We start from the raw sequence: 110,414 nt of genomic DNA on the forward strand, positions 1-110,414 counted from the left end.
GCGCTTCGTGCACATGACGGCCGGTGTCGCGCTGCCGCTGGCCCTGGCGGCCCCGGCCGTCTACCTGCTGGGCCGGGCCTTCGCCTGAGTCACTCGCGCATCACGGGTTACGTGTGAACCCCACCGGTTAGGCTCACTGTCAGTACGGGGGCCAACGAACGCGGGTGGGGGAAACACCGACAATGCGCGCACTACGCATCCTTCTGATCCTGGGTGTCGTCCTCGGCGGCATCTTCGTCGCCGTGGACCGCCTCGCGGTGAACTACGCCGAGTCCGAGGTGGCCGCCAAGGTACGTGCGAGCCAGGGACTTTCGACCGAACCGCAGATCGACATCAAGGGCTTCCCCTTCCTCACCCAGGTCCTCGCCAAGGAACTCGACCGGGTCGACGTCACCATGGACGGCCTGAAGACGAAGGCCGAGGGCCGCAGTCTGACGGTCGGCAAGATCAACGCCGAGCTGTACGACGTGGTCCTCACCGGCAACTTCTCCTCCGCCACCGCCACCCGCGCCGCAGGTACCGCCGTCATCTCGTACGCCGATCTGACGCGTGCCGCGGGCGACAAGGACGTCAAGCTCGCCTACGGCGGGAACGGCAAGGTCAAGGTCACCGGCACCGCCTCGGTCCTCGGCCGCGAGATCACGCAGAGCGTCCTGTCCAGCGTCAGCCTCAAGGACGGCGGCAGGATGGTCGCGGTGCGCGCCGACAGCGTGCCCGGACAGGGCATCCCCGGCCTCGAAGGGATGATCCGCAAGAAGATCGACTTCGAGCGTCCCATCGGCGGCCTGCCGAACGGCCTGAAGCTGGACAAGATCACCCCGGTCGAAACGGGCATGGAGGTCGCCGTCAGCGGCGCGAACGTGGAGCTGGCCGGATAGCGAGACGGAAGGGTCCAGTCCGCAGGACTGGGAGCCGCGCGAGCGGGGCGGGGGGCCGGGGGAGTTCTCCCGGCCCCTCTTCCTGTCCCACCCCTCGGACGATCACGTCTCACCATGCGACACGCCGGTGACACAGCCGCCCGTACCTCCTTACGATCGGTCCCATGCAGCAGCGACAGGCGGACCTCACGAAGCGGCGGGCAGTAGACCTGTGCCGCGTCGCCGCCATGCTCTGTCGCCGCGCGGTCTGAGCGGGACCCGCTGGGCGCGTCCGCCCGAACCCCCGCTTCCCCAGGGCGACTTGCCGCCCCCTCACGCTCTTCGTGCCGCCGTACGTACGGCCTCGCAGCCGTACCCGGACACATGCGCACACCCCCCCGCAACTGCCCCGGAGGAGAACCACACCATGAGCCGCAGCGACGTACTGGTAGACGCAGACTGGGTCGAGGCCCACCTGGACGACCCGAAGGTGGCCGTCGTCGAGGTCGACGAGGACACCTCCGCGTACGAGAAGAACCACATCCGCAACGCCATCCGGATCGACTGGACCAAGGACCTCCAGGACCCGGTCCGCCGTGACTTCGTCGACCAGGCCGGCTTCGAGAAGCTCCTGTCGGAGAAGGGCATCGGCAACGACACCACCGTCGTCCTCTACGGCGGCAACAACAACTGGTTCGCCTCGTACGCCTTCTGGTACTTCAAGCTCTACGGGCACGGCGACGTGCGCCTCCTGGACGGCGGCCGCAAGAAGTGGGAGCTCGACTCCCGCGACCTGGTCGCCGAGGTTCCCTCCCGCCCGGCCACCACCTACAAGGCCCAGCCGCAGGACGAGTCGATCCGCGCCTACCGCGACGACGTCGTCAAGGCGATCAACACCCAGAACCTCGTCGACGTGCGCTCGCCCGACGAGTTCAGCGGCAAGCTGCTCGCCCCCGCGCACCTCCCGCAGGAGCAGTCGCAGCGCCCCGGCCACGTGCCGAGCGCCCGCAACATCCCGTGGTCGAAGAACGCCAACGACGACGGCACGTTCAAGTCCGACGAAGAGCTGAAGGCCCTCTACGAGGCCGAGCAGGTCGACCTCGCCAAGGACACCATCGCGTACTGCCGCATCGGCGAGCGCTCGGCCCTGACCTGGTTCGTCCTGCACGAGCTGCTCGGCGTGGAGAACGTCAAGAACTACGACGGCTCGTGGACCGAGTACGGCTCCCTGGTCGGCGTTCCGATCGAGCTCGGCGCCAACAAGTAGTCCGGCCCCTCAACCCCTAAGGACAGAACATGTGTGGAGCGAAGGCCGGCGGCCCCGACGCCTCGACCATCAAGCCCGGTGAGACCACCATCCAGGGCAGCGTGACCAGGAACGGCGAGCCGGTGACGGGCTACGTCCGCCTCCTCGACTCGACCGGCGAGTTCACCGCCGAGGTCCCCACCTCGGCCACCGGCCAGTTCCGCTTCTACGCCGCCGAGGGCACCTGGACGCTGCGCGCCCTGGTCCCGGGCGGCACGGCGGACCGCACGGTGGTTGCCCAGACCGGCGGGCTCGCGGAGGTCGCCATCGCGGTGTGACGTGAGCGCCGCGCGATGAACCGGCCGGAGGGCCGCACCCACAGGGGGTTGGACGCCATACCTGTGACGAAGGGTGCGGCCCTCCTGCCTTGCACTCCCGCCGCCCGCCACGCCGGGCCTGGCCCGCTGCCCAGGACATGGTCCGCCCGCGCCGGGTAGGCAAACCCGCGCCGGATACGGCCCGCCCGCGCCGGGGTGAGGGGCCACGCCGGGCAGGGCCCGCTGACCAGGACATGGTCTGCCCGCGCCGGGCACGCCGCGCCGGGCACGGCACGCTGCGCCGAACGTGGTCCGCCCGCGCCGGGTGGGCAAGGCCGCGCCGGATACGGCCCGCCCGCGCCGGGCAGGGTCCGCCCGCGCCAGGGTGAGGGGGCCGCGCGGGCATGGCCCGTTCGCGCCAGGTGGGGGGCCGCGCCGGGTACGGCCCGTCGTGCCCGTCTCCGCGTTCCCGGCCCGCCGTGCCCCTTTTCGCGGGCCGGTCCTGCCTCAGTACACGAGCGCCCGTACGTCGTCCGCCATGACCTCGCTCACGAAGACCTGCGCCCCGGCGATCCGTACGCCGTCCAGCACGTCGTCCTCGGTGATGTTGCGCCGTACCGCGCACTGGGTGCACAGGGTCAGGGTGCCGCCCGCCTGCACGGACTCGATCAGCTCCGGCAGCGGCGCCGCGTGCGGCAGCTCGAACTCCGCCGCCTTCCCCGGCAGCGCGAACCACGCCGCCTCCCCGGTCAGCCACAACGACACCTCGACGCCGCTGGCCACGGCCACCGCCGCCACCGTGAACGCCTGCGAGCACCGCTCCGGGGCGTCGGCCCCGGCGGTCACCTTGATCACGAGCTTCTTCGACATGGGTGGAACCCTAGACCCGCCCGGCCCCGCACCCGCGCCCCCCGCCCCCGTTCCGCCGCGCCCACGCCCCGCACCCGCGCGTCCCGCCCCTGCCCGACCGCGGGGCCCGCGCCCGCGCGGCCCTGCCCCCACCGGCCCACCTCACAGAGAGCGCCGGGCCCCGGCCGTCTAAGCTGGGGCCCGGCCCGTAACTCACACCTCGCTCATCGCAAGGAGCACCTCGTGCTTGAGGCATTCTTCTCCGCCCTGCTGGTTCTGGTCTGCATCGGCGTCCTCGCCTTCACCGGACTGGCCGTGAAGAAGCTCTACCAGGGCCAGCGCTAGCCACTCGCGCAGCCGGCCGCCGCCACCCCTCACACAGATCGCCTGAGTCACTCATGATCGAGATCCCGTCCGACCTCCACCCGGACCTCGTCCCCCTCGTCTTCCTCCTCGGGAAGTGGACGGGCGCGGGTGTCACCGACTTCCCCGGCGAGGAGAAGGCCAACTTCGGCCAGGAAGTCACCTTCAGCCACGACGGCCGTGACTTCCTGGAGTACGTCTCGCACTCCTGGATCCTCGACGCCGAGGGCGAAAAGGTGAAGCCGCTGGAGACCGAGTCCGGCTTCTGGCGCATCGACAAGGACCGCAAGGTCGAGGTCGTCATGACCCGCGACACCGGCGTCGTCGAGATCTGGTACGGCGAGCTGGCCCACCAGAAGCCGCAGATCGACCTGGTCACGGACGCGGTGGCCCGCACGGCCGCCTCCGGCCCGTACACCGGCGGCAAGCGCCTCTACGGCTACGTGAAGAGCGACCTGATGTGGGTCGGCGAGAAGGCCACCCCCGAGGTCGAGCTGCGCCCGTACATGTCGGCGCACCTCAAGAAGACCGTCACCCCCGAGGAGGTCGAGGCCATGGCCAAGAACCTCCCGGACCTGCCCGACGACGGGATCGCCTTCTTCCGCTGAGCGGGCGGGCGGGCGTGAGTACGGACGGATGCCCACCGCGCTGCCTACACTGGGCGGCGTGGTGAGCACCGACTGGAAAAGTGACCTGCGGCAGCGCGGCTACCGGCTGACGCCGCAGCGGCAGCTCGTCCTCGAAGCCGTGGACGCGCTGGAGCACGCGTCGCCCGACGAGATCCTCGGGGAAGTGCGCAGGACCGCCTCCGGGGTCAACATCTCCACGGTCTACCGCACCCTTGAGCTGCTGGAGGAGCTCGGCCTCGTCAGCCACGCGCACCTGGGCCACGGTGCGCCCACCTACCACCTCGCGGCCCGGCACCACCACCTCCACCTGGTCTGCCGGGACTGCTCGCACGTCATCGAGGCGGACGTCGAGGTCGCCGGGGAGTTCATCGCGAAGCTGCGCGGCGAGTTCGGGTTCGAGACCGATATGAAGCACTTCGCGATCTTTGGCAGGTGCGCGGCCTGCGCGGCCGAGAAGGAGTCCGGCGCGGAGTCGTAGGCTGGGCTGTTATGAAGAGCCCTCTCCTTTCCCTGCCCGGAGCCGTCGCCGCCGAGGGCCGTGACGAAGGCGTCGCCGCGCACTACGGCGATCTGTTCCGCGAGCAGCGCGCGCTGGCCGACGGGTCGGGTTTCGTCGACCTCTCGCACCGGGGCGTCATCACGGTGACCGGATCCGACCGGCTGAGCTGGCTGCACCTCCTGATCACCCAGCACGTCGTCGAGCTGCCCGCGGGCCGGGCCACCGAAGCGCTGGTGCTGACCGCCAACGGGCACGTGGAGCACGCCCTGTACCTGGTCGACGACGGGGAGACCACCTGGATCCAAGTGGAGCCCGGTACGCAGGGCGACCTGATCGCGTATCTGGAGAGCATGAAGTTCTTCTACCGGGTCGAAGTGGCGGACCGGACCGCGGACTTCGCCCTGGTGTGGCTGCCCGCCGGTTCCATCGCGCAGGTACCGGAGGACATCGTCGTCCGGGAGACCGCGCACGGACGGGACCTGTTCCTGCCCCGGGACCGGCTGGAGGAGTACGCGGCCGGGTACGGGCCCGCCGCGGGCGTGCTGGCGTACGAGGCGCTGCGCGTCGAGGGGCACCGGCCGCGGCTCGGGTTCGAGACCGACCACCGGACCATCCCGCACGAGCTGGGCTGGATCGGCAGCGCGGTGCACTTGCAGAAGGGGTGCTACCGGGGTCAGGAGACCGTCGCCCGGGTGCAGAACCTGGGGAAGCCGCCGCGTCGCCTGGTGTTCCTGCACCTGGACGGGAGCGAGGTGCTGCTGCCGCCGACGGGAACGCCGGTGCGGCTGGCCGCCGACGGGCCCGAGGGCCGGCAGATCGGCTTCGTGACGACCTCCGTACGCCACCACGAGCTGGGTCCCATCGCGCTGGCCCTGGTCAAGCGGAACGTCGCGGTGGACGCCGAACTGATGGCGGGGGACACGGCGGCGGCGCAGGAGGTCGTGGTCGAGCCGTAGGGCCGGCGGTAGCGGCCCCCGGTAGAGGCGGGGCCTGTCCGTACGTGGAGGGGTCCCGTCCTGTGCGGCGGGGGCCCTGGGCGGCGGGGGTCCCGCCGTACGCCTCGTCCTCCCGTACGCCTCAGATGTCCAGCAGGACCGTGAACGGCCCGTTGTTCGTCAGCGAGACCCGCATCTCCGCGCCGAAGCTGCCCGTCCGCACCGTCGCGCCCAGGGCACGGAGCTGCGCGACGACCTCGTCCACCAGGGGTTCGGCGACCTCGCCGGGGGCAGCGGCGTTCCAGGTGGGGCGGCGGCCCTTCCGGGCGTCCCCGTACAGGGTGAATTGCGAGATCACCAGGAGCGGGGCGTCCACGTCGGAACAGGACTTCTCGCCGTCCAGGATGCGTACCGACCACAGCTTGCGCGCGAGTTGCGCCGCCTTGTCCGGAGTGTCCCCGTGTGTCACTCCCACCAGGACACACAGGCCCTCGCCCACGATCTCGCCGACCGTCTCGCCGCCGACGACGACGCTCGCGCCGTCCACTCTCTGCACCACAGCTCGCATGGCGACCATGATGCCCCCCGTCGGCGGCTTCCCGTACGCAAGGGCCATACGGGTGCAGTGTGCCTGCGTCGGCAGGGCAAGGAGTGGCACGATGCGGAGCGAGGCGGTGCGCCGCACCGTTCGAGGGGACGGAAATAGATGAGCACTTCTGGCGCCGGACGAAGGTCCGGTCCCGTACCGATGCAGCTGGCACACCTGAGGACGTCGGGGGACGCGGGGCGGGCGCCCGCACCACGCACCCCACGGGGCGTGCCGCCCGTGCTCCCGTCGCACTCGCGGCCCGACCTCGGCGCGCTGGGCCTGCCCGAGCTGCGTACCCTGCGCAGGGACGCGCAGCGCGACGAGGCGGACCTCAGTTACGTACGCCGGCTGCTGCACGGCCGCATCGACATCCTGCGCGCCGAGCTGGGCCGCCGGGGCGGTCCGCAGTCGCCGGTGGTGGAGCGGCTGTCGGAGATCCTCGCGGACAGCCCGTCCAGCCACCGGTCCTCCGCCCGGCACGTGACGCTGTCGACGCCGCGCAGCGAGCAGTACCGGCGGCTGGCGGCCGACATGCTCGCGGAGGTCGAGCTGTCCGACCTCGACGCCCGGACGGACGAAGAACTGCACGCGGGAATGCGCCGGCTCATCGGCTACGAGCAGCAGGTTTCCGGGCAGCGTCAGCAGCTCCAGCGCACCGCGGACGAGTGCAGCGCCGAGATCGCCCGCAGGTACCGTGAAGGTGAAGCACAAGTAGACGATCTGCTCCACTGACCTGCTCCGTCGAGGCCGCGACCGGTGATCCCGGGGTTTCGCGGGGCCGGTCCCCGCGTCCGGAAGGCCGATTCGACCCATGACCACCGCTCCCAGCACCGCCCCCACCGTCATACCCCCGGTTCTCGCCGAAGTCGTCCGATCCGGCTTCGTCGAGGGCCACCACCGGGGCTCGCTGGTCGTGCTGGCGGCCGACGGAAGCGTGCAGACGGCCCTCGGGGACGTGACCTCGCCGGTCTTCCCCCGCTCCAGCAACAAGCCGATGCAGGCCGCCGCCCTGCTGCGGGCCGGGCTCGACCTCTCGGGCGAGCGCCTGGCGCTGGCCGCGGCGAGCCACTCCGGCGAGGGCTTCCACCTGGAGCTCGTACGCACGATGCTCAGCGAGTACGGGCTGGCGGAGGACGACCTCCAGACGCCCCCCGACCTGCCGCTGGACCCGGTCGAGGCCGAGGCGTACCTGGCGGCCGGGCACGTCCGCGAGCGGATCACCATGAACTGCTCGGGCAAGCACACGGCGATGATCGCGGCCTGCCGGATCAACGGGTGGGACACGGGCAGTTACCTGGATCCGGCGCATCCCCTCCAGCGGCTGGTTCTGGAGTGCGTGGAGCGGGCGAGCGGGGAGAAGGTCACGGCGGTCGGCACGGACGGCTGCGGGGCGCCGCTGATGGCGATCGGCCTGACCGGTCTCGCGCGGGCCTTCCGGTACTTCGTCCTCGCCGAGGAGGGCAGCCCGGAGCGCCGGGTCGCGGACGCCATGCGGGCGCACCCGGAGTACGTGGCGGGGACGCGGCGGCCGGACACCTGGCTGATGCGGGAGGTGCCGGGCGTGCTGTCGAAGATGGGTGCGGAAGCGGTGCAGGCGGTGGCGCTGCCGGACGGCCGGGCCCTCGCCTTCAAGATCGACGACGGGGCCACTCGGGCGCTCGGACCGGTGCTGGCCAGGGCGCTGGGCATGCTCGGAGTCGAGGGTGCGCCGGTGACGCGGATCGGCGAGGCGCCGTTGTTCGGCGGACCGGTGAGGGTCGGCGAAATCCGCGCGACATTCTGAGGGCGACCTGCTTAGCGTGGACGCATGAGTGCTCACGCGGGAGATCAGGCCGGCAGCGGGGCCGGCACGGACGTCGAGGTACGACCGGTCGCCGAGGCCGAGTTCGAGGACTGGGGGCGCGCCCTGGGGGTCGGGTTCCTGACGGCCGAACAGGCCACCGACGCGGACGTGGAGCTGCGCCGGTCGCAGACCGACCTGGCCCGGACGAAGGGCGCGTTCGACGCGGGGAGGTGCGTGGCGACGTACCGTTCCTTCGCGCAGCAGCTCACCGTCCCCGGCGGGGGTTCGGTGGCGACGAACGCGGTCACCAGCGTCGCCGTGTCGCCCACGCACCGTCGGCGCGGGCTGCTCGGCCGGATGATCCGTGCGGACCTCGCGGAGGCGAAGGAACGCGGCGAGGCGCTCGCGACGCTGATCGCGGCCGAGTACCCGATCTACGGGCGGTACGGCTTCGGGCACGCGACCTCGACCGCCGAGTGGGAGATCGACGTGCACCGCACCGGGCTCGACAAGAGGTGGGCGGGGCCGGACTGCGGCGGTCGCATCGACCTCGTCGACGCGGCCGACGTGCGGAAGGCCGGGCCGGAGCTGCACGAGCGGTTCCGGGCGGCGCAGCCGGGCGCGGTCGACCGGAGCGCGGGCTGGTGGGAGCGGCAGACCGGTCTCGTCCAGTACAGCTACGACCCGTACAAGGCGGCCTTCTTCGCCGTCTACCGGGCGTCCGAGGCGGCCGGCGGACAGATCGAGGGCCTGGTCAAGTACCGGGCGGACGACACGTGGGGCGATGCCAAGCAGCCGTTGAACACGGTGCAGGTGAAGGACCTGATCGCGACGACCCCGGAGGCCGAGCGCGCCCTGTGGCACTACCTGTGCTCGATCGACTGGGTGGCGAAGGTGCGCACCGGCTACCGCGCGCCGGACGACCTGCTGCCCGACCTGCTGCCGGACCCCCGCGCGGCGCGGCCGGTGACGCGGGCGGACTGGCTGTGGGTGCGGGTCCTGGACGTCGTGCGGGCGCTGGAGGCGCGGACGTACGAGAGGGCCGGGACGGTCGTGCTGGAGGTCGAGGACCGGCTGGGGCTCGCCGCCGGTCGGTTCCGGCTGGAGGTGTCCGCGACGGGGGCGGCGCAGTGCGTACCCACGTCCGACGCTGCTGAACTGACACTCGACGTACGGGAGTTGGGTGCGCTCTGTCTCGGCGGACGGTCGGCGGTGCGGCTGGCGGCGCTGGGTCAGGTGCACGAGGAGCACACCGGGGCGGCGGCCCGGGTGGACGCACTGTTCCTGACGTCGCGCAGCCCTTGGTGCCCGGACGTGTTCTGACGTCCCGACGGGGTCGTGGGGCGGGGCGGCGGATGTGGCGGGGTGTGGCGAGGTGGCGGGGTGTGGCGAGGTGCCTTGGGCCGGAGGTCGTGCGGCCGACGGGGGAGCGCGTGCGGCCGACGGGGGCGTACGGGCCGGTGGGACCCGTGCGGGCCGGTGAGGGGGGCGTGCGGGGGCGGGGGGTTCCGTCACGGCATCGCGGACTGGCCGAGTATGACCAGGGCGACGGTGCCGATGCTGAGGCAGGCGGTGTTCTTCGTCTTGACCCCGACGGAGAGGAAGCCGACGGCGGCGACGCCGAGGAGTCCGAAGCGGCCTTCGATCATTTCGCCCACGAAGTAGGCGCCGAGGGCGAGGAGCGCGAGGAACGGCATGGGGATCACTCCTTTGAACCGAGATGGGTGAGCCTGCCGCCAACAAGCGCGCTTCGAAAGCCGGTCGAGCCGCTGCGGAGTCCAGTTGGGACGGGAAGCGACGAGTTCGACCATCTACGCGAAGTTGGTGACCAACTCTGTCTAAGTTGTCCCCACGACTCAAGAACTTTTAACCAGCGCTGCCGACAACTCCCGTTGGATGGCGTGAAGTTGTAGTGTTCTGGTTGTGAGCACTGCTGGCGCAGCCGTGAACGGCACGAAAAGGTCGCCCCGTGAGGTGGCCGAAGCGCTGCGGGCCCGAATCAGGGCCGGGCAGCTCCGCCCCGGCGACCGGATGCCGACACAGGCCCAGCTGGCCGCGGAGTTCGGAGTCGAGCGCGGCACGGTCCGCCGGGCGCTGCGTACCCTCCAGGAGGAAGGGCTGCTCGTCGACGTGACCAAGGGTTCGCCCGCCACGGTCGCCGACGACGCGCCCGCCGCGCTCGCCAGGCCCGCCGCGTCCCCGCAGCCGACCATGGTCGCGCTGGCGTCGCGGGTCACGGAGGCGTTCAAGTCCCCGCACGTGCGGATCGACGCCCTGTGCCTGACCGCGGGGTCGCTGACGCTGGCGTTCGGCGAGCCGTTGCGGCTCATCCACGAGGGCCGCCTCAGGCCGGCCGAGGTGACCGTACGGGTACTGCTGCCGAGCCGGAACATCGACCTGGCATTCCCCACCCCGGTGGCGGACGGCAGCGACGAGCGGCTGCACGACCGCTGGCTCTCGCAGCGCAACGCCCAGGGGCAGGTGCTGCGGCACAACCTGCGCAACCTGCGCCGTACGCACGGCATCGACGTGGACATCACCTTCCGGGCGCTGCCGTTCACACCGCCCGTCAAGCTGTACCTGCTCAACGGGTCGGAAGCGCTCTTCGCGTACTACATGATCACCAGGCAGGAGGAGCAGTTCGACGACCACGAGCCGCTGGAGATGTACGACACGCTGGGTACGCGGTCGATGCTCTTCCCGTTCGACCAGGACGCGGGCAGCCGGCGGGACGGGTCGTTCGTGGAGCAGTCGCAGCTCTGGTTCGACGCGATCTGGAACACGATCAGCCGGGAACTGACGCTGGCGGGCGGCCTGTGAGGCGCCCGTGCCGTCAGGTGACGCCCGGCCCGATCACCTGGAGGGCGAGGACGGTCGCGCCGACCCCGGCACAGGCCGGGCTCCTGGCCTTGACGCCGATGCAGACCAGCAGGACGCCGATCGCGCCCGGGGCTCCGTAGCGCCAGTCGACGAACTTCTCGAAGCCGAGGACGACGGCGGCGGAGAGCAGCAGCAGAGCAGGCACGGGGTCCCTCCCTCGGGGCGACGGTGCTCGACGGGGAGGCGACGCTGCCTCGAAAGCGTGGGCCAGAAGGCCGACCAACTCAATCCAAGTTCTCCCCACTTGGTTGCGATCCATAAACAACTTCAAAACAACTCGCCAACAACTCCCGTCGGATGGCTGTCAGTTGTAGCGTTGAGGGGTGAGTCAGGAGAGCATCGTGAGGAACGCCGGAAAGCGCTCGCACCGGGAAGTGGCCGACACCCTGCGCGAACGCATCCGCAAGGGCGAGCTGAAGGCCGGCGACCACATGCCGACGCAGTCCCGGCTGGCCGAGGAGTTCTGCGTGGAACGCGGCACGATCCGCCAGGCATTGCGCATCCTCCACGACGAGGGCCTGCTCACCCCCGCGGGCCGCGGCGCCCCCGCCCGGGTGGCCGAAACGAGCCCCCTGGCGGCGGGCGCCGACGCCGCCTCCGGGCTGCCCCAGCCGACGGTGAGCGCGCTGGGGCCACGCATCACGGAGGCGTTCGCGGCCGAGGACGTACGCATCGACGCGCTCAGCCTCACCGCGGAGTCCCTGATGCTGGCGCTGGCCGAGCCGCTGCGTCTGGTCCACGAGAACCGCATCGCCCCCCGCTCCGTCACCGCCCGCATCCTGTTGCCCGCCCGGAACATCGAGCTCGCGTTCCCCAGAGGCGTGGAGGAGGACGAGGAGGGGCGCATCCACCGGCGCTGGCTGGAGCAGCGCAACGCCCAGGGGCACGTCCTCAAGCACAACCTGCTCAACCTGCGCCGTTCGCACGGAATCGACGTCACGGTGGCCTTCCGGGCGCTCCCCTTCACTCCGCCCCTGAAGCTGTACGTCCTGAACGGCGTCGAGGCGCACTTCGCGTACTACCGGGTCACCAAGCGGGAGGAGCAGTTCGAGGAGGCCAACATGGAGATGTACGACGCGCTGGGCACCGAGTCGGTCCTCTTCGGCTTCGAGGGACGGGCGGGGGCGCGCGACGAGGCGTTCGTCGAACAGTCCGCAAACTGGTTCGACGCACTCTGGAACACCATCAGTTCGCCCCTGACACTCTCCTCATGACCCCAGACACCACAGACCTCGGGCAGGCCGTCGCCGTGGCCGCGCGGACGGAACGCCTGATCACGGGCGCGACCTGCGTCCTCTTCGACTTCGACGGACCGATCTGCGGCCTCTTCGCAAGCCACCGGGCACACCACATAGCCGACCGGCTGATCGCCTGGCTGGCGGAGCGGGATTTGGACGTACCGCTGGACGAGAGCGAGCGGCAGGACCCGCACGCCGTACTCCGGCTGATCGGTTCCACCCACCCGGACGAGCGTCTCGTCAACGAACTCGAACAGGCTTTGACCGACGAGGAGTTGAGAGCAGTGGACTCCGCCGCGCCGACACCCCACGTCGACGACCTGATACGCGAGTGGTCGCTCCGGGGTGTCGCCCTGGCCATCACCACCAACAACTCGCCGGTCGTCGCGGCACGTTACGTTCGACGCCGCGGCCTGACGCGCTGCTTCGACCGCCACATCTACGGCCGCACCACCGATCTCGACCTCCTCAAACCGGACCCGGACTGTCTCAACCGCGCCCTGGGTGCCCTCGACGTCGATCCTGCCGAGTCCCTGATGATCGGCGACACCCCGTCCGACCTGCACGCCGCTCGGCGTGCGGGCGTCGCTTTTCTCGGCTATGCGAAGAACGGGTGCAGAGTGAAGCGGTTGCGGGAGGCGGGAGCGGAGGCGGTGGTGGAGTCGTTGAAAGAGGTGCTGGGCGTCCTCAGGGGGTCTTGCGGTTCATGACGAACAGCGCAGTCACGGCGCCGAGGACGAAGATCTGCCCCTCGTGGGACTCGGCGAACGCATCGGCCAACATCTGAAGGAACGGGAGTATGTGCATGAAAGGGCTGCCCTCCTCGGCGGATCAGTCCCCCAATTGGACTGATTGGCCTGACCGGCTGGTCCCCATCTGTGCTGATCCACTAACCCGATTGCTCCAACCAGCCTGTCGGGCAGGGCAGTTGGATTGGTGCGCGTTCGGAAGTGGTACGTACTCGCTGTGACGAATCCCCCGGGTGGAGAAGGCGGCGGAGAGGCGTTCCAACGTGTCGCGGCAGCGCTGCGCACGGCCATGTCCGACGGTACATACACGGTCGGCTCACTGCTTCCGCCGCAGCGCGATCTGGCCGAGCGCTACGAGGTGTCCCGGGACACGATTCGGCGCGTGGTGAGGGAACTGGTCAGCGAAGGGTGGATCGAACCCCGGCAGGGGAGCGGGACGAAGGTCGTGAAGGTGCAGCGCATCCACTCGGTGGTCCAGGGGCCGGGCCTGCTGCGGACCGTCGTGAACGCCGCGTTCCTCGCCGATGTCGTCACCCTCGACGTGTTCAGTCTGACCGCTGAGACCCTGAGCACGCACCTCAGCGCACAGGTGCGGCGCGTGCGCGAGGGTGAGATCCGGCCCAGCCGCATCGCGGTGCGGCTGCTGCTCCCCGACGAACAGATGTCCTTGCCGTATCCGACCCTCAAGGGCGGTGGCGCGGACCCGAGGCTGGCGCAGCGCATGCATGAACTCAGCTCTCTGCACAGCCGGTGGATCACGGCCGGCCTGGACGGTCTGCGCAGAGAACGTCTGGTGCCGGAGGTGTCGGTGGAGATCAAGAGAGTGCCGCTGACTCCGCACTCCAAGCTGTACCTGTTCAATGGAGAGACGGCGCTCCAGGGCTTCTACAAGATAGTCGAGCGCCGGATCGAACTGGACGACGGCGAGGAACTGGACACCATCGACGTGCTCGGCCTGCGAGCCTCCCTCTTCCGTTACGTCAAGGACGACGACGCGCGTTCGGTGGGGTCGCTCTTCGTCGACGCCTCTCAGGAGTGGTTCGATTCCCTCTGGGAGCTCCTGACGGTCTGAACCCGTCCTGCTCGGAAGCGCCGAATCCGTATGTCTGAGAGGCGCTCGGGCAGGTGTGCCTGCCACCGGGCCAGCGATTCATCTCATTGGCGGACACCCGATGTGCCGGATGGGCCGTTCCGCGGTCGTGTGCCGGAACGGACAACTAGGGTGGCCCCTCCTGTTGCCCCGTCATTCACCTGATCGGTTTGTGGAGAGTCGCCCCGTGGCCGTGCTCCGGACATCGACGTCCCCTGCGCCGAAACTCGCCGCGCCCACGCGCCTGGCAGCCGAGCCGGCCGCACCGAAGCCGAGCGCGGTGCACGTGTACGACGCCTTCGTCGCTGCTGCGATCCGCACCGGGGAGATGACTCGTGGTTTCCACAACCGGAACTTCATGGTCTCGCTGAGCGAGCCCATGGCACGCCTGGTGGGCCGACTTCCCGGAACCCGCGTGACCGTGCGGCTGCGGGCACCCGAGGCGCTTCCGGTGGTCATCCGGACCTGGCAGGACGAGTCGCAGATCCTCGATGCGCTCACAGGGGTGCTGCCCCACGTGCCGCAGTGTCTGGCCAAGAACGGGCACTCCGCGGTGCACAGCTACGTGGAGGGCGTCCCGTTGTCCAGCGTCTGCCAGAACGGCAAGCCGGTCGACTCCCGACTGATCGAGGCGCTGGTGGGGCTGCTGGCGCAGATGGTCGAGGTACGCAAGGAGGACCTGCCCGCACTGCCGAGCCGCTGGCCGCGCGACGGACAGAGCAGGGCGTTCCTGCGCACCCTCGCCACAGTCACCGACCGCGACGTGCGTCAGGCCAACTGGAACGAGTTCGGAGGTCTCTTCGCGGCCCTCGGCATTCCCGAGAACGCGATGCTGGACTTTGCGGACCGGGTGCCTCCGATGGTGCGCCGTCCGTTCAGCCTGCTGCACACCGACCTGCACCGCGACAACGTGATCGTCTCGTATCACGGCGATCCGCCGTTGATCTTCGTGGACTGGGAACTCGCGTGCTACGGGGACCCGTTGCACGACCTTGCCACCCATCTCGTACGGATGAAGTACCCCGCGCACCAGCGGGACCAGGTGAAGCAGGCATGGCTTCGGGCCATGAGCAGAACCCGTCCGGATGCGGCCAACGGCATGGAGGTGGACCTGCGCCACTACCTGGACTTCGAGTGGGCCCAGTCCGTCTACCCGGACGTGATGCGTGCCGCGCGGTCCCTGGGCGACCTACGGGAACCGGCGGCCCTCGGAGACGCCGCACGTTCGGTGCAACGGGCACTGATCGCGGCGCGGGGGCCTCTGCGGCTGGGCAGTGCGCCTGACCTCTCGGAGATCGTCCGGATCCTCCGCAGATGGCATCTGGCGAGGGGGCGGTGCGACGGGGAGACGCAGTGGCCGTCCGCGTACTGGGTGAGAGGAGGAAGCCAGCAGCCCGGCCCCCAGGACTTCTCCGTGTCGGCGGTCAACGAGGTGCTCAGGGCGGAGGGCGCGGCCCCGTCCCACCAGGTCTTCAAGGGCACGGGCCACCTGAACACCGTCGTCCACGTGAGCAGTGCGGATCTGACGGTGGTGGTGCGGCGCAAGCTGCCCTGCGCCGACCGCAGAGAGCGCTGCTTCAACGACGAGACGCGGGTACTGAGGGCGCTGGAGGGCTCGACGGCCGTGCGGGCGCCCAGGGTGCTGGCGCTGGGCACGAACGCACCCTCGGACGACTTCGCCATCCACTCCTACGAGGGGGACCCGACCGGGCCGCCCGAGCACCCGGTGAACGGACTGCGACTGCCGGAGGCGGACAACCTGATCGATCAGCTCGCCGCCCTCGCGGATGTCAGGACCGACGGCCTGATGCCCAAGGCGACGGCGGGCGGCTTCTACCGCTGGCTGAACGACCGGCTGGTGGAGATCGTCGAGGGGCTCCCCAAGGAGTCCCAGCGACTGGCCACCGTGCTTGGGCTGCCGGCGGCGTGGCGGCTCAAGCAGATCCTCGACGACCGCTTCCACGGCACCGATCGGACCCCGGTCCTGCTGCACGGCGACCTCAACCCCTGGAATCTGGTCCGATGCGGCACTCCGGGACAACTGGCCATCATCGACTGGGAGATGGCTGTATGCGGCGATCCGCTCTACGATCTGGTCCGCCATCTGCACCTGACACCGCACACCACCGAGATCCGGCAGCGCATGATGACGCGCTGGGTGCGCCTGCTCGCTGCACGGGACCCCCGCTACGTCGAGGGTTGGCAGCGGGACGTCCGCACCTACCGCTGGATCGAGCTCGTCCGCTCCGCCTACGTGGACCTCGACCGCCTGGTGACGGGCGCGAGCCTGGACGCCCCCAACGTGCGGCGGGCAGTCGCCTCGTACTCCATGACCCTCAGCGCGGCCACCGCCGCGCTGGGGCTGCGCAACGCTCGGCTCGCGAACCCGTACCTGGCCCTTGCGCTACCCCGAGGCGAACATGAGAACCCGAGCGTCGCCGTGCGGGGAGCGGCTGGTTGAAACACCTGCTTGCGCAGCGTCCGTGGCCTGCGAGCGCGTCGCGACCGAGTGGCCGGACCGCGATCGGCAACTCCAGCGAGTGCAGCGAAGTCCGAGCCCAGAAGCTTCGACGCCAACCCCTGTGTCCGACCGCGCGAAGAAGGCGCGGCGGAGGCCGACGAGACCGTCCATCAGTGGGTCGAACACTTCGACGGGATGATGGAGCCGGCCGCGACGCCGGTCTGCCCGCCGTTCCCGTGACAGGACGGAACCCGCTGCTTCCCGACGTGCAGGCCCACCGCCCCCTTGAGGCGCAGACCCCGCTCGGGTACGGCTGCCCGCCTAGGATGGCCGTCGTGAGTCAGTCCCCACCCTCCCCTGCGCCCCCCGCCCTCGGCGGCCTGCGCGAGCTGAAGAAGCGGCGGACGTACGCCGCGATCTCCGAGGCCGCGATTCGGCTCTTCCTGGAGCGCGGGTTCGACGCCGTGTCGGTGGCCGAGGTGGCGGCTGCCGCGGAGGTGTCCAAGCCGACGCTGTTCCGGTACTTCCCGGCCAAGGAGGACCTCGCGCTGCACCGGTTCGCCGACCACGAGGACGAGTCGGCGCGGGTGGTGAGGGCGGGGCGGGCGCAGGGGATCGGCCCGCTCGACGCACTGGAGCGACACTTCCTGCGGGGACTCGCGGAGCGGGACCCGATCACCGGGCTGTGCGACCACCCCGAAGTGCTCGCCTACCAGCGGATGTTGTACGGCACGGAGAGCCTCGTGGCGCGGCTGCACACGTACACCCGGCGCGCGGACGCCGCGCTCGCCGCCGCGCTGGGCGGGGACGAGGGCCCCGACGTACGGGCGCGGTTGGCAGCCGGCCAGATCGGGGTCGTGCTGCGCACCCTCGCCGAGGAGAACTGGCGTCGGATCGAGGACGCGGGGGAGAGCGCCGACGCGGTGTGTCCGGGAGCGGTGCAGGCGGCGGAGTTCGCGTTCGGTCAGCTGCGGGACGGGATCGCGCAGGCGGACCGGCGCGGCTGAACAGCGCGCGAGCACAGGCACCGGGACGGTCAACTCGTCATGTGCGCAGCCGCCTCGACCTCCCGCTGTACGTGTTCCGCGAACCTCCGCGTCGCCGTGTTCAGGCCCTGCCCGCGGGGGAGGAGGAGGTCCACCCGGCGTTCCAGGCGGACGGACGTCGTGTTGCCGGTCAGGGGGAGGAAGCGCAGGGGCAGGTCCGGGAGGGGGAGGAGGTCGCGGCTCAGGCTCGCCGGGACGAAGGCGACGCCGAGGCCCGCCGCGACCAGGTCGCTGACCATCGCCCATTCGCTCACCTCGCACACGATCCGCCGCGTCAGGCCGGCCTCCGCGAAGTACGCGTCGGTGAGCAGGCGGCCGGTCCACCGGCTGTGCGTCTCGACGAAGCGTTCGCCGTCGAGGAGGGGCAACGGGACCTCGTCGCGGGCCGCGAGCGGGTGGTCCGGCGGGCAGGCCAGTACGAAAGGTTCCGTGACCAGCTCGACGACGTCCAGCAGTGCGGCCGTCCTGGCCCGGTCCGGCGCGGCGGCCAGTGCGCAGTCCAGTTCACCGTCCGCGACCATGCTGATCATCTCGGTGGCCGGGAACTGCCGCACCTCGATGTCCAGGCCCGGGTGCTCCCGTACGAAGCAGGACAGCCAGGCGGCGAGCGGCACCAGGTGACGGCTGGCCTGGTACGCGCCGATGCGCAGCCGCCCGGTAAGGCCGCCGTGCACGTCCCGTACCGCCTGGAGCGCCGTGTCCGCGGCGTCCAGGGTGCGACGGGCGGCCGGCAGCAGCGCCTCGCCCTCGGTGGTGAGGCGTACGGGACGGGTCCCCCGTACGAACAGCAGCGCCCCGACCTCCTTCTCCAGGGCCCGCACGGACGAGGAAAGCCCGGACTGGACGATCAGCTCGCGGGCGGCGGCCCGGGTGAAGCTGCGTTCCTCGGCGAGGGCGACGAAGTGGCGGAGGTGACGGAGTTCCATGCGTACAGTGTCGCATCAACTATCTCTGTGGGAGATGTTGAGTATCTCCATCTGATGCTCAAGAGCTGGTAAGGGAGGGAAGACGCGGACCGTTGACACAGACATGAACACGACGACGCCGCCCGCCCCCGACACACGGACCGCCGGTCCTGCCCGCGCCTCCCGCACCACCCTCGCCCCCGACACCGCCCGTGCCTCCGGCACCGCCCGTACCTCCGGTACCAGCGGCGCCGCCGGTCACGCCCGGCGCAGGGGTGTCTCGCCCCGCACCGGATTCTGGTTCGTCGCGGTCGCCTTCGCGGTCCTGATGGCGTTCGGCACCGCCCCGACGCCGTTGTGGCCGCTCTACCAGGACCGGGACGGCTTCGGCGCGACCACCGTCACCCTCGCCTTCGCGATCATGGTGGTCGGCGCCGCGGTCGGCTTTCTCGGGCTCGGCCACCTCTCCGACCGCTGGGGCCGTCGCCGCATCATCGTTCCCGCCCTGCTCACGGACGTCGCGGCCGCTTCTTTGCTGGTCCTGTGGCCGGGACTGCCGGGGCTGCTGACCGCCCGGCTGCTGACCGGCCTGGCGGTGGGTCTGATGGCTTCGACGGCGACCGCGTACCTCATGGACCTCTGGCACCGGGCGCACCCGGGGCAGCCGCTGTCGACGACCCCCGGCCTGGTCGCCACCGTGTCCAACCTCGGCGGGCTGGCGCTCGGCCCGCTGCTCGTCGGGGTGCTGGCGCAGTGGTCCGGGTCGCCGCTGGTCACCCCGTTCGTGCTGTTCGGCGCCGTCATGCTGGTGCTGCTGGTCCTGGTGCTCGCGGCCCCCGAGACGGTCGACACGGCGCAGGTCTCCGGCACCCGGCCCGCCCGCTTCGCGCTGCGGGAGGGAGCCCGTCCGGTCTTCGCGGCGGCTGCCGCCACCGGCTTCTTCGCCTTCGCGGCGACCGGCCTCTTCTCCGCGCTGGGCGCGGTCATCGTCCGGCAGGACCTGGGGAGCACGTCGCCGCTGGTCGCGGGCACGGTGACGTTCGTGGTGTTCGGCGCCTCGGTGCTCGCGCAACTGCTGCTGGGGCGGCTGCCGGTGGTGGGCCTGCTGAGGCTGGGCGCACTGCTGTTCCCGCTGGGCCTGGGTCTGACGGCGGTGACCCTGTACGTCCCGTCGCTCGCCCTGCTCCTGCTCGCCGCGGTGCTGTCCGGGTCGGGCTCCGGACTCCTGTTCAAGGCGAGCGTGGACCGGACGGCAGCCGCCGCCGCCCCGACCTCGCGGGCGGGGGTGCTCGCGGTGTTCTTCGTGGTCGCGTACGTGGGGATGGGGGCGCCTTCGGTGCTGTTCGGTCTCGCGGCGAACCACTTCGGGCGGCAGCCGGTGATGCTGGTCTTCGCGGTGCTGCTGTCGGTGGGAACCGCGGTCGCGGCCTGGACCGCGGTACGGGCCTCGGCGGGCGGCCGGGCGCGAACGGTACGACCGAGCAGGATCGTGGCGTCGGGGCCCTCGCCTGCTCCGGCCGATTCCGGCGTTCCCGGTCCCGCCGCTTACGGTGTTTTCGCTCCCGCGGCTTCCGCCGCTTCCCTCGTTCCCGATTCCGCCGCTTCCGCCGCTCCCGCCGCTTCCGCCGCTTCCGTTGGGTCCGCTGCGGATGTCGGCTCCGTGGCGTCCCGCGCTTCCGCTGCGGCCGTCGGCTCTGCGGCGTCCCCCGCCCGGTCGGGCCGGGCGGCCTCGGCCCTCTGTGGCTGACGTGCCGGGCGGCCTCGGCCCTCTGTGGCTGACGTGCCGGGCGGCCTCGGCTCCCTGTGGCCTGTGGCTGACGTGCCGGGCGGCCTCAGACCCGTGACTCCGGCGGCAGTCCCGTCCAGCGCAGCCCGACGGGCAGGTGACCCATGTCGTTGAAGACCAGTACGGAGGCGGGCCGACCCGGGGCGTAGCGGATGACGGTCAGTGCCGCGTTCGCCAGGTTGATGCCGAGCCATCGCCAGGCCGGCGCGTCGTACGCCGCACGCAGGAACCACCCGCCGAGGAAGTTGTGGGTGACGACCAGTTCGTGCCGGGGCTCGTTCCCGTCGACCGTGCCCGTGAACAACTTCAGCGCGCGAGCGGCCAATTGCGGCCCGGCAGCCCGTTCGGCGGGCGGGAACTGCGCCACGAAGTCCAGGTAGCGGTCGGCGTCCACTCCGCCACCGACCAGGTCCTCCCGCGTCGGCTCGTACGGTACGTAGTCCCCGGCAGCCTCCGACACCAACGGCTCGATATCGTCGGCCCGTTGCTCCGCGATCAGCCGCGCCGTCTGCGTGGCGCGGGCCAGCGGCCCGTGGTGGATCGCGGCCAGCGGCACGTCCCGCAAGCGTTCCCCGAGGAGGACGGCCTGACGGCGCCCCGCGTCGGTGAGCGCGGACTCGTCGCTGTTGGCCTCGGCATGCCGGGCGAGATACAGGTAACGGGGCTGGGGCGTGTCCATGACGGGACGCTAACGGACCCCATCGTGGTGAGCAACGGCGTTGGGGCAGCGGAACTGCCGTGTGCGCGGCGGGTGCTGTGGGTTCGACGAGGGCTGTGGGTTCGGTGAGGACTTGGGGTCGGCGGTGACTGCGCGGGCCGGGTCCGGAAGGTCCGCCGCTGGCCGGAAGGTCCGCCGTCGGCCCGAAGGTCCGCCGTGGGAGGTCCGGGTCCGGCTCGGGGGTGTTCGCGGCAGTTGGACGGCGCTGCTCAACCGGCTGCGGCCGTGCGCCGCTCGGGGAAGCCGTGGGACCTGGCGGCGAGCACTGCGAGCAGGACCGGGACCAGGAGGGCGAGCACGCTCCACGGGATGGACGCCGAACCGAGAACTCCGAGCAGGAGGCCGCCGACGACGCCGCCGGCCGCCATGGCCGCGTTCCAGAGGGTGACCAGCATGGCCTGGGTGGCGTCCGCCGCCGCGTGTCCCGCCGTGCCGGCTGCGTCGCCCGCGGCGGTCTGGAGGAGGGTCGGCGCGCCGCCCCAGCCCAGGCCCCACAGCGCGACCGCCGCGTACACCGCCGCAGTGCTGCCGTTGAGGAGTGCCAGCAGCGAGGCGGCGACCGCGATGAGCAGCGTGCTGGCGATCATCAGGGCGCGGAGGCGGCGGTTGATCCGCGCGCCCACGATCCAGATGCTCAGCAGTGACGCCGCGCCGAAGACCAGGAGGACCACGTCGACGGAGTCGCCCATGCCCAGCTCGGTGAGGAACGGGGCGACGAATGTGTAGAGGACGGTGTGCGCGAGGACGAAGACAAGGGTGACGAAGAGGACCGGGACCACGCCGGGGACGCGGAGGACGCCCAGCACTCCCTGCACCCCGGCACCGGCGGTGCAGCCGGGGCCCGTGGTGCCACCGGGCCTCCCGGTCCCGCTGAGGCCCTCGGTCCCGCTGGGGCTACCGGTACCGCAGAGGCCCCCAGTACCGCTGGGGCTGTCGGCGTCACCGGTCGGTGCGGTACTTGAGGTCCGTGCGCTCTGCGCGGTCCGTGCGGTCTTCGCGGTCCGTGTGTTCTTTGCGGCCCCGGGATAGTCCGGGACGCCGGCCGCGATCCAGGCCAGCAGAGCAACGGTCAGCGCCGTCATGACGAGGAACGCGGCCTCCCAGGTCAGGACCTTGCCGAGGTACGTGCCCGTCGGCACGCCCAGCGACAGGGCGACCGGAATGCCCGCCATGGCGATCGCGAGCGCCTTGCCCTGGAGATGCGCGGGAGCCATCCGGCGGGCGTACCCGGCGAGCAGGGCCCAGGCCAGGCCCGCGGCGACGCCGGCGGCGAAGCGGGCGGTCATGGTGAGGACGAAGTCGGTGGACAGCGCGGTGACGGTGTTGGCGACGGCGAAGCCCGCCATCGCCGTCAGCAGCAGGCGCTTGCGCCGCCAGGTCGCGGTCGCCGCGGTCAACGGGATCGCGGTGAGGGCGGTGCCGATCGCGTACACCGTGACGGTCTGGCCGGTGGCGGCCTGGCTGACCCCGAGGTCGGCGCTCATCGCGGGCAGCAGCCCGGCGGGCAGGGTCTCGGTAAGGCTGGTGACGAAGACAGCGGTGGCCAGGGCGAGCAGTGCACTCAAGGGAAGTGGACTGCGCCGTACAGCAGTGGTGGTCCTCGGACTCTCGGGCGGCTGCTGCTGGATATGGGTTCGCATGCCGGTATGTTCGGACCCTCACATCGATGTGAAGGTCAACGCGGCTTGGGGTGAGGTGGGCCACATGCGGATCGGTGAGCTGTCGGAGCGGACCAACACGCCCCGCAGGATGCTGCGTTACTACGAGGATCAGGGCCTCATCGCCGCCCGTCGAGCCGCGAACGGCTACCGCGAGTACGACGAACGCTTCGTCGACCGCGTCGTCCAGATCCGGGGCCTGCTGGACGCCGGACTGCCGACCCGCATCATCAAGCAGATTCTGCCCTGCCTCGACAAACCCCGCACCATCCACTTCCCGGACGCCACCCCGGAGATGCTGTCGACGCTGGAGGCGGAGCTGGAGCGGATGACGGCCCGCGTGGAGTGCCTCACGCGGAACCGGGACGCGATCGCGGAGTACCTGGAGGCGGTGCGACCGGAGGGGGCGAGCGGCGGGCGGACCGATGCGACCGCCTGAGAAGTGGCCCACCGCTGGGTGCCGTAAGTGGCCCAAGGGGTGGGCCACTTGGCTGCATAGGGTGGATCCCACGAGGCGACGGCAACGGCCGGAACCGCCCTCCACCAGCAGGGAGTCACTCATGACCAACACCCCCGCGCCCCTCGCCCCCGCCGCCCCCTCCGACTTCTCCGCCGCGCCCGCCGCCCCCTCCGACTTCTCCGCCGCGCCCGTCCTCACCCGTGCCGCCACCGCCGAGACGGCCAGCGACCCGAGCAGCGTCATGACCCTCCTGGCCGACTGCGGAACCGACGGCAGCACGATCACCAGCTACCGCTCGACCTTCGCGGCCGGAGCGGTGGGCGCCCCTGCCCACTTCCACACCCGCGCCTCCGAGCTCTTCTTCGTCATCGGCGGCTCCCTCCAGGTCCTGGTGGACGAAGAGGTCCAGACCCTGAGCGAGGGCGACTTCCTCCTCGTCCCTCCGCACACCCCGCACGCGTTCGCGGCCGCCCCCGGGGCGACCGCCGACGTCCTCTTCGTCTTCACCCCCGGCATGCCCCGTTTCGACTACCTCCGTCTGCTCGGCCGTGTGATGCGCGGCGAGGCGGACCCGCAGGAGATCAAGGACTCCTCCGAGCTGTACGACAACCACTACGTGGACAGCCCGGTCTGGCGTGCGGCACTCGCAACGGCGGTGTAGTGCGCGGACGTGGGACCACGAGCGCGCGGAGAGACGGGGATCCGAGGGCAGTGAGACCCGGACCGCGGAGGCACCCCGAGGCACCCCGAGGCATCCCGAAACATCCCGAGGCACCTACGAGACACCCCCTCTAGCCCATGAGGGCTTCGTTGATCTGCCGGGCGGTCTGCGTGGCCACCCGAGGGTCGACGGCGGCGTAGGAGGTGTAGGCGTTCAGGCCGGTGGCCATGGCCCAGCCGCGGCCCCGCAGCCAGGTGGCGTCGTCCACGCCGAGCGTGTCGCGGAAGGCGGTCCGGCTGCCCGGCGTCATGAGGGTGAAGGCGATCATCAGGTCGCACGCCGGGTCACCGATGCCGAGCCCGCCGAAGTCGATGACGGCGCTGAGGCGGCCGTCCACGGTCAGCAGGTTGCCCGTGTGGAAGTCACCGTGGAACCAGACCGGTGGACGATCCCATGCGGGGGCACCCATGGCGGCGTCCCACAGCTCCGTCATCGCCGTGCCGTCGAAGACGCCGTCGACCTCGGCGATGGCGGACCGCGTCGCGCGGTCGCGGCCGGCCAACGACCAGCCGGAGAGACCTTCGCGGGCGGTACCGGACGGAAGGTCGTGGAGTGCGAACCGCTGCAAGGCCCGTAGAAAACAGGCCAATTCGGTGGCGACACCGGTGGAGTCGGCCAGGGCGTCCGCGGTCGCCACCTCGCCCTGCACCCAGCGGGACACCGCCCACGGCCACGGGTAGCCGAAGCCGGGTTCGCCCACGGCCACCGGCACCGGAATGGCCAGAGGGAGGTGCGGGGCGAGCCGCGGCAGCCACCGGAACTCCTTCCGGGCCTGACCGATGGCCCCGGCGTGCCGGGGCAGCCGAACGGCCAGCTCTTCGCCCAGCCGGTGAATCACGTGATCGGAGCCGGCCGGAACGAAGGGGCGAAGAGGCAGTCCCGCCCACTGCGGGAACTGGGTGTCCACCAGTCGTCTGACGAGTGCGGTATCGATCTCCGGCCGAATGTCCCTGGCTCTCGCGGTTGCCAAGACGACTCCTGCGCTCGGTCCGCTCCGTGTGGCGGACAGCAGGAACCATCACAATGTCCCGCTGCTCCGCCTGTCGACTGATTTAACCGCTGCGTGGAGGGGGCGGGCGTGCGGTCCTGCTGGTGGTCGAAGGGCGCGGCCATGCGGTCCTGCCGACGGTCGAAGAACGCCGGCCTGCGGCGAAAAAAGTAGGCGCTCCAGCCCAGTAGCCCCTACCTTCGGCTGCATGTCTGACGAGTGTTTCGGGCACCCACGGCTCGCCGCGATCTACGACCCACTCGACCTCGATCGCAGCGATCTCGACGCGTACGTCCGGATGACGGAGGAGTTCGGGGCACGTCAGGTGCTGGACATCGGCTGTGGAACAGGCGTGTTCGCGCTTCTGCTGGCCGAACGCGAGATCGAGGTCGTGGGTGTCGATCCCGCCCAAGCGTCCATCGACATGGCCCGAGCCAAACCGGGCAGTGAGCGAGTGCACTGGATCTGTGGCGACGCCACGGCACTTCCGGCGATGCGAGCCGACCTGGCAACCATGACGGCGAACGCCGCCCAGCAGATCATCGATCCGCAGGCATGGCGCCGGACCTTGCGTGGCGGATACGAGGCGCTACGGCCCGGCGGTCGGCTGGTGTTCGAAACCCGGGATCCAGCCGCACGCGCCTGGGAGGAGTGGCACCGCGAAGCCTCCTATCGCGTGACGGAGATTCCGGAGGTCGGCGCCGTAGAGAGCTGGGTGCAGGTGATCGAGGTGAGCGAGCCGCTGGTGACGTTCCGCTGGACCTACGTGTTCGCTGCCGACGGGGAGGTGCTGACCTCGGACTCCACCTTGCGCTTCCGCGAGCGGCAGGAGGTCGGGACGGAACTGGTCGCGCAGGGGTTCGCGGTGGAGGACGTACGCGACGCCCCTGACCGGCCGGGCAAGGAGTTCGTCTTCGTCGCGCGACGCCCGTAGCTCGGCCCACTGCCCCTCGGGAGACTTCGTTGCGCCCGAACGGATCCCGCGGAACCCCTCGCAAGCACTGGAAACGGACGGCACCGGCCATCCGTCGCGAACCGCCACCACGTGGCGTGTAGCACTTTTGCAAGCAGGTGCTTGCAAAAGTTAGCAAGCCGGGTGCATCCTCGGAGGCATGGCATCACTGAACGTCGGCAACCTCGGGGAGTACCTGCGCGAGCAGCGGCGCAACGCGCAGCTGTCCTTGCGCCAGCTCGCCGATGCCGCCGGGGTGTCCAATCCGTACCTCAGCCAGATCGAACGCGGCCTGCGCAAGCCCAGCGCGGACATCCTCCAGCAGCTCGCGAAAGCGCTGCGGATCTCCGCCGAGACGCTGTACGTGCAGGCCGGAATCCTAGACGAGAAGGAACGGGACGAGCTGGAGACGCGCGCCGTCATCCTGGCCGACCCCTCGCTCAACGAGCGGCAGAAGCAGGTACTGCTGCAGATCTACGAGTCCTTCCGCAAGGAGAACGCCGCGGAGAGCGCGGCGCAGGCCGTGGCCGACGTCGTGGCCGTGGCTGAGGACGGGGATGCGGTGCCGGGTGCGACGGGCGCCGCGGACACGCGTGACGCCCGCAGTGATGACGTACCACCCTCACAATGACGCGATCCGGGAGGACCACAGTTATGGCCATCAGCGATGACCTGCGCAAGACCCTCGCCGACCCGACCCCCCTCTACTTCGTCGCCGGTACGGCGGACCTCGCCGTCCAGCAGGCCAAGAAGCTGGCCGAGGAGGCGCCCGAGCGCTTCGAGAAGGTCCGCCGGACCGACCCCAAGGCCGTGCAGGAGAAGGTGACCTCGCAGGCCAAGGAGGCGCAGGTCACCCTCCAGTCGAAGTTCACCGAGGTCGTCGGTTCCTTCGACACGGACCTGAAGAAGCTGGGCGAGACGGCCCAGGACCTCGCGCTGCGGGGCGTGGGCGTGGCCGCTGAGTACGCGGTCAAGGCCCGTGAGGCGTACGAGAAGGTCGCCGAGCACGGCGAGCAGACCGTGAAGGGCTGGCGCGGCGAGGCGGCCGAGGAGATCAACGAGATCGCCATCGCCGTCGAGCCCGACCCGGAGCCGAAGCCCGCCGTGGCGACGGAGCCCGCCGTGGCGACCGAGCCGGTCGTGGCGACGGAGCCTGTCGTGGCGACCGAGCCTGTCGTGGCGACCGAGCCGCAGAGCGCGGCGACGAAGTCCGCCGTGGCGGGCACCGACGCGCCGAAGGCCGCGGCCCCGGTCGTGCTGGAGACGAACTCCGAGTCGGCGCAGAAGAAGGCACCGGCACGCAAGGCCGCGGCGAAGAAGGCCGCTCAGGACGCCGAGCAGAAGTAGCAGAGACAGCACAAGCAGTCGCACGATCCGCTGCCGGAAACCGGCGGATCAGGCGGTTTCGTACGGCCGGACACGACGGGCCGGTTCGCCCCGAGGGCGTCCGGTCCGTCGTTTCGGTACCTTGGGCCAGGCGGTCACGTGGCGGTCAACCCTGATGAGGCGGTGCTCAGTATGTTGCGTTCGGGATTCGATGTCGGGCTGATGATCGTGGTCGACCTGGTGTTCATCGTCACGGCGGTGGCCGCGCTGATCATGGCCGCCACCGCACGGGCCGACGCGTACCGGGCCGCCGACAAGCAGTCCAAGAACTTCTGGCTGGTCATCCTCGGCATCACCGTCGTCGTGAACCTGCTCCTGCCGATGCTGTTCCTCCAGATCGCGGGCCTGGTCGCGTCGATCGTCTTCCTGGTGGACGTACGGCCCGCCCTGCGCCAGGTCTCCGGAGGCGGCGGCGGCCGACGCGGCGGCAGCAGCAGCGACGGGCCGTACGGGCCCTACAACGGCGGGCGCTGAGAGCCGGAGGTCCGGAAGGGCGCACCGGGTCGGGCCGACCCGGTGGCCCCGGCGTACCTGCTGCGGTCCCGGGTCTCCTCCCGGTCGAGCAGCAGGACCGCCACGTCGTCCGTCAGCTCGCCGCCGTTCAGCTCGCGCACCCGGGTTACGGCGGCGTCCAGCAGCTCCTCGCCGCGCAGCCCCTCGGCGAGCTGACCGTTGATCATGTCGACCATGCCGTCCTGGCCGAGCCTGCCGGGCTCACCCAGGCCGTCGGCACCGGAGACGCGGCCCTCGATCAGTCCGTCCGTGTACATCAACAGGCTCCAGGCGCCGCCCAGTTCGACCTGTTGCCGGGGCCAGCGGGCGCGCGTCAGCAGGCCGAGGGCCGGTCCGCCGTCCTCGTACGGCATGAGCCTGGCGACCCGCTGCCCCTGCCGGTCCTGCCGGGCGATCAGCGGGGCCGGGTGGCCGGCCAGGCACAGTCCGGCGCGGCGGCCGTCCGGTGCGATGTCGACCGTGCAGAGCGTCGCGAAGATCTCCTCGCTCTCCCGCTCGTGCTCCAGGACGCGCTGGAGCGTGGAGAGCAGCTCGTCGCCGCACAGGCCGGCGAACGTCAGCGCCCGCCAGGCGATCCGCAGCTCCACGCCGAGGGCCGCCTCGTCGGGGCCGTGCCCGCAGACGTCGCCGATCATCGCGTGGACCGTGCCGTCCGGGGTGCGGACGGTGTCGTAGAAGTCACCGCCCAGCAGTGCGCGGGAGCGGCCGGGGCGGTAGCGCGAGGCGAACCGCAGGTCCGAGCCGTCCAGCAGCGGGGTCGGGAGCAGACCGCGCTCCAGGCGGGCGTTCTCCTGGGCGTGCAGACGGGACTCGGCCAGCTTGTACGAGGCGGTGTCGGCGCGCTTGCGTTCCACCGCGTACCGGATGGCCCGGCTCAGCAGCCGCGCGTCCAGCTCGTCGCGGAACAGGTAGTCCTGCGCACCGGCCCGCACCGCGTCCGCCGCGTGTTCCGCCCGGTCGGGCGGGATCAGCGCGAGGACGGCCTGGCCGGGGGCCATCCGCAGGACGTCGTGGAGAGCGCCCAGCACGGGACCCGTGCGATTCCCCTCGGCCCCGCCGGGCCCGCTGCCGGAGCCGTCGCCGGTTCCGTCGTCGGCACCTTGGGCGGCGTCCTCCGTGCAGCCGGGGCAGTGCCCGCAGCCGGGCAGGGCCAGGTCGAGCAGGATGCAGTGCACGTCGTCGGTGAGCAGCCGCTCGGCCTCGGTGAGGTTGCGGGCGGTGCGGACACGGACCTTGGTGCCGTTCGCGGTGTCGAACAGCGCGGGCACGGCGAACGCGTCCGCCGGGTCGTTCTCGATCACCAGCAGCGTGAGGTCGGTCGGCTGCTGGTGGGGTGCGGCTGTGCTGTTGTGGTCGCCGGCCTGACCGCTTTCCGCGGCAGGCACAACTCTCTGCCGCGGTATGGGTACGGGCATCGGTTCGGTTCCTTCCCTCCCCCCGAGGGCACGGTGGGACGCCGATCGACGCCCCGCCAAACGGGGACCTTAGCGGTAGGCGGCACCGCAACGGAATGGCGTGGCCGCAGCGGACGGGGTCATATGCCGGTGCGTTTCGCCGCCTCCGGCCAGGCATAAGCCGCTCCGGGACGCGCGCCGACCGACTCCCGGCCCATGACAAAGATCACGCCGAGCCCGCCGCGCCGCCCATGATCACCTGGGGATCGCCCGAGCCGGAGTGCCCCCGCGACCCGTCGGCCTGCCGACGGGTCCACGTCCCCCTGCCACCCGCGCCACCCGGTACGCCCTCCGCCCCCACTCCCCCCGCCCCTGCCGGACGCCCACCGATGCCGCAGCCCACCGATCCCGCAGCCTGCCGCGTCCGTGCGCCCGCGCCCTCGTAACCTCCCGCGTGCGTGAGCCCCACCGCGCCCGCACGGCTACCGCGCCCGTACGACCCCCAATATCGGCATGGACCCCGCCCCTGCCACCGTCACACTCCGTCCCGGCCTCGGCGCGTGCACCATCTTCCCGTCGCCGATGTACATCGCCACGTGGCTCGCGTCCGCGAAGTAGACGATCAGGTCGCCGGGCCGGATGTCCGCCATCCGCACCTTGGGCAGCAACCGCCACTGTTCCTGCGACGTGCGTGGGATGTCGTGCCCTGCGGCCGCCCACGCCTGCTGGGTGAGCCCCGAGCAGTCGAAGGCGTCCGGGCCCTCCGCTCCCCAGACGTACGGGGCTCCTATCTGCGCCGTCGCGTACCCGACCGCGCGCCTGCCCTGTTCCGTCGCCCCGGCTCCGCCGCCGTTCTTCAGAGCGCCGGAGTCCAGCCAGGATCTCTGCGCGCGGTACTGCTCGTCGCGCTCCAGTTCCAGCAGTCGGGCCCGCTCGCCGGTCTCCAGGCGGGCCTCCAGCTTCTCGGCCGCGTCGATCTGCTTCTCTATCTCCTTCTGGGCCTCCGCCTTGCGCTTGCGGTTGGCCTCCAGCTTCTTCCACTCACCGCTCGCGTCCTGGGAGTACGTCCGCAAGTCCTCCTGCGCCCGGGTCATTTCGTCCAGCATCCCCTTGACGGCCTGTTGCCCCTGCTGCATCCGGCCCGCGCCGCGCAGGAACAGGTCCGGGTCGCCGCTCATCATCAGCCGGGCGCTCTGCGGTACGCCGCCCGTCCGGTACTGGGCGCGTGCCTGGGCGCCGATGCGGTCCTTGAGCTTCTCGATCTTCTGCTCACCGGCGACGATCTGCCGGGCCAGCTTGGCGATCTCGCCGGACTGGGTCTGCGCCTGGTCCTCGGCGAGGTTGTACGCGTCGGTGGCGACCGCCGCCTTCCGGTACAGACCGTCTATCTCTCTGCGCACCTCGTCCAGGCTCTTCCCGGAGCCGGAGCCGGAGCCGGAGCCGGAGCCGGAGCCGGGCGGTGGCGGTGGATCCGCGTACGCCTGTCCCGGCAGCACCAGCACGCTCAGCGCGCAGGCCAGTGCGATGGCGGTCGTGACGCTTCGGCCACGGTGACGACTGATACGGCGTCGGTTCACGAGCTCCCCCCGGAAACAAGTCACATCTGATGGTCCGTCTGATGGGCCGTCACGGCCCGGTGATACCGGTCGCCCCCCGCTGGTGCCGGTGCGATGCCGCCGCGCCGCCGCAAAAGGGACGGACGCGGAAACAACGACCCTCCACAACCCCCGGGAACCTTCCGGCCCTTCCCTCCACACCGTCCGACGAACGAGATCCCCTTCCCGTTCCCCGAATTCCACCTCTCCCGAGAAAGCCCCGCATTGTTCACCGGTAGGTGGTCCTCCGCCACCGGTACGAGGTGTTCCGCCACCGGTACGAGGCATTCCCTCACCGGTACGAGGTGTTCCGCGGGGCCAGCGCCTCCCAGCGCACCGTCACCTCTCCCTGCCGCCAGCGCCGCTCCCCGTCCGCCGCCGCGTGCCCGGTGGGGGAGTGCGGCCCGGTCACCGGCCAGTCCGCGGAAAGGTCCCGCACCGCCCTGATCCACCGCTGCCGCGCTCCCAGCGAGGCGAACGGGGCCGCCGCGGCCCACGCCCGGTCGAAGTCCCGAAGGAAGGCGTGCACCGCCTCACCCGGCACGTTCCGGTGGATCAGCGCCTTGGGAAGCCGTTCGGCCAGGTCGGAGGGGCGGTCCAGGGAGCCCAGCCGGGTCGCGAAGGTGACCGTGCGCGGGCCCTCCGGCCCCAGTGCCACCCACACGTGCCGCCGTCCGATCTCGTCGCAGGTCCCCTCCACCAGCAGCCCGCCCGGCGCCAGCCTGCCCCTGAGCCGCTCCCACACGGCGGCCACCTGTTCCTCGTCGTACTGCCGCAGGACGTTCGCCGCGCGGATCAGCGCCGGCCGCCGGCCGCCGTCCAGCGGCACTTCGAAGCCCCCGTGCCGGAAGGTCAGCCCCTCCCGCTCGTACGGCTTCGCGCCCGTCACGCGCGCGGGCTCGATCTCGATGCCGACGACCTCGACGGCGGGCGCGGCGGTCCGCAGCCTTCCGAGCAGCTCGACCGCCGTCCAGGGGGCGGCCCCGTAGCCCAGGTCGACCGCCACGGCTCCCGGGGCGCGCAGCAGGGCAGGGCCGTGGACGGCGGCGATCCAGCGGTCCATGCGACGCAGCCGGTTCGGGTTCGTGGTCCCGCGGGTGACGGCGCCGACGGGGCGCGCGGGGGACGTGCGGGAGGCCATGCACCGAGCGTAAGCGGGCGGAGCGGGCGGGAACACAACGCAATGATTTGGCAAAGTGGAAATGGAATAGGGAATTCCGCTGTTCTCCCCCTTCGGAAGGGCCGCACAGCCCCCGCTGAGGCGTGCCCACCGGCAGGTGCCTCTGTCCCGCAGATGTTCCCGCCCAGCAGAAGTCCCCGCACAGTCGAGGAGGACCGTCGACGTGAGCCAGTACGTCTCCCGACTCACCGGCACACTGGCCGCGGCGGCCACCCCCCGCCTGCGCCTCCCGGGCAGTGCCCCGCGCAAGCCGCGCCGGATCGCCATGCTCAGCGTGCACACCTCACCGCTGCACCAGCCCGGCACCGGCGACGCGGGCGGCATGAACGTCTACATCGTCGAGCTGGCCAAGCGCCTCGCCGCGATCAACATCGAGGTGGAGATATTCACCCGGGCCACCACCGGCGGCCTCCCCGCGCGCGTGGAGCTCGCGCCCGGAGTCCTCGTACGGCACGTCGACGCGGGCCCCTACGAAGGGCTCGCCAAGGAGGAGCTGCCCGCCCAGCTCTGTGCCTTCACGCACGGCGTGATGCAGGCGTGGGCCGGCCAGCGTCCCGGCTACTACGACCTCGTGCACTCGCACTACTGGCTCTCCGGGCACGTCGGCTGGCTCGCGGCACAGCGCTGGGGCGTCCCCCTCGTCCACGCCATGCACACCATGGCCAAGGTCAAGAACGCCTCCCTCGCCGAGGGCGACACCCCCGAGCCGGCCGCCCGCGTCATCGGCGAGACCCAGATCGTCCGGGCGGCCGACCGGCTGATCGCGAACACCGCCGAGGAGGCCGACGAGCTGGTCCGCTTCTACGAGGCCGACCCGGGCCACGTCGCCGTCGTGCACCCCGGCGTCAACCTGGACCGCTTCCGCCCCTCGCCCAAGGACACCGGCACGCTCCGTCCAGGAGGCGCCCCCTCCGGACGTGCCGCCGCCCGAGCCCGCCTCGGCCTCCCGCAGGACGCGTTCATTCCGCTCTTCGCGGGCCGCATCCAGCCCCTCAAGGCCCCCGACGTCCTGCTCCGCGCCGTCGCCGTCCTCCTCGCCGAGGACCCCACGCTGCGTACCAAGCTGGTCGTGCCGGTCGTCGGCGGCCCCAGCGGCAGCGGCATGGCAAAGCCGGAGAAGCTCCAGAAACTGGCCGCCCGGCTCGGCATCGCCGACGTGGTCCGTTTCCGGCCGCCGGTCGGCCAGGACCGTCTCGCCGACTGGTTCCGCGCCGCCTCCGTCCTCGTCATGCCCTCGTACAGCGAGTCCTTCGGCCTGGTCGCGATCGAGGCGCAGGCGACGGGCACCCCGGTCGTCGCCGCCGCCGTCGGAGGTTTGCCCGTCGCCGTACGGGACGGGCGCACCGGCTTTCTCATCGAGGGCCACGACCCGGCCTCGTACGCCCGCGCCCTGCGCCGTTTCGTCGACCGTCCGGCACTCGTCGACTCCATGGGCGAGGCAGCAGCCCGGCACGCCCAGGCCTTCGGCTGGGACACCGCCGCGTCCGCGACCGCGGACGTCTACACCGCGGCGATGTACGAACACCGACGTCACGTACGCTCGCACCATGGCTGACACTGCGCGCACTGCCGACGCACGGGGCATCCTCGAAGCGGCCCTCAACGAGGCCGAACTGAAGTGGGAGAGCCCCTCGCCGGGCTCCTACGTCGTCACGCTCCCCGGCACCCGCAAGCTCTCCACGACCGTGTCGCTCCTCGTCGGACAGCACTCGCTCTCCCTGAACGCCTTCGTGATCCGTCACCCCGACGAGAACCACGAGGCCGTCCACCGCTGGCTCCTGGAACGGAACCTGCGCCTGTACGGGGTCGGTTACGCGATCGACGCGCTCGGCGACATCTACCTCGCCGGGAAGCTCCCGCTCGCCGCCGTCACCCCGGACGAGATCGACCGCCTCCTCGGCTCGGTCCTCGAAGCCGCCGACGGAAGCTTCAACACCCTCCTGGAACTGGGCTTCGCCACCGCGATCCGCAAGGAGTACGACTGGCGGGTCTCCCGCGGCGAGTCCACCCGCAACCTGGACGCCTTCGCCCACCTCACGAAGCCGCGCGGCTGATTCGCCCACTTGACGAAGCCGCGCGGCTGATTCGCCCACTCACGAAGCCGCGGACCGAGCGGGGCGTTCAGGCGGCGGGGGTGACGTCCGAGGTCTTCGCCGCGTCCTCCTGGCGCACCGCCGCCACCGCCACCTCGCGCGGCTCCTCCGGCAGCCCCCGCATCAGCACCCCGTACCCGGCCGCCGCCGCCATCCCGATCGCCGCGCAGCCGCCCCACAGCCACTCGCTGCCGAAGCGGTCGATGACGTACCCGCCCAGCAGCGGCGCCACCAGTGCCGCCACCGCCCACGACATCGTGTACATGCCCTGGTACCGGCCGCGCCCGTGCACCGGCGACAGCCGCACCACCAGCCCCGTCTGAATGGGCGAGTTCACGATCTCGGCCAGCGTCCACACGCACACCGTCAGGACGTACACCCCCAGCGACCCGGCGAACGCGGTCAGCCCGAAGCCGTACCCGGCGAGCAGCGAGGAGAGCACCAGCAGCCGCCTGGGGTCCCGGTGCGCGATGAAGCGGGTGACCGGGATCTGCAACGCCACGATCAGCACACCGTTGACCGCGATGGCCGTACCGAAGTCGGAGCTGGAGAACCCGTCCGCACCCATTGCCACCGGCAGTGCCACGTACCCCTGCTGGAAGATCAGCGCCACCAGGAACGAGAGACCCACCACGCCCATGAAGCGCCCGTCGCGCAGCACCGTCCCGAGCCCCACGCCCGCCTCGTCGGCCTTCTCCGCCACCGTCCGCTCGGGCCGCGACTCCGGCAGCTTCACGAAGACGACGATTGCGCAGCCCAGCGTCATCACCGCCTCGATGAGGAAGCCGGCGCGGTAGCTGTACTCGGCGAGGAAGCCGGCCCCGGCCGACGAGATCGCGAATCCCAGGTTGATCGCCCAGTAGTTGAGACTGAACGCCCGCACCCGGTCCTCGGGTTTCACGATGTCCGCCATCATCGCCTGCACCGCGGGCCGGGAGGCGTTGCTCGCCATACCGACCAGGAACGCGACGGCCGCGATGGCCGGCGGATGCTCCACGAACCCCAGCAGCGCCACCGACAGGGCGGTCGACACCTGCGCGGCCAGCATCGTGGGCCGCCGCCCCAGCCGGTCCGCCATCACGCCCGCGCCGAGCGAGGAGACGACCCCGCCGAGCCCGTGCAGCGCCGCCACCAGACCGGCGTACGTCGCGGAATAGCCGCGGTCCAGCGTCAGGTACAGCGCCATGAAGGTGGCGACGAACGCCCCCAGCCGGTTGACCAGCGTGCTCGTCCACAGCCACCAGAACTCCCGGGGGAGCCCCGAGACGCTCTCGCGCACGGCGCGCCTCAGTCCTGTCGCGAACATGCGGATTCCCCCGGGGTGTCAGTGGCCTGACGTAAGTGGCCTGCCAGATGTCCGCAACCTACGAAGTGGATGCATGGGCCCGCCAATCGATTGACGCCGACCGTCAATCCACCGCCTCGCACCCCCGCGCGCCCGCCCCCGCCCACCGCACCCCAGCCCCGCAGCTTCGCGCGCCCGCCCCCGCCCACCGCTCGGTCACCTCGACCTCCATACCGCAGCCTCGCGCGCCCGCGTACGCGCGCGAGCCACCCCGGACGTCCATTACGCTCGTACGCATGGCCGACGCACCGTACAAGCTGATCCTCCTCCGCCACGGCGAGAGCGAATGGAACGCGAAGAACCTGTTCACCGGCTGGGTGGACGTCAACCTCACCGAGAAGGGCGAGAAGGAGGCCGTACGGGGCGGTGAGCTGCTCACGGCCGCCGGTCTCCTCCCGGACGTCCTGCACACCTCGCTCCAGAAGCGCGCCATCCGCACCGCCCAGCTCGCGCTGGAGTCCGCGGACCGCCACTGGATCCCGGTGCACCGCAGCTGGCGCCTGAACGAGCGCCACTACGGCGCCCTCCAGGGCAAGGACAAGGCGCAGACCCTCGCCGAGTTCGGCGAGGAGCAGTTCATGCTGTGGCGCCGCTCGTACGACACCCCGCCGCCGGTCCTGGAGGACGGCACCGAGTTCTCGCAGTCCGAGGACCCCCGCTACGCCACGATCCCCTCGGAGCTGCGCCCCCGCACCGAGTGCCTCAAGGACGTCGTCGAGCGCATGCTCCCGTACTGGTACGACGGCATCGTTCCCGACCTCCTCGACGGCAAGACCGTCCTGGTCGCCGCCCACGGCAACAGCCTCCGCGGCCTGGTCAAGCACCTCGACGGCATCTCCGACGAGGACATCTCCGGCCTGAACATCCCGACCGGCATCCCGCTCTACTACGAGCTCGACGCCGACTTCCACCCCGTCACCAAGGGCGGCAAGTACCTCGACCCGGACGCGGCGGCCGCGGCCATCGAGGCGGTCAAGAACCAGGGCAAGAAGAAGTAACGGCGTTCACCGCCTCACGTGCGACGAGGGACCCGGCCGATGCACTGGCCGGGTCCCTCGTCGTGCGTGACGCGCGCGGTCAGCCGCAGCCGCCGCCGCACTGGCAGGAGCCGCCGGACTGGCAGCCGCAGCTGCAACCGGAGCCGCAGCCGCAGGCGCCGAGGACGGGCAGGAACGTCACGTCCCGGGTTTCCTGCGGGGTTTCGGTGTTCGGGGTGTCGGCCATGGGTCCTCCTCGAAGGCACGCCGTAAGGCAGCGCGACGCGTTGCCCCACCCATTCCATGCCCATCCCGCGGGCGCATCAACAGCGCGCGGAAGCACGGGAGTCGAAGGGGAGTGCGAAGGGCGGACCGGGGTCAGGCCTGTGCGCCGTTGTCCTGTGCCGCCTGGATCTCGTCCGCGTGCTCGCCCGTGACCAGGTACACGACACGCTTGGCGACCGACACCGCGTGGTCCGCGAAACGCTCGTAGTACCGGCCGAGGAGGGTCACGTCGACGGCGGTCTCGATGCCGTGCTTCCAGCGGTCGTCCATCAGATGGGTGAAGAGCGTGCGGTGCAGGAGGTCCATCTCGTCGTCGTCCTGCTCCAGCTGGAGGGCCAGGTCGACGTCCTTGGTGATGATGACCTCCGCCGACTTCGCCATCAGGCGCTGGGCGAGCTGCCCCATCTCCAGGATGGTGGCGTGCAGGTCGTTCGGCACGGCGGTGGCCGGGAAGCGCAGCCGGGCCAGCTTCGCGACGTGCTGGGCCAGGTCGCCGGAGCGCTCCAGGTCCGCGCTCATCCGCAGCGAGGTGACGACGATGCGCAGGTCGGTGGCGACCGGCTGCTGGCGGGCCAGCAGCGCTATCGCGCGGGCCTCCAGGTCGTGCTGGAGCTCGTCGACCTTCTGGTCGCCGGCGATGACGCTCTCGGCGAGCTTGAGGTCGGCGTCGAGCATGGCCGTGGTGGCGCGCCCTATGGCCGAACCGACCAGCCGTGCCATCTCGACCAGCGCCTCGCCGATCGAGTCGAGTTCTTCGTGGTACGCGTCCCGCATGGGGTTCCCTACTTCCTGACTTCACTGGTGCAGCGGTGATTCCGGGGTACGGCCGGGGTCTGGCGGGGCTCCGGTCCCCACGTTCCCACCATCCGTTCGCGACGCGTCCGGTTCCGGCCGATGAAGTGAACCGACCCCATCCCCTCGGTGAACTCTGGGCGACGAACGGATCAGCCGGCACCCATTCGCCCGAGTCTGTGTCAGTGACCAGGCATAACCTTGGGCACATGGACGTGAACGCGGCAGTCGCCGCAGCAGCAGCGATGGCCGGACTGTGCACCGGCGTCATCGCCATGCTGGCGTTCCGCTGGAGCGAACGCGAGCAGAAGCGACCCACCCGCTCCTCCGTACGGCCCGAGGCGAACGCCACCCTGCCGCCGGGCGTGGACACCGTCCTGTCCGTGCTCCGCTCCTCCGCGGTCGTGCTCGACGAGAGCGACAACGTGGTCAAGGCCAGCTCCGCGGCGTACGCCCTGGGTCTGGTCCGGGGCGGGAAACTGGCGGTCGAACCCATGATGCACATGGCCCGCGACACCCGGCGAGACGGGGAGATACGACAGGTCGAGCTGGACCTTCCGCGCCGCGGGACCGGCCGGGGCGAGGCGCTGGCGGTGTCCGCGCGGGTCGCCCCGCTCGGCTCCCGGCTGGTGCTCCTGCTGGTGGAGGACCTGACCGAGGCACGCCGTATCGAAGCGGTACGGCGCGACTTCGTCGCCAATGTGAGCCACGAGCTGAAGACCCCGGTGGGGGCGCTCTCCCTGCTCTCGGAAGCCGTCATGGACGCCTCCGACGACCCCGAGGCGGTCACCCGGTTCGCCGGCCGCATGCAGATCGAGGCGACCCGGCTCACCTCGCTCGTGCAGGAGATCATCGACCTCTCCCGGGTGCAGAACGACGACCGGCTGGAGGACTCGGAACCGGTACGCGTGGACGAACTGGTCGCCGAGGCCATAGACCGCAGCCGGCAGACCGCCACCTCGAAACAGATCACCATGGCGGCGGGCGGCACCTCCGGACTGCACGTCTGGGGCAACCGCGGCCAGCTCGCCGCCGCCCTCGGCAACCTCGTCGAGAACGCCGTCAACTACAGCTCCTCCGGCACCCGCGTCGGCATCGCGGCCCGCCGGGTGCCCGCCCCCGGTGGCGACCTCATAGAGATAGCCGTGACCGACCAGGGCATCGGCATCTCCGAACGGGACCGCGACCGCGTCTTCGAGCGGTTCTACCGCGTCGACCCGGCCCGCTCCCGCGCCACCGGCGGCACCGGTCTTGGCCTGGCCATCGTCAAGCACGTGGCCGCCTCGCACGGCGGCGAGGTCACCGTGTGGAGTTCCGAGGGACAGGGCTCCACCTTCACCCTGCGGCTGCCCGAAGCGGGTTCCGTCCGCGAGTCCAGGGTCGAGCACACCCCGGGCCGACCGCTCGTCGGCCCCGACGACGTCGACGCGGTCGAGGGGTTCGACGAGGATGCCGAGATCCTGGCCGACGACAGCACGTCCCGCGCCCCGGCCGACGGCAGCACGTCCCGCGCGCCGGACAGCGACAGCACGTCCCGCGCGCCGGACAGCGACAGGGCGTCCCGTGGCTCCCGCGCGTACGTCGGCGAGAGCGCGCCCGGCACCGCCAACACCTTCCGTACCTTCAGCACGTCCAGCGCCCCCCGTACGCACGAGCCGTACGCGGCCGCGACGTACGAGCCCCAGACCCCCATCCGTGAGAACGCCCCTGCCCCGGAGGTCCTTCCGTGACCCGAGTGCTCGTCGTCGAGGACGAGGAATCCTTCAGCGACGTCCTGTCCTACATGCTCCGCAAGGAGGGCTTCGAAGTCGCTGTCGCGGCCACCGGCCCCGACGGGCTCGACGAGTTCGAGCGCAACGGCGCCGACCTCGTCCTGCTCGACCTGATGCTCCCCGGCCTGCCCGGCACGGAGGTCTGCCGCCAGCTGCGCGTGCGCTCCAACGTGCCGGTCATCATGGTGACCGCCAAGGACAGCGAGATCGACAAGGTGGTCGGACTGGAGATAGGCGCCGACGACTACGTCACCAAGCCCTTCTCCTCGCGCGAGCTGATAGCCCGCATCAGGGCGGTGCTGCGCCGTCGCGGGGAGCCGGAGGAAGTCACTCCGGCGGCCCTGGAGGCCGGTCCGGTACGGATGGACGTGGACCGTCACGTCGTCACCGTCGCCGGAGCCAAGATCGACCTCCCGCTCAAGGAGTTCGACCTGCTGGAGATGCTGCTGCGCAACGCGGGCCGCGTGCTGACCCGCATGCAGCTCATCGACCGCGTCTGGGGCGCGGACTACGTCGGCGACACCAAGACCCTCGACGTCCACGTCAAGCGCCTGCGCGCCAAGATCGAGCCGGACCCGGGGGCCCCGCGCTACCTGGTCACGGTGCGCGGACTGGGCTACAAGTTCGAGCCGTAGACCGGACCCCGCCCGGCCGGGTTCGCCGGGTGGTGCACGACAGACGGGAGGGCCCTGCCGGCAATCGCCGGCGGGGCCCTCCCGTCTGTCCGCGCGGTGCGTCAGCGCGCCGCGGTCTGCGTGGCCGTGCCCGCCGGGGGAGTGGGCGTCGTGTTCGCCGGGCTTCCCGTCTGCGAGCCCGGGGTGCTGCCGGGGGTCCCGGTCGGGGTGCCGGGGGTGCCGGTCGGGGTGCCGGTGGGCGTCGCCGGGACCTTGTCCGGGCCGAAGCCCTCGAAGTGGTCGCGCGCGGGGACGACGAAGGCGCGCAGCGTCACGTCGCCGGTCTCGCTGAAGGAGAACGTGACCGGCTGGGCGTTGCCGTTCTGCGCGGACTCACGGCCGTTCTCGACGACCGCGGAGACGTTGCCCTTGCCGCCGATGATCACGGAGCCGCCGGCCGGGACGGTGATCTTGCCGGTGCCGCCCTTGGCCGGGGTCAGCTTCACGTCGGCGCTGGGGCTGCCGAGCTTGATCGCGTCGAGGGTCTGCGGCTCGGTGCCGTCGTTGAAGACCGTCGCGGAGACGACCGCGGGGCCCTCGCCGACGGCGTTGCCCTTGTCCTTGTCGCGCGGCTGGGTGATCACCACGGCGTTCTGGATCTTGATCTTGCCGTTGTCCACGGAGATCGCGGCGTTGTCCGGCTTGACGGTGAGCGTCTGGGCGTCGTTGCCCGCGCCGCAGGCGGCGAGCGAGGCGATCGAGAACGCGAGGGCGGTAGCGGCGAGAGCGCCGCGTCGAAGGCTGCGCACGGCGGCGGCAACTCCTAGGACGTAACGGACGGGCGGACTTCGTGCGTGATGCGCGCTCAGGTTACCGAGCCGCCGACCGGTGCCCGCACCCGACCCGCCCCCGACCGCCGACGCCCGGACTGCCCGGCCCGTGCGCGCCACCTGCGCGCCGTCGGTACGACAGTGCGCCCCGCCGGGCGCGCCGGTGCGCCGGGGACGGAACGGTCAGTCTTGATTTCGTATGCCGTTCCCTGTCCTGAAGTGATTGGTTCAACGGCGGGTTCCCCGAGGGCAGCACGAGCTGACCGGGGGTTATTGCCGGGGGAATGCGGGCCGCCGTCGGGAATTGATCGAACCGGGCCGTTGATCAATTGCCGATTGCCTCCGTACGGGTGATCGATCTCCGAACGGAGTAGACGAAGCACACCTCGCCGAACCCGGCATACCGGGACTTTCGCCCCCTCTTCGGCGCTCTGTGGTGTGTGTAACGTGCGCGTTTCTGTGCGCCCATACAGCCGCTCCCACCTGCGAATACCGCCTTCCGGAAGCCCTTCGCAGCACGTTCCTGGCGCTGTTGTCAAGCCCCGAGATATGCCCTGACCTGCGGAAACGCCATTCAGAAGAAGCAGTTTCCGTGTTACTCTGGATAGCCACGGAAGGGGTACCTGTCACATGACGTTCAAGGTTGGCGACACCGTGGTCTATCCCCATCACGGGGCCGCGCTGATCGAGGCCATTGAGACTCGCCAGATCAAAGGCGTGGACAAGACCTACTTGGTGCTCAAGGTCGCCCAGGGCGACTTGACGGTTCGTGTACCGGCGGACAATGCGGAGTTCGTCGGCGTACGCGATGTGGTTGGACAGGACGGGCTGGACCGGGTCTTCGAGGTGCTGCGCGCACCGTACGCAGAAGAGCCGACGAACTGGTCCCGTCGTTACAAGGCAAATCTGGAGAAGCTCGCTTCGGGCGACGTCATCAAGGTCGCCGAAGTGGTGCGTGACCTGTGGCGTCGTGAGCGCGAGCGCGGTCTCTCCGCCGGCGAGAAGCGCATGCTCGCCAAGGCGCGCCAGATTCTGGTGAGCGAGCTGGCCCTCGCGGAGAACACCAATGAGGACAAGGCCGAGGCCCTGCTGGACGAGGTACTCGCGTCGTAACTCCACATGCCGGTCACCCGGTGTGTGCGTTGATTTGTTGTGATGCCGCGGTGTCCGTCGGTTGACTGTGTCCGCAGTCCGCCGGTGGAGACCGCGGCATCATTTTTTTGTCCTTGAAGATCATTCCCAAGCCTGTGCGCCTCCTTCTGGCCGGTTGTCACGGAAGGGCCCGGTCGGGGGAGCCGCACGCGGCGACGCTGAGGCCATACCCATGTGGGGCGAGGCGACAAACCTCCGGAGTAGTCGATGACAGACGAAGCAAGGTTGCGTACGGCCGCGGTGATCCCGGCGGCGGGGCGCGGGGTGCGTCTGGGGCCAGGAGCGCCCAAGGCGCTGCGTGCGCTCAACGGAACTCCGATGCTGATCCACGCGGTGCGGGCGATGGCCGCGTCCCGGGCCGTGTCGCTGGTGGTCGTGGTGGCCCCCGCGGACGGGGCGGGCGAGGTGAGGGCCCTGCTCGACGAGTACGAGCACGCGATGCCCGAGCGCACCGAGGTCGTGGTGGTGCCCGGTGGAGAGACCCGTCAGCGGTCCGTGAAGCTCGGGCTCGACGCGCTGCCCAAGGACGTCTCCGTCGTGCTGGTGCACGACGCGGCGCGCCCGCTGGTGCCCGTGGACACCGTTGACGCGGTGGTGGAGGCGGTACGGGACGGGGCGCCGGCCGTGGTCCCCGCGCTGCCCCTGGCCGACACGGTCAAGCAGGTCGAGCCGCGCACCGGCGGGCAGCCGGAACCGGTCGTCGCGACGCCCGAGCGGGCGCTGCTGCGGGCGGTCCAGACCCCGCAGGGCTTCGACCGGGCGACCCTCGTGCGGGCGCACGAGACGGTACCGGCGAGCGGTGAGGGTGCGACGGACTGCGCCGGCATGGTCGAACAGCTCGGGGAGCCGGTCGTCGTGGTGCCCGGACACGAGGAGGCGTTCAAGGTGACCCGGCCGCTGGACCTGGTGCTGGCCGAGGCGGTACTCGCACGGAGGAGGGCCAACGATGGCTTCTGAGGACACGTCCGTTTCTGCGAACGGATCGGGGAACACCCCGGAGGCCGGGCGGCCGGTGATCCCGCTCGTCGGGATCGGCACGGACGTCCACGCCTTCGAGCGCGGGCGCGCACTGTGGTGCGCCGGACTGCACTGGGAGAACGAGGAGTTCGGGCTGGCCGGGCACTCGGACGCGGACGTGGTGGCGCACGCGGCGTGCGACGCGCTGTTCTCGGCGGCCGGGGTCGGCGACCTCGGTGCCCACTTCGGGACGGGGCGGCCCGAGTGGGCCGGGGCGTCCGGGGTGACGCTGCTGACCGAGGCCGCCCGGATCGTACGGGCCGAGGGGTTCGAGATCGGGAACGTGGCCGTGCAGGTCGTCGGCGTACGGCCCAAGGTCGGCAAGCGGCGCGAGGAGGCACAGAAGGTGCTGAGCGCGGCCGTGGGGGCGCCGGTGTCGGTGTCCGGGACGACCAGCGACGGGCTGGGGCTCACGGGCCGCGCGGAGGGGCTGGCGGCGATCGCCACGGCCCTGGTGTACCGGGCCTGACCTGGGGGGATCCGTCCCTCGGGGGCGGATCCGAACCCCTCGTTCCGTTCTTGCGCATCGCTTGCACGTACGCTGGTACGGCAAGTGGTGCGGCAGGAGTGGAGGCATGCGGTGACGGTGACGACGGAGGCCCTCGGGGCCGCTGAGGCCCGGGTCCCCTCCCGCCTCCGCCCCGGGAGTTACGTGCTGCGGGCCGCGACCGCGGAGGACGTCGGCGGGGCGCGGGCCGTCATGCTGGACACCGTCTACCGCGACCTGAAGTCCGGTTACGTACCCCGCTGGCACGCGGACATCATCGACCTCGACGGAACCTACCTGAGGCCCGAACGGCGCACGCTGCTGGTGGCCGAGGACGCGGCGGGCGAGATCGTCGCCACCGGCGCGGTGCGCGACCAGGGGCCGGCCGCGCCGCCCAATCCGGAATGGGTGGCCGCCCGATTTCCGTCCGGGACCACCGCTCAGCTCTGCCGCATCTACGTCCGCCCGGAACACCGGCGGCACGGGCTTGCGCGGGCGATCGTGAGCGAATTGTGCGACTTTGTCAGCAAGGCCGGTGGGTACGAGACGGTCTACCTGCACACCGATCCTGCCGTGCCGGGCGCCGAGCCGTTCTGGCGTTCGCTCGCGGTCGAGGTCTGTGACGAGCGGAAGCTGCCCGGTGGGGGCCAGGGCATCGTCCACTTCGAGCTGCCGGTGGCCACTATTAAGTGACAATCATTTTCATGTAGGGTCGTGCCATGTCCTCGATACGTCGTGCCCTGCCCCGCGTGCTGCCCCTCGCAGCGACGGGCGCCGTCCTCGTCCTGTCCGTCACCGCGTGCGCCGGAGGCGGTGGCTCCGGGACGTCCTCGGCGGGCGGCGACGGCGGCAGGATCCGGGTGGCGCTCGCCTTCCCGCCCGCCCAGGCGATGTCCCCGTTCGGCGACGACGCGGTGACCCTCAGCCGCCTCGCGGTCGCCGAGGGCCTGACCGCGCTCGGCAGGAACGGTGAGGCCCTGCCCGCGCTCGCCACCGAGTGGAAGCCCGACGGCGACAAGGCGTGGACGTTCACCCTCCGCAAGGCCGTCTTCCAGGACGGCAAGCCGCTCGACGCGCAGGCCGTCGTCCGCGCACTGGACGCCGCCGAGAAGGCGTCGCCCAAGCCGCGCGTGCTGAGCGACACCGACATCGGCGCGACCGCGCAGAGCCCGCAGACCGTACGCATCACCACGAAGAAGCCCGACGCGCTGCTGCCTCAGCGCCTGGCCAACCCCTCCCTCTCGATCTTCTCGGAGGGCGCCTACAAGGCGGGCGGCAAGGTCGACCCGGTCGGGCACGCCACCGGCCCGTACACCCTCAGCAAGCTCAACGGCGCCGTCAGCGCCACCCTGACCAGGAACGACTCGTACTGGGGCGCCAAAGCCAAGGCCCCCGGCGTCGACGTGAAGTTCGTGGCCGACGGCAAGGCGCGGGCGAACGCGCTGCGCGCCGGGCAGACCGACATCGCCGAGTCCGTACCCGTCTCGCAGGTCTCGCTCCTGGCGGAGGGACAAGCCCGCGAGGTGCCGACCGCGCGCACCAACAGCCTCTACCTGAACACCGAGAAGGGCCCCTTCACCGACGCCGGACTGAGGGCCTCCGTACGGACCGCCATCGACAGCAAGGCCCTGGTCGAGGGCGTCTACGAGGGCCGCGCGGACACCGCGCAGGGTCTCTTCGGGCCGGGCGTGGCCTGGGCGGCGAAGCAGCGGGTGCCGGTGGCGGGGCGCGCCTCCGCCGCCCCGCAGGAGAAGGCCGCGGCGGCCGGGGAGATCGTCCTCGGCACCTACACCAACCGACCCGAGCTGCCCGAGGTCGCCACCGCCGTCCAGCAGCAGCTGGAAAAGGCCGGATTCGAGGTCCGGCAGGTGGTGCGGGACTACGCGCAGATGGAGGCCGACGCGCTGGACGGAAAGTTCGACGCGTTCATCCTGCCGCGCAACACCCTCCTCGACACCGGTGACCCCTCCTCGTACCTGAGCAGTGACTTCACCTGCGCCGGGTCCTTCAACCTCTCCCAGCTCTGCGACAAGGACGTGGACGCGGCGGTCGCCAAGACGGTCGGCGCGGTGGACACCCCCGAGCGCCAGCAGGCCGAAATGGCCGCCGAGGCGAAGGTGCTGGGCACGGACGCGGTGATTCCGCTGGTGCACGAACGCTTCGTCCAGGGTGTCCGCGAGGGCGTCGAAGGCGTCTCGCTCGACCCGATGGAGCGAACGCTGATCACCGCCGACACCCGCATCGGATGAGGCTGCGCGCTCTCGCCGGACGTGCCGCAGCCCTTCTGGCCGTGGTGCTGCTCGTCGGTCTGCTGCCCTGGCTGACCAGGAACGATCCCGCGCTGACGATCCTGCACGCCCGCTACGCCGACCGCCCGGCCACCCCGGAGACGCTGGCCGCCATCCGTGCCGAGACCGGCCTCGACGGCGGCCCCGTACACGTGCTGGGCAGTTGGCTGGGCGGGGCCCTGCGGGGCGACTTCGGCACCTCGTGGGTGTCGGGCATGCCCGTCGGGCCCGACGTGACGGCGGCGCTCGGCGTCTCCCTGACGCTGATGGGCTGCTCGCTGCTGGTGGCCGTGGTGGTGGCAGGGCTGCTGTGCCTCCCGGTGCTGCGGCTCGGTGCGCGGCGGCGGCTCACGGGCAGGGGGGCACGAGCCGGCGTCGTGGGCGCGGCGCTGGCCGCGCTGCCCGAGTTCCTGCTGGCCGCGCTGCTCGCGATCTTCTTCGCCGTACAGCTGAGGTGGTTCCCGGCCGTGGGCTGGGGAACCTTCGGCGCGGTGGTGCTGCCCGCCGCGGCGATGGGCGTCCCGGCGGGTGCGCTGCTCGGGCGGCTCCTCGACGACGCACTGCCCGCCGCCTTCGCGGAACCCTGGGCGAAGGCGGCAGCGGCGGGCGGCATCCCGGGCCGCCGGGTGGCACGGCACGCACTGCGTCGTGCGGTGCCGGGAGTGCTGCCGCAGTTCGGGTTCGTCGTCGTCGGGCTGACGGGCGGCGCGGTGGCCGTCGAGACGCTGTTCGCGATTCCCGGCCTCGGCGGCGCGGCGCTGGGCGCCGCGCTCGCCCAGGACCTGCCGGTGCTCCAGGCGTCGGTGCTGGTGCTGCTGGTCCTGGGCGCGCTGGCGGGACTGGCGGTACGAGGACTCGGGCGCGCCCTCGTGGGACCCGCGCTGCGGGACGGGGTACTGCCCCCGCTCGTCCGGCCGCGGCTGACGAGCGGCCGCGGGCTGCGGTGGGCGGCCGTGCTGCTGACCGTGGTCTTCGTCGGCGTGGTGGTGGCCGGTCTGCTCCGGGACCCCTACGGCATCGACGCGGCGGCACGGCTCGGCGGGCCGAGCGTCGCGCACCCGCTCGGCACGGACTCGCTCGGCCGCGACACGCTGGCCCGACTGGGCCACGGCGCGGGGCGCACGGTACTCACCGCGGTCGCGGTGAGCGCGCTGACCCTCGTGGTGGGAGTCCTGGTGGGTCTGCTTCCGGGGGCCGCCGGACTCACCGAGACGGCCAACGCGCTGCCCGCGATCGTCGCGGGGCTGCTGGTGGCGGGCGTCGTCGGACCGGGCGCGGGGGCGGCCGCGCTGGCCGTCGCGGTCGTCGCCTGGGCACCGCTCGCCGCGCACACCCGGGCGCTGTACGAGCAGGAACGGGCCGCACCGCACGTGGCGGTGGCCCTCTCGATGGGCGCGGGCCGCCGACGGATACTGCGGCGGCACGTGCTCCCGGGAGCGCTGCCGCCGGTGCTGCACCACGCGGTGCTGCGCATCCCCGCAATCGCCCTGCACCTCGCCTCGCTGGGCTTCCTCGGCCTGGGCGCGGGCCCGCCCGCCCCGGAATGGGGCCGCATGCTGTCGGAGAACATGCCCTACGCCGAGCGAGCCCCGTGGTCGGTGCTCGCGCCTGCGGGAGCACTGGTGCTCTGCGGAGTGATCGCCGTGCTGTGGGCCGCGGTCGGGGCCGGAGCACGGGGACGCGGGCGACGCGCAGCCCGTCGTGGAGCGGTGACCCCGTCCACACCTGTGGACAGGGTCGCGGGCCCGGCGGCACGCGTCGCCGAGGCGCCCGTCGCGGTGGGGGCACGGACATGAACGCACGCACGACGAATTCGCGGGGGTCGTCGTCGGCCCCCGGCCGGGACGGGACGCAGGAGACTCCCGGCCCGGACAGGATGTCGACGGATCCCCGTCCGGACGGGTCGCAGGTGGCCCCGGCCCCGGGCAGATCGCCGGATGCTCCGGGTCCCGCGGCCGGGGCGCGCCCTTCCGGGGCCGCAAGCCGCCTTGACGGAGCGGCCGGGCGCCGCCTCGACGAGGAAGCGGCCGAACGCAGCCCCGGCAATACGGCCAAACGCAGCCCTGACGAAGCAGCCGAGCGCCGCCCTTACCAAGCGGCTGTTCCCACCTCGCGGTGGCGGGCCCTCGCCGAGATACGGGCGCTGCCCTCCTACCTCCGGCTGCTCGTCGGTACCCAGCTCGCCTTCAACGTCGGATTCTTCGCCGTACTGCCGTACCTCGCCCAGCACCTCGGGGCCGGTCTCGGGATGGCCGGGTGGACGGTCGGCCTCGTGCTCGGGCTGCGGACGTTCAGCCAGCAGGGCCTGTTCGTGGTGGGCGGGGCGCTGACCGACCGGTTCGGGCCGCGACCCGTGGTGCTGGCCGGGTGCGTGCTGCGGATCGCCGGGTTCGTGTGGCTCGCGTTCGCGGGCAGTACGGGAACCGTCGTCGGGGCCGTACTGCTCATCGGGTTCGCGGCGGCGCTCTTCTCACCGGCCGTGGAGTCGGAGACCGCGCGGGAGGCCGTGCGGTGCGAGCAGGAGGACGGCACGCCCCGCGCCCAGGTGCTGGCGGTGTTCTCCGCTGCGGGGCAGGCCGGGGCGTTCGTCGGACCGCTGCTCGGGTCGTTGCTGCTGTTCAGCGGGTTCCGGGCGGCCTGCCTTGCGGGCGCCGCCGTCTTCGTGGCCGTACTGGCGGGGCACTGGCGGCTGATGCCCGCGCGGCCCGCCGCGCAGGCCCGGGAGCACCGCGGCGGCGGGGCGCGGGCGCTGGTGCGCAGCCCCGGGTTCGTGCTGGTGTGCCTGGCGTACAGCTGCTACCTGGTCGCTTACAACCAGCTCTACCTGTCGCTGCCCGCCGAGGTGGAGCGGGCGACAGGTTCCCAGGCCGCGCTGGGCTGGCTGTTCGCGCTGTCCTCGCTGCTGGTGGTGTGCGTACAGCTGCCGGTGACGCGGTGGGCCGGGCGCAGGCTCGGGCTGCGGACGGCGCTGGTGGCGGGTCTTCTGGTGGTGGCGACCGGGTTCCTGGGGGTGGCCGTCTGCGCACCGCTGCACCTGGGCGGGGTGGCCGGGCTGCTGCCGGGGGCGTTCCTCGTCGTGGCGATCACCCTCGGGCAGATGCTCTTGGTGCCGGCCGCGCGGGGCCTCGTTCCGGACCTGGTGGACGACCGGCACCTGGGGCTCGCGATGGGCGCGCTGTCGTCGGTGTCCGGGCTGGTGGTGCTGGTGGGCAGCGCGGCGACGGGGGCGTTGCTGGGGGAGGGCGGCGTTCTGCTGTGGGGCGTGCTGGCCGCCGTACCTCTCGCGGGGGCGTTTCTCGCGGGGTGCCTGCGCCGTGACGGGCGGGCGGCGGGGTAGAGGTGATAGCCCACCGTTCCCCGCCCGAAAGGATCCGCATCCCGTGTCTGCCGCACTCAGCGACAACCTCAAGGAACTCCTCGACACCCCCGTCTTCATCTCCGTCGCCACCATCCAGCCCGACGGCAGCCCCCAGGTCTCCCCGGTATGGGTGAAGCGTGACGGCGACGACGTGCTGTTCTCGACCACGGTCGGCCGGCGCAAGGAGAAGAACCTGCGGCGCGACCCACGGGTCACCGTCCTCCTCCAGCCCTTCGACGCCCCCTACTCGTACGCCGAGATCCGCGGCACCGCCGAGATGACCACCGAGGGCGGCCAGGAACTCATCGACGAACTGGCCCTGAAGTACACCGGCAAGAAGTACGCCGAGTTCAACCCCGCGTCCGTGAACGACACCCAGCGCGTCGTCGTCCGCGTCCGCGCCCGCAAGGTCGTCGGCAACATCTGAGGCACCGGCCGGGCCCGTCCCCGCCCGGATACGGCGGGGCGGGGACGGGCTGTTTCACGTGAAACACTCAGTACCCTTGTGGCGTGACTATTCGCCTGTACGACACCAGCGCCCGGCAGACGCGTGACTTCACCCCGCTCGTCCCGGGCTGTGTCTCGATCTACCTGTGTGGCGCGACCGTGCAGGCCGCCCCGCACATCGGGCACATCAGGTCGGGACTGAACTTCGACATCATGCGCCGGTGGTTCGCCCACCGCGGCTACGACGTGACCTTCATCCGCAACGTCACCGACATCGACGACAAGATCATCACGAAGTCCGCCGAGCAGGACCGCCCGTGGTGGTCCATCGGGTACGAGAACGAGCGCGTCTTCAACGACGGCTACACCGCCCTCGGCTGCCTCCCGCCCACCTACGAGCCCCGCGCCACCGGTCACATCCCCGAGATGGTCGAGATGATGCTGGGCCTCATCGAGCGCGGTCACGCGTACGAGGCCGACGGCAGCGTCTACTTCGACGTCCGCTCGTACGACGACTACCTCCAGCTCTCCAACCAGGAACTCGAAGGACTGCGCCAGCCCCCCGAGGCCGGCATCACCGGCAAGCGCGACTCCCGCGACTTCGCCATGTGGAAGGCGGTCAAGCCGGGCGAGCCCTCCTGGGACTCCCCGTGGGGCCGCGGCCGGCCCGGCTGGCACCTGGAGTGCTCGGCCATGGCGCACAAGTACCTCGGCACCGCCTTCGACATCCACGGCGGCGGCATCGACCTGATCTTCCCGCACCACGAGAACGAGATCGCCCAGGCCAAGGCGTTCGGCGACGACTTCGCCAACTTCTGGGTGCACAACCACTGGGTCACCATGGCCAACGAGAAGATGTCGAAGTCTCTCGGCAACTCCGTGCTGGTCAGCGACATGGTCAAGAAGTGGCGGCCGATCGTGCTGCGCTACTACCTCGGCACGCCGCACTACCGCTCCGCCATCGAGTACAGCGAGGGCGCACTGCGCGAGGCGGAGGCCGCGTTCGCGCGCATCGAGGGCTTCGTCCAGCGGGTCGTCGAGAAGGCGGGGCCGGTCGAGCCCGCCGCCGACGTGCCGCCCGCGTTCGCCGAGGCCATGGACGACGACCTCGGTGTCCCGCAGGCCCTCGCGATCATCCACACCACCGTCCGGCAGGGGAACTCGGCGCTCGCCGCGGACGACAAGGAAGCCGCGGTGGAACGCCTCGCAGAGGTCCGTGCGATGCTCGGAGTACTGGGTCTCGACCCGCTCGACCCGCACTGGGCCGGCGAGTCCGACCGGGGAGAGGACCTGCACGGGGTCGTCGACACCCTCGTACGCCTCGTGCTCGACCAGCGGCAGTCCGCGCGCGAGCGCAAGGACTGGGCGGCGGCCGACGCGATCCGCGACCAGCTCCAGCAGTCCGGACTGGTCATCGAGGACAGCCCGTCCGGACCGAGGTGGACGCTCGGGCCCCGGTAGGGCTTGAGCGCCGGGCTCCGAAGGGCCTTTCGATGTGCCGCCCGGGACCCCGGGCGGCACACTTCATTTACGCAACGAGATGTACGCAACGAGACGATCTGCATCGCCATGTGGGTCGCCGTATCCACAAGGAAACAGGTAGTCATGGCCGGCAACAGCCAACGCAGGAACCGCCGCACGACCAACAAGAAGGGCATGCAGGTCGGCAGCGGCGGCCAGCGCCGCAAGGGCCTTGAGGGCAGGGGCCCGACCCCGAAGGCCGAGGACCGCAAGAAGCACAAGGCGAACCGCCTCGCCTCCGCCAAGGCCAAGCACGCCCAGGCGCGCCGCCCCGCACCCCGCCGCGGCGGCGTCAAGGGCACCTCGGAGATGGTCGTCGGCCGCAACCCGGTGTACGAGGCGCTGCGCGACGGCGTGCCCGCCATCACCCTCTACGTGCAGCAGTACATCGACAACGACGAGCGGGTCCGCGAGATCCTCCAGCTCGCCGGCGAGCGCGGCAAGATCAACCTGATGGAGGCGCCGCGCCCCGAGCTGGACCGGATGACCAACGGCCTCAACCACCAGGGCGTCGTCCTCCAGGTCCCGCCGTACGAGTACGCGCACCCGCAGGACCTCGTCGACGCCGCGCACGACAAGCACGAGGAGCCGATGATCGTCGCGCTCGACGGCGTGACCGACCCGCGCAACCTCGGTGCCATCGTCCGCTCGGTCTCCGCCTTCGGCGGCCACGGCGTCGTCGTCCCCGAGCGCCGCGCCGCCGGCATGACCGCCGGTGCGTGGAAGTCCTCCGCCGGTACGGCCGCCCGCACCCCCGTCTCGCGCGTCACCAACCTGACGCGCGCGCTGGAGGAGTACAAGAAGGCCGGCATCACGGTCGTCGGCCTCGCCGCCGACGGCGAGCACAAGGTCGAGGACCTGGAGCAGCTCGGCGGGCCCGTCGTCATCGTCATCGGCGGCGAGGGCAAGGGCCTGGGCCGCCTCGTCGGCGAGACCTGCGACTACCGGGTGCGCATCTCGATGCCCGGCGGCGCGGAGTCGCTGAACGCCGGGGTCGCGGCCGGAATCGTCCTGTACGAGACGGCGCGCCGCAGGAAGTGACCGCAGCGCACGCGGAAGGGGCCCCGGATTCGTCCGGGGCCCCTTCCGCGCGTCGCCCCGCGTTGACCTGCGACGTCCTGGAGGACGCCCCGATTTGACGGGTCTCGGACAGATCGGCTGCGTCAAGGCAGTGTCCTAACCACACGTCACTCGGTTAGATGAGTGTGGACACCAGAACACCCGGGTTCGACGATCAGCCCGCCCTGAGCATGGTCAAGGTGCCCTGCGACCCGGCGCAGGTCATCGTCAACCACGCCAGCTTCCGCGTGCAGCTCGCCCCGACCAGGAGCGCGCGCCCCACCGTGGTGCGGGGTGCTCTGGACCGGACGGCGATGATTCCGGCATTGAGCGGAGCGGGGGTGGGAGCCGGGGCGGCCGTCGGAGCGGCAGCGGCAGGCGCCGCCGCCGGACGCCGCCGGGCCCCCGTCGTGTGGTCGGGCAAGTCCGAGCCGGGCGACCCCGGCGCGGGCGGGCTCCTCCAGGCGGTGCGCGGCACGACGGACACCGACCCGCGCTCCGACGGCCTCGACGCAGACCTCGACACGGGCGCGACCCAGCTCATCCCGCGCATCGGCAGCCCCGCACACGCCCCCGACGACACCATGCAGACCCCCGTGGTCGACGGCGGGCAGGGCGGCGCTCCGCCCACCCGCATGGTGCCCCGGCTGCGACAGGCGGAGGGCGCGTACGACACGTACGAGACCGACGAGGAGCCGTACGACGACGAGGAGCTGACCGACGGTCAGCAGAAGGCCGACGCGCGCGCCCGGCACTCCTTCTACCCCGACCGGCGCATGAACCTCGGCGTGGTGCTGCTGCCGCTGCGCGTCTTCCTCGGCCTCATCTCCGTCTACGCGGGCATGGGCAAGCTCTGCGATCCCGTCTTCTTCGACGGCGGCGAACGCGGCTCCATGGTCAAGTGGCTCAACTCGCTGCACCCGTGGGCGCTCGCCGAGCCACTGCGGGACTTCGCCCTCCAGCACCCCGTCGGCGCGGGACTCAGCGTGGCGTTCCTCCAGGTCGTCGTCGGCGTGCTGACGATCCTGGGCCTGTGGCAGCGGGTCGCCGGAGTCATCGGGGCGCTCCTGTCGGCGGCGCTGCTGCTGACCGTGAGCTGGAAGTCCGTACCGGCCTACGACGCCCCGGACATCATCTACCTCGCCGCCTGGTCGCCGCTGGTCATCGCGGGCGCCCCGGTGTACTCGCTGGACTCCCGGCTCGCGGGCGAGGCATGGCGGACGCTGGGCCCGCGCAGCGAGGTGTGGGAGCTGCGGCGACGCGTGCTGCGGCGCGGCTTCCTGATGGTGGCGCTCGTCGTCGGCCTGACGCTGCTGGTCGGCTCGGTGCTCGGCGGGGCGGTCCGGTCGGCCGAGGTCGTCGTGCCGGGCCCCGAGGACGACCCGGTCAACCACCTGCCCGGCCGTCCGCTCGCCACCGAACCAGGCGCCGTGCGCACCAGCGAGGGCCCGCGCAGGCAGGCCCCCTCGCCTGCGGCCACCGGCTCGGTGCGGCCGTCCGTCCGGCCCAGCGCCTCCGGCACCCCGCGTGCCACGAGCACGGCCGGTGCGGGCACCACGGCCGGCCCCAGCCAGTCCACCTCGGGCTCCACCGGCCGCGCCCCCACCCGTGACACCGCCCCGGCGGCGACCACGGGCGGCGGCGCCCCCACGGCCACCGCGGGGCCGACGACCAGCGGCGGCGGAAGCACCGGCGGAAACAGCGACGACGCCGAGCCCGGCGGAAGTTCGACGGGCGGCGGCTCCACCTCGGGGGGCTCCGGCTCGGGCGGCTCGGGCTCCGGCGGGTCCGGCTCCGGTGGTTCCGGGTCCGGCGGCTCGGGCAGCGGAGGCAACCCGCGGGTGATCGGCGGCCTGCTCGGCTGAGCGCCACCCGCGCAACGGCGGAAGGGCCCGGCGTCTCGACGCCGGGCCCTTCCGCGTGCGTGCCGGAGGCCGCGGGCCGGTGCGCGGCAGGCGTGCGCGCGGCAGAGCGGACACGCGCGAGCGGGCGGCGGCCGGTGCGGTGTGTACGGCGGACCGTCCGTCGGCGCACGGCGCACGGCGCGCGGCGCGCGGCGCACGGCGCACGGCGCACGGCGCACGGCGCCTGCGTGCATCGGCGTGGCCTGCGGCGGCGTACGGAAGGACCCTGGGCGGCGGCCAGCGGAGGGGCCCTGCGGCGGCGTACGGCAGGGCCCGGGGCGGTGGCCTGCGACAGGACCCGAGGCGGCGGCCTGCGACAGCACCTGCGGCGGCCCAGGGCCCGCGGCGGCCCAGCACCTGCGGCTGCCCAGCGGTGCGGCGGCCTGGGGCTCAGGGCGCTCAGCGGCTCTGTGCCGCGAGTTCCTTGGCCGCTTCGGTCAGGTCCTTCGCGGTGTCGATGGCGCGCCAGTACGCACCCTGGGGCAGCGGGAAGCCGGCCAGGCTGCGGGCGCGGGCCAGCCGCGGGAAGGTGGTGCGCTCGTGGTCGCCCAGATCGGGCAGCAGGCCGGTGAAGGCCGCGGAGAAGACGTACACGCCCGCGTTGATGAGGTACGGGGACGGCGGCGACTCGACGAAGTCGGTGACGTTGCCGAACGCGTCCGTCTCGACGGCTCCCCACGGGATGCGGGGGCGTGCCAGGGCGAGGGTGGCGGTGGCGTCGCGCTCGGCGTGGAAGGCGGCCATCTCGCGCAGCGAGAACCGGGTCCAGATGTCCCCGTTGGTGGCGTACCAGGGTTGGTCGGGGTGCGGGAGGTGCTGGGCGGCGTACTTGAGGCCGCCGCCTCGGCCCAGGGGCTCCGTCTCGACGACCGTCGTGACGCGCAGGGGGAGTTGGGCGGTGTTCTCGTGCAGCCAGTCCTGGAGGACCTCGGCGAGGTGCCCGCAGGAGACGACGGCGTCAGTGACGCCCTCCTCGGCCAGCCAGGAAAGCTGATGGCCGATGATCGGAGTCCCGGTTCCGGGAATCTCGACCATCGGCTTGGGGCGGTCGTCGGTGTACGGACGCAGTCGCGAGCCCTGGCCGCCGGCCAGGACGACGGCCTGCGTGGGCGTCGTGGAAAGGGGGGTCATGCGAGGGACGATATGCGGCGCGCGGGGCGCAGCGGGTCACGGGCAGGGCCCTCGCTCCTCGCGTCGGGGCACTCAGTTGTGGTGCTGTGCGACGCCGGACGCGAAGGACGTGTCGCAGACGGGCCGCGAGAACGACTGCGCGCGGGTGGGCCCGTAGTGCGTGACGGCGGCACGGCCGAGCGCACGGGCGATCTCCATGCAGTGCTTGGCGAGGGAGGGGCGGCGCTCGACCTCGCGCTGGAGGTGCGTGAGCGCCGTGCCGGGGTCCTTTTCCTGAAGTTCCACCAGGAGCCGGTCGCGCAGAATATCCTGCGGGGCACGGGACTTGGCCTGACTGGAGACGCCCTGCGAGGACGCGGTCAGCATCTGGGACTCGGGAGTGCCGGCCACCCACGGGACGCGGGTGACGGCGAGGGTCCCGGAGAGGACCAGGACGACAGGCAGGACGAGGGCGAGAGTTCGGCCGATGCGGCGGGCTGAGTGAGTCACGCGAGTGAGCGTAGCTGCCGGTGACGATTTGGCGACATTCCGTCACCCTCACGGGGGATGGTTCGATGCTCCTTTTCGAATCCCGTGTTGACGTAGAGGGATCGAAATGCCCTCTGTGCCGGGGTATTTGTCGACAGCGCGGATTGCTGTGGACATGGATGTGCGGGCAAGAGCGGTGGGCCGCGGGCGGACGTGCGAGGGGCCCCGCACCGGAGTGCGGGGCCCCTCGGTGGATCCGGTGTCCTCAGTCGCTGAGGCGCTCGCCCGTCTTCGTGGAGAAGACGTGCAGCTCGCCCGGACGCGGAACGACGTGCAGCTCGGTGCCCTTGTCCGGGACGGCGCGGCCGTTGACCCGTACGACCAGGTCCTTGTGCTCGCCGCCGACCTCGGCGGAGCCGTAGACGTAACCGTCGGCGCCGAGTTCCTCGACGACGTTGACGCGGACGGCCAGACCGGCCGGGGCGTCGCTGCTGTTCTTCGACAGCGACTTGGCGGCCTCGCCGCCGCCCAGTTCGACGATGTCGAAGTGCTCGGGGCGGACGCCGACGTGGACGGTGGTGTCGCCCTTGTCGGCGGCGGCGGACAGCGCCTCGCGGCTGACCGGCACCACGCTGTTGCCGAACTTCACGCCGCCGTCGGTGATCGGGACCTCGATCAGGTTCATGGCCGGGGAGCCGATGAAGCCGGCGACGAAGAGGTTGGCGGGACGGTCGTACATGTTGCGCGGCGAGTCCACCTGCTGCAACAGGCCGTCCTTCAGCACGGCCACCCGGTCGCCCATGGTCATGGCCTCGACCTGGTCGTGCGTGACGTACACCGTGGTGATGCCCAGGCGGCGCTGGAGGCTCGCGATCTGCGTACGGGTGGAGACGCGGAGCTTGGCGTCCAGGTTCGACAGCGGCTCGTCCATGAGGAAGACCTGCGGCTCGCGGACGATGGCGCGCCCCATGGCGACACGCTGTCGCTGACCGCCGGAGAGGGCCTTCGGCTTGCGGTCCAGGTACTCGGTGAGGTCGAGGATCTTCGCGGCCTCTTCGACCTTCTTGCGGATCTCGGCCTTGTTCACGCCGGCGATCTTCAGGGCGAAGCCCATGTTGTCGGCGACGGACATGTGCGGGTACAGCGCGTAGTTCTGGAACACCATGGCGATGTCCCGGTCCTTCGGCGGCAGGTGCGTGACGTCGCGGTCGCCGATGCGGATCGCGCCGCCGTTGACGTCCTCAAGACCCGCGAGCATGCGCAGGGAGGTCGACTTTCCGCAGCCGGAAGGACCGACGAGGACGAGGAACTCGCCGTCCTCGATGTCGATCTCCAGCTGGTCGACGGCGGGCTTGGTCGAGCCCGGGTAGATCCGGGTCGCCTTGTCGAACGTGACAGTAGCCATGGTGCAGCGTCTCCTTCACCGGCAGGAACGTGCCGGACGATCCGTTGTAAGGGAGTGAGGTGAAGTGGTCTGGTCCAGTGCGGACGACCAGGGGTGACGGTACCCGGGGGCCGGGGATCTGTCAGTAGTTCCCGCTCGGCCAATCCGTGGGACGGGTGCGCAAAACCGCTGTCCGTGCCGGCGGCCGGTCCGGTTAGACTGCTGCCACACGCCTCCTTAGCTCAGCTGGCCAGAGCAACGCACTTGTAATGCGTAGGTCATCGGTTCGAATCCGATAGGGGGCTCCAGCAGGGGAAACGCCCCGCACGGCTGCCGTGCGGGGCGTTTTCTGTTGCGAATCCGACGGGGAAGGGCTCAGCGGCCCGCGATCCGGTCCGCGAACGTGGCGAGGGGATGCGTGCCGGTGGTGCGGCCCGACAGTTCGCGGCGGTCGGCCTCGCGGTAGGCGGCGTACATGCCCTGGACGCCGAGCCAGCGGAAGGGCTCGGGCTCCCACTTGCGGACCTTGTGGTTGACCCAGGGCAGGGCGGTCAGATCGGTGGGGCCGCCCTGCCCGGAGTCCTGGAGGACGAGGTCGCGGAGGGTGCGGGCGGCGAGGTTGGCGGTGGCGACGCCGGAGCCCACGTAGCCGCCCGCCCAGCCGAGCCCGGTGGAGCGGTCGAGCGTGACGGTGGAGCACCAGTCGCGGGGGACGCCGAGAACGCCGGACCAGGCGTGGGCGACGCGAGTGCCCGCGAGGGTGGGGAAGAAGCGCACGAGCAGTTCGCGCAGGGCTTCGACGGTGGCGGCCGGGGTGCGGCCGTCGTTGTCGGTCCTGGAGCCGTAGCGGTACGGGACGCCCCGGCCGCCGAGGGCGATGCGGTCGTCCGCGGTGCGCTGCGCGTACATGTACGCGTGGGCCATGTCGCCGAGGGTTTCGCGGCCGGTCCAGCCGATGGTCGCCCAGCGGTCGGCGGGGATCGGCTCGGTGACGATCATCGAGCTGTTCATGGGGAGCCAGGAGCGCTTCTGGCCCTTGAGGTTCGCGGTGAAACCCTCGGTGCAGCGCAGGACGTACGGGGCGCGGACGGTGCCGTACGGGGTGCGGGCGTGCTTGGGGGTGATCTCGGTGACGGGGGTGGACTCGTGGATCGTCACGCCGAGGGCCTCGACGGTGTCGGCGAGGCCCTGGACGAGCTTCGCCGGGTGCAGGCGGGCCCCGTGCGGGGTCCAGGTGGAGCCGACGGCGCCGGTGACGCGGACGCGGGCGGCGGTGTCGCGGGCGCCGAGGAGCAGGCGGTCCTTCTCGCCGAAGGCGAGTTCGGCGGCGTGGAAGTCCCGGAGGCGTCCCCACTGCGCCGGTGTGCGGGCGACTTCGAGGACGCCCCCGCGGTGGATGTCGGCGTCGATGCCCTCGGCCGCAGCGGTGTCGATCACCTCCGTGACGGTGTCGTTCATCGCCTGCTGGAGGCGGACGGCGGCCTCCTTGCCGTGCCGGCGGGCGTAGCGGTCGCGGCCGGCGATGCCGTGGTAGAGCCAGCCGCCGTTGCGGCCGGAGGCTCCGTAACCGCAGAACTTGGCCTCCAGCACGGTGATCCGGAGGAACGGTACGGCCTTCTTGAGGTAGTACGCCGTCCACAGGCCGGTGTAGCCGCCGCCGACGATGCAGAGGTCGGCGGTGGTGTCGCCGGGGAGGGGCTCGCGGGGGGCGGGTACGCCCTCGGCGGCGTACCAGAAGGAGATGCCCCCGTTGGTGGTGCCGGGGTTCGGCTCGCGCATGCTGACCTTCGTCCTGTGTCGCGTCGTGGCTGCTCAGGGGTGGTGCCGGGACGCTAGCGGGCGGAGCAGGGGTACGGCAATGGGCGGTTCGTCGGGTGGGCGGGGCGGGTTCTGCGCGACTTGTCGGGGGGTGGGGCGTTGGACGGGGCATGAGGACAGATCTGTTTCTGCCGCCGCAGCCGGCGCCGTCGTACGTTCCCGCGCCCTTCGAGGGGCTGGTCCTGAGGTCGGAGCGGGTGGTGCGGGTCGGTGACCACCGGTGGTCCGCGTGGGTGGGCGCCGACCAGCTGGTGGACCGGGAGTGGGAGGGCGGCCGGCGCGGCTACCTCCCGGACAGCGAGGCCAACGCCGAGCTGACGGAACTGCTCTGGCAGCGTCACTGGGACTTCGGAGTGGTGGGGTCCCTGGCGCTGGGCGCGGCGGAGGTCCGGGTGCTGCGGACCGGGGTGCGGGGACCGGGGACCGTACAGGTGGAAGCGCCCGAAGTGCTGGACGGGGTGCAGCGGCTGGGAGTGCTGCGGTGCGCGGTCGAGGACGGCTTCCCCCGGGACTGCCTGGAGCGGGCGCTGGTCCGGGTGGAACTGGTGACGGGGCCGGCGGTCGAGACCCTGCGGGGGGAGCTGGACGCGGAGGACCGCCGCCGCAACCCGGCCACCGCCCAGGACGAGCTGATCCGGGACCCGAACCTGCTGCGGGTGATGCGGCAGTTCCGGGCGGACGGGGTGCGGTTCGCCGTACGGCGGGGCGAGGTGCGCGAGCCGTACGACACGGAGGGGGACGGGCGGTGCGTGACGGTGGAGGAGGCGACGTCGGCGCTGGCGTGCCTGGCCCCCGGCGCCAGACTGGAGGTGGCGCACGCGGCAGCCGGCGCGGCGGGCCGGGAGCGGCTGTGGGCGGACCGCGGCGGAGAGGCATACCGGGCGGTGTTCAACGACGGCACGCAGGCCCTGGGGGTGCTGCGCGCGGTGGAGATCGCGCGTCGCGTGCGGGGCGTGGTGGCACGGATGGGACGGGGGAAGCGTTACGGGCACGCCCATCTGTGGCGTGACGTACCCCAGTTGGTGGTGTGGACGGTGGGACGGCAGTTGCCCTTGGTGGATCTGCACAAGGAGGCACGAGGTCCGGGGGCGGTGGGCTGGGACCTGCTGGTGCAGGAGCGCGCCTGGAGGGGCTGACGGTGGGAGTGGCCGAAGGGTTGCGGACGGCGTACGAGACGATCCGGCCGACGGGGGAGAGCGGGCGGCGGCTGCGGCACGAGGCCGTCAGGGGGCTGGCGTTCTGGGAGGAACTGCTGGACGCGTACGGCTCGTACGGAGACGCCGCGGCCCTGGATTCCTTGTGAGCGGGTAGCAGGCGAGGCCGATGAGCACGGCGCTGAAGTGACCGATGTCGGTGAACGTGCGGCCGTTGACGAGGGGCAGCGCGTAGAAGGTGAGGACGCCGAACAGGTAGACGTACCGCCAGGGGGAGGGGATGCGGTACGTGAGGACGGCGACGACCCCGGCAAGGGCGTAACTCACTCCCACATCCAGGGTGTTGACCGATTCGGGCTGTGCGATGCCGTGCCGGATCGCCCAGCCGAGGACGCCTTCGCCGAGGTACGTGGCGCCGATGTGCGCGGCGGCGACGACGGCGAACCAGCGGAGGGTGCCGAGCCGGCGTTCGGCGGGGGCGTGGAAGACGGAGTAGAGGAAGGCGTAGAGCAGCCAGGTGCGCCAGGTCCCGCCGTCGAGCCACAGGGCGGAGGTGACGAGGACGCGGACCGGGTGCTCGGACAGGTGGTGGATGTTGGTCGATCTCCGACGGAGGAAGTCGTCGGTGAGGGCGGGGTCCATGTGGTGCAGGACGACGGTGGTGAGAAAGAGGACGGCGAGCCAGATGTAGGTGCCGGGAGCGGTGCGGAGGAGGGCAAGCACGGCTCTGAAGGGGGTGGGGGTGACGCCGAGGGGGGTGTGAGGAGAGGAGAGGGGGCGGGGCATGGGGTGATTGTGGAGGCGCGGGGTGGTGAGACGGCGGGGGCCGCGCCGGGGGCGGGGGTGGGGTGGTGAGACGGCGGGGGTGCGTTAAGGGTGGGGGCGATGTGGCGGCGGGGCCACGCGCCGGGGGTGCGGGGTGGTGAGGCGGTGGGGTCGCGTGGGGAGTGGTCGGCGGCGGGTCGGACCGGGGGCGGGGACGATGCGGTGGCGGGGGCGATCCGAGTGTGGGGGTGTGGGCGATGTGGCGGCGGGGTCACGCGCCGGGGGTGCGGGGTGGTGAGGTGGTGGGGCTGCGTTGGGGCCACGCGCCGGGGGTGGGGCGCGGGGGAGTCGGGTGTGGTGAGGCGGTGGGGCTGCGTCGGAGGTGGGCCGGGACGGGGCGGGGGTGCAGCGGGGGTGTGGTAGCCCGTCGGGCTGACGGTCCGACTGGTTCGGCCCGCCCGGCGTTCGGGGGCGCGCGTCAGCCCTCGTACGCGGCGCGCAAGGCAGCGCTCCCTCGCGCCGCCGTTTCCACGAGTTCCACGAGCGCGATCCGTCGGAGCCGTCCGTCCAGCACAGTGGGACCCGTACATCCGGAACAGCGGAACCGGGCCAGGGGTACGGGGGAGCCCGGTCGGCCCCGCACGGCGACGGTTCCCGCCCGATTCGCGCGCCGAAGAGGAGTCGTACGAGAGTGCAGCAGCCGAACCCGGTGAACGTCCCCGCAGGACTCCTGGAGTCGCAGGTCCGGTGGAACGGGGAGGCGGGCCGCGCCTGGGCCGAAGCGCTGCCCGGCCGGGCCGCCGAGTATCTGGCGCGCTGGGGGCTGCGCCGCGACGGTCCCGCTCTGCACGGGGCGGTGGCGCTCGTGCTGCCCGTGCTGCGGGAGACGGACGGACTGCCCGCCGCCCTGAAGTTCCAGCTCCAGGAGGAGGAGAACGCGGGGGAGGCCGACGCACTGCGGGCCTGGGGCGGCCGACGGGCGGTCGCGTTGCTGGACGCCGACGACACCACCGGCACCCTGCTCCTGGAACGGCTCGACGAGCACCGGTCGCTGGGGTGTGCGGCGGGCGCGGTGGAGGGGGTCCAGGTGATCGCCGAACTGCTGGCCGAGCTGACCGCGCGCCCGGCCCCGCCCGGCCTGCGCCGCCTCGGCGACCTCACCGACGCCATGCTGGACGCCGTGCCGGAGCTGCTTCCGGGCTTGGCGGACCCGGCGCAGCGCACGCTGTTGGGGCGGTGTGCGTCGGCTCTGCGCGAGGTGGCGGACGAGCCCGGTGACCGGTTGCTGCACTGGGACCTGCACGGGGAGAACGTCCTCGCGCCGAGGGAGGACTCGCCGAGGGCGGCTTCCCGGGGCGAGGGGCCCGGAGGGACGGCTTCGGAGGCAATGCCTTCCGGGAGGGCGGAGCAGTGGGTCGCCATCGACCCCAAGCCGCTCGCGGGAGACCCGGGCTTCGACCTTTTCCCCGCACTGTGGAACCGCTTCCGGGCCGATGAGGTGCTGCACCGTTTCGACCTGATGACCGAGGTGATGGCCCTGGACCGGCGGCGGGCCGCCGCCTGGACGCTGGGGCGGGTGACGCAGGGCAGCTTGTGGGAGCTGGCTCGGGGGGAAGCCCGGATGCCGGACACCCATGCGGTGATCGCGGAGGCACTGCTTACGCTGCGGACATGATTCGCAGAGCTGTGGAGAGCGACGTTCCGGAAATCTTCGCGATGGTCAGGGAACTCGCGGAGTACGAGAGAGCGTTGGACGAAGTGCGAGCGGACGAGGAGCACTTGCGGGAGGCGCTCTTCGGGCAGAGCCCGGCGGCGTTCGCGCACATCGCGGAGGGAGAGGCGGGGGAGGTTGTCGGATTCGCGCTGTGGTTCCTGAACTTCTCCACCTGGCGGGGAGTGCACGGGATCTACCTGGAGGACCTGTACGTACGGCCGTCCGCGCGCGGCGGCGGGTACGGCAAGGCCCTGCTCACCCAGCTCGCCCGCACCTGTGTGGAGCGCGGGTACGAGCGGCTCGAATGGTCGGTGCTCAAGTGGAACAGGCCGTCCATCGACTTCTACGAGGCGCTGGGCGCGCGTCCGCAGGAGGAATGGGACGTGTACCGGCTGACGGACGACGCGCTCAAGCAGCTGGGGACTGCGTAGGCGGGCGCGAAGCACTGGGAGTGGTGGTACGGCGGGGCGGGGAGTGGGGTCGCCGGGTGCGGGGGTGTGGCCGCGCGGTGTGGAACGAGGGGGTGTGTGGCCGCGCGGTACGGGAGGCGAGGTCGGGGGGCGGTGTGGGTGCGGGGTTTGACCGCGCGGTATGGAGTGAGGGTGTGCGGCCGCGCGGTACGGGAGGCAGGTCGTCGGGTGGTGTGGGTGCGGGAGTGTGGCCGCGCGGTCGTGGGGCGGGGGTGCGGGGGTGTGGGGGTGTGGCCGCGCGGTCGTGGGGCGGGGCTCGGGTGCTCAGGGCTCCAGGACGACCTTGCCGACCGTGTTCCTGTTCTCCAGGTCGTGGTGGGCTCGGGCGGCCTCCGCGAGGGGGTAGCGCTGTACGGCGGGGCGCAGGCGGCCCTCGGCGGCCAGGGCGAGGGCGCGGGTCTCCAGGGTGCGGATCGGGTCGTCGCCGCCTGCCTTCCGGAGCATGAGCGGGCCGAGGACGGATTGTGAGGTGATGCCCCGTTCGGCGAGTTCGGCGTCGGTGAAGGTGAGGGGCTCGCCGTCCAGCGGACCCTTGTCGGACCAGCCGAAGACGAGGTGCTCGCCGCCCGGGGCGAGGAGGTCCACGGCGGCACGGCCGGTGTCGCCGCCGACCGAGTCGAACACGGTCGTCGCGCCGCCCAGGCCGCGCTCGGCGAGGTGGGCGCAGACCTTGTCCGGCCAGCCGGGCTGCGTGTAGTCGACGGCCAGGTCGGCGCCGTTGGCTGCCACGAGGGCGGTTTTCGCGGGGCCGCCGGCCAGGCCGATGACGGTGCCGCCCGCGTTCTTCACGGACTGGACGAGGAGCGTGCCGATGCCGCCCGCGGCGGCCGGGACGAGGGCGACGGTGTCGGCGGTGATCTCGGTGAACAGGAGGATGCCGAGGGTGGTGCGGCCGGTGCCGATCATGGCGATGGCCTCGGCGTCGGACAGGGCGTCGGGGACGGGATGGAGGCGGGCGGCGTCGGTGACGGCGAGCTCGGCGTAGCCGCCGGGGTTCATTCCGAGGTGGGCGACGACCCGCCTGCCGAGCCAGGACGGGTCGGTGTCCTCGCCGAGGGCCTCCACGGTGCCGGCGACCTCGCGCCCGGGAGTGGTGGGGAGTTCGACGGGGGCGGGGAACGGGCCCTGCATGCCCTGACGCAGGGCCGCGTCCAGGAGGTGCACGCCGGCTGCGGTGACTGCTATCCGGACCTGACCGGGGCCGGGACGGGGGTTCTCGGTCTCCTCGTAGCGGAGGTTCTCGGCAGGGCCGAAGGCGTGGAGGCGGATCGCGTGCATGGTCAACTCCCCTGCTCAGGCGATGTCTTCGCCGTACAGGGACCACTCTCCGACCTCAAGCGTGCTTGAGGTCAAGGCCGGCGTCCCGTGTGCCGGGGCGTGCCGCGCGGAGGGCCAGCGAGACGGCCTCCGGGGCGCTGTTGAACGACACCTCGGCGAGCAGGCCGGGGGCCGCGACCTGGTCGCCCGCCAGGTAGACGCCGTTGCCGCGATCGATGGCGGGACGGTCGCGCCAGGTGGTGCCGGGCAGGTCCACCGCGCCGGTGCGGCCCGCGGCCAGGGCTTCGGTGCGGTGGGTGACGCGGTCGCGCCAGTGGGGGAAACCGAGGTCGAGAAGGCGTTCGGCGCGCGCGATGCCGTCGGCCTTCGACCCGGCCGGAGCCACCGGGAACTGGGCCTGGACGAGCTGTTCGCCGGGTGGGGCGAGCGTCGGGTCCTGGGCGGTGAAGCGTTCGATCCAGCCGGGAGCATCCAGGTCGGACACGATGAACGCGTCGCCGCGTCGGGTGCGCAGCCCCAGGTCGAGGAGCGCGGTGCGGCCGCTGTCCCAGGTGAGAGAGCGATCGTCGAGGAGGCCGCGGGCGGCGGGCAGCGAGGTCGCGACGATCACCGGGCCGTGGGCGGCGGCGGAGGAGACGTCGGAGGCGGAGAGGCGCGAGTCCGTCTCGATGCGCACCCCGAGGTCGCGGGCGCGGGAGCCGAGCCGCTCCACGACCGAACTCCAGCCCCCAAGAGGGTACTTGGCCTCGGGTGGCATGGTCAGGACCCGGTGCAGGCGCTCCTGTACGAAGCGGGCGGAGAGGGCGCCGGGGTCGTGGTGGAACACGGCGACGCCGAGGGAGTTCGCCGCGTACCGGGCGTGCCGTTCGCCGATGCGGGACGTCGCCCAGGTCAGGAAGTCGATGTCGACGGGGGCTTCGGCACCCTGTGTGCGGCCGAGCCGCAGGGCGGGGAGGGGCGGCATGCAGTGGAGGGAACCGGAGCGGTGGAAACGGGTGCGGGCGGCTGCCCGGAAGGGGACGGCAGCGGCCGGGCCGATCAGGTCACGCTGCTGGAGCCAGGTCCACAGGGGACCGCGCGAGTAGAGGGCGTGCGGGCCCTCGTTGGCCTTGTACGGGCCGGTGGTGGTGCGGGCACGACCGCCGAGCGTGTGGTGCGACTCGTGGAGACGGACCCGGGTGTGACCGGACTCTGCGGCGGTGACGGCTGTGACCAGACCGGCGAGCCCACCGCCGACGACGGTGACGGTGCCGGGAGCGGGAGCGGGGACGGGGGTGGGGGCGGGGCGCGGGTTCATGGTGGGTGCCTCCCTGGGGCTGGGGCGGTGATGCCTTCGGGAGTGGTGACGGACGAGGGGCGGTGCGGTGTGACATCGGGTGGCATGGTGCGACCGGTGGCGGGTTTCCCGGGGCCACCAGGGGCTTCCGGAAGCTCTCCGCCGCAGGGAGCGGGGGCGGATTGTCCGGTGCGCGGGTGCGCGGGTGCGCGGGTGCGCGGGCGCGTCGGCGCGCCTGTGGGCTGCGCCTGTGGGTCTGTGGCCGGTGGCCGGTGGCCGGGGCGGGCTGGGAGGGATTGTCAGTGGGGTGGGGCAGCATGGCCGTATGGCTCGTGTGGCGAAGAAGAACCAGGTCCCGGCGGTACGGCGTCCCGAGGTACGGCTGCCTGAGCTGATGCCCTTCGAGGACGGCGTGTTGGAGTCGGAGGGCGACTACGACGCGCTGGAGTTCAGGGAACTCGACCTCGCGGGCCAGGAGGGGCGGGGCGCGCGCTTCATGGACTGTGGGCTGTACGGGGTGGCGCTGGACGAGACGCGGCTGGGCCGGGCGCGGTTCATGGACTGTGTACTGGAGGGCGTGCGCGGCGTCGGTACGCAGCTCGCGGAGGCGTCGCTGCGGGACGTGGAGATCGTCGACGCGCGGCTGGGCGGGACGCAGATGCACGGGTCGGCGCTGGAGCGGGTGGTGGTGCGGGGCGGAAAGATCGATTACCTGAACCTGCGGAAGTCGAAGCTGGTGGACGTCCTCTTCGAGGGGTGTGTGCTGGTCGAACCGGACTTCGGGGACGCGGTTCTCACGCGGGTGGAGTTCCGGGACTGCGTACTGAAGGGCACGGACTTCAGCGGGACGACGATGCGGGACGTGGACCTTCGGACGGTCGCGGAGCTGGGGATCGCGCGGGGCGTGGAGAGGCTGCGGGGCGCGGTGATCAGCCCCCCGCAGATGCTGGACCTGGCTCCGGTGTTCGCGGCGGCGATGGGGGTGCGGGTGGAGGGGGCGTAGCGGGTACGGCGGGAATCGCGCCGTGCAGCGGACGGGTGTGCGACGTGCCCCCGGTCGTACGCGGGGCTCGCCCGCCGGTCGTGGCCGCGACCTGTGCACCGGACGGGCTCTGCACCGGGCGGGCTCTGCACCGGGCGGACGCGGGTCTCGCCTGCCGGGCGGGCCTGTGACGCGTGTATCGGGCGGGGTTGTGTTTTGTTGGCCCGTCGGGGTCGCGGCCTGTGCACCGGGTGGGCCTGGGTCCAGCCCGTCGGTCGGGCCTGTGACTCGTGTATCGGGTGGGTTTGGGTTTTGCTCGCCGGTTGGGGTCGCGGCCTGTGTGCCGGGTGGGCCTGGGTCCAGCCCGTCGGTAGGGCCTGTGACTCGTGCACCGGGCGAGTCCGGGTCCTGTCCGCCGGGCGAGGGCGAGACCCGTGCGCCCGGCGGGCCCGCCTCGCTCAGTTCTCGATGCGCGGGTACTTCGCCTGGAGCGTCCACAGGGCCGGGTTGTCGGCCAGGCCGTCGTGCATGTCGGTGAGGTCGGCGATCAGGTCGTGGAGGAAGTCCCGGGCCTCGCGGCGCAGAAGACGGTGGCCGAAGGTGAGCGGGGCCTCCTCGACCGGCATCCAGTCCGCCTCCACGTCCACCCAGCCGAAACGGCGCTCGAAGAGCATCCGGTCCGTGGACTCGGTGAAGTCGATCTCCGCGTACTGCCGGTGCGCCGAGCGGCTGCCGCGCGGGTCCTGGTCGAGCTGTTCCACGATGTCGCACAGCGCCCACGCGAAGTCCAGCACCGGAACCCATCCCCAGGCTGTGGACACCTCCCGGTCCGCCTTGGTGTCCGCGAGGTACACGTCCCCGCAGAACAGGTCGTGCCGCAGTGACCGGACGTCCGCGCGGCGGTAGTCCGTCTGCGGAGGGTCGGGGAAACGGCGGGAGAGGGAGTAACCGATGTCGAGCACGTAGCCGATGGTCGCACGGCAGCCGTTCACGGCAGCAGTCGCTGTTCCTTCGCCACCGCCACCGCGCCCGCCCGCGTGTCCACACCGAGCTTGGCGTAGATGCGCCCCAGGTGGGTCTTGACCGTCGCCTCGCTGATGAACAGCGCGCGGGCGATCTCGCGGTTTCCGAGGCCGTGGGCCAGCTGGGCGAGGATCTCCGACTCGCGGTCGGTGAGAGCGGGCCGGCCCGCGCCGCGCAGCTGAGCCATCACCCGGCTGGCGACCGGCGGGGAGAGGGCCGTGCGGCCCTGGGCGGCGGAGCGGATCGCCGCGAAGAGCTCTTCGGGGCGTTCGGCCTTCAGCAGGTACCCGGTGGCGCCCGCCGCGATGGCACGGGTGATGTCGGCGTCCGTGTCGTACGTGGTGAGGACGAGGACGTGCGGACCGGTGCCCGCGATGCGGCGGGTGGCTTCGACGCCGTCGATGCCGTCGCCGAGCTGGAGGTCCATGAGGACCACGTTGGGGCGGAGTTTGGCGGCCGTGGCGACCGCCTCCTCGCCGGTTCCGGCCTCGCCCACGACCTCGATGTCCGGTTCGCTGGAGAGCAGGGCGAGCAGGCCCGCCCGTACGACCAGGTGGTCGTCGCAGAGCAGGACGCGTACGGGGGCACGGGTCGTCACGGGGCGGGCTCCAGGGGGATCGCGAGCGGAATCGCGGCGGACAGGACGGTGCCCTCGCCGGGTGCCGACTCGACGGCGAGGGTGCCGCCGAGTTGCTGGACCCGGGCACGCATCGCGGGCAGGCCGTGCCCGCGCACACCGGTCGGGCCCGGCAGCGTACCGGTGTCGAAGCCCCGGCCGTCGTCGGCGATGTCGAGGACCACCTGATCGTCCAGGTAGGTCAGCGTGAGGGCGGTGGTGCTCGCGTGCGCGTGTTCGCGCACGTTGGCGAGGGCGCCCTGGGCGATGCGGAGCAGAGCGGACTGGACGCGGTCCGGGAGGGGAGTGGCCGGGGCCGTGCCGTCGACGCGGAGGCGGGCGCTCTCGCGGGCGGCGACCGTGCGCAGGGCCTCTTCCAGTCCGCCGCCGCGCGCCCCCGCCTCGGCGAGGTCGGCGGGGGCGAGGTCGTGGACGAAGCGGCGGGCCTCGGCGAGGTTGCGTTCCGCGATGGAGGTGGCGGTACGGACGTGCCGCCGGGCGGTGGCGGGGTCCGCGTCCCAGGTCCGGTCGGCGGCCTGGAGCAGCATCTGCTGGCTGGACAGGCCCTGGGCGAGGGTGTCGTGGATCTCCATGGAGAGCCGCTGGCGTTCGGCGAGGGTGCCCGCGCGGCGCTCGGTCGCGGCCAGTTCGCGCCGGGTGCGCAGGAGATCGTCGATGAGGGTGCGCTGACGTGCGGCCTGACGCTGCATGTGGACGAAGGTGGCGGCAGCGACTGCGGCCACGGCGGGCGTGCCCAGCACGATCGTGGGGTCGAGGCCGCCGGTGGAGAGCTGGAGCTGCGCGGTGACGACGAAACCGGTGAGGAGCGTGACGAGGGCGAGGGCCGTACGGGTGGGGAGGGTGCGCAGGGCGAGGTAGAAGAGGGGGACGGCGCACCAGGCGAAGCTCGGCGCGAGCACGACCAGGAACGCCCAGACGAGAAGGACGGCGGCGAGACGCAGGCGCGGGCGGGAAGCGGCGGGCCCGTCGGCGCTCCGGGCCGGACCCACGACGTACAGCAGCACGTGCAGGGCGGCGAGGGTGACGCTCAGACCGATGATCCACGGGGTGCGGGGCTCGCCGGGGTGCCGCAGCAGGAAGCGGACCAGGGACGCGCCGAGGAGGACGAAGAACGCCGCGTGCATGACGACGGCGAGCCGACGCGTGTCCGGGTCGTCCGGCGGGGCCGGAGAGCGGTGGATGTCGTCCTGGGTCAAGGGGGGCGCTCCGCGTGGGGGAGGAGGGGGCGGGGAGGGAAGTCGGGCGCGGGGTGAGCCAAGGAGGCGAGGGCGGGGGTGCGAGTCCGGGGAGGCACGAGTCCAGGGGTACGGGGGGTGCGTGTCGAGGCTGGGGTACGGGGTGTGTGTGCGGGGCTTGGGGTCTGGGGTGCGGGCCCGGGGTCTGGGGTGTGGATCCGGGGTACGGGGTGCGGATCCGGGGTCTGGGGTGCGGGCCCTCCCGGTGCTCGGGACCGGGACCGGGGCAGTGCGTGGGTTCGGCGTGCGCGGTCCGGGCCGGGGGCTGCGCTGCCCGTCCCACCGTACGAAGCGCCCCTGATCAGCGCACACGTCACCACCCGAGCGGCGCGCACGTGCCCACTTTGATCAGCACGCACGTGCCCATCCGAGCAGTGCGTACGTGCCCACCCCGAGCGGTGCCCACGTGCCCATCCGAGCAGTGCGTACGTAACCGCCTTGAGCGGCGCAAACGAACCCACCGAGTGACGCGCACGCACCCACCTTGAGCAGCACGTACGTACCCACCCTCACCCGCCGGGAGCACCCCCGCATCAGCCGATCGGTTGACCCGGGGATCAGCCGCACGGCCAGCCGGGGCCAGCCGCTGTACCGACCGTACGGGGCCGGTTCCGCGCCCAGCATGGAAGCAGAACGAAACCGGCGCCCTGCCGGTCCGGCCCCTGCGAACACCTCCGGGCCGTCCGACGACTCTACGGAGCCACCCCATGCGCAAGCTCTCCCTCCGCACCCGTGTCCTCACCGGTTCCGCCGTCCTCGCCGCCCTCGGCGCGGGCACCTTCGGCGCGGTGAGCGCCAGTGCCGCCGCCCCGGCCGCCGAGACCCGCGCCGCCGTCAAGGCCGACACCGCGAACCGCAACCTCCAGCAGTCCACCCACCTGACCGTGTCCGCCGCCACCAAGGCCGCCGAGGCCGTGCTGGACGCCGCGAAGAAGGAGAACCAGCGCGTCTCCGTCGCCGTCGTCGACCGCAACGGCAACACCATCGTCTCCCTGCGCGGCGACGGCGCCGGCCCGCAGTCGCCCGAGTCGGCCGTGAAGAAGGGCTACACCGCCGTCTCCTGGAACGCCCCCACCTCCGAACTGGTCAAGCGGCTCGCCCAGGCCCCGAACCTGAAGGACATCCCCGGCACCCTCTTCCTCGGGGGTGGCGCTCCGGTGCAGGTCAAGGGCGCCCCGGTGGCGGGCATCGGTGTCGCGGGCGCGCCCAGCGGCGACCTGGACGAGAAGTTCGCGCAGGCGGGCGTGGCGTCGCTGGCGAAGTAGGTCCCGCCCCGGAGCGCCCCCGGGACTGCCCCCAAGATCGCCCGGGATCGGGATCGGGTCACCGTCCCTCCGTACGGACACGGGGAGAAGCCCGGCGGAGGGGAGGGCACGGTGTACTGGCGCGAAGAAGAGGGCGGGGAGGCCGGGGAAGAGACTTCCGCGCCTCCCGCCCCGGCGGATCACGCCGCGTAGGATCGCCGGATGCCCTCCGCCGGCCCCCACGAGGCCCGTACCGCCCGCACCCTCCGCGTTACCCGTCTCCTCGGACCGGCCCGCACGCCCGGCGCCCTCGGTCGACCGGCCCCCACGCCCGGTACCACCCGCCGCCCGGCCCTGGTCCCCCGTACCGCAGGGGCGGTCCGGGGCCCCCGTACCGCAGGTTCGGTCCGAGCGGCCCGGCGTCGCGGGTCTGCCCGTGCTCGTGCGGTCCTCTCCGCCGTGGCCGCGCTGCTCCTGGTGGCCGCCGCTTCCGGCTGCACGGCCGGGGCGCCCGGTGCCGTCACCGGTTCCCCGGGTGCGCACGGGCTGCGCGACCGGCTCTTCCCGAAGCTGGGCAACGGAGGCTACGACGTCTCGCACTACGCCCTGGACCTGGAGTACGACCCGGCCGCCCACCGGCTCAAGGGCGTCGCGGAGATCACGGCACGGGCGACGCAGGAACTCAGCGCGTTCAGCCTCGACCTGGCCGGGCTGAAGGTCGACGGCGCGACGGTCGAGGGCCGGAAGGCGGCGGTGAACCGGGCCGGCAACGAACTGACGCTCCGGCCGAAGCGGGACCTGCGGAAGGGCGAGACGTTCCGGACGGTCGTCCGGTACTCCGGGACCCCGGCCCGGATCACCAACGCCGACACCGACCAGGAGGGCTGGCTGCGCGCCGAGGACGGCAAGGTGTCCATCGCGGTCGGCCAGCCGTCGGGGTCCATGACCTGGTTCCCGGGCAACAACCACCCGTCGGACAAGGCGACGTACGACATCAAGGTCACCGTCCCCGAGGGCCAGACCGCCCTCAGCAACGGCGAGTTGCGGAACGCCCCGACGGTGCGGGCCGGTCGTGTCACCTACGACTGGCGCATGCGCGAGCCGATGGCGAGCTACCTGGCGATGCTGGCGGTGGGGAAGTTCGAGGTGATGCGGGCGACGGCCCCCGCCGAACTGGACGCGGAGGAGGAGAACGCCGTACGGACCGTCCCGGTGTACGCGGCGGCCGAGGAGTCGATGGACGGGCCGAGCGCCCGACTCCGTGGCCGCATCCCGGAGATGATGGAGTGGTGCGTCCTGAACTTCGGGCCGTACCCCTTCTCGTCCGTCGGGTCGGTCGTCGCGCGGGACGGCGACGTCGGCTACGCGCTGGAGACCCAGACCAAGCCGGTGTACGGGGGGATGGAAAGCTTCGAGTCCGCACAGTTGCACGAACTCGCCCACCAGTGGTTCGGCAACTCGGTGTCGCCGAAGACCTGGAGCGACATGTGGCTCAACGAGGGCTTCGCGGAGTACGCGGAGTGGATGTACACGGAGGACCACGGCGGCGAGAGTGCCCGGAAGCGGTTCGAGAGGGAGTTCGCCCAAGGCGCCAACTGGGCTTTTCCGCCCAGCAGTCCGCCGGACCCGAGCCGTATCTCCGACGCCCCCGTGTACAAGCGCGGCGCCATGGTCCTGCACAGGATCCGGCAGGCGGTAGGCGACGAACCCTTCCTCGGCATCGTGCAGGGCTGGGCCGCCGACCACCGCCACGGCAACGCCTCCACGGCGGACTTCACGGCGTACGTCGACGACGCGACGGACGAGGACCTGTCGGACATCTGGAAGGTCTGGCTGCACGGCGACGACAAACCGGCGACTCCCGCCGGATGACCGTCGACGGCGGGGCATGACGGGAGGACCGGCCGGCCTCCACCTCGCCCGCTCTCGCGTCCTCCGAAACGCCCACGCGTGCCCCGTGCCCCGTGGCGTGCCGGCATGAAGCTCGACGACCCTTCCGGGCAGCGGCAGCGGCAGGGGCAGGGGCAGGGGCAGCGGCAGGGGCAGCGGCCGGGGCTGGATGCGGCTTGGCGCACGGGAGCCGGCCACGCGCGGACGCACGAAGGCCCCGGCCACCGCTGCGGCGAGGCAGGCGGTGAGCGGGGCCTTCGCGGTGACCGGTCAGGTCACGCGGGCGCCGTACGTCCTCAGACGTTGACGCCGAAGTCCTGGGCGATGCCGGTGAGGCCCGAGGCGTAACCCTGGCCCACCGCGCGGAACTTCCACTCCGCACCGTTGCGGTACAGCTCGCCGAAGACCATGGCGGTCTCGGTGGCGGCGTCCTCGCTCAGGTCGTAGCGCGCGATCTCGGTGCCGCCGGCCTGGTTGATGATGCGGATGAAGGCGTTGCGGACCTGGCCGAAGTTCTGCGAGCGGGCTTCCGCGTCGTAGATCGAGACCGGGAAGACGATCTTGTCGACGTCGGCGGGCAGGCCGGCCAGGTTGACGTTGATCTGCTCGTCGTCGCCCTCGCCCTCGCCGCTGCGGTTGTCACCGGTGTGGACGATGGTCTGGTCCGGCGTCGCCTTGTTGTTGAAGAAGACGAAGTGGCCGTCCGAGTAGACCTTGCCCTCGGGGTTCACCGCGATGGCGGACGCGTCGAGGTCGAACTCCGTGCCCGTGGTCGTGCGGACGTCCCAACCGAGGCCGACCGTGACGGCGGTCAGGCCCGGGGCCTCCTTGGAGAGCGAAACATTGCCACCCTTGCTGAGGCTTACTGCCATGGGATGTCCCTTTCCTCGTGATGTGCGGGCTCCGGTACGAGTGCCGAAGCTACCGTCACCCATCTAACGCGGCCAGGGTCTCAGGAAGTTCCTGCTTCGCGCGGTTCTCTTTACTTTCTTTGCCGAATTGCCCGGCGGACCCGAAACCGGAGTGACGCCGAGGGGGGTGAGCAGGGACTATGGACGCATGTCCGGGCCCTACATCATCCGTGGCTCCGTCTCCCTCCCGGAGGCCGAGCTCATGTGGCGTTTCTCCAGGTCGTCGGGGCCCGGTGGCCAGCATGTGAACACCTCGGACACGAGAGTGGAACTGCGCTTCGACCTCGCGCGGACCGACGCGCTGCCGGAGGTGTGGAAGACGCGGGCGCTGGAGCGGCTGGCGGGACGGCTGGTCGACGGGGTGGTCTCGGTGCACGCCTCCGAGCACCGGTCGCAGTGGCGGAACCGGGAGACGGCCGCGGTCCGCCTCGCGTCGCTCCTCGCGGAGGCGAGCGCGCCGCCGCCGAGGCCGCGGCGGGCGACGAAAATCCCACGGGGCATCAACGAACGGCGGCTGCGCGAGAAGAAGCAGCGCAGCCAGACCAAGGGCGGCCGGTCGGGCCGCGACTGGCACTGAGTCCCTGCGGGCCGGGGCGGAACCTCCGGCGACGGAGGTCGCTTTCGCGGAACGGCCGGGGAAACAGCGATGAGTTTCCGCGTGGTCCCCAGTCATAGTTCATGGTGGGTGCGACGCGACCGCGGGCGAGTGGCGTGGGCCCGTGCACCGGCCGTACCTGCTGCGAAACCAGACACGAGATGCCGAGGATTCCACGATGCGCACCCTGATCAGCACCGCTTTCGTCTCGCTCGACGGCGTCGTCGAGGCCCCCGGCGGCGAGCCCGGGTACCGGAACTCCGGATGGACCTTCAAGCACGTCGAGTTCCTCCCCGAGGCGTTCGAGATCAAGGAGCGCGAGCAGAGGGAGTCCGCCGCGCTGATGATGGGCCGCGCCAGCTACGAGGCGTTCAGTCCCGTATGGCCCGCCATGGAGGAGTTCGCGGACTACAAGGTGATGCCCAAGTACGTCGTCTCCACCACCCTCACCGACGACGACCTGGTGTCGGACTGGGGCGGGACCACGATCCTGCGCTCGCTCGACGAGGTCGCCGCGCTGAAGGAGACCGAGGGCGGACCGATCATCGTGCACGGCAGCGCGTCCCTGAACCACGCCCTCTCCGACGCCGGCCTCATCGACCGCTACCACCTGCTCGTCTTCCCGCTGCTGCTCGGTGCGGGCAAGCGGCTGTTCAGCGCCACGGACAAGGACGCCCAGAAGCTGGAGCTCGTCGAGTACGAGGCATACGCCAACGGCCTCCAGAAGAACGTCTTCGACGTCGTCCGCTGAGGAGGCCGCCGACGGACACGGCTGCCGGAGCGGACGGGTCCACGGGAGCGGGCGGGTTCACGGGAGCAGACACGGACGCCGGGGTGGACACGGCTGCCGGCGCCGGCCGTGCGGCCCGTGCCCGGACGGTCCGCACGGCCCGGCGCGGGTGTCGGTGTGCGGGGCGGAGGGCCCGACTCGACTGTCGGTGCGCGGCGCGGGCGGCCCGGCTCGGGTGTCGGCGTGCGGCGCGGAGGGCCCGGCTCGGCTGTCAGTGCGCGGCGCGGAAGGTCCGGCGCGGACGGTCCCGCGCGGATCAGCCGAGTCGGCGGTAGGAGCCGCGGAAGTAGGCGAGGGGGCCGTCGTCGTCGTTCGGCAGGTCGACCGCGAGGACGTGGCCGATGACCAGGGTGTGGTCCCCGGCCTCCACCCGCTGCTGGGTGCGGCACTCGACGACGGCGAGCGCGCCGCCGACCAGCGGTGCGCCGGAGACCTCGCCCCGCTTCCACGGGATGTCCGCGAAGAGCAGGCGGTCGCTGATCCGGCCCTTCATGGCGAAGCGGCCCGCGATGTGCCGCTGGCCCTCCGACAGCAGGGAGACCGCCCACAGGGGCTGTTCGGCGAGCAGGTCGTCCATGCGCGAGCCGTTGCGGACCGAGACCATCACCAGCGGCGGGTCGAGGGACACGGACATGAAGGCCGTCGCGGTCATGCCGACGTCCTCGCCGCGCGGGCCGCCGTCCTCGTCATGGGCCGTCACCAGCGTCACGCCCGCCGTGAAACGGGCCATCGCCGCGCGGAACTCGTCATTGCTCACCCCCACAGGATGGGGGGTCGCCGTCTGTCCGGGCGAAGCGAGGGGGCTCCGGGGGGCGCTTTCGGGGGTGGCTTCCGTCGTCTGCAACACCTGACCGACGCTAGGCCGCATCATGACCCGGCACATCGGGCACAGGGACCAGATGCGACCTAGGTCCCATGGCCGACATACCGCGCCGCGCCTTCCGCTCGCCGCGTGTTTTCGGCCATACGGGGCTGTGAGCAGTCCGGAAGCGCTTTCCGCTTCGCAAGGTCAACTTCCGGAACGACTTTGTGACTTGAGTCACAGAACGGAGATATTGTTGACCCTGTGTACCGGGAGGGCAGCGCGCTGTGATTCAGTGGCCGTGGCAATCGGACGATGAGAAGCCTGGAGTTGCTGTCGTTGCTGTCGAGGTCTCGGGGAGCGGGTCATGGAGGCCGAGTCGGAGCCGTACGTCCGTCTTGCGACCCTGCGGCAACTGCACCGGGTGGTCGCTGACCTCAACACGGCACGGAGTCTGTCGGACACCGTGCAGGCCGTCGCGGACGGCATAGTCGCCGGTCTCGGGTACGAGCTGGCGTGCGTGAACCTCGTACGCCCCGACGGCGACCTCGTCGTCGCCGCCTTCGCGGGCAACAGCGCGGCAGAGGCCCTGATCACCGGCCGGGTCGGTTCCCGCTCCTCCTGGGAGCGGCGGCTGACCATGGGCGAGCGGTGGGGAGACCTCCACTTCATCCCGCACCACGAGGGATGGGTGCTGGTCGAGGACGACGTGCCCCAGTGGCACACCGAGGGCCCCGACCCCCGCTTCGCCGACGAATGGCACCCCGGCGACCGCCTGTACGCGCCGATGTACGCGTCCGGCGGCGAGGGCGAGCTGATCGGAGTCATCTCGGTCGACCGGCCGCGCGGCGGACGCCGCCCCGGCGCCTGGGCGCAGGAAGCGCTCACGATGTACGCCTCCCAGGCCGCCATCGCCATCATCAACGCCCGCCTGCGCTCCAACATGCAGCGCGCCCTGGTACGCCTGGAACGCGAGCAGCAGGCCCTGCGGGCCAGCGAGGAATCCTTCCGGCAGGCCTTCGAGTACGCCCCCTCCGGCATGGCCATCGCCGAGATGGGCGGCGACCAGCACGGACGCCTCCTGCGCACCAACGACGCCCTGTGCCGACTGCTGGGCCGTCCCGCCTCCGCGATGCGCCGCTACTCCTTCGCCGATCTCGTCCACCACGAGGACGTCGGCACGCTGCTGCGCACCTCCGCCGAGGGCGGCCGGGCCGAGCTGCGGCTCCAGCGCCGCGACGGCAGCTTCGTGTGGGTCTCGCTGCGCAACTCCGTCGTCGCCGACACCGCCGACGGCCCCCGCTTCCTGCTCACCCACGTCGAGGACATCGAGGAGCGCAAGCGGCACGAGCTGCACCTGGCGCACCGCGCGTCCCACGACTCCCTCACCGGCCTGCCCAACAGCGCCGAACTGCGCGCCCGGTTGAGCGCACGGCTGTGCCGCAGGCCGCACGCGGTGCGCGCCACCGCCGTGGAGGCTCTGGACGCCGCCTATGACGGGGCGTACGACGACGGCGTGACGTACGACGGCGTCGCCACGTACGACGACGGGTTCTACGGCGACCCGATGGGCGAGGGCGAGCCCGGCTTCTACGACCACCACGTGCACACCGTCGCGCCCCAGGAGGGCGTCACGGACGGCGGCGTTCCGATCGACGACGGGACGAAGGGGCTGGCGGTCCTGTTCTGCGACCTGGACGGTTTCAAGTCCATCAACGACCGCTTCGGACACCAGGCCGGTGACACGGTGCTGATCGAAGTGGCACGCCGTCTGACCACCTGTGTACGCGACGGTGACACCGTCGCGCGGCTCGGGGGCGACGAATTCGTGGTCCTGGCCGACGGATTGGGCAGCGCGGACGCCGCCGACCTGGCCGTCCGCCTCCGTAACGCGATCATTCCGCCGATCCGGGTGGACGGGCGCGCGGTACGGGTCGGAGCCAGTTTCGGCATCGGCTGGGCGGCGTGCGGGATGACCGTCGACGAGGTGCTGCAATCCGCCGACCAGCGCATGTACATCGAGAAGCGGTCGCGTTCGAAGGTCCAGTCCAGGGTGCACCGGCGGGCCGGCTGAACCGTCCGTACTCCTCGGTGTGACCCATGTCCCCAAGGCGGTTCGCCCGCAGCGGGTAGGCTCGCCCGGTCGGCGACGCTGGCGAACATGGTGAGGAGTGACGCTGGGATGACGGCCGGGAACAACGGCACGAGCACACCCGAGGACGACGATCCGTTCGGCTACCTCTACGAGGACGGACGCGCGGCAGGCGCGCAGCCGCCACACTCGGGCGGCGGCTACGGCTACCCGGGCCCGAGCTCGCAGCGCGGGGTCCCCAGGACGTCGTACAACCAGGTGAGAGCGGTCGGCGAACGCACGTACGGCGGCCACCAGCAGGGCCAGCAGGCGCACGGCGGACAGCAGGCCACGCAGGCGTTCCCGCAGCAGCAGGGGTACGCGGGCGAGCCCGGCCGGCAGCAGTACGGACAGCCCAACGCGCACTACGCCGCCCCCGAGACGCAGCCCGGCGGCGCGCCCCCCGCACGCCCGGCCGCACACCTCGCCGACGGCGGGCTGGGCGGGCACGGCGGTCGCGGCGGACGCGGGCGCGGCCCGAACACGCGCGGCCTGCTGATCGGCGCGCTCGCGGTGGTCGCGGCCGTGGTGGTCGGCATCGGCGCGGCGCTGTACTTCGGCAAGGAGAACGACGACAAGGGCCCCCAGGCGGGCGGCGCCAACACCGGCGGCGCGGGCGGTCAGAAGCAGACCCAGGAGCCCTCGCCCACCACGGAGCCCACAAAGGACACGAAGCCGCCGGTGGAGCTGCCGACGGTGCAGGCGGGAGCGCTGCAACTCGCCACGGGCATGACCACGGACAAGACGATCCCCGGCGCGAAGTCGGACAGCGGGGCGTACGTGCCGCTGTCGAAGCCCGGCTCGACGGCGACGTGGACGGTGAAGGTGCCGGAGGCGGGCCCGTACACGCTGTCCGTCGACTACGGCACCCCGGGCAAGGACGTCAAGGCCGACCTGACGGTCAACGGGAAGCCGCACGCGACCGGCGTGGCCATGAAGAACTACGGCAACACGCCGGAGGGCGACTGGGAGAAGGGCTGGAAGAACACCTACTCCTACGTGAACCTCCAGGCGGGCGACAACACCTTCGTGATCTCGTGCCCGCAGGGCTGTGAGGCCAACCTCGACCGGGTGGGCCTGAGCGCCGGTCACAAGAACTCCTAGACGGCACACTTCGTCCGGCTCGGGCGAAGCGCGCGGCCCCCGTCGGCAGTTGTCCGGCGGGGGCTTTCGCGTACCCCAGTAGGGCGCCGCAGGGCGTCGCGTCTGCCGCACCGGGAGTGTCCGCGGCGCGTGCGGTGTGCCGTCCGGCCGACCGCCCGTCAGCCGACGGTGGCCAGGAAGTGGGCCACCGTCGCCGCCATCGCGTCGCGGCCCGGCGCGAGGTACTTGCGGGGGTCGACGACCGAGGGGTGGGCGTCCAGGTACGCCCGTACGGCACCCGTGAAGGCCGTGTTGAGGGCCGTGCCGACGTTGATCTTGACCATGCCGGCGGCGACGGCGCGCCGGATCTCGTCGTCCGGGACGCCCGAGGAGCCGTGCAGGACGAGCGGGACCGGGACCGCCTCCCTGAGAGCGGCGATCAGCGCGTGGTCGAGGGTGGCGGTGCGTTCGGTCATGGCGTGCGAGGAGCCGACCGCGACGGCGAGTGCGTCGACGCCGGTGTCCGCGACGTAAGTGGCGGCCTCCTGGGGGTCGGTCCTTACCCCGGGTGCGTGGGCGTCCAGCGGAGCCTCCCCGTCCTTGCCGCCGACCTCGCCGAGTTCCGCCTCGATCCAGATGCCCCGCTCGTGGCCCCAGCGGACGGCCGCGGCGGTCGCCCTCACGTTGTCGTCGTAGTCCAGCTTCGACGCGTCGAACATCACGGAGCTGAACCCGGCCCCGTGGGCCGCGTGCAGGAGGTCGACCGAGACGACGTGGTCCAGGTGGAGGGAGAGAGGGGCGGAGGAGGCGCGGGCGACGGCGGCCGTGGCGGAGGCGAGGGCGATGAGGTCGCCGCCGTGGAATCTGACGGCGTTCTCGGAGATCTGGAGCACGGCGGGGGAGCCGGCCTGCTCGGCTCCGGCGGCGATCGCCTCGGCGTGTTCGAGGGAGATGACGTTGAAGGCGGCGAGGGCGGTGGCAGCGGAGCCGGTGGCGGCTGCGACGAGTTCACCGGTGGGGACCAGGGGCATGTCGGCTTCCTGTTCTGGTGCTCGGGTGCGGGGTGGGACTCACCGGGGTGCGCTGCCGCTCGCGGGTGAGGTGACCTCGACCCGGGGCAGCAGGGACTCGTACGTCGCCCGGTCGAACTCGCCCGCCGCCGGAGCGGCGACCGTTGCCGCCGACAGGGCCACCGCCAGCGCGAGACGGTCGGGCCACGAGAGGCCCGTGACCAGGCCGGAGAGGAGGCCGGCCACCGCCGAGTCGCCCGCGCCCGTGGGGTTTCCCCTCACGGGCGCCGGAGGTGCGGCCTGCCAGCGGCCCTCCTCCGTCGTGGCGAGGATCCCGTCCGGGCCCAGCGAGGCGACGACCGCGCGCGCTCCCTTGCGGCGGGCGTCCGCCGACGCGGTCGAGGGCTCGCGGGAGCCCGTGAGCCGGGCCAGCTCGTCCGCGTTGGGCTTGATGACGTCGGGGCGGGCGGCGACGCCCCGGCGCAGGGGTTCGCCGCTCGTGTCGAGGAGGACGGGGACACCGGCCGCACGGGCACGGCGGACGAGGTCGGCGTACGCACCGACGTGGATGCCCGGCGGCAGGCTGCCGCAGAGTGCCACCGCCCGCGCGCCGCTCAGGAGTTCGCCGTACGCGGAGAGGAACGTCTCCCACTCGGCGGGGGCGACGGCCGGGCCCGGTTCGTTGAACTGGGTGGTGTCGCCGGTGGACGCGTCGACGACGGCGAGGGTGCGACGCGTGTTTCCGGCGATGGGGATCAGGGCGTCGACGGGGGACTCCGACGCGAGCAGGTCCCGGACGACGGCACCCGTCGCACCGCCGACGAAGCCGGTGACGACCGTTTCGTGGCCGAGCGCGGCCAGGACCCGCGCCACGTTGAGGCCCTTGCCGCCCGGACGCTCCGTCACGGACGTGACCCGGTGGGAGGCGTGGGGAACGAGTCGCGAAACGTGATGGGTGAGGTCGAGAGCGGTGTTCAGCGTGACTGTCAGGATCGGGCTCATGACCCTCGTTCACCCCCGTAGCGTTGTCGGACGCCTGCTGAGAAGGCACCTTCTCATGTGTCCGCCACGGTGATCATGCCAAAGAGAAGGTGACCGGCCCAGGGGGACGGGCCGGTCACCTCCCCTTGATTCGGGGCGAATTCGGCGAAAGGTCAGCCGACTTCGGGCTCCAGGACCCAAGCGCCCCTGCGCATCACGCCCTTGACCGCGAAGTCCGCGTCCAGGACGACCAGGTCCGCGTCCTTGCCGGGCTCCAGGGAGCCGACCCTGTCGTCGACGCCGAGGAGGCGGGCGGGGTTGGCGGACAGCGACCGCACGGCGTCCTCGACGGACAGCCCGTCGATCGTGACCGAACGGCGGAACGCCTTGTCCAGGGTGAGCGTGGAGCCCGCGATCGAGCCGCCCTCGACCAGCCTGGCCACGCCCTCGCGCACCTCGACCGCGAGCGGCCCGAGGTCGTAGAAGCCGTCGCCGAAGCCCGCCGCGTCCATCGCGTCGGTGATCATCGCGACGCGCGCCGCGCCCGCGTGGTGGTACGCGAACCGGAAGGCGCCGGGGTGCAGGTGCGTGCCGTCGTTGATCAGCTCGACGGTGACCCGCTCGTCCTCCAGGAGCGCGACGATCGGCCCGGGGGCGCGGTGGCCGACGGCGGGCATCGCGTTGTAGAGGTGGGTCGCGACGGTGGCGCCCGCGTCGATGGCGGCCACGGTCTGCTCGTACGTGGCGTCCGTGTGGCCGACGGCGGCGAGCACGCCGTGCTCGGCGAGCAGGCGTACGGAGTCCAGGCCGCCCGGCATCTCCGTGGCCAGCGTGAACATCTTCGCCGTGCCGTGCGCCGCGTCCATCAGCTTGCGCACGTCCGCCGGGTCCGGGTCGCGCAGCAGCGACTCGCTGTGCGCGCCCTTGCGGCAGGGGGAGATGAACGGCCCCTCGAAGTGGATTCCGGCCAGGTCGCCCTGCTGGACCAGCTCGGCGAGGAGCGCCGCACGGGAGGCGAGGACGTCCATCTCCTCGGTGACGGTGGAGGCGACCATCGTGGTCGTGCCGTGCGCGCGGTGGGTGGCGACCGCCTGGAGCACTTCCTCCGCCGTGCCGGAGGTGAAGGACGCGCCGCCGCCGCCGTGCACGTGCATGTCGACGAAGCCGGGGACGACCCAGTGACCGGAGAGGTCGAGGGTGCGGTGTTCGGGGGCGGAGGCCGCGGTGCCGGGGAGCGCTCCCGCGATCTTCGTACCGTCGACGATGACCCGGCCGCCGTCGACGGTGCCGGTGGGGAGCACCACCTGGGCGCCGGACAGGACCTGGACCTGGTGGGTGGTCATCGGTCGGTTACCTCCGTGGTGTCCATGACGTCGGTGCGCATGGGGTGGGGGGTGCGGGGAGTGGGGGTGCCGGGCGTGGGCGCGGGCGTCGTGCTGGTGTCGGCGGTGCGGTTGGTGGGGGTGGCGGTGTCGGCGGTGCGGTTCGTGGCGGTGCTGTCGTCGGCGTCGCTGCTGTGGGCGGTGCTGTCGTTGTACGTGGCGAGGAGGTCCCAGGCGAGGAGGCCCGCGCCCAGACAGCCCGCCGTGTCGCCGAGCGCGGCGGCCACGATCGTGGGGAGCTGCTGGAACGTGACGCGCTGCGCGACCGCCGCGCGCAGCGGTACGAACAGGGTTTCACCGGCCTCGGCCAGCCCGCCGCCCACGATGAGGGTGCGGGGGTCGAGCAGGGTGAGGGCGGTGACGAGGCCGTCGGCGAGGGCGTCCACCGCCTCCTGCCAGACCCGGAGGGCCCGGGGATCGCCGTTCTCGACGGCCCTGGCGCAGTCCGCCGCGTCGGCGGCGGGGTCGCCGGAGGCGTCGGCCCAGACCTGGGAGACGGCGGAGGCGGAGGCGTAACGCTCCAGGCAGCCGCGCTGGCCGCAGCCGCAGTCGACGCCGCCGGGGCGCACCACGATGTGGCCGATCTCGCCGGCGCTGCCGTGGGCGCCCGCCTCGATCGCGCCGGCGATCCCGATGGCGCCCGCGATGCCCGTGCCCAGGGCGACGAAGAGGAAGCGGTCGGCGTCCTGGGCGGCGCCGACCCGGCCTTCGGCGAGGCCGCCGGTGCGGACGTCGTGGCCGAGGGCGACCGGGATGCCGCCGAGCCGTTCGCCGAGGAGGGTGCGCAGCGGGACGTCGCGCCAGCCGAGGTTGGCGGCGTACACGGCGATGCCGTGCTCGGCGTCGACGATGCCGGGGACGGCCACGCCGGCGGCCGAGGCGCTCTCGCCGAAGTGTTCCTCGCCGTATGCGCGGAGGTCTTCGGCGAAGGCGAGGATCGACTCGACGACAGCCTCCGGACCGCGGTCCCGGCCGGTGGGGCGGCGGGTCTCGTGGAGGAGGGTGCCGTTGGGGGCGACCAGGGCGGCCTTCATGCCGGTGCCGCCTACATCGAGGGCGATGACGTGTTTCACGGGGGTAGTGTCGCGCGTCGACCTCGGATAGGTCTAGTCCACTGGGGGGTGGGTCGTGAGCGGCGGGGGCGCACGGGGGCGTACGGGTACGGGGGCGTGTGCGTAACGGGGAGGGGGTGGGGTTGGGCGTGCGGTGGCGGGGGTGGGGCGGGGGGCGCCTCCGGTGGGGGCCTCCGGCGGGGGGTGCACCCCCCCCCGTGGGGTCTCAGGCCCGGGGGCGCACCTCCGGTGGGGCCTTCGACGAGGGGTGCGCCTCCGATGGGTCTCAGGCCGGGGGGCGCACCTCCGGCAAGGGGGGCCATCCCCTTGCCGGCCCTCCCCAGGCACTCGTCTTCGCTTGTGCAGAGGGATCCCCGCCCCCCAGGCACTCGCCTTCGCTCGTGCAGGGACCCCTCGCGTCCTCTTGGGGCGGCCCCGCCGCCCCAAGAGGGCTGACGTAGGGCCGGCCCCGCCGCCCAAAGGGCTACCGGGGCGGGCAGGGTGCGTGTGCGGGATCAGGGGAGGATGACGCTGCGGGAGAGGTTGCGGGGGTGGTCGGGGTCGTAACCCTTCGACTCGGCGAGGACGACCGCCAGGCGCTGGGCGCGGATCAGGTCGGCCATGGGGTCGGCGCCGGCGTGGGTGACGAGCGTGCCGCCGACGTTCGTGACGTCGCCCGCGAGGCCCTCCGGGAGGGGGCCGAACATCCAGGCCACCCGGCCAGGCCCGGTGATCGAGATGGGGCCGTGGCGGTATTCCATGGCGGGGTAGGACTCGGTCCACGCGCCGGCCGCCTCGCGCATCTTCAGCCCGGCCTCCTGGGCCAGCCCGTACGTCCAGCCACGGCCGAGGAACGTCCACTGTTCGGCGGAGGTGACGGACTCCGGGAGCGGCTCGGTCACCGCGAGTTCGGCGTCGACCGCGGCGGCGGCCACCGTCTTCACGCCGGGCGCGAGGGAGCCGGTGCGTTCGAGTCCCGCGCGGAGGAAGGCGAGTGCGGTCGTCGCGAACCGGGTCTGCACGACGGATTCCTCGTCGGCCCAGTCGAGGACGGCGATCGTGTCGGCCGCGTCCATGACCGGGGTCTTCGGGTCGCCGGTGAGGGCGAGGGTGGGAGCCTTCCCCCGTACCTCCGCCAGCAGCGCCAGCACCTCGCTCGTGGTGCCGGAACGCGTGATTGCCACCACACGGTCGTAGGAGCGGCCGACCGGGAACTCGGAGGAGGCGAACGCGTCGGTCTCGCCCTGGCCCGCTGCCTCGCGCAGTGCCGCGTACGCCATCGCCATGAACCACGAGGTGCCGCAGCCGGTGACGGCAACGCGCTCACCAGGCAGGGGAAGGCCCTCGAAGTCGGTCGCGTACTCGGCGGCGCGCCGCCAGCAGGTCGGCTGGGTGGCAATCTCAACTGAGGTACGGGACATGCGCGACGGCTCCTCGGGAACGTGGACGGCGTTGTTGACCTTGATGTCGCCCTGCTTAGCAGCCCTTACGGGATTTGCGGAAGGTGTTGCGTAAGAGATACCCAAGTGGTGTAGACCGGGTAGTCGTGCGTGAGGGAAAATCACAACTCATCGCAACTCATGCGGACAAGGGTGTCGGTAGGATGCGCGGGCCTCATGAGGGCGCCGTACACACTGGCGCAAAACGGGCAGATAAATGAGCATCAGAGGGTGGAACGGGCTGTGCAGCGGCGCTACTTGGGTCTGACCGCGGCGATAGCCGCACTTGCTGTGGCAACGACCGTCGCGGGTTGCGGCAGTCTCGGTGTCGGCGGTTCCGACGAGGTGACGCTGAAGTTCGTCGCCGCCGACTACAACCTCGACGGCGGCGACGGCACCAAGAAGTACTGGAACAACCTCGCCCGCGAATTCGAGACGAAGAACCCGGGCGTCAAGGTGGACGTCGCGATCCACTCGTGGAACGACGTGGACCGCAAGGTCGCCGAGATGGTCAAGGCCGGCAAGGCCCCCGACATCGCCCAGATCGGCGCATACGCCGACTACGTGGCCGACGGCAAGCTCTACGCCGTCGAAGAAATGGTCTCGATCCCCACCCAGGCCAACTTCCTGGCGCCGCTCGCCAAGGCGGGCGAGGTCGACCGCATGCAGTACGGCATGCCCTTCGTCGGCAGCACCCGCCTGATGTTCTACAACAAGGACCTCTTCGAGAAGGCCGGCATCGACTCCGCCCCGAAGACCTGGGACGCCCTCGCCGCCGACGCCAAGACGCTCAAGGAGGAAGGCGTGAAGTACCCCTTCGCGCTTCCGCTCGGCCCGGAGGAGGCGCAGGCCGAGACCATGAACTGGATGCTGGCCGCCGGTTCCGGCTACACCGACGACATCGGCGCGTACTCGATCAACTCCGCCGACAACATCGGCGCCTTCACCTTCCTCAAGGACAAGCTGGTCGGCCCCGGCCTGACCGGCCCCGTCGCCCCCGGCAAGCTCAACCGCAAGGAGGCATTCGCGGCCTTCGCGAAGGGCGAGGTCGGCATGCTCAACGGCCACCCTTCGCTGATGCAGCAGGCCGAGAAGAACGGCGTCAAGTACGAGATGGTGCCGCTGCCCACCAGGGACGGCAAGCAGCGTTCCGCGATGGGCGTCGCCGACTGGATGATGGGCTTCAAGCAGAACGGTCACCGCAAGGAGATCGGCAAGTTCCTCGACTTCGCCTACGAGGACGCGAACGTGCTGGCCTTCGCCGAAGAGTTCGACCTCCAGCCGGTCACGCTCACCGCGACCGACAAGATGCTGGCCGACAGCAAGCACCAGAAGACCCGCAAGTTCCTCGACGCGATGCCGACCGCGAAGCTGTACCCGGTGGGCAAGACGTCCTGGGCGAAGGTCAGCGAGAACGTCAAGCAGGAGATCGGCGCGGCCGTCGAGCCCGGCAACACGCCCGGTGGCGTGCTGGGAGCGCTGTCGCGGGAGGCGGCGGCGGTGGACAGCGCGCAGCAATAGGCTGGGAGGCATGGACGTGCCTGAGCCGAACCAAGAGGCGCCGGAGCGGCCGGGCGTCGAGCCGGAGGGGCGACCGGGCGCCGAGCCGGAGCAGCGCCCCGAGGTCGATGAGCGGCTGGGCGCTGAGCACGAGCGGCGACCGGACGTCGAGCCCGAGCGGCCCGGCGCCGAGCCGGAACAGCGATCTGACGCCGATGAGCGGCCCGTCGTCGGGCCCGAGCTGCACGGCGTCGGGCCCGAGCCGGACGGCGTCGGGCCCGAGCTGCACGGACAGGCGTCCGAGCCGTACGAGGGGCCCGGTGACGCCGAGGAGGCGGATGCCTCGGGCCTCTCGGCGCGGGAGCTGGCGGTGCTGGGTGTCGAGCGGCAGGGCTGGGCCGGGCCCGGGGCCAAGGAACGGGCCGTCCGCGAGCAGCTCGGCATCTCGCCGACGCGCTACTACCAACTGCTGAACGCGTTGCTGGACGATGCGCGGGCCGTCGCGCACGACCCCGTGACGGTCAACCGCCTGCGCCGGATCCGCGAGGAGAGGCGAGCGCGCCGCTGAGGCGCTGCCCGTACCTGCGGCTCGGGCTCGTCCGGGCCGCTCGGGTCCGAGTGGGTTGTCCCCACGCCCCGTGCGGTCCGTTCCCGCGCTGCGGTCGGCTCTTGTCCGTGCCGCTCGGGTCCGCGCGGGTTTCCACCCCGTCCCCGTGCGGTCCGTCCCCGCGATGCGGCCGGTTCCCGTTCGGGCCGTCCGGGTCCGGGTGGACCGTGCGACCGCGTCCTCCACCGGCCCTTCGGGGACCCTTTCGGGAGGGCCCCGGTAGGGTCGGCGTATGGACACTTTCGCCGTACCGGAACCGTCCACGCCCGCCGGGCGCGACGGCCTCGCCGCGATTCTGGCGGAGCCCCGCCGCTCCCTGGTCGCCCTCGACTTCGACGGCACGCTCGCCGACATCGTCGCGGACCCCGAGCAGGCCCGCGCGCACGCCGATGCCGTCCCCGCGCTCGCCGCCCTCGCCCCGCAGGTGGCGGCCGTGGCCATCGTCACCGGTCGCCCGGCGAGCGTCGCCGTACGGTACGGCGGCTTCGCCGGAGTTCCCGGCCTCGACCACCTCACCGTTCTCGGCCACTACGGCGCGGAACGCTGGGACGCCGCCACCGGCACCGTCCGGGCCCCCGACCCGCACCCCGGCATCGACGCGGTGCGCGCCGAGCTGCCCGGCGTGCTCGACACGCACGGGGCGTGGCGCGGCACCTGGGTGGAGGAGAAGGGGCAGGCCGTCGCCGTCCACACCCGGCGCGCCTCCGATCCGCAGGCGGCCTTCGACGCGCTGCGCGGGCCCCTGACCGAGCTGGCCGCCCGCCACGGGCTGATCGTCGAGCCGGGACGCATGGTCCTGGAGCTACGGCCCCCGGGCGTCGACAAGGGTGTCGCCCTCACCGAATTCGTGCACGAGGTCGGTGCGACGTCCGTGCTCTACGCGGGCGACGACCTGGGAGACCTCCCGGCGTACGGGGCCGTGGAGAAGCTCCGCTCCGAGGGGGTGCCCGGCCTGCTGGTGTGCAGCGGAACGGCCGTACCCGAACTGGGAGGCAGGGCGGATCTGCGACTGGCCGGCCCGGCGGAAGTCGCCGGTCTGCTGCGGGCGTTGGCGACTGCGTCGGGTGCTTCGTCGCACGGCCGCGCCTGAGCCCGCACGGCCCGGCCGGGAACCGATTTCCCACCGCCGAGGAAACCCCGTAGTGTCGTGTTCACCGACGCGGGGTGGAGCAGCTCGGTAGCTCGCTGGGCTCATAACCCAGAGGTCGCAGGTTCAAATCCTGTCCCCGCTACTCACAGGACCGAAGGCCCGGAACTCGTCAGAGTTCCGGGCCTTCGGCGTTCCGCCCGTCATGCCCCGCCCGGTCCCCGGCAGCCCCTTCGGCAGCCCTTCCGTCCGGCCCTCGGCAGGCGCCTCGGCCCCGCCGTTCCGCGCCGGGCCCCGTCATCCTTCGCTGCGCACCTCCGTGCGGTGGTCGAAGTACGCCCAGGCGAAGATCCCGAGCGCTCCGACCACCACCATCGCCGCGATGTGGAGCGCCTGCGGCGCGCTCCGGGTGAGGAGGCCGGTGACTCCCACCGCCAGCCCGCCCCCCAGCGCCACCATCCGGCTGAGGAAGTGCTGTTTCGGGCTGAATCCGTCCCGCTCGGAGAACAGCCCCTCCATCGCCGCATGCGCGGGCCTGGCCGCGCCCCTGCGCTTCTTCGCCCGGTACTCCAGCGCGTAGCCGACCGCCAGGTAGAGCCCGAAGATCGCGCCGAACCAGGCCCAGTCGGATCCGTCCGTGTCGCCCCGCGCCAGCACGGCGTCCGTGACCGTCCCTCTCATTGGGAGCCCCCTTTCCCTGTGGGGCCGGGTTCCCTCGCCGCACGGTCACATGCGCCTCAAAAGCCTTCTGTGGAGCGGGAGTTCACGACCGCAGGGCTTCCAGCTGTTCGAGGAACCACTTCTGCGGGGGCAGTGCGGTCGCCGCCGACGCGAGGCGCTTCGTGCGGTGGTCGCGGTCGTCCGCGTCCATGGAGAGCGCCTCGTGGAGGGCGTCCGCGGTGCCGATCACGTCGTACGGGTTGACGGTGATCGCGTCGTCGCCGAGCTCCTCGTACGCGCCCGCCTCGCGGGACAGGACCAGGGCGCAGCCCCCGTCCGAGACGACCGGGATCTCCTTGGCGACCAGGTTCATGCCGTCGCGGATCGGGTTGACCAGGGCCACGTCGGCGAGTCGGTACGCGGCCAGGGAGCGGGCGAAGTCGTCCTTGACGTGGAGGACGACAGGGGTCCATGTGGGCGTGCCGTACGCGGAGTTGATGCGGTCGGCCGTGCGCTGCACCTCCGCCGTGTACGCGCGGTAGACGGCGAGGTCCTGGCGGGAGGGGTACGCGAAGGCGATGTGCACGACGTTCTCGCGCCACTCGGGGCGGGTGTCCAAAAGGTGCTCGTACGCGAGGAGGCCGCGGACGATGTTCTTCGACAGTTCGGTGCGGTCGACGCGTACGACCGTCTTGCGGGCGCCGTCGCCGCCGACCTGCTCGCGCAGCGAGACCAGGCGCTCCTGCACGTCGTCCCGGTGGGCGCGCTCGCGCAGGAAGTCGGCGTCCGCGCCGAGCCCGTGCACGCCGATCCGCTTGCCGTCGAGGGCCTCCTCGCCGAGGTGCTCCAGCGCGCACGCGGTGAACGCGTCGGCCCAGCGCCGGGTCAGGAAGGCGGCGCGGTCCGCGCCCAGGACGCCGCGCAGCAACTGCTCGGCGATGTCGTCGGGGAGCAGGCGGAAGTAGTCGACCGGGGCCCACGGGGTGTGCGAGAAGTGGCCGATGCGCAGGTCGGGGCGGAGCGCGCGGAGCATTCCGGGGGCCAGGCACAGGTGGTAGTCCTGGATGAGGACCGCCGCGCCCTCGGCCGCCGACTCGGCGAGCGCCTCGGCGAAGGCCCGGTTGTACGCCTCGTACGCCGCCCACTGCTCCCGGAACCCGGCGTCGAAGACCGGCTCCAGCGGGGTCTGGTACAGCATGTGGTGGACGAACCACAGGACCGAGTTGGAGATGCCGTTGTACGCGGCCGCGTGGGTGTCCGCGTCGATGTCCAGCATCCGTACGCCGGGCTCGCCGACGCCGCGCCGCACCGCCTCCCGGTCGCCCTCCCCGAGCGCCGAGCACACCCACAGCGCGTCCGCGTCCGGGCCGATCGCGGAGAGTCCGGAGACCAGGCCGCCGCCGCCGCGCTTGGCGGTCAGCTCGCCGTCGTCACCGAGGGTGTACGACACCGGGCCGCGGTTGGACGCGACGAGGATCTGGGCCTTGTGGGTCTGGGCATGGTCGTGCGCGGAGGTCATGTGGCGAAACCTAGCCGGTAAAGGTTCCCCTCAAACGTGCGTACGGCACCCCGCCCGCCGTGAGCACGGCCTGCGCCGGCTCCGTACGGACGCGGCCCCCAGCGCGCCGAGGCCCGCGAGGGCCGCCGTGCCCCCGGTGGCCAGCCACAGTTCCCGGTGGTCGGGGTCGCTGCGGGCAGGCTGTCCGGGCATCCCGGGCTCGTGGGCGGACGCGAGCGGAGCGGCGGCCATCAGCGCGGTGGCGGCGAGAAGGACACCGGACGTGCGGAGAGGGCGGAGGAGACGCATGGGGCGACCATCGGACACGGAGCGTGACGGGCGCGGTCACGCCACGCGAGCCCACCCGCGATTACGCCGCATGCCGCGCCTCGTACTCGGCGATCTCCCGCATCGGCGGCCGTTCCTCGGCGTCCACGGGGTGGGTGCGGGGGACGAAGACGCCGTCCGCACGCTCGAACTGGGTCAGCGACGGGCGCAGCAAGTGACCGCGGGAGAGGCGCAGTTGCGCGGTGCGGTAGATGGCGGCGGCCATCCGGCCCAGTGCCTGGCCGTCCTGGTGGCGGTGGACGCGGACGCCCACGTCGACCTGGGCGAGGGCGTCGAGGCCGACAGTGTGCAGCGAGTCGATGAGGAGGCCGATCTCGACCCCGTACCCGACGGGGAAGGGCAGGCGCTCCAGGAGTGAGCGGCGGACCGCGTACTCGCCGCCCAGCGGCTGGACGAAACCGGCCAGCAGCGGCCAGTGCAGGTTGAGCAGCGGGCGGGCCATCAGCTCGGTGACCCGGCCGCCCTGACCGGCTGCCCCGTCCAGCGGACGGTCGTACGTCGCCTTGACGAACTGCACGTCCGGTTCGGTGAGCAGCGGGCCGACGATCCCCGACACGAACGACGCGTCGAAGTCCCTCAGGTCCGCGTCCACGAAGCAGACGACGTCGCCGCCGGTGACCAGCAGGGAGCGCCACAGCACCTCGCCCTTGCCCGGCACGGCCGGAAGGCGCGGCAGGACGTCGTCCCGGTGGACGACCCGGGCCCCGGCGTCGGCCGCCGCCCGCGCCGTTCCGTCCGAGGAACCGGAGTCGATCACGACCAGTTCGTCCACCAGGGGGGCCCGCGGGCCCATCAGGTCGCGGCGGATCGCGGTCACGATCGCCCCGACCGTCGCCTCCTCGTCGAGTGCGGGCAGGACGACGCTGACGGTGGTGCCGCGGGCCGCCTTCGCGGCGAGCAGCCACTCCAACGGGCGGTCGGCAGCCGCCCACGACCGCGTGCCCAGCCAGCGCTCCACCTCTTCCAGCACCTCTGCACTCCCGATTCTGTGATCCATCTCGCGTTCCGGACGACTGTCTCAAGCCCCCGGGGGTTCGGTTACAGTCTTGAACAACGCGGACGACCGGCGCATGCCGGGGTCGTCGGCGCCCACAAACACCCGGCCCGCTCACGCGGGGCAATCCGGAGTCACAGCGCTCATCCAGAGGGACTGAGGGAAACGGCCCGTCGAAGTCCCGGCAACCCCCCTGCCGACCGCGAGGTCAGGCCGGGAAGGTGCCAATTCCGTCTCGCGGCGAAAGCCGTCGCGGGGAAGATGAGGAAGGACCTCGCCATCATGGCTGTGCAGACCACCGAAGCCACCACCACCGTCGACCTCGGCCCCGCCGCGGCCCTCTCCTGCCGCGAGTGCGGAGAGCGCTTCGAGCTCGGCCCGATCTTCGCCTGTCAGCTCTGTTTCGGCCCGCTGGAAGTCGCCTACGACCTGCCCGCCGAGGGCCCCGAGGAGCTGCGCAAGCGCATCGAGGCCGGTCCGGACAACATCTGGCGCTACGCCCCCCTGCTGCCCGTCCCGGCCGACGTCGCCGAGAAGCCCAGCCTGAACCCCGGCTTCACCAAGCTGGTCAAGGCCGACAACCTGGCCCGCGAGCTGGGCGTCACCGGCGGCCTGTACGTCAAGGACGACTCGGGCAACCCGACGCACTCCTTCAAGGACCGCGTCGTCGCCATCGCCGTCGAGGCCGCCCGCGCCTTCGGCTTCACCACCCTCTCCTGCTCCTCCACCGGCAACCTGGCCGGAGCCGTCGGCGCCGCCGCCGCGCGGGCCGGCTTCCGCTCCTGCGTGTTCATCCCGCACGACCTGGAGCAGGGCAAGGTCGTCATGGCCGCCGTGTACGGGGGCGAGCTGGTCGGCATCGAGGGCAACTACGACGACGTGAACCGCTTCTGCTCCGAGCTGATCGGCGACCCGCTCGGCGAGGGCTGGGGCTTCGTCAACGTCAACCTGCGCCCCTACTACGGCGAGGGGTCCAAGACCCTGGCGTACGAGATCTGCGAGCAGCTCGGCTGGCGGCTGCCGGACCAGATCGTCGTCCCGATCGCCTCCGGTTCGCAGCTCACGAAGATCGACAAGGGTCTTCAGGAGCTGATCGGGCTGGGTCTGGTGGAGGACAGGCCGTACAAGATCTTCGGTGCCCAGGCGGAAGGCTGCTCGCCGGTCTCCACCGCGTACAAGGCCGGGCACGACGTCGTGAAGCCCCAGAAGCCGAACACCATCGCCAAGTCCCTCGCCATCGGCAACCCGGCGGACGGCCCGTACGTCCTGGACATCGCCCGCCGCACCGGCGGCGCCGTCGAGGACGTGAACGACGAGCAGGTCGTCGACGCGATCAAGCTTCTGGCCCGTACGGAAGGGATCTTCGCGGAGACCGCCGGCGGAGTGACCGTCGGCGTCACGAGGAAGCTCATCGAGGCCGGGCTGCTGGACCCGACGCTCACCACCGTCGTGCTCAACACGGGCGACGGCCTCAAGACGCTGGACGCGGTGGCGCCGACCACCGGCCCCTCCGCGACCATCCGCCCGAGCCTGGAGGCGTTCCGCGACGCCGGCCTGGCCCGCTGAACCACCCCCGTACCGGAAGGCTGAACACCATGAGCGTCAAGGTCCGCATCCCCACCATCCTGCGCACGTACACCGGCGGCGAGGCCGAGGTCGCCGCCGAGGGCGCCACCCTCGCCGAGGTCATCGCCGACCTGGAGAAGAACCACGCGGGCATCGCCGCCCGCGTCCTGGACGACCAGGGCAAGCTGCGCCGCTTCGTGAACGTGTACGTGAACGACGACGACGTGCGCTTCGAGAGCGGCCTCCGGACGCCGACGCCGGACGGCGCGGGCGTCTCCATCATTCCCGCCGTCGCCGGCGGCTGAGCCGTACAACTGGCCGCACACCACCTCCGGTTGCCCCCTTCGCTCACAAGCGGAGGGGGCAATTCCGTAGGGTTGAAAGGGGTAGAGTAGGGGAAGCCCCGGTCGCCGCCCATGCCCCGTGCATATGAGAAGGCGACAAGATGCGGCGCGCGTGTTCGAGCCTTTTGCTGCCGATGCGCACAGTATGTCCGGCCCGACTTGCCCTGGAATATGGCCAGTTGACCGATCCGAGTGTTCGGCCCTGCCCAGAATTCACGTCCGATTGGCCTGTTGCAGAGGGCAGTTGGGCGGATACATTCAGCCGCGGTCGACGCGCTACGGCGCACACCTTCCACTCCTGTCGGAAGGTGGGGTCTGACCCGGGGCCGCGAAGTGCGGTCCCGCGCAAGGGCCAGTAATAGGGGAGTTAGGCATGGCTCAGGGCACCGTCAAGTGGTTCAACGCGGAGAAGGGGTACGGCTTCATCGCGGTCGACGGTGGTGCGGATGTTTTCGTCCACTACAGCGCGATCCAGATGGACGGCTACCGCACCCTTGAAGAGGGTCAGCGAGTCGAGTTCGAGATCTCGCAGGGCCAGAAGGGTCCGCAGGCGGACATGGTCAAGCTCGCCGTCTGATCTCGGCGCGATCGGCCACCGACGCACTCACCAGCACTCACGCACGCAGGGCCCGCACCCCGTCACCGGGGTGCGGGCCCTGCGTGCGTCCGGCCCACGAGGTGCCGCGACCCCCGGATCCGTGGTAGTCGCTTGCACTCTCCTATGCCGAGTGCTAATCATTGGCGTTAGCACTCTCCCCGTGAGAGTGACAGAAACTTGGACCAGGTAGGTGAGGTCCGAGGGGCGTGGGGGTAAGGATTCCCCCGCGCTCCCGGGCCGTCCGTCGCGGGCGCCGACCACCGGTCCGAAGAAATCCTCCCCCAAGCTCTTGAGGAGCAGGGGGTGCCCCCTACGTCCTGGGAGGACCACTTCACATGGCCAAGATCATCGCGTTCGACGAGGAGGCCCGTCGCGGCCTCGAGCGTGGCATGAACCAGCTCGCCGACGCCGTCAAGGTCACCCTTGGCCCCAAGGGCCGCAACGTCGTCCTTGAGAAGAAGTGGGGCGCGCCCACGATCACCAACGACGGCGTCTCCATCGCCAAGGAGATCGAGCTCGAGGACCCGTACGAGAAGATCGGCGCCGAGCTGGTCAAGGAAGTCGCGAAGAAGACCGACGACGTCGCCGGTGACGGCACGACGACCGCGACCGTCCTGGCCCAGGCCCTGGTCCGCGAGGGTCTGCGCAACGTAGCCGCCGGCGCGAACCCGATGGCCCTCAAGCGTGGCATCGAGAAGGCCGTCGAGGCCGTCTCCGCCGCCCTGCTGGAGCAGGCGAAGGATGTCGAGACCAAGGAGCAGATCGCTTCGACGGCCTCCATCTCCGCCGCCGACACCCAGATCGGCGAGCTCATCGCCGAGGCGATGGACAAGGTCGGCAAGGAAGGCGTCATCACGGTCGAGGAGTCGCAGACCTTCGGCCTGGAGCTTGAGCTCACCGAGGGCATGCGCTTCGACAAGGGCTACATCTCGGCGTACTTCGCCACCGACATGGAGCGCATGGAGTCGTCCCTGGACGACCCGTACATCCTCATCGTCAACTCGAAGATCGGCAACGTGAAGGACCTCCTTCCGCTGCTGGAGAAGGTCATGCAGTCCGGCAAGCCGCTGCTGATCATCGCCGAGGACGTCGAGGGCGAGGCGCTCTCCACGCTGGTCGTCAACAAGATCCGCGGCACGTTCAAGTCCGTCGCCGTCAAGGCCCCGGGCTTCGGCGACCGCCGCAAGGCCATGCTGAACGACATCGCCATCCTCACGGGCGGCACGGTCATCTCCGAGGAGGTCGGCCTCAAGCTGGAGAACGCCGGTCTCGACCTGCTCGGCCGCGCCCGCAAGGTCGTCATCACCAAGGACGAGACGACCATCGTCGACGGCGCCGGTGACAGCGACCAGGTTGCCGGTCGCGTCAACCAGATCCGTGCCGAGATCGAGAACAGCGACTCGGACTACGACCGCGAGAAGCTCCAGGAGCGCCTGGCGAAGCTGGCCGGCGGCGTGGCCGTCATCAAGGCCGGTGCCGCCACCGAGGTCGAGCTCAAGGAGCGCAAGCACCGCATCGAGGACGCCGTTCGCAACGCGAAGGCCGCCGTCGAAGAGGGCATCGTCGCCGGTGGTGGCGTCGCCCTCCTCCAGGCCTCGGCCGTCTTCGACAAGCTGGAGCTCACCGGCGACGAGGCGACCGGCGCCAACGCCGTGAAGCTCGCGCTGGAGGCCCCGCTCAAGCAGATCGCCGTCAACGGTGGTCTTGAGGGCGGCGTCGTCGTGGAGAAGGTCCGCAACCTGCCCATCGGTCACGGCCTGAACGCCGCCACCGGTGAGTACGTCGACATGATCGCCGAAGGCATCCTGGACCCGGCGAAGGTCACGCGCTCCGCCCTCCAGAACGCCGCGTCGATCGCCGCGCTGTTCCTCACCACCGAGGCCGTCATCGCCGACAAGCCCGAGAAGGCCGGCGCCGCCGCCCCGGGCGGCATGCCGGGCGGGGACATGGACTTCTGAGTCCAGCTCCCTCTGCTTGACGCAGTAGGCAGGTCCACTGGGGCGGTATCCCTTCGGGGTGCCGCCCCAGTGGCGTATCCGACGGGCATTCAGAAGGTTTCGGTTGGATAAACCCGGCCATAGATGCGCAAGCTGTGCCCCATGGGAAACCTGGACTCATTCATCATCGACGTCAACGACGTCTTCTGGAGCTATCTGCTCATCCCGCTCGTGATCGGCGCGGGCCTCTACTTCACGTTCCGTTCGAAGGTCGTCCAGCTGCGGATGTTCCCGGAGATGATCCGGGTGCTGGGCGACAAGGCGCTGCCCGACGCACGCGGACGGAAGTCCGTGTCGTCCTTCGGGGCCTTCACCATCTCGGCGGCGGCCCGGGTCGGTACGGGGAACATCGCGGGCGTCGCGGCGGCCATCACGCTGGGCGGGCCCGGCGCGGTGTTCTGGATGTGGGTGATGGCGACGGTGGGCGCGGCGTCCGCGTTCGTGGAGTCCGCGCTCGCCCAGCTGTACAAGGTGCGGGACTACGACGGCACGTACCGTGGCGGGCCCGCGTACTACATGCAGCGGGGCCTGGGGAAGCGGTGGCTGGGCGTGCTGTTCGCCGTCACCATCACGCTCACCTTCGGCTTCGTCTTCAACGCGGTGCAGGCCAATACGATCGTCTCGGTGGTCGGCGGGTCCTTCGGCGGCGACGCCCCGTGGCGGGAGCCGGTGATCGGCGTGGTGCTGGCGGTCCTGCTCGGCCTGGTGGTCTTCGGCGGCGTACGGCGCATCAGCAACGTCACGCAGGTCCTGGTGCCCGTGATGGCCCTGCTGTACCTGCTGCTGGGCGCCGTGGTGGTCGTCCTCAACATCACCGACGTGCCCCGGGTGCTGGCGGACATCGTCGGCGGGGCGCTGGGCTTCCGGGAGGTCGCGGGCGGCGCGATCGGCACGGCGATCCAGCAGGGCATCCGGCGCGGCATGTTCTCCAACGAAGCGGGACTGGGCTCGGCCCCGAACGCGGGCGCCGCGGCCGAGGTCTCGCACCCCGTCAAGCAGGGCCTCGTGCAGTCGCTGGGCGTCTTCTTCGACACGATCCTGATCTGCACGATGACGGCCTTCATCATCCTGACGACCACCCCCGACCTCGGGGGCGCCCGGCAGGGCGCCGACCTCACGCAGAGCGCCCTGACGTCGTCGCTGGGCGACTGGGCCGGGCACGTGCTGACGGTGGTCGTCTTCATGCTGGCGTTCAGCTCGATGATGGGGAACTACTACTACGGGCAGTCCAACATCGAGTTCATCACCGGTGACGACAAGAAGTGGGTGCTGCCCACCTACCGGGTGCTGGTCCTGGTGACCGTGTTCCTGGGCGCGCTCGGATCGGTGTCCATCGTGTGGAACCTGGCCGACGTGTTCATGGGCTTCATGGCGCTGGTGAACATGGTCGCGATCATCCCGCTCTCAGGGATCGCGTTCCGGCTGCTGGAGGACTACCGGGAGCAGCGGCGCATGGGCGTCGACCCCTTGTTCGTACGGGACCGGATGCCGGACCTGCGGGAAGTGGAGTGCTGGGAGCGGTGACCTCCGTGCGCGTCTCACTCGTACGTGGGACGCTTGCGGAAGTGGCGTACCGGCGTGCACATGCCTGGCTACGGTGACTCGTCCCGGGCCGAGGAAGAAGGGACTCGCAATGACTGCAGCGATGGTCGAGCACCACGAGGTGTCTTCGGAGGGGCCGTGGGACTACCTGCTGGAGACATGGCGTGTGCTGGACATTCCCGACGGATGGCGCGCCGAGATCGATGAGGGGCAGATCGTCCTGGTACCGCCGCCGAACAGGCATCACAACAGCATTGCCGCAGCGGTGCACCGTGCCCTCCTCAGTCGTCTCTCCGAAGACCTGGAGGTCTACCAGACACTGGGCGTGCACATTGCCCCGCTGGACAGGCTCTACGTTCCTGACCTCGTCGTGTTCTCGCGCGAGCTGGTGGAGGCCGAGGAAAAGGACCCCGTCGACGCCGCCGAAGCCCTCCTCGTCGTGGAGATCACCTCGCGCGGCAACGCCCGTGACGACCGGACCATGAAGCTGTGGGCGTACGCCCACGCGCCCGTTCCCGCCTACCTGCTGATCGACCGTTTCGACCAGCACGGGCCGACCAGCACCCTGTTCACGGAGCCTCAGAACGGTGCGTACAAGCACATGGACAGGATGCCGTTCGGCGAGACGCTGAAGCTGCCCGAGCCGTTCGGCACAGAGTTGGACACTGCGCGCTTTCCGCGCTGACGCACAAGGAGAGCGGTGCTCCCGGACAGGAGCACCGCTCTCGTTTCCTCAACGTACGGACTAGACGGCGACCGGCTCCCTCGGCTTCTCGGGGTCGGCCGCCGCTTCTGCCGCCGGTGTGTTCAGCTCCGCCAGCATCGTCTGCGTGAAGCCGAAGTAGTACGTCGCGGCGAAGCCCACCAGGTAGCCGACGAGCAGGCCGCCCGCGTAGACCGCGATCGTCGTGCCCAGGCCGTGGTTGCCCTGGAGGAGCGGGAACAGGGCCCAGCCCGACGGGCCGATGGCCGTCGAGCCCACCTTGTCGCCCAGCATCGAGAACAGCCCGACGAACGCCCCGCCGGCCGCGCCACCCGCGCACGCCGTGACGAAGGGCCGGCCGAGGGGGAGCGAGACACCGTAGATGAGCGGCTCGCCGACGCCCAGAATGCCGGCCGGCAGAGCGGACTTGATGGTGCCGCGGATCGAGTGGTTGTGCCGGAGACGGAGGTAGACCGCCGCCGCGCAGCCGACCTGGCCCGCGCCCGCCATCGCCAGGATCGGCAGCAGGACGGTGAAGCCCTGCTGCTCGATGAGGGTGGTGTGGATGGGGATGAGGGCCTGGTGCAGGCCGAGCATGACCAGCGGGAGGAAGAGGCCGCCGAGGACGAGGCCCGCGAAGGCGCCGGTGTGGGTCAGCAGCCAGTCCGCCCCGGTGCCGATGGCGGTGGAGACCTCACCGGCGACGAACATCAGGCCGAAGATCGTCACCAGTCCGGAGAGGAGCACGGTGAGCGTGGGCGTGACCAGCACGTCGAGCGACTCCGGCACCGACTTCCTGCACCACTTCTCGACGTGCACGGCGAGGACGGCCGCGGCCAGGGCGCCGAGGACCCCGCCCTGGCCGGGGGAGAGCGTGTTGCCGAACGCGTCGACCTTCGCGACGCCCGGGAAGACGATGATCGCGGCCACCGCCCCGCCCAGGATCGGCGTACCGCCGAACTCCTTCGCCGTGTTGAAGCCGACGAAGACGGCGATCAGCGCCATGAAGCCGGAGGCGATGGCGGCGAGCGCGGGGGTGACGGCGGGCAGCCACCCCAGGTTGATCAGCAGCCCGTTGAGGCCCGCGATGATGCCGCAGCCGATGAGGGCGGGGATCAGCGGGACGAAGATGTTCGCGATGCGGCGCAGGAACAGCTTGAACGGGGTGGCGTTCTTCGCCTTCCGTGCGGCCTTCAGCGCCGCCCCCTGGGACGCCAACTCCTCGGCGGTGAGAACGCGCTCGGGGCTCGGCGCGGGCATCGGCGCGGCACCCTCCCCGTTCTCTCCGGGGCCGGGCGCGGAGGTGTCCGTACGTTCCTCCGCCACCAACGCCTCGAACTCGGGGGTGACGCGGGCGACCGTGCCGGGTCCCAGCACGATCTGGTACGTGTCGTCCTCGACGACGCCCATCACGGACGGCAGCGCCTTGAGCGCCTCGTCGTCGACGAGTGCACGGTCGCGCAGGCCCAGCCGGAGGCGGGTCATGCAGTGGACGACCGAGGTGACGTTGTCCGCGCCGCCGACGAGCGGAAGGATCGCGGCGGCGGTGGCGCGGTTCTTGGGGTCAGCCATGGTGGAGTGCCTTGCTGTGCGGGTGGCGCTGAACAGGGGGGCTAGCGGGAGGAGCCGGCGTCCGCGGCGGAACGGAGCGCCGCGCGGAGGTGACCGTGCGCGTCGTCGAGCAGGGTCGTGGCGGTGGTGCCGTCGACGCCGCCGAGGATGATCAGGATGGCGTTCTTGACCTCCCCGTCGGCGGCGGTGAGCGCGGTTTCGATCTCGGCGTCGTCGGCTCCGGTGGCGAGGGAGACGATGCGGCGCGAGCGGGCGCGCAGCTTCTCGTTGGACGCGCGGACGTCGACCATCAGGTTTCCGTACGTCTTGCCGAGCCGGATCATGACGAGCGTCGAGATCATGTTGAGGACGAGTTTCTGTGCCGTTCCGGACTTCAACCGGGTGGAGCCGGTGAGGAGTTCGGGGCCGACGACGACCTCGATGCCGTGCTCGGCGGCCGCCGCGAGGGCGCTGCCCGCGTTGCAGGACAGCCCGACGGTGAGGGCTCCCGCCGTACGGGCGTGCTCGACGGCGCCGATGGCGTACGGGGTACGGCCGGAGGCGGAGACGCCGACGACGCTGTCCTCGGCGGTCAGCTTCAGCCCGTCGAGGTCGGCTGCCGCCAGCTCCTTGCTGTCCTCGGCCCCCTCCACCGCCTCGACCATGGCGGACGGGCCCCCAGCGATCAGTCCGACGACCTCGCTCGGGTCGGTGTTGAAGGTGGGCGGGCACTCGGAGGCGTCGAGCACGCCGAGGCGTCCCGCCGTACCGGCACCGGCGTAGATCAGCCTGCCTCCCCGCGCCATCCGTTCCGCGACGGAGTCGATCGCGGCGGCGATCTGCGGGAGCCGAGCTGCCACGGCCGTCGGAACGGTCGCGTCCTCGCTGTTCATCAGGGCGGCCAGCTCGGCCGTGGACAACCGGTCGATCTCGGCGAGTTCGGGGCGGAACGCCTCGGTGGTGAGGGTCTCCAGCTGGGCGCGGAGTTCGCCGTAGGGCGCGGTACTGGTCATGGCGGGGTTCCTTACCGGGCGGTGCGGGGGTCGTGGCGGTGGGCGAGTGCCTCGTACGAGGCGGCCAGCGCGGGGCCCGCCGTGTCGTACGTGCGCTGGGCGACGCCCACGAACAGGCAGTCCACGACGAGGAGTTGACTCGTACGGCTGGACATCGCGGCGGGCCGCAGCTCGCTCTCGCGGGCGGTGGAGGTGGTGAGGACGAGGTCGGCGTACTGGGTGACGGGGCTCTTGGGGCGGCCGGTGATCGCGATCGTCGTCGCGCCGTGCTCGAAGGCGACGCGGAGGGGTTCGATGGCGTCGGCGGTCGACCCGGAGTGCGTGACGGCGACGGCCACGTCGCCAGCGCGGAGCTGGACGGCGTTGGTGACGGCGAGGTGCGGGTCGGTGTGCGAGTGCGCGATCAGGCCGATGCGCAGGAGCTTCTGCGCGAGGTCGGCGCCGACCAGGGACGACGCGCCGACCCCGTAGACGTCGATGCGGCGGGCGGCGGCCAGGGCGGCGACGGCCGCACCGAGCTGGGCGGTGTCCAGACCGGCCGCGGTGTCGGCGAGGGTCTGCTGCTCGTCCTGTGCGAGCTTCGCCACGACGTCCGCGATCGGATCGTCCACGGCTATGTCGGCGGTGACGGCGGGCGCGCGCCCCGACTGCTGGTGGGCGGCGAGCCCGGCGAGAGCGAGACGGAGGTCCCGGTACCCCGGATACCCGAGGAGCCGGGAGGTCCGGACCACGGTCGCCTCGCTGGTTCCGGTCAGCTCGGCCAGCCCCGTGACGGTGAGCGCGGCACAGCCCGCCGGGTCGCCGGCGACGGTCTCCGCGACGCGCTGCATCGAGCGGGTCATGGAGGGGGCGAGGGTACGCACCTTCGCGGCGAGGGCGGCAGGCGCGGGGGCGGGCGTGGGGGTGGCCGTGGCACCGACAGGGACGTTGGCCGGGGCGGGGCGCACGTCCGGGGCGGCCTGGACCGTGGACGGGGGCGGCGCTGCGGCCGAACCGCTGGAACTTTCCTTCACTGAATCACTCACCACTGAAAGATATTTTCAGTCCGGGGGTGAGTCAATGGTTCGGAGGTCCCGAGGCGGACGGGGACTTCGGCCGGCCGCGCTGCCGCGCCGTCCGCCGCGCGACAATGGCCTCATGGACCCCCTCGAACAGGCTCTGCACACCGCCCGCGCCCAGGTCATGGCCGACCTGACCGCCCGCGACGTCGCGGACCCCGGCATCGTGTCGATCGTCGAGGACGCGATCGTGCACCGGCGCTGGTGGGTCGAGCAGTGGCCCGAGGGCGCCTCGTACGTGGCGGGCCTCGTAGCCCAGGACGTACAGGACGCCCTCCTGGAGAAGTACGGCCGCTGGCCGCTGTGCTCCGTCTGCCACGACGGCGACCCGCACGCCCTCGAAGTCGAACCCGAACTCGGCCCCGACCCGCACTGGGTCTGCACGAAGGCCGTCGTCGCCGTGTCCCCGGTCGGAAAGCTGCCGCCCGCATGACGACCCACCCCGGAAGGCGCACGCCCGCATGACCGTCTACATCGACCCGCCCACCTGGCCCGGCCACGGCCGCCTCTGGTCGCACCTGGTCAGCGACGTCTCGCACGACGAGCTGCACGCCTTCGCCGCCCGCATCGGCTGCCCGCCGCGCGCCTTCGAGCGTGACCATTACGACGTCCCCCAGACGCGGTACGCCGACGCGGTGGCGGCGGGCGCGGTGGAGATCGGCAGCAAGGAACTGGTCCGCCGGATCACGGCGGCGGGCCTGCGCCGCCGCAAGCACGGCTACACGGGCGGGTGACGGTCCGCGCGAGGCGGGTGACGGCCCTCGCGCCGGGCGGGTGGCGGTCCCGCGCGGGGTGGGTGACGGCCTGCGCGCGAGCCGGGTGACGGCCCTCGCGCGGGGCGGGTGCGGGCGGGGTACTCCGGGAAACGTCCGACTTGCTCGTGTCACCGGGCCATGGCGCGCGCACCATGTCAGATGGGGGCCGCCCGCGTCCCCACCCCGCCCGTACTTACTTCCGTACGGAGTCGGCCTCTCGTGCCGTCGGTGCGCCCGTCGCGATCACCCGCGACTGCGGGCCCGCGCCGCGTTGCCACCGCAGGGCCACCAGCACGCATCCCACCGCGACCACGGTCATGCTCGCGCCCGCCCACGCGGTGGCGGAGAAGCCCCAGCCCGCGTCGATGACCGTGCCGCCGAGCCAGGGGCCACCCGTGTTGCCGATGTTGAAGGCGGCGGTCGTCGTCGCCCCCGCCAGCGTCGGCGCGGCACCCGCCACGTTGAACATCCGTGCGTTCAGCGCCGGTGCCGTGAAGAACGCGGAGAAGCCGAGGGCGAAGGAGAGTGCGACCGCGACCGCCGCCGTACCGCCGAACAGGGCCAGCGCCACCAGCAGCACCGTCGAGGCGCAGATCCCGCCGATCAGCACGCCGAACGGCCGCGCGTCCGCGACCATCCCGCCCACCGTCGTACCGACCAGCGCCCCGAACCCGAACAGCCCCAGCACCCACGGCACCCACGACGAGTCCAGCCCGGCGACCTCGGTCAGCAACGGGGACAGGTAACTGAAGGCGCAGAAGACACCGCCGGCGGCCAGCGCCGTGATCGCGATGCTGATCAGCACCTGCCGGTCCCGGTAGATGCCCAGCTCGCGCCGCAGTTGCGGCTTCTCGTCGGGCAGCGGGATACGGGGGATCAGGGTCACGACACCGACCAGCGCCACCGCGGAGGCCGCGCCCACGGCCCAGAACGCCGAACGCCACCCCAGGCTCTCGCCGAGGAACGCTCCGGCCGGGACACCGAGCACGTTCGCGATGCTCAGCCCGCCGATCATCACCGCCATCGCCCGTGCCCGGGACGTCACGGGCACCATCGCGATGGCGACCGCCGCCCCCACCGCCCAGAACCCCGCACACGCGAACGCGCTCACGACGCGCGACGCGAAGAGCAGCTCGTACGAGGGGGCGAGCGCCCCCGCCACCTGTCCCAGCCCGAACACGGTGATCAGCGCGATCAGCGTCGTCCGTCGCGGCAGCCGCAGTGTCGCCACCGCGAGCAGCGGAGCACCCACCACCATGCCGACCGCGAAGGCGGATATCAGCAGCCCCGCCTGCGGAATGGACACGTCCATGTCGCGTGCGATCGGCGGCAGCAGCCCCGACAGCATGAATTCGCTCGTGCCGAGGGCGAAGACGGCGAGGCCGAGCATGTAGACGGCAAGGGGCATGCGGGCGCGGTCGCGCGGCGGGCGCGTGGGGCGCTCGTGATCGGAGGGTGGCATAACAGCGTTCAACAAGCCGTCCGACCCGGCCATTCCCGCGCCCGCCGCCCACCGAATTCGTCCACTTGAGAATGCTTTCCACTCCGTCGGCGCATAAGCGCGGTACGAACGGTAGAGGTATGGATCATGACTAGTGCACAGCCCCCCATCCCCGCCGCCGAAGAAACGATCCGCGCCCTCCGCGCGGCGCTCGACTCGGCTGGCCTGAACCTCCCCTCCGTCACCCTCGACCCCGCCTCCTGCGCACGCGAGGTACCCGCCCCGCTCATCGACCTGGGCCGCTGCGATGTGGAGACGGCGGGGCGGCTGGCGGAGATGGTGGCGACCTTCGTACGGGACCGGCGGTAGCGGGGCCCTGCGCGACGGGGCGGGCCGGGCGGGCGGGGGAGTGCCTAGGCTGCGGGGATGGGAGAGAAGCGAGAGGCGCCGCGCCGGGAGTCCGCGCGGGTGTTGGTCATCGACGAGAGGGGACGGGTGCTGCTGTTCCGGTTCCGGAAGTTCGGGGGCGGGACCGGGTACGGGTGGTGTGTGCCCGGTGGGGGTGTGGAGGCCGGGGAGACGCTTGCGGCGGCGGCCGTACGGGAGCTGTGGGAAGAGGCCGGGCTGCGGTTGGACGAGCGGACGCTCGGCGGGGCCGTGGCGGAGACCTCCGGGTACGCCGACCTGGGGTGGGCCGCCGGGGAGTTCCGGGACGTGTACTTCCGGTGCCGGGTGGAATCGTCCGCGTACGAGGTGGACGTGCGCGGGCTGGTCGGGGAGGAGCGGGACCACCACGCCGGTCATCGGTGGTGGTCGGCGGAGGAGCTCGGGGCCACCGCGGAAACCGTGTACCCCCTGGGGCTCGCGGGCCTGGTGGCGGATCTGGTGGCGGGGCGGGTGCCGGAGGGGGCGCCGGTCGTGCTGCCGTGGCATCACTAGGGACCCGCGTTCCGGGGCCCGGGACGGCTTCGGTGGTGCCCGGCGCTGCCGGGGGGCGGGTGGGCAGGTCGTGGGGTTGTCGGGGGCGGGTGGGGAGGCCGTCGGGTTGTCGGGGGCCGGGTGGGCAGGTCGTGGGACTGTCGGGGGCCGGGTGGGCAGCCGTCGGCCCGCCGCCCGAGCCCTCGCGACGGCTCACGGGGAGAGCAGCATCAGCTCCGTGGAGAGGTTGTGGCGGGCCGCGTCCTCCCACTGCCCGGTGCCGTACGGGGTGCGGAACAGGCGTGGCAGCGCGAGGAGTTGGGTGAGGACGGCGGCGCGACCCTGACGGAAGTCGGGGTCCGGCACGAAGGCGTACTCGGTGCGCACGGCGGAGGCGTAGGCGGCGTACGCCTCCGGGGGCGCGGCGAGGATCGCCAGGTCCGCGTCGCAGAGGGCCTCGCCGTTGGTGTCCTCGGGGTCCGGGTCGTGAGTGGCGGTGAGCCGGACCAGGCGGGCGACCTCGGCGGTGGCGGCGGAGGAGAGGCCCAGCTCGGGGAGGGCGCGCTCGGCGAGGCGGGCGGAGCGGTCCTCGTTGTTGTCGCGCTCCGGGTGGTACACGGCGTCGTGGAACCAGGCGGCGAGACGCACCAGCTCCGGGTCGGCGGCGTGGTCGGCGAGGGTGTCGAGATGGCCGAGGACGGAGGAGAGGTGGGCGAGGGTGTGGTAGTGACGCCGGGGCTCCGACCAGCGGGCGAGGAGGTTGGCCGCGTAGGGGGCGGGGTCCGCGGTGTGCCCGTGCCGGGCAGCCGTCACGGTTTCGGCCCACCGGCGGTGCAGGTCCTCCGCGTCGTGCGTATTCGTCATGCCCACAGTGTGCCGGGAGGGCGCCGCACGGGTGCTCCGCGACAGGGGGCGGCGGAGTGGCGGCGTGCGGCGGGGTGGTCGGGGTCGGGTCTTGTCCTTGGGGTGCGGGGTGCGGGGTGGGCCGGGGGCCGGTCTTGGCCTCCTGACCTCGGAGTGCCGGTAGGGCGCCGCACGTGTGCTCCCGCGACAGGGAGTGGCTGGGCTACGAGGCGGGCCGGGTCCGGGGCGAGCCGGGTCCGGGGCGAGCCGGGTCCGGTCTACGTCCCGGAGCGGCAGACGTGGGCGGGGGTGGCCGTGCGGGCCGCTCCGGGGCCGAGGGTCGCTCCCACGCGGTGGCCGCACGGGAGCGGGGCCCGGGGTCGCCCGGTAGCGACAGGGCGCGGACGGCCCGGACGGCCCGCCAGCGGCGGGGCCCCGGGTGGCCCAGCGGCCGTACGGGCCCGGACGGCCTTCCCGCGGTCGGGCCGCTTGCCCGCGGTCAGGCCGCGAGCCCGCGTGCCCGCGGTCAGGCCGCCTTGAAGCCGCGCAGCCGGAGACTGTTGCCGACCACGAACACCGACGAGAAGGCCATCGCGGCGCCCGCGATCATCGGGTTGAGGAGGCCCAGTGCGGCGAGCGGGAGTGCGGCGACGTTGTAGGCGAACGCCCAGAACAGGTTCGACTTGATCGTACGGAGGGTGCGGCGGGAGAGGCGGATCGCGTCCGCCGCGGCCCGCAGGTCTCCCCGTACGAGCGTCAGGTCGCCCGCCTCGATCGCCGCGTCCGTGCCCGTCCCCATCGCCAGCCCCAGGTCGGCCTGGGCGAGGGCGGCGGCGTCGTTGACGCCGTCCCCGACCATGGCCACCGAACGTCCGGCGGCTTGCAGGGACTTGACGGTGGCCACCTTGTCCTCGGGCATGACCTCGGCGATCACCTCGTCGATGCCGACCTCGGCGGCGACCGCCTCCGCGACCGCCCTGTTGTCGCCGGTCAGGAGGATCGGGGTGAGGCCGAGCGCCCTGAGCCGGGCGACCGCTTCGGCGCTGGTGTCCTTGACCGCGTCGGCGACCGTGAGGACCGCGCGGGCCTCGCCGTCCCAGGCGACGGCGATGGCGGTACGGCCGGCCGCCTCGGCGTCCGCCTCCCCGCGTTCCAGGGCGGCGGGGAGAGGGATCGACCAGTCGGCGAGCAGGCGCGTACGGCCGACGAGGACCGCGTGGCCGTCGACGACCCCCTGGACGCCGAGCCCGGGGACGTTGGCGAAGTCCTCGGGGGTGGGGAGGGTGCCACCGGTCCGCTCGACGGCGCCGGCCGCGACCGCCCGAGCGATCGGGTGCTCGGACGCGTTCTCCAACGCGCCGGCCAGACGCAGTACCTCGATCTCGTCGGCGTTGTCCGCGACGTGCACGTCGAGCAGGGTCATGCGCCCGGTGGTGACGGTGCCGGTCTTGTCGAGGACGATCGTGTCGACCTTCCGGGTGGTCTCCAGTACCTCGGGTCCCTTGATCAGGATGCCGAGCTGCGCGCCGCGCCCCGTGCCGACCATGAGGGCGGTCGGGGTGGCAAGGCCCAGGGCGCAGGGGCAGGCGATGATCAGGACGGCCACCGCGGCGGTGAAGGAGGCGGTCGCGCCGGCCCCGGCGGCGAGCCAGAAGCCGAGCGTGCCCAGTGCCAGGGCGATGACGACCGGTACGAAGACCGCGGAGATCCGGTCGGCGAGGCGCTGGGCGGCGGCCTTGCCGTTCTGCGCGTCGGCCACGAGGCGTGCCATCCGGGCGAGCTGGGTGTCCGAGCCGACCCGGGTGGCCTCGACGACGAGCCGACCGCCCGCGTTGAGGGTGGCGCCGGTGACGCTGTCGCCCACGCCGACCTCGACGGGTACGGACTCCCCGGTCAGCATGGACGCGTCGACGGCCGACGTGCCCTCGACGACCGTGCCGTCCGTGGCGATCTTCTCGCCGGGGCGGACCAGGAAGCGGTCCCCGGCCTGCAACTGGGCCGTCGGTACGGTGACTTCGGTGCCGTCGCGGAGGACGGTGACGTTCTTCGCGCCGAGCTGGAGGAGCGCCTTGAGGGCCGCGCCCGCCTTGCGCTTCGAGCGGGCCTCGAAGTAGCGGCCGGCCAGGACGAAGGCGGTCACCCCGGCAGCCGCCTCCAGGTAGATGTTCCCGGCACCGTCGCTTCGGGCGATCGTCAGCTCGAAGGGGTGTGTCATCCCGGGCATCCCCGCCGTGCCGAGGAAGAGCGCCCACAGCGACCAGAGGAACGCGGCCGAGGTGCCGACCGAGATCAGCGTGTCCATCGTCGCCGCGCCGTGCCGGGCGTTGGTGAACGCGGCGCGGTGGAAGGGCCAGCCGGCGTACGTCACGACGGGCGCGGTGAGGGTGAGCGCCAGCCACTGCCAGTTCGGGAACTGGAGCGCCGGGACCATCGACATCGCGATCACGGGGACGGCGAGGACGGTGGCGGTGATCAGGCGTTGGCGGAGGGAGACGAGGGCGGGGTCGGGTTCCTCCCGGTCCGCTCCCGCGCCGTCGTCCGTCGTACCGGATTCGGGCGGGGGTTCCTGGGGGAGGGGTTGCAGCGCCGTGTAGCCGGTCTTCTCCACGGTGGCGATCAGATCGCCGACCTGGGTGTCCTCGCCGTCGTACGTGATCTTCGCCTTCTCGGTGGCGTAGTTGACCGTCGCCTGGACGCCGGCCATCCGATTCAGCTTCTTCTCGATGCGGGCGGCGCAGGAGGCACAGGTCATGCCGCCGATGTCGAGTTCGACGTGGGCGGGGGACGCGGATGCGGCTGCCGATGACGGCTTGGGCGCCGGTGTCCGGACGGTCATGGTGACTCCTCTGGGGTGCGAGGTGTGGTGAGCGGTGCGTGCCGTGAGCTGTGCGCGCGAGTGGGTGGGGCCGACTCTCCCTCCTGCCGCTTACCCCTGGGGGGTATTATTGCGCTGAGTTCCTGTATACCCCCCTCCCCCATGTGAGGCAAGCGGAGCCCCTGTGCCCCCCGGGGGTATGAGTGACGGAGAAGGATGAACGGGAAACGCGTGCACGGAAGGTGCGCGGCCCGGTTGGGGCCTCTAGTCTGGGGATTGGACTAGACCTATGTCTGTTCGTGACCGTGTCGACCGATGATGGCGAAGGAAGCGGAACCCCATGAGTGAGCGTGCAGTCCTGGAGGTGATCGCCCTCAGTGCCGAGGACGCGGTCGCGGCGCAGGCCGGAGGGGCCGACCGGCTCGAACTGGTCACGGACATCGCTGCGGACGGGCTCACCCCGCCCCGCGAGACCTTCGCCGCGATCCGAGCCGCCGTGGACATCCCGCTGCGCGTGATGCTGCGGGCCGCGGACGGATTCGCGGCGGGCGACGTGGACGCGCTGGCCGAGAACGCGCGGGGGCTGCGCGCGGAAGGCGCCGAGGAGTTCGTCCTCGGATTCCTCGACGAGGACGGCAACGCGGACCTGGTCGCGATGGAACGGCTCGCCGCGGAGCTGGAGGGATGCCGGTGGACGTTCCACCGGGCGATCGACCGGGCGGACGACCGGGACGCGGCGCGCAAGCAGCTGGCGGACCTCCCGGGACTCGACACGTACCTGACGGCGGGTTCGGCGGAGGGTGTCGACGCGGGCCTGCCGACGCTGCTGAAGGAGGCCGGCCGGGCGGGCGAGCCCGGGTACGGGGCGCAGATCCTGGTGGGCGGCGGACTGCGCCTGGACCACCTGCCGCAGCTGAGGGCCGCGGGGATCAACGCGTTCCACATCGGTGGCGCGGCCCGGCCGGGCGGCTGGGCGGAGCCGGTGTCTGCCGAGGCCGTGGGGGAGTGGCGACGGGTGCTGGACGCCTGAGGTGACGCCCGGCCCGGGGCGGGCGCCCCTCCCCCTGCTGAAGCCGCCGGCCGGGGGGCCGGGGTGGGCGGGGGGAGCCGGGGGCCAGAGGGCCGGGGGAGGAGCGGGGCCGCAGACGGGCGTCCGCCTCGGCCCCCCGGCCCCTCCGCCCCCCCCGGTCCCTCGCCCCCCCGGCCCCTCAGCGCCTCGGGCAGGGGAGGGCGTGGCGGGCGCGGCCTCCGTCCGTCAGTGCCTCCGGAAGCGGAGCATGACAGGCGGCCTCGGCCCCGCAGCGTCTCCGGCCGGGCGAGTGCGTGACGGGTCTCAGTCCCGCAGCGCCTCCGGCAGGGGAAGCGCGTGGCGTACGGCCAGGCCCGAGACCGCTCGGGTCAGGGCCACGTACAGCCGGCGCAGCCCCGTCCGTTCGTCCGGTTCAGCGCTGACGACGGCCGCCGGTTCGTCGAGGACCACGTAGTCGTATTCGAGGCCCTTGGCGAGGGAGGCCGGTACGAGGGTCAGGCGGGACGCGGCGGTGGTCTCCTCGCCGGGGGAGAGCCAGGAGTGGCCCGCTGCCTCCAGCGCCTTCGCGAGGGCCGGGATGCGGGCGTCGGCGGCGATCAGGCCGATCGAGCCCTCGTGGGTGAGGGCCTCCGCGCAGGCGGCCACCACCGCCGCGTCCAAGTCCGCCTCGGACGGCACGAATTGAACGGACATCGCGCCGGCGCTCTCGCGTACGGAGGAGACCGGCGTGAGGCCCGGGGACATGAGCGGGAGGAGCCGTGACGCGTACGCGATGACGTCGCGCGGGACGCGGAAGCCGGCCGTGAGTTCCTCGACGATCGCGTCCGGCTTGCCGAGGTGCCTGAGCGCCTCGTCCCAACTCCCCGTCGCCCACGGCGTGGTGCCCTGTGCGAGGTCCCCGAGGACTGTCGCCGATCCGGTCGAGCACCGGCGGCCCACCGCCCGGTACTGCATGGGGGACAGGTCCTGCGCCTCGTCGAGCACGACGTGGCCGAGCGAATGCGTGCGCTCCACCAGGTCGCGGGCCTCGTCGATGAGTACGGCGTCGGCCGCCGACCACTTCGCGGACTTCGGGGAGCGGGCGGGCCTGGGGTGCAGGAGCGCGCGCTGCTCGTTCTCGGTGAGGATGCCGTCCGCGTGCGCGGCGAGGAACCCGGCGTCGGAGATCAGGCG

106 protein-coding genes, 2 tRNA genes, 1 pseudogene and 1 riboswitch (2 of these 110 cut by a window edge) are annotated in these 110,414 nt (G+C 71.8%); of the genes and pseudogenes, 66 read left to right on the forward strand and 43 right to left on the reverse strand.

What is annotated here, in order from left to right:
• The 5 genes from ACQPZG_RS18725 to ACQPZG_RS18745 form a co-directional block, all read left to right on the forward strand.
• Positions 1 to 88, forward strand: partial view of a hypothetical protein gene (locus tag ACQPZG_RS18725; RefSeq protein ID WP_433546881.1) — the final stretch only. 1,943 nt of this gene lie to the left of the window's left edge; 88 of the gene's 2,031 nt are visible here — the last part of the coding sequence; its start codon lies beyond the left edge, outside the window; its stop codon occupies positions 86 to 88.
• A gap of 94 nt (positions 89 to 182) precedes the next feature.
• Entirely contained in the window at positions 183 to 878 is a 696-nt protein-coding gene (locus ACQPZG_RS18730; protein WP_433546882.1) for an LmeA family phospholipid-binding protein, read from the forward strand.
• Between the two features lie 164 nt (positions 879 to 1,042).
• Positions 1,043 to 1,129 (forward strand): putative leader peptide, encoded by an 87-nt coding sequence (locus ACQPZG_RS18735; RefSeq protein ID WP_362423585.1) that lies wholly within the window; start codon positions 1,043 to 1,045, stop codon positions 1,127 to 1,129.
• A gap of 155 nt (positions 1,130 to 1,284) precedes the next feature.
• A complete protein-coding gene (locus ACQPZG_RS18740) occupies positions 1,285 to 2,124 on the forward strand; it encodes a sulfurtransferase (RefSeq protein WP_433546883.1) in 840 nt (279 codons plus the stop codon).
• A 29-nt stretch (positions 2,125 to 2,153) separates the two neighbouring features.
• On the forward strand, positions 2,154 to 2,441 hold the full coding sequence (locus ACQPZG_RS18745) for a DUF1416 domain-containing protein (RefSeq protein ID WP_185029473.1): 288 nt from the start codon (positions 2,154 to 2,156) through the stop codon (positions 2,439 to 2,441).
• 486 nt (positions 2,442 to 2,927) lie between these two features.
• Here ACQPZG_RS18745 and ACQPZG_RS18750 read toward each other — a convergent pair whose 3' ends face one another.
• Positions 2,928 to 3,290, reverse strand: a complete 363-nt coding sequence (locus ACQPZG_RS18750) for a DsrE family protein (RefSeq protein ID WP_433546884.1) — start codon at positions 3,288 to 3,290, stop codon at positions 2,928 to 2,930.
• Between the two features lie 377 nt (positions 3,291 to 3,667).
• Between ACQPZG_RS18750 and ACQPZG_RS18755 the strand changes: the two genes are divergently transcribed.
• The 3 genes from ACQPZG_RS18755 to ACQPZG_RS18765 are packed head-to-tail and all read left to right on the forward strand — an operon-like array spanning position 3,668 to position 5,716.
• Positions 3,668 to 4,240, forward strand: coding sequence for an FABP family protein (locus ACQPZG_RS18755; RefSeq protein WP_433546885.1), 573 nt, complete (start codon positions 3,668 to 3,670; stop codon positions 4,238 to 4,240).
• A gap of 58 nt (positions 4,241 to 4,298) precedes the next feature.
• The gene (locus tag ACQPZG_RS18760) at positions 4,299 to 4,739 is read left to right on the forward strand and encodes a Fur family transcriptional regulator (RefSeq protein ID WP_433546886.1); all 441 of its coding nucleotides are present in this window, start codon (positions 4,299 to 4,301) and stop codon (positions 4,737 to 4,739) included.
• 11 nt (positions 4,740 to 4,750) lie between these two features.
• The gene (locus ACQPZG_RS18765) at positions 4,751 to 5,716 is read left to right on the forward strand and encodes a YgfZ/GcvT domain-containing protein (protein WP_433546887.1); all 966 of its coding nucleotides are present in this window, start codon (positions 4,751 to 4,753) and stop codon (positions 5,714 to 5,716) included.
• 121 nt (positions 5,717 to 5,837) lie between these two features.
• On the opposite strand, the gene dtd is transcribed toward ACQPZG_RS18765, so the two are convergent.
• Entirely contained in the window at positions 5,838 to 6,263 is a 426-nt protein-coding gene (dtd, locus tag ACQPZG_RS18770; protein ID WP_433546888.1) for a D-aminoacyl-tRNA deacylase, read from the reverse strand.
• Between the two features lie 138 nt (positions 6,264 to 6,401).
• On the opposite strand from dtd, the gene ACQPZG_RS18775 reads away from it, so the two are divergent.
• From ACQPZG_RS18775 to ACQPZG_RS18785, 3 genes are all read left to right on the forward strand, one after another.
• Positions 6,402 to 7,016: an RsiG family protein gene (locus tag ACQPZG_RS18775; RefSeq protein ID WP_433546889.1), complete on the forward strand. Its 615-nt coding sequence runs from the start codon at positions 6,402 to 6,404 to the stop codon at positions 7,014 to 7,016.
• A gap of 79 nt (positions 7,017 to 7,095) precedes the next feature.
• A complete protein-coding gene (locus ACQPZG_RS18780; protein WP_433546890.1) occupies positions 7,096 to 8,067 on the forward strand; it encodes an asparaginase in 972 nt (323 codons plus the stop codon).
• A gap of 24 nt (positions 8,068 to 8,091) precedes the next feature.
• Positions 8,092 to 9,390, forward strand: a complete 1,299-nt coding sequence (locus tag ACQPZG_RS18785; RefSeq protein ID WP_433546891.1) for a GNAT family N-acetyltransferase — start codon at positions 8,092 to 8,094, stop codon at positions 9,388 to 9,390.
• Positions 9,391 to 9,578: 188 nt separating this feature from the next.
• Here ACQPZG_RS18785 and ACQPZG_RS18790 read toward each other — a convergent pair whose 3' ends face one another.
• Positions 9,579 to 9,764, reverse strand: a complete 186-nt coding sequence (locus ACQPZG_RS18790) for a hypothetical protein (RefSeq protein WP_185029456.1) — start codon at positions 9,762 to 9,764, stop codon at positions 9,579 to 9,581.
• Positions 9,765 to 9,984: 220 nt separating this feature from the next.
• On the opposite strand from ACQPZG_RS18790, the gene ACQPZG_RS18795 reads away from it, so the two are divergent.
• Positions 9,985 to 10,887: a winged helix-turn-helix domain-containing protein gene (locus ACQPZG_RS18795; RefSeq protein WP_433549459.1), complete on the forward strand. Its 903-nt coding sequence runs from the start codon at positions 9,985 to 9,987 to the stop codon at positions 10,885 to 10,887.
• A 13-nt stretch (positions 10,888 to 10,900) separates the two neighbouring features.
• Here ACQPZG_RS18795 and ACQPZG_RS18800 read toward each other — a convergent pair whose 3' ends face one another.
• Positions 10,901 to 11,092, reverse strand: coding sequence for a hypothetical protein (locus ACQPZG_RS18800; protein WP_433546892.1), 192 nt, complete (start codon positions 11,090 to 11,092; stop codon positions 10,901 to 10,903).
• 196 nt (positions 11,093 to 11,288) lie between these two features.
• Between ACQPZG_RS18800 and ACQPZG_RS18805 the strand changes: the two genes are divergently transcribed.
• The 5 genes from ACQPZG_RS18805 to ACQPZG_RS18825 all read left to right on the forward strand — a co-directional run bounded on the left by ACQPZG_RS18805 (position 11,289) and on the right by ACQPZG_RS18825 (position 17,492).
• Positions 11,289 to 12,161: a winged helix-turn-helix domain-containing protein gene (locus ACQPZG_RS18805; RefSeq protein ID WP_433546893.1), complete on the forward strand. Its 873-nt coding sequence runs from the start codon at positions 11,289 to 11,291 to the stop codon at positions 12,159 to 12,161.
• Positions 12,158 to 12,895, forward strand: coding sequence for an HAD family hydrolase (locus ACQPZG_RS18810; protein ID WP_433546894.1), 738 nt, complete (start codon positions 12,158 to 12,160; stop codon positions 12,893 to 12,895). Before ACQPZG_RS18805 ends, ACQPZG_RS18810 begins: the two co-directional genes overlap by 4 nt.
• A 256-nt stretch (positions 12,896 to 13,151) precedes the next feature.
• The gene (locus tag ACQPZG_RS18815; protein WP_433546895.1) at positions 13,152 to 14,006 is read left to right on the forward strand and encodes a GntR family transcriptional regulator; all 855 of its coding nucleotides are present in this window, start codon (positions 13,152 to 13,154) and stop codon (positions 14,004 to 14,006) included.
• 205 nt (positions 14,007 to 14,211) lie between these two features.
• Positions 14,212 to 16,485 carry a phosphotransferase gene (locus tag ACQPZG_RS18820; protein WP_433546896.1) on the forward strand — a complete coding sequence of 758 codons (2,274 nt, stop codon included), beginning with the start codon at positions 14,212 to 14,214 and terminating at the stop codon, positions 16,483 to 16,485.
• A 335-nt stretch (positions 16,486 to 16,820) separates the two neighbouring features.
• Positions 16,821 to 17,492, forward strand: a complete 672-nt coding sequence (locus ACQPZG_RS18825; RefSeq protein ID WP_433546897.1) for a TetR family transcriptional regulator — start codon at positions 16,821 to 16,823, stop codon at positions 17,490 to 17,492.
• Between the two features lie 29 nt (positions 17,493 to 17,521).
• On the opposite strand, the gene ACQPZG_RS18830 is transcribed toward ACQPZG_RS18825, so the two are convergent.
• A complete protein-coding gene (locus ACQPZG_RS18830; protein ID WP_433546898.1) occupies positions 17,522 to 18,457 on the reverse strand; it encodes a LysR family transcriptional regulator in 936 nt (311 codons plus the stop codon).
• Positions 18,458 to 18,560: 103 nt separating this feature from the next.
• Here ACQPZG_RS18830 and ACQPZG_RS18835 point away from each other — a divergent pair, with 103 nt between their 5' ends.
• Entirely contained in the window at positions 18,561 to 20,183 is a 1,623-nt protein-coding gene (locus ACQPZG_RS18835; protein ID WP_433546899.1) for an MFS transporter, read from the forward strand.
• 85 nt (positions 20,184 to 20,268) lie between these two features.
• Here the strand turns inward: ACQPZG_RS18835 and ACQPZG_RS18840 are convergent, their stop codons facing one another.
• Both ACQPZG_RS18840 and ACQPZG_RS18845 read right to left on the reverse strand, forming a co-directional pair.
• Positions 20,269 to 20,901 carry a histidine phosphatase family protein gene (locus tag ACQPZG_RS18840; RefSeq protein WP_433546900.1) on the reverse strand — a complete coding sequence of 211 codons (633 nt, stop codon included), beginning with the start codon at positions 20,899 to 20,901 and terminating at the stop codon, positions 20,269 to 20,271.
• Between the two features lie 248 nt (positions 20,902 to 21,149).
• Positions 21,150 to 22,580, reverse strand: coding sequence for an MFS transporter (locus tag ACQPZG_RS18845; RefSeq protein ID WP_433546901.1), 1,431 nt, complete (start codon positions 22,578 to 22,580; stop codon positions 21,150 to 21,152).
• 64 nt (positions 22,581 to 22,644) lie between these two features.
• On the opposite strand from ACQPZG_RS18845, the gene ACQPZG_RS18850 reads away from it, so the two are divergent.
• Entirely contained in the window at positions 22,645 to 23,037 is a 393-nt protein-coding gene (locus tag ACQPZG_RS18850) for a MerR family transcriptional regulator (protein WP_433546902.1), read from the forward strand.
• Positions 23,038 to 23,158: 121 nt separating this feature from the next.
• Positions 23,159 to 23,719, forward strand: coding sequence for a cupin domain-containing protein (locus tag ACQPZG_RS18855; protein ID WP_433546903.1), 561 nt, complete (start codon positions 23,159 to 23,161; stop codon positions 23,717 to 23,719).
• Between the two features lie 130 nt (positions 23,720 to 23,849).
• On the opposite strand, the gene ACQPZG_RS18860 is transcribed toward ACQPZG_RS18855, so the two are convergent.
• The gene (locus tag ACQPZG_RS18860; RefSeq protein ID WP_433546904.1) at positions 23,850 to 24,749 is read right to left on the reverse strand and encodes an aminoglycoside phosphotransferase family protein; all 900 of its coding nucleotides are present in this window, start codon (positions 24,747 to 24,749) and stop codon (positions 23,850 to 23,852) included.
• 226 nt (positions 24,750 to 24,975) lie between these two features.
• Between ACQPZG_RS18860 and ACQPZG_RS18865 the strand changes: the two genes are divergently transcribed.
• The 4 genes from ACQPZG_RS18865 to ACQPZG_RS18880 all read left to right on the forward strand — a co-directional run bounded on the left by ACQPZG_RS18865 (position 24,976) and on the right by ACQPZG_RS18880 (position 27,579).
• Positions 24,976 to 25,701, forward strand: a complete 726-nt coding sequence (locus ACQPZG_RS18865) for a class I SAM-dependent methyltransferase (protein ID WP_433546905.1) — start codon at positions 24,976 to 24,978, stop codon at positions 25,699 to 25,701.
• Positions 25,702 to 25,879: 178 nt separating this feature from the next.
• Complete coding sequence (locus tag ACQPZG_RS18870) at positions 25,880 to 26,350, forward strand: helix-turn-helix domain-containing protein (RefSeq protein WP_433546906.1); 471 nt, start codon at positions 25,880 to 25,882, stop codon at positions 26,348 to 26,350.
• Between the two features lie 23 nt (positions 26,351 to 26,373).
• A complete protein-coding gene (locus ACQPZG_RS18875; protein WP_433546907.1) occupies positions 26,374 to 27,066 on the forward strand; it encodes a hypothetical protein in 693 nt (230 codons plus the stop codon).
• Positions 27,067 to 27,237: 171 nt separating this feature from the next.
• On the forward strand, positions 27,238 to 27,579 hold the full coding sequence (locus ACQPZG_RS18880) for a DUF2516 family protein (protein WP_433546908.1): 342 nt from the start codon (positions 27,238 to 27,240) through the stop codon (positions 27,577 to 27,579).
• On the opposite strand, the gene ACQPZG_RS18885 is transcribed toward ACQPZG_RS18880, so the two are convergent.
• The 3 genes from ACQPZG_RS18885 to ACQPZG_RS18895 all read right to left on the reverse strand — a co-directional run bounded on the left by ACQPZG_RS18885 (position 27,561) and on the right by ACQPZG_RS18895 (position 31,748).
• The gene (locus tag ACQPZG_RS18885; RefSeq protein WP_433546909.1) at positions 27,561 to 29,033 is read right to left on the reverse strand and encodes a SpoIIE family protein phosphatase; all 1,473 of its coding nucleotides are present in this window, start codon (positions 29,031 to 29,033) and stop codon (positions 27,561 to 27,563) included. The genes ACQPZG_RS18880 and ACQPZG_RS18885 overlap by 19 nt on opposite strands.
• A 461-nt stretch (positions 29,034 to 29,494) precedes the next feature.
• Entirely contained in the window at positions 29,495 to 30,589 is a 1,095-nt protein-coding gene (locus ACQPZG_RS18890; RefSeq protein WP_433546910.1) for an NlpC/P60 family protein, read from the reverse strand.
• Between the two features lie 310 nt (positions 30,590 to 30,899).
• Entirely contained in the window at positions 30,900 to 31,748 is an 849-nt protein-coding gene (locus ACQPZG_RS18895; protein WP_433546911.1) for a class I SAM-dependent methyltransferase, read from the reverse strand.
• A 202-nt stretch (positions 31,749 to 31,950) separates the two neighbouring features.
• On the opposite strand from ACQPZG_RS18895, the gene mshA reads away from it, so the two are divergent.
• On the forward strand, positions 31,951 to 33,342 hold the full coding sequence (mshA, locus tag ACQPZG_RS18900; protein WP_433546912.1) for a D-inositol-3-phosphate glycosyltransferase: 1,392 nt from the start codon (positions 31,951 to 31,953) through the stop codon (positions 33,340 to 33,342).
• A complete protein-coding gene (locus tag ACQPZG_RS18905) occupies positions 33,335 to 33,841 on the forward strand; it encodes a YbjN domain-containing protein (protein ID WP_433546913.1) in 507 nt (168 codons plus the stop codon). The genes mshA and ACQPZG_RS18905 overlap by 8 nt, the downstream gene beginning before the upstream one ends.
• A gap of 67 nt (positions 33,842 to 33,908) precedes the next feature.
• Here ACQPZG_RS18905 and ACQPZG_RS18910 read toward each other — a convergent pair whose 3' ends face one another.
• Positions 33,909 to 35,186, reverse strand: a complete 1,278-nt coding sequence (locus tag ACQPZG_RS18910) for an MDR family MFS transporter (RefSeq protein WP_433546914.1) — start codon at positions 35,184 to 35,186, stop codon at positions 33,909 to 33,911.
• A gap of 275 nt (positions 35,187 to 35,461) precedes the next feature.
• Here ACQPZG_RS18910 and ACQPZG_RS18915 point away from each other — a divergent pair, with 275 nt between their 5' ends.
• On the forward strand, positions 35,462 to 36,223 hold the full coding sequence (locus tag ACQPZG_RS18915) for a phosphoglyceromutase (RefSeq protein WP_433546915.1): 762 nt from the start codon (positions 35,462 to 35,464) through the stop codon (positions 36,221 to 36,223).
• Positions 36,224 to 36,302: 79 nt separating this feature from the next.
• On the opposite strand, the gene ACQPZG_RS18920 is transcribed toward ACQPZG_RS18915, so the two are convergent.
• Positions 36,303 to 36,449 (reverse strand): hypothetical protein, encoded by a 147-nt coding sequence (locus tag ACQPZG_RS18920; RefSeq protein ID WP_185029391.1) that lies wholly within the window; start codon positions 36,447 to 36,449, stop codon positions 36,303 to 36,305.
• Between the two features lie 131 nt (positions 36,450 to 36,580).
• Positions 36,581 to 37,261 carry a phosphate signaling complex protein PhoU gene (gene phoU, locus ACQPZG_RS18925; RefSeq protein ID WP_433546916.1) on the reverse strand — a complete coding sequence of 227 codons (681 nt, stop codon included), beginning with the start codon at positions 37,259 to 37,261 and terminating at the stop codon, positions 36,581 to 36,583.
• A gap of 227 nt (positions 37,262 to 37,488) precedes the next feature.
• Here phoU and ACQPZG_RS18930 point away from each other — a divergent pair, with 227 nt between their 5' ends.
• Together ACQPZG_RS18930 and ACQPZG_RS18935 are read left to right on the forward strand one after the other, a co-directional pair.
• Positions 37,489 to 39,009, forward strand: a complete 1,521-nt coding sequence (locus ACQPZG_RS18930) for a sensor histidine kinase (RefSeq protein ID WP_433546917.1) — start codon at positions 37,489 to 37,491, stop codon at positions 39,007 to 39,009.
• The gene (locus ACQPZG_RS18935; RefSeq protein ID WP_185029386.1) at positions 39,006 to 39,686 is read left to right on the forward strand and encodes a response regulator transcription factor; all 681 of its coding nucleotides are present in this window, start codon (positions 39,006 to 39,008) and stop codon (positions 39,684 to 39,686) included. Before ACQPZG_RS18930 ends, ACQPZG_RS18935 begins: the two co-directional genes overlap by 4 nt.
• Before the next feature lie 101 nt (positions 39,687 to 39,787).
• On the opposite strand, the gene ACQPZG_RS18940 is transcribed toward ACQPZG_RS18935, so the two are convergent.
• Positions 39,788 to 40,474 carry a DUF461 domain-containing protein gene (locus ACQPZG_RS18940; protein WP_433546918.1) on the reverse strand — a complete coding sequence of 229 codons (687 nt, stop codon included), beginning with the start codon at positions 40,472 to 40,474 and terminating at the stop codon, positions 39,788 to 39,790.
• Positions 40,475 to 41,125: 651 nt separating this feature from the next.
• On the opposite strand from ACQPZG_RS18940, the gene ACQPZG_RS18945 reads away from it, so the two are divergent.
• From ACQPZG_RS18945 to ACQPZG_RS18995, 11 genes are all read left to right on the forward strand, one after another.
• Positions 41,126 to 41,608 (forward strand): CarD family transcriptional regulator, encoded by a 483-nt coding sequence (locus ACQPZG_RS18945; RefSeq protein ID WP_003953493.1) that lies wholly within the window; start codon positions 41,126 to 41,128, stop codon positions 41,606 to 41,608.
• 246 nt (positions 41,609 to 41,854) lie between these two features.
• The gene (gene ispD, locus ACQPZG_RS18950) at positions 41,855 to 42,604 is read left to right on the forward strand and encodes a 2-C-methyl-D-erythritol 4-phosphate cytidylyltransferase (RefSeq protein WP_433546919.1); all 750 of its coding nucleotides are present in this window, start codon (positions 41,855 to 41,857) and stop codon (positions 42,602 to 42,604) included.
• Positions 42,594 to 43,133: a 2-C-methyl-D-erythritol 2,4-cyclodiphosphate synthase gene (gene ispF / locus ACQPZG_RS18955; RefSeq protein WP_433546920.1), complete on the forward strand. Its 540-nt coding sequence runs from the start codon at positions 42,594 to 42,596 to the stop codon at positions 43,131 to 43,133. Before ispD ends, ispF begins: the two co-directional genes overlap by 11 nt.
• A 231-nt stretch (positions 43,134 to 43,364) precedes the next feature.
• On the forward strand, positions 43,365 to 43,844 hold the full coding sequence (locus tag ACQPZG_RS18960; RefSeq protein ID WP_433549460.1) for a GNAT family N-acetyltransferase: 480 nt from the start codon (positions 43,365 to 43,367) through the stop codon (positions 43,842 to 43,844).
• Between the two features lie 26 nt (positions 43,845 to 43,870).
• Positions 43,871 to 45,400 carry an ABC transporter substrate-binding protein gene (locus ACQPZG_RS18965; protein ID WP_433546921.1) on the forward strand — a complete coding sequence of 510 codons (1,530 nt, stop codon included), beginning with the start codon at positions 43,871 to 43,873 and terminating at the stop codon, positions 45,398 to 45,400.
• 2 nt (positions 45,401 to 45,402) lie between these two features.
• Positions 45,403 to 47,235 carry an ABC transporter permease subunit gene (locus ACQPZG_RS18970; protein WP_433549461.1) on the forward strand — a complete coding sequence of 611 codons (1,833 nt, stop codon included), beginning with the start codon at positions 45,403 to 45,405 and terminating at the stop codon, positions 47,233 to 47,235.
• Entirely contained in the window at positions 47,232 to 48,776 is a 1,545-nt protein-coding gene (locus tag ACQPZG_RS18975) for an MFS transporter (protein ID WP_433546922.1), read from the forward strand. Before ACQPZG_RS18970 ends, ACQPZG_RS18975 begins: the two co-directional genes overlap by 4 nt.
• 43 nt (positions 48,777 to 48,819) lie before the next feature.
• Positions 48,820 to 49,224, forward strand: coding sequence for a PPOX class F420-dependent oxidoreductase (locus tag ACQPZG_RS18980; protein ID WP_433546923.1), 405 nt, complete (start codon positions 48,820 to 48,822; stop codon positions 49,222 to 49,224).
• 83 nt (positions 49,225 to 49,307) lie between these two features.
• A complete protein-coding gene (cysS, locus tag ACQPZG_RS18985; protein WP_433546924.1) occupies positions 49,308 to 50,705 on the forward strand; it encodes a cysteine--tRNA ligase in 1,398 nt (465 codons plus the stop codon).
• 144 nt (positions 50,706 to 50,849) lie between these two features.
• Positions 50,850 to 51,806 (forward strand): 23S rRNA (guanosine(2251)-2'-O)-methyltransferase RlmB, encoded by a 957-nt coding sequence (gene rlmB / locus ACQPZG_RS18990; protein ID WP_433546925.1) that lies wholly within the window; start codon positions 50,850 to 50,852, stop codon positions 51,804 to 51,806.
• A 158-nt stretch (positions 51,807 to 51,964) separates the two neighbouring features.
• The gene (locus ACQPZG_RS18995; protein ID WP_433546926.1) at positions 51,965 to 53,689 is read left to right on the forward strand and encodes a DoxX family membrane protein; all 1,725 of its coding nucleotides are present in this window, start codon (positions 51,965 to 51,967) and stop codon (positions 53,687 to 53,689) included.
• 438 nt (positions 53,690 to 54,127) lie between these two features.
• On the opposite strand, the gene ACQPZG_RS19000 is transcribed toward ACQPZG_RS18995, so the two are convergent.
• The 3 genes from ACQPZG_RS19000 to ACQPZG_RS19010 form a co-directional block, all read right to left on the reverse strand.
• Positions 54,128 to 54,859 (reverse strand): nucleotidyltransferase family protein, encoded by a 732-nt coding sequence (locus ACQPZG_RS19000; RefSeq protein WP_433546927.1) that lies wholly within the window; start codon positions 54,857 to 54,859, stop codon positions 54,128 to 54,130.
• 72 nt (positions 54,860 to 54,931) lie between these two features.
• Positions 54,932 to 55,348, reverse strand: a complete 417-nt coding sequence (locus ACQPZG_RS19005) for a hypothetical protein (protein WP_185029371.1) — start codon at positions 55,346 to 55,348, stop codon at positions 54,932 to 54,934.
• Between the two features lie 244 nt (positions 55,349 to 55,592).
• Positions 55,593 to 56,732, reverse strand: a complete 1,140-nt coding sequence (locus tag ACQPZG_RS19010; RefSeq protein WP_433546928.1) for an ABC transporter ATP-binding protein — start codon at positions 56,730 to 56,732, stop codon at positions 55,593 to 55,595.
• Between the two features lie 210 nt (positions 56,733 to 56,942).
• Between ACQPZG_RS19010 and ACQPZG_RS19015 the strand changes: the two genes are divergently transcribed.
• Positions 56,943 to 57,019 (forward strand) — tRNA-Thr (locus ACQPZG_RS19015).
• Between the two features lie 67 nt (positions 57,020 to 57,086).
• On the opposite strand, the gene ACQPZG_RS19020 is transcribed toward ACQPZG_RS19015, so the two are convergent.
• Positions 57,087 to 58,490, reverse strand: coding sequence for an NAD(P)/FAD-dependent oxidoreductase (locus tag ACQPZG_RS19020; protein ID WP_433546929.1), 1,404 nt, complete (start codon positions 58,488 to 58,490; stop codon positions 57,087 to 57,089).
• Between the two features lie 149 nt (positions 58,491 to 58,639).
• On the opposite strand from ACQPZG_RS19020, the gene ACQPZG_RS19025 reads away from it, so the two are divergent.
• Positions 58,640 to 59,665, forward strand: coding sequence for a hypothetical protein (locus ACQPZG_RS19025; RefSeq protein ID WP_433546930.1), 1,026 nt, complete (start codon positions 58,640 to 58,642; stop codon positions 59,663 to 59,665).
• Between the two features lie 87 nt (positions 59,666 to 59,752).
• Here ACQPZG_RS19025 and ACQPZG_RS19030 read toward each other — a convergent pair whose 3' ends face one another.
• A complete protein-coding gene (locus ACQPZG_RS19030) occupies positions 59,753 to 60,469 on the reverse strand; it encodes a rhomboid-like protein (RefSeq protein ID WP_433546931.1) in 717 nt (238 codons plus the stop codon).
• A gap of 670 nt (positions 60,470 to 61,139) precedes the next feature.
• Between ACQPZG_RS19030 and ACQPZG_RS19035 the strand changes: the two genes are divergently transcribed.
• Positions 61,140 to 62,123: an aminoglycoside phosphotransferase family protein gene (locus tag ACQPZG_RS19035; protein ID WP_433546932.1), complete on the forward strand. Its 984-nt coding sequence runs from the start codon at positions 61,140 to 61,142 to the stop codon at positions 62,121 to 62,123.
• Complete coding sequence (locus tag ACQPZG_RS19040; protein WP_433546933.1) at positions 62,120 to 62,593, forward strand: N-acetyltransferase family protein; 474 nt, start codon at positions 62,120 to 62,122, stop codon at positions 62,591 to 62,593. The genes ACQPZG_RS19035 and ACQPZG_RS19040 overlap by 4 nt, the downstream gene beginning before the upstream one ends.
• A 303-nt stretch (positions 62,594 to 62,896) precedes the next feature.
• Here ACQPZG_RS19040 and ACQPZG_RS19045 read toward each other — a convergent pair whose 3' ends face one another.
• Together ACQPZG_RS19045 and ACQPZG_RS19050 are read right to left on the reverse strand one after the other, a co-directional pair.
• Positions 62,897 to 63,910, reverse strand: coding sequence for a zinc-binding dehydrogenase (locus tag ACQPZG_RS19045; protein ID WP_433546934.1), 1,014 nt, complete (start codon positions 63,908 to 63,910; stop codon positions 62,897 to 62,899).
• 55 nt (positions 63,911 to 63,965) lie between these two features.
• Positions 63,966 to 65,207, reverse strand: a complete 1,242-nt coding sequence (locus tag ACQPZG_RS19050; protein ID WP_433546935.1) for an NAD(P)-binding protein — start codon at positions 65,205 to 65,207, stop codon at positions 63,966 to 63,968.
• Positions 65,208 to 65,511: 304 nt separating this feature from the next.
• Here ACQPZG_RS19050 and ACQPZG_RS19055 point away from each other — a divergent pair, with 304 nt between their 5' ends.
• The gene (locus ACQPZG_RS19055) at positions 65,512 to 66,189 is read left to right on the forward strand and encodes a pentapeptide repeat-containing protein (RefSeq protein WP_433546936.1); all 678 of its coding nucleotides are present in this window, start codon (positions 65,512 to 65,514) and stop codon (positions 66,187 to 66,189) included.
• Positions 66,190 to 66,626: 437 nt separating this feature from the next.
• Here ACQPZG_RS19055 and ACQPZG_RS19060 read toward each other — a convergent pair whose 3' ends face one another.
• The 3 genes from ACQPZG_RS19060 to ACQPZG_RS19070 are packed head-to-tail and all read right to left on the reverse strand — an operon-like array spanning position 66,627 to position 68,952.
• Positions 66,627 to 67,130, reverse strand: coding sequence for a hypothetical protein (locus ACQPZG_RS19060; RefSeq protein WP_433549462.1), 504 nt, complete (start codon positions 67,128 to 67,130; stop codon positions 66,627 to 66,629).
• Between the two features lie 26 nt (positions 67,131 to 67,156).
• Positions 67,157 to 67,789, reverse strand: a complete 633-nt coding sequence (locus ACQPZG_RS19065; RefSeq protein ID WP_433546937.1) for a response regulator — start codon at positions 67,787 to 67,789, stop codon at positions 67,157 to 67,159.
• Entirely contained in the window at positions 67,786 to 68,952 is a 1,167-nt protein-coding gene (locus ACQPZG_RS19070; RefSeq protein ID WP_433549463.1) for a sensor histidine kinase, read from the reverse strand. The genes ACQPZG_RS19065 and ACQPZG_RS19070 overlap by 4 nt, the downstream gene beginning before the upstream one ends.
• Before the next feature lie 818 nt (positions 68,953 to 69,770).
• On the opposite strand from ACQPZG_RS19070, the gene ACQPZG_RS19075 reads away from it, so the two are divergent.
• Together ACQPZG_RS19075 and ACQPZG_RS19080 are read left to right on the forward strand one after the other, a co-directional pair.
• Entirely contained in the window at positions 69,771 to 70,328 is a 558-nt protein-coding gene (locus tag ACQPZG_RS19075) for a GlcG/HbpS family heme-binding protein (RefSeq protein ID WP_433546938.1), read from the forward strand.
• A gap of 438 nt (positions 70,329 to 70,766) precedes the next feature.
• Positions 70,767 to 72,179, forward strand: a complete 1,413-nt coding sequence (locus ACQPZG_RS19080; protein WP_433546939.1) for a M1 family metallopeptidase — start codon at positions 70,767 to 70,769, stop codon at positions 72,177 to 72,179.
• A gap of 314 nt (positions 72,180 to 72,493) precedes the next feature.
• On the opposite strand, the gene ACQPZG_RS19085 is transcribed toward ACQPZG_RS19080, so the two are convergent.
• Entirely contained in the window at positions 72,494 to 73,069 is a 576-nt protein-coding gene (locus tag ACQPZG_RS19085) for a TerD family protein (protein WP_433546940.1), read from the reverse strand.
• Between the two features lie 187 nt (positions 73,070 to 73,256).
• Here ACQPZG_RS19085 and arfB point away from each other — a divergent pair, with 187 nt between their 5' ends.
• Positions 73,257 to 73,685, forward strand: a complete 429-nt coding sequence (gene arfB, locus ACQPZG_RS19090; RefSeq protein WP_433546941.1) for an alternative ribosome rescue aminoacyl-tRNA hydrolase ArfB — start codon at positions 73,257 to 73,259, stop codon at positions 73,683 to 73,685.
• A 196-nt stretch (positions 73,686 to 73,881) separates the two neighbouring features.
• Positions 73,882 to 74,454, forward strand: coding sequence for a dihydrofolate reductase family protein (locus tag ACQPZG_RS19095; protein ID WP_433546942.1), 573 nt, complete (start codon positions 73,882 to 73,884; stop codon positions 74,452 to 74,454).
• A gap of 295 nt (positions 74,455 to 74,749) precedes the next feature.
• On the opposite strand, the gene ACQPZG_RS19100 is transcribed toward ACQPZG_RS19095, so the two are convergent.
• Positions 74,750 to 75,361, reverse strand: coding sequence for a flavin reductase family protein (locus ACQPZG_RS19100; protein WP_433549464.1), 612 nt, complete (start codon positions 75,359 to 75,361; stop codon positions 74,750 to 74,752).
• Between the two features lie 301 nt (positions 75,362 to 75,662).
• Here ACQPZG_RS19100 and cdgB point away from each other — a divergent pair, with 301 nt between their 5' ends.
• Positions 75,663 to 77,369 carry a diguanylate cyclase CdgB gene (gene cdgB / locus ACQPZG_RS19105; protein ID WP_433546943.1) on the forward strand — a complete coding sequence of 569 codons (1,707 nt, stop codon included), beginning with the start codon at positions 75,663 to 75,665 and terminating at the stop codon, positions 77,367 to 77,369.
• A 108-nt stretch (positions 77,370 to 77,477) separates the two neighbouring features.
• Positions 77,478 to 78,530, forward strand: coding sequence for a carbohydrate-binding protein (locus ACQPZG_RS19110; RefSeq protein ID WP_433546944.1), 1,053 nt, complete (start codon positions 77,478 to 77,480; stop codon positions 78,528 to 78,530).
• Between the two features lie 158 nt (positions 78,531 to 78,688).
• On the opposite strand, the gene ACQPZG_RS19115 is transcribed toward ACQPZG_RS19110, so the two are convergent.
• From ACQPZG_RS19115 to ACQPZG_RS19135, 5 genes and pseudogenes are all read right to left on the reverse strand, one after another.
• Positions 78,689 to 79,540 (reverse strand): class II fructose-bisphosphate aldolase, encoded by an 852-nt coding sequence (locus tag ACQPZG_RS19115; RefSeq protein ID WP_433546945.1) that lies wholly within the window; start codon positions 79,538 to 79,540, stop codon positions 78,689 to 78,691.
• A 39-nt stretch (positions 79,541 to 79,579) separates the two neighbouring features.
• Complete coding sequence (locus ACQPZG_RS19120) at positions 79,580 to 80,521, reverse strand: 1-phosphofructokinase family hexose kinase (protein ID WP_433546946.1); 942 nt, start codon at positions 80,519 to 80,521, stop codon at positions 79,580 to 79,582.
• Between the two features lie 152 nt (positions 80,522 to 80,673).
• On the reverse strand, positions 80,674 to 81,843 hold the full coding sequence (nagA, locus tag ACQPZG_RS19125; RefSeq protein ID WP_433546947.1) for an N-acetylglucosamine-6-phosphate deacetylase: 1,170 nt from the start codon (positions 81,841 to 81,843) through the stop codon (positions 80,674 to 80,676).
• Between the two features lie 194 nt (positions 81,844 to 82,037).
• Positions 82,038 to 82,955, reverse strand: a pseudogene (locus ACQPZG_RS19130) (ROK family protein); the annotation flags it as partial.
• 494 nt (positions 82,956 to 83,449) lie between these two features.
• Positions 83,450 to 84,355 (reverse strand): SIS domain-containing protein, encoded by a 906-nt coding sequence (locus ACQPZG_RS19135; protein WP_433546948.1) that lies wholly within the window; start codon positions 84,353 to 84,355, stop codon positions 83,450 to 83,452.
• A gap of 249 nt (positions 84,356 to 84,604) precedes the next feature.
• Here ACQPZG_RS19135 and ACQPZG_RS19140 point away from each other — a divergent pair, with 249 nt between their 5' ends.
• The 4 genes from ACQPZG_RS19140 (at position 84,605) to ACQPZG_RS19155 (ending at position 87,712) form a co-directional block, all read left to right on the forward strand.
• Positions 84,605 to 85,894 (forward strand): ABC transporter substrate-binding protein, encoded by a 1,290-nt coding sequence (locus ACQPZG_RS19140; RefSeq protein ID WP_433546949.1) that lies wholly within the window; start codon positions 84,605 to 84,607, stop codon positions 85,892 to 85,894.
• Between the two features lie 262 nt (positions 85,895 to 86,156).
• Positions 86,157 to 86,441, forward strand: a complete 285-nt coding sequence (locus tag ACQPZG_RS19145; protein WP_433549465.1) for a DUF3263 domain-containing protein — start codon at positions 86,157 to 86,159, stop codon at positions 86,439 to 86,441.
• Between the two features lie 271 nt (positions 86,442 to 86,712).
• Positions 86,713 to 87,570, forward strand: coding sequence for a trehalose-phosphatase (gene otsB / locus ACQPZG_RS19150; RefSeq protein WP_433546950.1), 858 nt, complete (start codon positions 86,713 to 86,715; stop codon positions 87,568 to 87,570).
• Between the two features lie 68 nt (positions 87,571 to 87,638).
• A tRNA-Met gene (locus ACQPZG_RS19155) sits at positions 87,639 to 87,712 on the forward strand.
• A 152-nt stretch (positions 87,713 to 87,864) separates the two neighbouring features.
• Here the strand turns inward: ACQPZG_RS19155 and ACQPZG_RS19160 are convergent.
• From ACQPZG_RS19160 to ACQPZG_RS19175, 4 genes are all read right to left on the reverse strand, one after another.
• On the reverse strand, positions 87,865 to 88,248 hold the full coding sequence (locus tag ACQPZG_RS19160) for a hypothetical protein (protein WP_433546951.1): 384 nt from the start codon (positions 88,246 to 88,248) through the stop codon (positions 87,865 to 87,867).
• Between the two features lie 82 nt (positions 88,249 to 88,330).
• Positions 88,331 to 89,746 carry an alpha,alpha-trehalose-phosphate synthase (UDP-forming) gene (locus ACQPZG_RS19165; protein WP_433546952.1) on the reverse strand — a complete coding sequence of 472 codons (1,416 nt, stop codon included), beginning with the start codon at positions 89,744 to 89,746 and terminating at the stop codon, positions 88,331 to 88,333.
• A gap of 30 nt (positions 89,747 to 89,776) precedes the next feature.
• The gene (locus ACQPZG_RS19170) at positions 89,777 to 90,034 is read right to left on the reverse strand and encodes a hypothetical protein (protein ID WP_433546953.1); all 258 of its coding nucleotides are present in this window, start codon (positions 90,032 to 90,034) and stop codon (positions 89,777 to 89,779) included.
• Positions 90,035 to 90,095: 61 nt separating this feature from the next.
• Positions 90,096 to 91,043, reverse strand: coding sequence for a glucosyl-3-phosphoglycerate synthase (locus ACQPZG_RS19175; protein WP_433549466.1), 948 nt, complete (start codon positions 91,041 to 91,043; stop codon positions 90,096 to 90,098).
• Positions 91,044 to 91,207: 164 nt separating this feature from the next.
• A riboswitch (SAM riboswitch) is annotated at positions 91,208 to 91,335 on the forward strand.
• Positions 91,336 to 91,349: 14 nt separating this feature from the next.
• On the opposite strand from ACQPZG_RS19175, the gene thrC reads away from it, so the two are divergent.
• The 6 genes from thrC (at position 91,350) to ACQPZG_RS19205 (ending at position 97,799) form a co-directional block, all read left to right on the forward strand.
• Positions 91,350 to 92,633, forward strand: coding sequence for a threonine synthase (gene thrC, locus ACQPZG_RS19180; RefSeq protein ID WP_433546954.1), 1,284 nt, complete (start codon positions 91,350 to 91,352; stop codon positions 92,631 to 92,633).
• A 29-nt stretch (positions 92,634 to 92,662) separates the two neighbouring features.
• A complete protein-coding gene (locus ACQPZG_RS19185) occupies positions 92,663 to 92,938 on the forward strand; it encodes a MoaD/ThiS family protein (RefSeq protein ID WP_433546955.1) in 276 nt (91 codons plus the stop codon).
• Positions 92,939 to 93,350: 412 nt separating this feature from the next.
• Positions 93,351 to 93,554 carry a cold-shock protein gene (locus ACQPZG_RS19190; RefSeq protein WP_005315736.1) on the forward strand — a complete coding sequence of 68 codons (204 nt, stop codon included), beginning with the start codon at positions 93,351 to 93,353 and terminating at the stop codon, positions 93,552 to 93,554.
• A gap of 356 nt (positions 93,555 to 93,910) precedes the next feature.
• Entirely contained in the window at positions 93,911 to 95,533 is a 1,623-nt protein-coding gene (groL, locus tag ACQPZG_RS19195) for a chaperonin GroEL (RefSeq protein ID WP_185029316.1), read from the forward strand.
• A 141-nt stretch (positions 95,534 to 95,674) separates the two neighbouring features.
• Positions 95,675 to 97,096, forward strand: a complete 1,422-nt coding sequence (locus ACQPZG_RS19200; protein ID WP_433546956.1) for an alanine/glycine:cation symporter family protein — start codon at positions 95,675 to 95,677, stop codon at positions 97,094 to 97,096.
• A gap of 109 nt (positions 97,097 to 97,205) precedes the next feature.
• Positions 97,206 to 97,799, forward strand: coding sequence for a Uma2 family endonuclease (locus ACQPZG_RS19205; protein WP_433546957.1), 594 nt, complete (start codon positions 97,206 to 97,208; stop codon positions 97,797 to 97,799).
• Between the two features lie 60 nt (positions 97,800 to 97,859).
• Here ACQPZG_RS19205 and ACQPZG_RS19210 read toward each other — a convergent pair whose 3' ends face one another.
• From ACQPZG_RS19210 to ACQPZG_RS19220, 3 genes are read right to left on the reverse strand one after another with little or no spacing between them, the layout of a single operon-like run.
• Positions 97,860 to 99,389 (reverse strand): PTS transporter subunit EIIC, encoded by a 1,530-nt coding sequence (locus ACQPZG_RS19210; RefSeq protein ID WP_433546958.1) that lies wholly within the window; start codon positions 99,387 to 99,389, stop codon positions 97,860 to 97,862.
• Between the two features lie 41 nt (positions 99,390 to 99,430).
• Positions 99,431 to 100,381 carry an N-acetylmuramic acid 6-phosphate etherase gene (gene murQ / locus ACQPZG_RS19215; protein ID WP_433546959.1) on the reverse strand — a complete coding sequence of 317 codons (951 nt, stop codon included), beginning with the start codon at positions 100,379 to 100,381 and terminating at the stop codon, positions 99,431 to 99,433.
• A gap of 11 nt (positions 100,382 to 100,392) precedes the next feature.
• A complete protein-coding gene (locus ACQPZG_RS19220; protein ID WP_433549467.1) occupies positions 100,393 to 101,328 on the reverse strand; it encodes a MurR/RpiR family transcriptional regulator in 936 nt (311 codons plus the stop codon).
• Positions 101,329 to 101,518: 190 nt separating this feature from the next.
• Here ACQPZG_RS19220 and ACQPZG_RS19225 point away from each other — a divergent pair, with 190 nt between their 5' ends.
• Together ACQPZG_RS19225 and ACQPZG_RS19230 are read left to right on the forward strand one after the other, a co-directional pair.
• The gene (locus tag ACQPZG_RS19225) at positions 101,519 to 101,872 is read left to right on the forward strand and encodes a hypothetical protein (RefSeq protein WP_433546960.1); all 354 of its coding nucleotides are present in this window, start codon (positions 101,519 to 101,521) and stop codon (positions 101,870 to 101,872) included.
• A gap of 28 nt (positions 101,873 to 101,900) precedes the next feature.
• Positions 101,901 to 102,173 carry a DUF4031 domain-containing protein gene (locus ACQPZG_RS19230; RefSeq protein WP_433546961.1) on the forward strand — a complete coding sequence of 91 codons (273 nt, stop codon included), beginning with the start codon at positions 101,901 to 101,903 and terminating at the stop codon, positions 102,171 to 102,173.
• 214 nt (positions 102,174 to 102,387) lie between these two features.
• Here ACQPZG_RS19230 and ACQPZG_RS19235 read toward each other — a convergent pair whose 3' ends face one another.
• Complete coding sequence (locus ACQPZG_RS19235; RefSeq protein ID WP_433546962.1) at positions 102,388 to 103,602, reverse strand: Cmx/CmrA family chloramphenicol efflux MFS transporter; 1,215 nt, start codon at positions 103,600 to 103,602, stop codon at positions 102,388 to 102,390.
• A 180-nt stretch (positions 103,603 to 103,782) separates the two neighbouring features.
• On the opposite strand from ACQPZG_RS19235, the gene ACQPZG_RS19240 reads away from it, so the two are divergent.
• Together ACQPZG_RS19240 and ACQPZG_RS19245 are read left to right on the forward strand one after the other, a co-directional pair.
• Positions 103,783 to 104,004: a hypothetical protein gene (locus ACQPZG_RS19240; RefSeq protein ID WP_433546963.1), complete on the forward strand. Its 222-nt coding sequence runs from the start codon at positions 103,783 to 103,785 to the stop codon at positions 104,002 to 104,004.
• 57 nt (positions 104,005 to 104,061) lie between these two features.
• Positions 104,062 to 104,574, forward strand: coding sequence for an NUDIX hydrolase (locus tag ACQPZG_RS19245; protein WP_433546964.1), 513 nt, complete (start codon positions 104,062 to 104,064; stop codon positions 104,572 to 104,574).
• A gap of 192 nt (positions 104,575 to 104,766) precedes the next feature.
• Here ACQPZG_RS19245 and ACQPZG_RS19250 read toward each other — a convergent pair whose 3' ends face one another.
• Both ACQPZG_RS19250 and ACQPZG_RS19255 read right to left on the reverse strand, forming a co-directional pair.
• Positions 104,767 to 105,417 (reverse strand): HD domain-containing protein, encoded by a 651-nt coding sequence (locus tag ACQPZG_RS19250; protein ID WP_433546965.1) that lies wholly within the window; start codon positions 105,415 to 105,417, stop codon positions 104,767 to 104,769.
• 505 nt (positions 105,418 to 105,922) lie between these two features.
• Positions 105,923 to 108,232: a heavy metal translocating P-type ATPase gene (locus ACQPZG_RS19255; protein WP_433546966.1), complete on the reverse strand. Its 2,310-nt coding sequence runs from the start codon at positions 108,230 to 108,232 to the stop codon at positions 105,923 to 105,925.
• A 319-nt stretch (positions 108,233 to 108,551) separates the two neighbouring features.
• Between ACQPZG_RS19255 and ACQPZG_RS19260 the strand changes: the two genes are divergently transcribed.
• Complete coding sequence (locus tag ACQPZG_RS19260; RefSeq protein ID WP_433546967.1) at positions 108,552 to 109,241, forward strand: copper homeostasis protein CutC; 690 nt, start codon at positions 108,552 to 108,554, stop codon at positions 109,239 to 109,241.
• Positions 109,242 to 109,544: 303 nt separating this feature from the next.
• Here ACQPZG_RS19260 and ACQPZG_RS19265 read toward each other — a convergent pair whose 3' ends face one another.
• Positions 109,545 to 110,414 carry the end of a HelD family protein gene (locus ACQPZG_RS19265; RefSeq protein ID WP_433546968.1) on the reverse strand. 1,317 nt of this gene lie beyond the right edge of the window, so only the last 870 of its 2,187 coding nucleotides appear in the window; its start codon lies beyond the right edge, outside the window; it ends in the stop codon at positions 109,545 to 109,547.

It is taken from the genome of Streptomyces sp. CA-294286 (genome assembly GCF_050947155.1).
Taxonomy (GTDB): domain Bacteria; phylum Actinomycetota; class Actinomycetes; order Streptomycetales; family Streptomycetaceae; genus Streptomyces.

Coding starts and splice junctions, on each gene's coding strand:
- ACQPZG_RS18730 (WP_433546882.1), top strand. CDS start 183: ATGCGCGCACTACGCATCCTTCTGATCCTGGGTGTCGTCCTCGGCGGC.
- ACQPZG_RS18735 (WP_362423585.1), top strand. CDS start 1,043: ATGCAGCAGCGACAGGCGGACCTCACGAAGCGGCGGGCAGTAGACCTG.
- ACQPZG_RS18740 (WP_433546883.1), top strand. CDS start 1,285: ATGAGCCGCAGCGACGTACTGGTAGACGCAGACTGGGTCGAGGCCCAC.
- ACQPZG_RS18745 (WP_185029473.1), top strand. CDS start 2,154: ATGTGTGGAGCGAAGGCCGGCGGCCCCGACGCCTCGACCATCAAGCCC.
- ACQPZG_RS18750 (WP_433546884.1), bottom strand. CDS start 3,290: ATGTCGAAGAAGCTCGTGATCAAGGTGACCGCCGGGGCCGACGCCCCG.
- ACQPZG_RS18755 (WP_433546885.1), top strand. CDS start 3,668: ATGATCGAGATCCCGTCCGACCTCCACCCGGACCTCGTCCCCCTCGTC.
- ACQPZG_RS18765 (WP_433546887.1), top strand. CDS start 4,751: ATGAAGAGCCCTCTCCTTTCCCTGCCCGGAGCCGTCGCCGCCGAGGGC.
- dtd (WP_433546888.1), bottom strand. CDS start 6,263: ATGCGAGCTGTGGTGCAGAGAGTGGACGGCGCGAGCGTCGTCGTCGGC.
- ACQPZG_RS18775 (WP_433546889.1), top strand. CDS start 6,402: ATGAGCACTTCTGGCGCCGGACGAAGGTCCGGTCCCGTACCGATGCAG.
- ACQPZG_RS18780 (WP_433546890.1), top strand. CDS start 7,096: ATGACCACCGCTCCCAGCACCGCCCCCACCGTCATACCCCCGGTTCTC.
- ACQPZG_RS18785 (WP_433546891.1), top strand. CDS start 8,092: ATGAGTGCTCACGCGGGAGATCAGGCCGGCAGCGGGGCCGGCACGGAC.
- ACQPZG_RS18790 (WP_185029456.1), bottom strand. CDS start 9,764: ATGCCGTTCCTCGCGCTCCTCGCCCTCGGCGCCTACTTCGTGGGCGAA.
- ACQPZG_RS18810 (WP_433546894.1), top strand. CDS start 12,158: ATGACCCCAGACACCACAGACCTCGGGCAGGCCGTCGCCGTGGCCGCG.
- ACQPZG_RS18830 (WP_433546898.1), bottom strand. CDS start 18,457: ATGGAACTCCGTCACCTCCGCCACTTCGTCGCCCTCGCCGAGGAACGC.
- ACQPZG_RS18835 (WP_433546899.1), top strand. CDS start 18,561: ATGAACACGACGACGCCGCCCGCCCCCGACACACGGACCGCCGGTCCT.
- ACQPZG_RS18840 (WP_433546900.1), bottom strand. CDS start 20,901: ATGGACACGCCCCAGCCCCGTTACCTGTATCTCGCCCGGCATGCCGAG.
- ACQPZG_RS18845 (WP_433546901.1), bottom strand. CDS start 22,580: ATGCGAACCCATATCCAGCAGCAGCCGCCCGAGAGTCCGAGGACCACC.
- ACQPZG_RS18850 (WP_433546902.1), top strand. CDS start 22,645: ATGCGGATCGGTGAGCTGTCGGAGCGGACCAACACGCCCCGCAGGATG.
- ACQPZG_RS18855 (WP_433546903.1), top strand. CDS start 23,159: ATGACCAACACCCCCGCGCCCCTCGCCCCCGCCGCCCCCTCCGACTTC.
- ACQPZG_RS18865 (WP_433546905.1), top strand. CDS start 24,976: ATGTCTGACGAGTGTTTCGGGCACCCACGGCTCGCCGCGATCTACGAC.
- ACQPZG_RS18870 (WP_433546906.1), top strand. CDS start 25,880: ATGGCATCACTGAACGTCGGCAACCTCGGGGAGTACCTGCGCGAGCAG.
- ACQPZG_RS18875 (WP_433546907.1), top strand. CDS start 26,374: ATGGCCATCAGCGATGACCTGCGCAAGACCCTCGCCGACCCGACCCCC.
- ACQPZG_RS18880 (WP_433546908.1), top strand. CDS start 27,238: ATGTTGCGTTCGGGATTCGATGTCGGGCTGATGATCGTGGTCGACCTG.
- ACQPZG_RS18885 (WP_433546909.1), bottom strand. CDS start 29,033: ATGCCCGTACCCATACCGCGGCAGAGAGTTGTGCCTGCCGCGGAAAGC.
- ACQPZG_RS18895 (WP_433546911.1), bottom strand. CDS start 31,748: ATGGCCTCCCGCACGTCCCCCGCGCGCCCCGTCGGCGCCGTCACCCGC.
- ACQPZG_RS18905 (WP_433546913.1), top strand. CDS start 33,335: ATGGCTGACACTGCGCGCACTGCCGACGCACGGGGCATCCTCGAAGCG.
- ACQPZG_RS18910 (WP_433546914.1), bottom strand. CDS start 35,186: ATGTTCGCGACAGGACTGAGGCGCGCCGTGCGCGAGAGCGTCTCGGGG.
- ACQPZG_RS18915 (WP_433546915.1), top strand. CDS start 35,462: ATGGCCGACGCACCGTACAAGCTGATCCTCCTCCGCCACGGCGAGAGC.
- ACQPZG_RS18920 (WP_185029391.1), bottom strand. CDS start 36,449: ATGGCCGACACCCCGAACACCGAAACCCCGCAGGAAACCCGGGACGTG.
- phoU (WP_433546916.1), bottom strand. CDS start 37,261: ATGCGGGACGCGTACCACGAAGAACTCGACTCGATCGGCGAGGCGCTG.
- ACQPZG_RS18930 (WP_433546917.1), top strand. CDS start 37,489: ATGGACGTGAACGCGGCAGTCGCCGCAGCAGCAGCGATGGCCGGACTG.
- ACQPZG_RS18945 (WP_003953493.1), top strand. CDS start 41,126: ATGACGTTCAAGGTTGGCGACACCGTGGTCTATCCCCATCACGGGGCC.
- ispD (WP_433546919.1), top strand. CDS start 41,855: ATGACAGACGAAGCAAGGTTGCGTACGGCCGCGGTGATCCCGGCGGCG.
- ispF (WP_433546920.1), top strand. CDS start 42,594: ATGGCTTCTGAGGACACGTCCGTTTCTGCGAACGGATCGGGGAACACC.
- ACQPZG_RS18960 (WP_433549460.1), top strand. CDS start 43,365: ATGCTGGACACCGTCTACCGCGACCTGAAGTCCGGTTACGTACCCCGC.
- ACQPZG_RS18965 (WP_433546921.1), top strand. CDS start 43,871: ATGTCCTCGATACGTCGTGCCCTGCCCCGCGTGCTGCCCCTCGCAGCG.
- ACQPZG_RS18975 (WP_433546922.1), top strand. CDS start 47,232: ATGAACGCACGCACGACGAATTCGCGGGGGTCGTCGTCGGCCCCCGGC.
- rlmB (WP_433546925.1), top strand. CDS start 50,850: ATGGCCGGCAACAGCCAACGCAGGAACCGCCGCACGACCAACAAGAAG.
- ACQPZG_RS18995 (WP_433546926.1), top strand. CDS start 51,965: ATGAGTGTGGACACCAGAACACCCGGGTTCGACGATCAGCCCGCCCTG.
- ACQPZG_RS19000 (WP_433546927.1), bottom strand. CDS start 54,859: ATGACCCCCCTTTCCACGACGCCCACGCAGGCCGTCGTCCTGGCCGGC.
- ACQPZG_RS19010 (WP_433546928.1), bottom strand. CDS start 56,732: ATGGCTACTGTCACGTTCGACAAGGCGACCCGGATCTACCCGGGCTCG.
- ACQPZG_RS19020 (WP_433546929.1), bottom strand. CDS start 58,490: ATGCGCGAGCCGAACCCCGGCACCACCAACGGGGGCATCTCCTTCTGG.
- ACQPZG_RS19025 (WP_433546930.1), top strand. CDS start 58,640: ATGAGGACAGATCTGTTTCTGCCGCCGCAGCCGGCGCCGTCGTACGTT.
- ACQPZG_RS19030 (WP_433546931.1), bottom strand. CDS start 60,469: ATGCCCCGCCCCCTCTCCTCTCCTCACACCCCCCTCGGCGTCACCCCC.
- ACQPZG_RS19040 (WP_433546933.1), top strand. CDS start 62,120: ATGATTCGCAGAGCTGTGGAGAGCGACGTTCCGGAAATCTTCGCGATG.
- ACQPZG_RS19045 (WP_433546934.1), bottom strand. CDS start 63,910: ATGCACGCGATCCGCCTCCACGCCTTCGGCCCTGCCGAGAACCTCCGC.
- ACQPZG_RS19050 (WP_433546935.1), bottom strand. CDS start 65,207: ATGAACCCGCGCCCCGCCCCCACCCCCGTCCCCGCTCCCGCTCCCGGC.
- ACQPZG_RS19055 (WP_433546936.1), top strand. CDS start 65,512: ATGGCTCGTGTGGCGAAGAAGAACCAGGTCCCGGCGGTACGGCGTCCC.
- ACQPZG_RS19070 (WP_433549463.1), bottom strand. CDS start 68,952: ATGCACGCGGCGTTCTTCGTCCTCCTCGGCGCGTCCCTGGTCCGCTTC.
- ACQPZG_RS19075 (WP_433546938.1), top strand. CDS start 69,771: ATGCGCAAGCTCTCCCTCCGCACCCGTGTCCTCACCGGTTCCGCCGTC.
- ACQPZG_RS19085 (WP_433546940.1), bottom strand. CDS start 73,069: ATGGCAGTAAGCCTCAGCAAGGGTGGCAATGTTTCGCTCTCCAAGGAG.
- arfB (WP_433546941.1), top strand. CDS start 73,257: ATGTCCGGGCCCTACATCATCCGTGGCTCCGTCTCCCTCCCGGAGGCC.
- ACQPZG_RS19095 (WP_433546942.1), top strand. CDS start 73,882: ATGCGCACCCTGATCAGCACCGCTTTCGTCTCGCTCGACGGCGTCGTC.
- ACQPZG_RS19100 (WP_433549464.1), bottom strand. CDS start 75,361: ATGCGGCCTAGCGTCGGTCAGGTGTTGCAGACGACGGAAGCCACCCCC.
- cdgB (WP_433546943.1), top strand. CDS start 75,663: ATGGAGGCCGAGTCGGAGCCGTACGTCCGTCTTGCGACCCTGCGGCAA.
- ACQPZG_RS19110 (WP_433546944.1), top strand. CDS start 77,478: ATGACGGCCGGGAACAACGGCACGAGCACACCCGAGGACGACGATCCG.
- ACQPZG_RS19115 (WP_433546945.1), bottom strand. CDS start 79,540: ATGCCCCTGGTCCCCACCGGTGAACTCGTCGCAGCCGCCACCGGCTCC.
- ACQPZG_RS19120 (WP_433546946.1), bottom strand. CDS start 80,521: ATGAGCCCGATCCTGACAGTCACGCTGAACACCGCTCTCGACCTCACC.
- nagA (WP_433546947.1), bottom strand. CDS start 81,843: ATGACCACCCACCAGGTCCAGGTCCTGTCCGGCGCCCAGGTGGTGCTC.
- ACQPZG_RS19135 (WP_433546948.1), bottom strand. CDS start 84,355: ATGTCCCGTACCTCAGTTGAGATTGCCACCCAGCCGACCTGCTGGCGG.
- otsB (WP_433546950.1), top strand. CDS start 86,713: ATGGACACTTTCGCCGTACCGGAACCGTCCACGCCCGCCGGGCGCGAC.
- ACQPZG_RS19160 (WP_433546951.1), bottom strand. CDS start 88,248: ATGAGAGGGACGGTCACGGACGCCGTGCTGGCGCGGGGCGACACGGAC.
- ACQPZG_RS19165 (WP_433546952.1), bottom strand. CDS start 89,746: ATGACCTCCGCGCACGACCATGCCCAGACCCACAAGGCCCAGATCCTC.
- ACQPZG_RS19170 (WP_433546953.1), bottom strand. CDS start 90,034: ATGCGTCTCCTCCGCCCTCTCCGCACGTCCGGTGTCCTTCTCGCCGCC.
- thrC (WP_433546954.1), top strand. CDS start 91,350: ATGGCTGTGCAGACCACCGAAGCCACCACCACCGTCGACCTCGGCCCC.
- ACQPZG_RS19185 (WP_433546955.1), top strand. CDS start 92,663: ATGAGCGTCAAGGTCCGCATCCCCACCATCCTGCGCACGTACACCGGC.
- ACQPZG_RS19190 (WP_005315736.1), top strand. CDS start 93,351: ATGGCTCAGGGCACCGTCAAGTGGTTCAACGCGGAGAAGGGGTACGGC.
- groL (WP_185029316.1), top strand. CDS start 93,911: ATGGCCAAGATCATCGCGTTCGACGAGGAGGCCCGTCGCGGCCTCGAG.
- ACQPZG_RS19200 (WP_433546956.1), top strand. CDS start 95,675: ATGGGAAACCTGGACTCATTCATCATCGACGTCAACGACGTCTTCTGG.
- ACQPZG_RS19205 (WP_433546957.1), top strand. CDS start 97,206: ATGACTGCAGCGATGGTCGAGCACCACGAGGTGTCTTCGGAGGGGCCG.
- ACQPZG_RS19210 (WP_433546958.1), bottom strand. CDS start 99,389: ATGGCTGACCCCAAGAACCGCGCCACCGCCGCCGCGATCCTTCCGCTC.
- murQ (WP_433546959.1), bottom strand. CDS start 100,381: ATGACCAGTACCGCGCCCTACGGCGAACTCCGCGCCCAGCTGGAGACC.
- ACQPZG_RS19225 (WP_433546960.1), top strand. CDS start 101,519: ATGGACCCCCTCGAACAGGCTCTGCACACCGCCCGCGCCCAGGTCATG.
- ACQPZG_RS19230 (WP_433546961.1), top strand. CDS start 101,901: ATGACCGTCTACATCGACCCGCCCACCTGGCCCGGCCACGGCCGCCTC.
- ACQPZG_RS19235 (WP_433546962.1), bottom strand. CDS start 103,602: ATGCCCCTTGCCGTCTACATGCTCGGCCTCGCCGTCTTCGCCCTCGGC.
- ACQPZG_RS19240 (WP_433546963.1), top strand. CDS start 103,783: ATGACTAGTGCACAGCCCCCCATCCCCGCCGCCGAAGAAACGATCCGC.
- ACQPZG_RS19245 (WP_433546964.1), top strand. CDS start 104,062: ATGGGAGAGAAGCGAGAGGCGCCGCGCCGGGAGTCCGCGCGGGTGTTG.
- ACQPZG_RS19250 (WP_433546965.1), bottom strand. CDS start 105,417: ATGACGAATACGCACGACGCGGAGGACCTGCACCGCCGGTGGGCCGAA.
- ACQPZG_RS19255 (WP_433546966.1), bottom strand. CDS start 108,232: ATGACCGTCCGGACACCGGCGCCCAAGCCGTCATCGGCAGCCGCATCC.
- ACQPZG_RS19260 (WP_433546967.1), top strand. CDS start 108,552: ATGAGTGAGCGTGCAGTCCTGGAGGTGATCGCCCTCAGTGCCGAGGAC.